33 protein-coding genes (2 of these 33 cut by a window edge) are annotated in these 115,343 nt (G+C 69.0%); 22 read left to right on the forward strand and 11 right to left on the reverse strand.

Annotation, left to right across the window (positions count from 1 at the left end; translation table 11 throughout):
- Positions 1 to 1,026: the 5' portion of a thiamine pyrophosphate-requiring protein gene (locus tag FL344_RS01465; protein WP_141617217.1), read on the reverse strand. The gene continues 759 nt to the left of window position 1, outside the view; only the first 1,026 of its 1,785 coding nucleotides appear in the window; it begins with the start codon at positions 1,024 to 1,026; its stop codon lies beyond the left edge, outside the window.
- A gap of 231 nt (positions 1,027 to 1,257) precedes the next feature.
- On the opposite strand from FL344_RS01465, the gene FL344_RS01470 reads away from it, so the two are divergent.
- On the forward strand, positions 1,258 to 4,461 hold the full coding sequence (locus FL344_RS01470) for an FAD-binding and (Fe-S)-binding domain-containing protein (RefSeq protein WP_141617218.1): 3,204 nt from the start codon (positions 1,258 to 1,260) through the stop codon (positions 4,459 to 4,461).
- Between the two features lie 34 nt (positions 4,462 to 4,495).
- Here FL344_RS01470 and FL344_RS01475 read toward each other — a convergent pair whose 3' ends face one another.
- Positions 4,496 to 5,614, reverse strand: coding sequence for an enolase C-terminal domain-like protein (locus FL344_RS01475; RefSeq protein WP_141617219.1), 1,119 nt, complete (start codon positions 5,612 to 5,614; stop codon positions 4,496 to 4,498).
- A gap of 134 nt (positions 5,615 to 5,748) precedes the next feature.
- On the opposite strand from FL344_RS01475, the gene FL344_RS38900 reads away from it, so the two are divergent.
- Both FL344_RS38900 and FL344_RS01490 read left to right on the forward strand, forming a co-directional pair.
- Positions 5,749 to 6,258, forward strand: coding sequence for a DUF421 domain-containing protein (locus FL344_RS38900; protein ID WP_228557980.1), 510 nt, complete (start codon positions 5,749 to 5,751; stop codon positions 6,256 to 6,258).
- A gap of 75 nt (positions 6,259 to 6,333) precedes the next feature.
- Complete coding sequence (locus FL344_RS01490) at positions 6,334 to 8,814, forward strand: ABC transporter permease (RefSeq protein ID WP_141617220.1); 2,481 nt, start codon at positions 6,334 to 6,336, stop codon at positions 8,812 to 8,814.
- Positions 8,815 to 8,835: 21 nt separating this feature from the next.
- Here FL344_RS01490 and FL344_RS01495 read toward each other — a convergent pair whose 3' ends face one another.
- On the reverse strand, positions 8,836 to 9,417 hold the full coding sequence (locus FL344_RS01495) for a hypothetical protein (protein ID WP_141590413.1): 582 nt from the start codon (positions 9,415 to 9,417) through the stop codon (positions 8,836 to 8,838).
- Positions 9,418 to 9,504: 87 nt separating this feature from the next.
- Complete coding sequence (locus tag FL344_RS01500; protein ID WP_228564679.1) at positions 9,505 to 11,892, reverse strand: ABC transporter permease; 2,388 nt, start codon at positions 11,890 to 11,892, stop codon at positions 9,505 to 9,507.
- A 363-nt stretch (positions 11,893 to 12,255) separates the two neighbouring features.
- Here FL344_RS01500 and FL344_RS01505 point away from each other — a divergent pair, with 363 nt between their 5' ends.
- The 8 genes from FL344_RS01505 (at position 12,256) to mxcL (ending at position 25,247) form a co-directional block, all read left to right on the forward strand.
- Positions 12,256 to 13,029, forward strand: coding sequence for a 2,3-dihydro-2,3-dihydroxybenzoate dehydrogenase (locus FL344_RS01505; protein ID WP_141617221.1), 774 nt, complete (start codon positions 12,256 to 12,258; stop codon positions 13,027 to 13,029).
- 112 nt (positions 13,030 to 13,141) lie between these two features.
- Entirely contained in the window at positions 13,142 to 14,386 is a 1,245-nt protein-coding gene (dhbC, locus tag FL344_RS01510) for an isochorismate synthase DhbC (protein WP_141617222.1), read from the forward strand.
- Entirely contained in the window at positions 14,383 to 16,029 is a 1,647-nt protein-coding gene (locus FL344_RS01515; RefSeq protein ID WP_141617223.1) for a (2,3-dihydroxybenzoyl)adenylate synthase, read from the forward strand. The genes dhbC and FL344_RS01515 overlap by 4 nt, the downstream gene beginning before the upstream one ends.
- Positions 16,030 to 16,041: 12 nt before the next feature.
- A complete protein-coding gene (locus FL344_RS01520; RefSeq protein ID WP_141617224.1) occupies positions 16,042 to 16,941 on the forward strand; it encodes an isochorismatase family protein in 900 nt (299 codons plus the stop codon).
- Between the two features lie 60 nt (positions 16,942 to 17,001).
- Entirely contained in the window at positions 17,002 to 21,342 is a 4,341-nt protein-coding gene (mxcG, locus tag FL344_RS01525; protein WP_141617225.1) for a myxochelin non-ribosomal peptide synthetase MxcG, read from the forward strand.
- Positions 21,339 to 22,691, forward strand: coding sequence for a class II 3-deoxy-7-phosphoheptulonate synthase (locus FL344_RS01530; RefSeq protein WP_141590408.1), 1,353 nt, complete (start codon positions 21,339 to 21,341; stop codon positions 22,689 to 22,691). The genes mxcG and FL344_RS01530 overlap by 4 nt, the downstream gene beginning before the upstream one ends.
- A gap of 16 nt (positions 22,692 to 22,707) precedes the next feature.
- Complete coding sequence (gene mxcK, locus FL344_RS01535; protein ID WP_194862944.1) at positions 22,708 to 23,934, forward strand: myxochelin export MFS transporter MxcK; 1,227 nt, start codon at positions 22,708 to 22,710, stop codon at positions 23,932 to 23,934.
- Positions 23,935 to 23,972: 38 nt separating this feature from the next.
- Complete coding sequence (gene mxcL, locus FL344_RS01540; protein ID WP_141617227.1) at positions 23,973 to 25,247, forward strand: myxochelin B biosynthesis transaminase MxcL; 1,275 nt, start codon at positions 23,973 to 23,975, stop codon at positions 25,245 to 25,247.
- On the opposite strand, the gene FL344_RS01545 is transcribed toward mxcL, so the two are convergent.
- Positions 25,244 to 26,059 carry a siderophore-interacting protein gene (locus tag FL344_RS01545; protein ID WP_141590405.1) on the reverse strand — a complete coding sequence of 272 codons (816 nt, stop codon included), beginning with the start codon at positions 26,057 to 26,059 and terminating at the stop codon, positions 25,244 to 25,246. The genes mxcL and FL344_RS01545 overlap by 4 nt on opposite strands.
- 165 nt (positions 26,060 to 26,224) lie before the next feature.
- Entirely contained in the window at positions 26,225 to 28,147 is a 1,923-nt protein-coding gene (locus FL344_RS01550; protein WP_141617228.1) for a membrane dipeptidase, read from the reverse strand.
- Positions 28,148 to 28,340: 193 nt separating this feature from the next.
- On the opposite strand from FL344_RS01550, the gene FL344_RS01555 reads away from it, so the two are divergent.
- Positions 28,341 to 29,822, forward strand: a complete 1,482-nt coding sequence (locus FL344_RS01555; protein ID WP_228564680.1) for an ELWxxDGT repeat protein — start codon at positions 28,341 to 28,343, stop codon at positions 29,820 to 29,822.
- A 184-nt stretch (positions 29,823 to 30,006) separates the two neighbouring features.
- Here FL344_RS01555 and FL344_RS01565 read toward each other — a convergent pair whose 3' ends face one another.
- The 3 genes from FL344_RS01565 to FL344_RS01575 are packed head-to-tail and all read right to left on the reverse strand — an operon-like array spanning position 30,007 to position 96,130.
- Positions 30,007 to 65,835: a non-ribosomal peptide synthase/polyketide synthase gene (locus tag FL344_RS01565; RefSeq protein ID WP_141617229.1), complete on the reverse strand. Its 35,829-nt coding sequence runs from the start codon at positions 65,833 to 65,835 to the stop codon at positions 30,007 to 30,009.
- Between the two features lie 3 nt (positions 65,836 to 65,838).
- Positions 65,839 to 78,984, reverse strand: a complete 13,146-nt coding sequence (locus FL344_RS01570; RefSeq protein ID WP_141617230.1) for a non-ribosomal peptide synthetase/type I polyketide synthase — start codon at positions 78,982 to 78,984, stop codon at positions 65,839 to 65,841.
- On the reverse strand, positions 78,977 to 96,130 hold the full coding sequence (locus FL344_RS01575) for a non-ribosomal peptide synthase/polyketide synthase (protein WP_228564681.1): 17,154 nt from the start codon (positions 96,128 to 96,130) through the stop codon (positions 78,977 to 78,979). Before FL344_RS01575 ends, FL344_RS01570 begins: the two co-directional genes overlap by 8 nt.
- Positions 96,131 to 96,431: 301 nt before the next feature.
- Here FL344_RS01575 and FL344_RS01580 point away from each other — a divergent pair, with 301 nt between their 5' ends.
- From FL344_RS01580 to FL344_RS01615, 8 genes are all read left to right on the forward strand, one after another.
- Entirely contained in the window at positions 96,432 to 97,880 is a 1,449-nt protein-coding gene (locus FL344_RS01580; protein WP_141617232.1) for a hypothetical protein, read from the forward strand.
- Between the two features lie 229 nt (positions 97,881 to 98,109).
- The gene (locus FL344_RS01585; RefSeq protein WP_141588878.1) at positions 98,110 to 99,141 is read left to right on the forward strand and encodes an LLM class flavin-dependent oxidoreductase; all 1,032 of its coding nucleotides are present in this window, start codon (positions 98,110 to 98,112) and stop codon (positions 99,139 to 99,141) included.
- A 146-nt stretch (positions 99,142 to 99,287) separates the two neighbouring features.
- Positions 99,288 to 103,892 (forward strand): type I polyketide synthase, encoded by a 4,605-nt coding sequence (locus tag FL344_RS01590; protein ID WP_141617233.1) that lies wholly within the window; start codon positions 99,288 to 99,290, stop codon positions 103,890 to 103,892.
- An 18-nt stretch (positions 103,893 to 103,910) separates the two neighbouring features.
- Positions 103,911 to 106,991: a type I polyketide synthase gene (locus FL344_RS01595; RefSeq protein ID WP_228564682.1), complete on the forward strand. Its 3,081-nt coding sequence runs from the start codon at positions 103,911 to 103,913 to the stop codon at positions 106,989 to 106,991.
- A 34-nt stretch (positions 106,992 to 107,025) separates the two neighbouring features.
- A complete protein-coding gene (locus FL344_RS01600; RefSeq protein ID WP_141617234.1) occupies positions 107,026 to 108,303 on the forward strand; it encodes a glycosyltransferase family 4 protein in 1,278 nt (425 codons plus the stop codon).
- Positions 108,300 to 109,052 (forward strand): thioesterase II family protein, encoded by a 753-nt coding sequence (locus FL344_RS01605; protein ID WP_141617235.1) that lies wholly within the window; start codon positions 108,300 to 108,302, stop codon positions 109,050 to 109,052. The genes FL344_RS01600 and FL344_RS01605 overlap by 4 nt, the downstream gene beginning before the upstream one ends.
- A gap of 25 nt (positions 109,053 to 109,077) precedes the next feature.
- Entirely contained in the window at positions 109,078 to 109,401 is a 324-nt protein-coding gene (locus FL344_RS01610) for a hypothetical protein (protein WP_011553645.1), read from the forward strand.
- Positions 109,402 to 109,423: 22 nt separating this feature from the next.
- Positions 109,424 to 110,290, forward strand: coding sequence for a cupin-like domain-containing protein (locus tag FL344_RS01615; RefSeq protein WP_141588874.1), 867 nt, complete (start codon positions 109,424 to 109,426; stop codon positions 110,288 to 110,290).
- A 15-nt stretch (positions 110,291 to 110,305) separates the two neighbouring features.
- Here the strand turns inward: FL344_RS01615 and FL344_RS01620 are convergent, their stop codons facing one another.
- Together FL344_RS01620 and FL344_RS01625 are read right to left on the reverse strand one after the other, a co-directional pair.
- Complete coding sequence (locus tag FL344_RS01620; protein ID WP_141617236.1) at positions 110,306 to 111,745, reverse strand: circularly permuted type 2 ATP-grasp protein; 1,440 nt, start codon at positions 111,743 to 111,745, stop codon at positions 110,306 to 110,308.
- 55 nt (positions 111,746 to 111,800) lie between these two features.
- Positions 111,801 to 114,065, reverse strand: coding sequence for a lantibiotic dehydratase (locus tag FL344_RS01625; protein WP_141617237.1), 2,265 nt, complete (start codon positions 114,063 to 114,065; stop codon positions 111,801 to 111,803).
- 143 nt (positions 114,066 to 114,208) lie between these two features.
- On the opposite strand from FL344_RS01625, the gene FL344_RS01630 reads away from it, so the two are divergent.
- Entirely contained in the window at positions 114,209 to 114,895 is a 687-nt protein-coding gene (locus FL344_RS01630) for a glutathione S-transferase (RefSeq protein ID WP_141588871.1), read from the forward strand.
- Positions 114,896 to 114,926: 31 nt separating this feature from the next.
- A protein-coding gene (locus tag FL344_RS01635) for a GNAT family N-acetyltransferase (RefSeq protein WP_141617238.1) crosses the window boundary here: on the forward strand, positions 114,927 to 115,343 show its beginning. It continues 822 nt past the right edge of the window; the window shows 417 of its 1,239 coding nt (coding positions 1-417); its start codon is at positions 114,927 to 114,929; the stop codon falls past the right edge of the window.

The following is a 115,343-nucleotide window of genomic DNA, read 5'->3' on the forward strand; positions in this document are numbered from 1 at the left end:
CTGCTCGCGCCAGCTCCGGTCCTGCTTGCGCTGAAGCATGGGAATCAGCGCGCGCAGCGTCTCCTTGCTGTCCCCCGCGAGCGCCACCTCCATGGGGTAGCGGATGGCGAGCATGCGACCGTCGATGTCGATCTGCACGCCGCGCGCCTGGCCCTCTGGAGGGAGGAACTCCGAGTACGGGAAGCTCGTGCCCACCATCAGCAGCGTGTCGCAGTCCATCATCATGTCCCACGAGGGCTTCGTCCCCAGCAGGCCGATGGCGCCCGTCACGAACGGCAGCGCGTCCGGCAGCACCGCCTTGCCCAGGAGCGCCTTGGCCACCCCAGCGCCCAGCAGGTCGGCCACCTCCACCACCTCGTTGGCGGCGTTCATCGCACCCGCGCCGATGAGGATGGACACCTTCTTGCCGGCGTTGAGCACGGCGGCGGCGCGGCGCAGGTCCTTCTCCTGGGGAATGACGTACGGCGGGCTGAAGTCCACGCTGGAGTGGACGGTGCCGTGTTTCCGCGGAGGCTTCTGGTACTCCAGCTCCTGCAAGTCGTTCGGGATGATGACGCACGTCACAGAGCGTTGGTTCAGCGCAATTCGCACTGCCCGGTCGATGGCGTGGCGGACGGCGGAGGTCTTCGTCACCATGGTGACGTACTCGCTGGCCACGTCCTTGAAGAGCGTGGTGAGGTCCACCTCCTGCTGGTAATGGCCACCCAGGGCCGAGCGTGCCTGCTGGCCCACAATGGCTACCACGGGCTGGTGGTCCAGCTTGGCGTCGTAGAGCCCATTGAGCAGGTGGATGGCACCCGGGCCGGAGGTGGCCAGGCAGACGCCCACCTCCCCCGTGAACTTCGCGTGCGCGCACGCCATGAAGGCAGCCATCTCCTCGTGGCGCGCCTGGATGAAGCGGAGCTCGGTGGTACGCCCCAGCGCGCCGATGATGCCGTTGATGCCATCGCCCGGATAGCCATAGAGCCGGCGGACGCCCCACTGGGTCAGGCGGTAGAGCAGATAATCGGCGACGGTGGCGCTCATTGAAACTCCTAGGGCAGGGAGCGAAGGGGTGCCTCCCGAAGCTGGGCATCCCCTGGAGATGCGGGGAACCAGCACCCGGCAGTCCTGCCCGGGGGCCCTCGCCCCAGCCGTACCAGACGAGGCGGGAGGACGTGCGCCGCGCCGCCACGGCATGTCCGTGCCGCGCGCGCGGTGCGCAGGTTCTCTGCGTGCCCCCGCCTCGGGCACGCCCTGAACGGGAGAGGAACCACCATGCGCTCGACGGACGCCATCCAACGCACCCTCTCGCGGCTCTCGCGCAAGCGGCCCGCCGCCCATCCGCTCCCAGGTCCCCAGGGTGGTGACGTCGCCGTGGACGTCCAAGGGCTGGAGGCAGCGCTGCGCCGCTCCGTGGAGGGCGAGGTCCGCTTCGACAATGGGAGCCGTGCGCTCTACGCTACGGACGCCTCCAACTACCGGCAGGTCCCCCTAGGGGTCGTCATCCCTCGCAGCCTCGACGACGTCCTCGCCACCGTGCGTGCCTGCCGCGAATACGACGCCCCCTTGCTGTCGCGCGGCGGAGGCACGAGCCTCGCCGGCCAGTGCTGCAACGTGGCCGTCGTCATCGACTGGACGAAGTACCTGGGCCGGGTGCTGGAGGTGGATCCCGGCACGAAGACGGCCCGCGTTCAGCCCGGCACCATCCTGGACCACCTGCGCGACACGGCCGAGCAGTACCACCTCACCTTCGGCCCGGATCCCGCCACGCACAACCACTGCCCCCTCGGCGGCATGCTGGGCAACAACTCGTGTGGCTCTCATGCCCAGATGGCCGGCCCCGTCTCGCACAACGTGCGGGCGCTGGACGTGCTCACCTATGACGGCCTGCGCCTGAAGGTGGGTCCCACCAGCGACGCGGAGCTGGAAGCCCTCATCCGGGCCGGCGGCCGGCGCGGAGACATCTATCGCAAGCTGCGCGATTTGAGAGACAGGTACGCGGAGGAGATTCGCCGCCGCTACCCGCCGATTCCGAGGCGCATCTCCGGCTACAACCTCGACGCGCTGCTGCCCGAGCACGGCTTCGACGTGGCGCGCGCCCTGGTGGGCACCGAGGGCACGTGCGTCACCATCCTGGAGGCGACGCTGAAGCTCGTGCCCAGCCCGCCGCACCGGGTGGTGGTGATGCTCGGCTATCCGGACATCTACATCGCCGGAGACCACGCCCATGAGCTCGCCGAGCGCTTCCACCCGCTCGCGCTGGAGGGGCTGGATGACGAACTCATCCACAACGTCGTCCTGAAGGGCCGCACCAGCCAGATGGAGTCCCTCCATCCCATGAGCTCGCACGCCGAGTTCCTCGACATCCTCCCACAGGGCCAGGGCTACCTCATGCTCGAGCTCGGCGGCGACACGCGGGAGGAGGCACTCGAGCGGGCGCGCGAGATGATGGATGCGCTGCGCAAGGGCCGCGGCGCTCCCGTGGACATGCGGCTGTATTCGGACAGGGAACACATGGAGCACGCGTGGAAGGTTCGCGAGGCGGGCCTGGGCGCCACCGCGCGTGTGCCCGGCCAGCCAGACACCTGTCCCGGATGGGAGGACTCGGCGGTGCCTCCAGCGAAGCTGGGGGCCTACCTGCGCGCCCTGCGCAAGCTGTACGACAAGTACGGGTATGACGCTTCGCTCTATGGCCACTTCGGCCAGGCGTGTGTCCATACGCGCATCGACTTCGACCTCACCTCAGCCAGAGGCATCCAGCAGTACCGCGCCTTCATCGAGGAAGCGGTGGACCTCTGCGTGTCCATGGGGGGCTCGATGTCCGGCGAGCACGGCGATGGCCAGTCACGCGCCGAGTTCCTCCCGCGCATGTTTGGCCCGGAGCTGGTGCAGGCCTTCCGCGAGTTCAAGAGCATCTGGGATCCGCAGGGGAAGATGAACCCGGGCAAGGTGGTGGACCCGAACCCCATCGACCAGGAGTTGCGCCTGGGCCGGGACTTCCGGGCGCGCACCTGGAAGCCGCGGACGCACTTCAAGTACCCGGACGACGACGGCCTGCTGTACCGGGCCACCGAGCGCTGCGTGGGCGTGGGCAAGTGCCGGCGGGACGACGGCGGCACGATGTGCCCCAGCTACATGGTGACGAAGGAGGAGAAGCACACCACGCGCGGCCGCGCTCACCTGCTCTTCGAGATGCTCCAGGGCGAGGTCATCAAGAACGGCTGGCGCGACGACAAGGTAAAGGAATCACTGGATCTGTGCCTGGCGTGCAAGGGCTGCAAGGGCGACTGCCCGGTGCAGGTGGACCTGGCGACGTACAAGGCGGAGTTCCTGTCGCACTACTACCAGGGGCACCTGCGCCCGCGACCCGCCTACGCCATGGGCCTCATCATGGTCTGGGCCCGCGCAGCCATGCGGGCCCCTCGACTGGTGAATGTCCTCACCGGTTTCCCACCGACCCGCATGCTGCTCCAGAGGCTGGCCGGCATGTCGACGCAGCGGAAGATGCCACGCTTCGCGCCCGAGTCCTTCCAACGATGGGTGGCGCGCCGGCCGGTGTCGGCCCCGAAGGGCCACCAGCGGGTGATGCTGTGGCCGGACACCTTCAACAACCACTTCTTTCCGGAGACGGCGGCAGCGGCGCTGGACGTGCTGGAGGACGCGGGCTTCGAGGTGGTGGTTCCCCAGGGGTTCCTGTGCTGCGGCCGGCCGCTCTACGACTTCGGCATGCTGACGACGGCGAAGTGGATGCTGCGGCACACGCTGGAGAGCCTCCGCCGGGAGATTGAAGCGGGCGTGCCGCTGGTGGGCCTGGAGCCGAGCTGCGTGTCCGTCTTTCGAGATGAGCTGCGCAACCTCTTCCCGGACTGGGAGCTCGCCACACAGCTCCGTCGTCAGACGTTCCTCTTCAGCGAGTTCCTGACCCGGTACGCGAAGGAAGTGCCCCTGCCCCACATGGCAAAGAAGGCGGTGGTACACGGCCACTGCCATCACAAGTCACTCTTCCAGATGACGGACGAGAAGGCCGTGCTCGACAAGCTGGGGCTGGAATACGAAGTCCCGGAGACGGGCTGCTGCGGCATGGCGGGCTCGTTCGGCTTTGAGGCCGGAGAGAAGGTCACGGTCTCCCAGCAGGTGGGCGAGCGCGTGCTGCTGCCCAAGGTGCGCGCCACGCCCCGGGACGCGCTCGTCATCGCCGACGGCTTCAGTTGCCGGGAGCAGATTGCGCAGAACACGAACCGCCGGGCGCTGCACATCGCGCAGGTGGTGCAGATGGCCAAGGCCTACGGGAACACGGGCCCCTCGGGCGATTTCCCCGAGCGCGGCTGGGTGACGAAGGGGCTGGGGCGGCCGCCGCTTCAGCGCCCGCGCACCGCGGCGGTGCTGGGGGGCCTGCTGCTCCTGGGCCTGCGGCGGCTGCGTACCTCGCGCGCCCGTCCGGCACCACGGCGTCGTCTGAGCCGTGTCTACAGCGGGTAGAGGGCGTCGAACAGCACGCCCAGGATGCCGTGCCTCAGGACGGGGCGCCCACCTCGTAGCGGGCCGCATCCGCCCGCTTCAACTCCAGCCCCAGTCCCGGACGCGACAGGTCCGGCGCGAGCGTCCCATGCCTGACCGACGCCACGCCGTCGAAGAGCATCCGCTCCAAACGTGCGTGGTCGTGAAAGTACTCGATGTGCACCAGCCGCCGAGCCGCGCACGCCACATGGGCATGGAGCGCGGGGGCGCAGTGGGCAGAGAGAGGCACGCCGAACGCGTCGCACAGCGCGTCTGCCTGAAGGAACCCGCTGATACCCAGGCAGCGCGTGGCGTCCGCCTGGAGGACATCCACCGCGCCCGCCTCCAGCATGCGCCGGAAGTAGAGGCCGCTGTCCCCATACTCGCCCGCCGCCACGGCCATGCCGGCGGGGACGCGAGCACGCAGGCGGTGGAGCCCCTCCAGGTCATCACTGGAGACGGGCTCTTCAAACCAGGAGACGCCGTGCGCCGCGAAGCGCTCCGCGAGCGAGAGGGCCTGCGGCACCGTGTATGCACCGTTCCCATCCACGAAGAGCTCCGCGCGTGGCCCGATGGCGCGCCGCGCGGCCTCCACCCGAGCTGGGTCCTCCTCGGGGTGGCTGCCCACCTTCATCTTCACCCGTGGAATCCCCTGCTCCACCCAGCCGGCGAGCTGCGTCTGGAGCCGGTCGATGGAGTACGAGGTAAAGCCCCCGCTGCCGTAGACAGGTGCCGCATCCCTTGAGGCGCCCAGCAACCGCACCAGCGGCAGGTCCAGCAAGCGCGCCTTCGTGTCCCACAACGCCACGTCCACCGCGGAGAGCGCCATGGCCACCAGCCCCGGCCTCCCCTTGTTGCGGACCTGCCTCAGCAATGAGCGCATCCGCGCCGGCACGTCCATCACGTCGTGCCCCTCGAGCGCCCGGGCGAGCGAGCGGCGGATGAGGCTCGCCGCCGACGCGTCCGCGTACGTGTAGCCGAGCCCGCGCGTGCCTCCCGCCGTCAGCTCCACCACCACGAGCGTCGTGCTGTCCCACTCGATGGTGCCGTCCGCCTCCTGCGCGTCCGTTGGGACCTCGTAAGCAAGAACCTCGCAGCGCTCGATGGGCACCGCCTCGCTGAGCCTCTGGACCATGGCATCTCCCCGTGCATCAGCCCCCCGCCCCCATCATCCTTGAGAGAGTCCTTGCCCGCTCCGGCTGCCCTGGGAATGGCTGGGTGAGAGCTCCCACGCCAACCGGAGGGGGCGCGCGTGGGCAGCTTTCCAACATGAAGCCTATTGACTGGCATGGCCTCTGGGTGCCGGACCTGCATCCCTTTGAGGTCATCATCCGCGTCTCGCTGGTGTTCCTCTTCGTGCAGTTCGTCCTGCGGTTGGTTGGACGCAAGGAGCTGAGCCGCTACGCAAGCTTCGACCTGGCCCTGCTCTTCCTCCTCTCGGTCTGCATGCGGATGACCATCGTGGCCAACGATGACAGCCTCACCACGGGCTTTATCGCCCTGGCCACGATGGGGGCATGGGACCGGCTCTTCTCCTGGCTGGCTTTCCGCAACCGCCATGCGGCACGGGTGCTGGAAGGTCGTCCGCTGGAGCTGATTCGAGAAGGCAGCCTGGTGCACGGCAACCTGCGCAAGACGCGCATCTCCCACAAGGAGCTTCTCAGCCACCTGCGCGCGCATGGCCGTGGCGACCTGAGTGCCGTACACGCGGCATTTCTCGAACCGAATGGCAAGGTGACCTTCCTCTTCCGCAAGGAGGGAAGCGCCACACTCAGGTAAGTTGCTGGTCCAGCAGCCAGTGCAATGACCGTCATCGTGCGCCGTAGGGCGAACACACGCCCCCGAGGTCCCCCCGTGTCCGCCCTTATCGAGGATGTCCGCTTCTCTCTCCGGCTCTTGCTGAAGAATCGTGGGTTCACGCTGGTCTGTCTCCTGACGCTGGCCCTGGCCATCGGGGCGAACACGGCCATCTTCAGCGTGGTGAACGGGGTGCTGCTGCGACCGCTGCCGTACCCGGAGCCAGACCGGCTGATGCAGGTGGTGCGAGTCACCAAGGACCACGGACGGTCGGCGTCGCAGTCCATCGCTGGATACGCGTGGATGTCCGCGGAGGGGTCGCCCTTCTCGCGCGTCACGGCCTACGAGGTGCTGCCTTCGGGCTTCAGCGCCGTGGGCGACGGCATGCCGGAGCGATTGCCGGGCATGCGCGTGACGGCGGACTTCTTCGAGACCTTCGGCGTAAGGCCGAGTTTGGGACGCGGCTTCCTGCCGGAGGAGGATGTGGTGGGCGGGCCTCGCGTGGTCGTCCTCAGCGAGAGCCTGTGGCGGCGGCGCTTCGGCGGCGCGCCGGACGTGGTGGGCCGCTCCGTCGTCCTCAACGACGAGCCCTATACGGTGGTGGGCGTGGCGCCCGCGTCGTTCGCGTACCCCACGGGCGTGCACCTGTGGACGCCGCTCCAGCTCGACCTCACGGACCGGACCAACTCCCACTTCCTCTTCGTCACCGGCAGGCTGCGCCCGGGCGTCTCGACCGACGGCGCGGCGGCGGCGCTGGAGACATTGGGGGGACGCGTGCGCGCGGAGAACCCCGTCCTGCTCGATGAGGGCCAGGAGTTTGCCCCGGTGGACCTGCGGGCGTTCCTCGCGGGCGACACGCGGTTGGCGCTCTGGGTGCTGATGGGCGCGGTGAGCCTGGTGTTGCTCATCGCCTGTGTCAACCTGGCAAACCTCCAGCTCGCGCGGGCGGCGGCGCGCAACCGCGAACTGGTGGTGCGGGCGGCGTTGGGCGCGGCGCCGGGGCGGCTCGCGCGGCAGATGCTCACGGAGAGCCTCTTGCTCTCCGTGGCCGGCGGAGGGCTCGGGGTGCTGTTGGCGATGGCGGTGTTGCCCGGGTTGTTGTCGCTGGCGCCGGCCACCTCGGGTCTGCTGCCCGGGGACGGAGGGCTCGCGGGCGCGCAGGTGGGCATCGATGGCACGGTGTTGGGCTTCACGCTGGCCGCGTCGCTCCTCACAGGCCTGTTGTTCGGGCTGTTGCCCGCGTGGCAAGCGTCGCGCACGGACCTCCAGATGGCGCTCCGCGAGGGCGGCCAGCGTGCGACCCTGGGCCCGGGGGGTGGGCGCACGCGCGCGTTCCTGGTGGTGGGTCAGGTGGCGTTGGCGGTGATGTTGCTCGTGGGCGCGGCGCTGCTCATCCGCGGGTTCTCCGCGCTCCAGCGCGTGCAGCCGGGCTTCGACCCGCACGGCGTCCACGTGCTGCGGCTGTCACTCCCGGAGGGACGCTACGGCACGTTGCAGGCACTGGAGCGCTTCGAGACACAGGTGGAGGAGCGCGTGCGGTCGTTGCCGGGCGTGGAGGCGGTCGCGTTCGCCACGTCGCTGCCCATGGACAGGGGCCCCAGCATGTCGTTCTCCATCGAGGGCAAGTACACGGGGGATGACAACGGCCCCGGCGCGGGCTGGGGGCAGTACCGCCCGGTGACGCCGGACTACTTCGGTGTGATGCGCATCGGCCTCGTCCGCGGGCGGCTGCTGGCGGAGAACGACGTGGCGGGCTCGGAGCCGGTGGTGGTCATCAACGAGACGGCGGCGCGCAGGTTCTGGCCGGGCGAGGACCCCCTCGGCCAGCGCATCCGGGTGGCGCATTCCGTGCCGTCCCTCCGGGACGTGGTGCCCCGCGTCGTGGTGGGCGTGGTGCGGGACGTGCGCGAGGACGGCCTGAATGACGAGGCTCCGCCGGTGCTGTACCTGCCGCCGGGACAGATGTCGCAGGGCGTCGCGTCGATGGTCGTGCGGATGATTCCGCGGAACCTGCTGGTGCGCGCCAGGGGCGGCCACGCGGACATCGTAACGGCCGCCCAGCGCGAGGTGTGGGCGGTGGACGCGCAGCAACCGGTGATGGAGACGCTGAAGCTGGAGGACCACGTCGCGCGCTCGCTCGGCTCCGAGCGCTTCAACATGATGTTGCTGGGGATGATGGCGGCGCTGGCGCTCGCGCTGGCCGCAGTGGGCATCTACGGCGTGTTGTCCTATCTGGTGAGCCAGCGGACGCGGGAGATGGGCGTGCGACTGGCGCTCGGCGCTACGCGGGGCGATGTGGTGAGGCTGGTGCTCCGACAGGGCCTGGGCTCGGTGGCGGGCGGGGTGGTGCTGGGGTGCGCGGGTGCGCTGGCGCTGACGCGGGTGGTGTCCGGCTTCGTCCACGGCGTCAGCGCCCTGGACCCGCTGTCCTTTGTCGCAGCGCCGGTGGTGCTGCTGGGCGTGGGACTGGTGGCCACCTGGGTGCCCGCGCTGCGTGCCTCGCGCGTGGACCCCATCATCGCGCTCAAGTACGACTGAGGAAGGCGGGCCCGTGGGCTGCTAGAACCAGGGATAGGTCCGGTTGGAGGGGAGCAGGAATCCCCAGCCCGCATCGATGACCACCGGCCCTTCGCCGGGCCTTCCATAGACATCCACCGGCACCTTGGAGACCCCTTCGTCGTAGGGATACGCCAGGCAATTGTTCCCATGCCGCAGGCGCACGTCCCTCAACACCAGCTGATGGGCGCTCAGGCTGTACAGCGTGGCCACGAAGTGGACGATTTCGTCGCTTCCACTCCCGAATACCTTGCGCTCCACCGACATCAGCATCGGGGTCCGCTCGTCCGATTCCACGCTTCGCACGAGCCTGCGCGTTTTGCGGGGCGCGAGCCACCAGCACAGCAGCCCACCCATGATGGCGGGCACCCCCAAGAAGACGAGCAACACGCGATACGCCAACTCACGACGCCCGGCGTCAATCAGTTGCTCCATGGACGTCCAGCCAGCCACGACGGCCACCAGCCCGAGGACACCGAAGACGGTCCCCATCCGGAGGGTGCCCGACAAGTCCCGCTGCAAGACTGCCACCAGGGCACCACGGTTTCCCGGCACGGGCTTTCCGGTGGGACTCACCTTCCTCATCGCGCGGCACCTCCAGCCAGGTTGTCCCCAGTCCTAAGCCAGCTCGCGAATCGCCGATAGCGTGCATCGAACGTCCCGGAGACTTCCTCAGTCGTCCGAGCGCAGCGCCTCGTGCAGCGGCACGCGGGTGACGCGGCGCGCGGGCAGCCAACTGGCCAGCAACGCCACAGCGGCGAGCAGCGCGGGCACGGCCGCGAAGGTGACGACGTCGAACGCGCTCACGCCATACAGGACACTGGACAGGCTGCGCGCGAACACGGCGGCGCCGACAAGCCCCAGGAGGACGCCGGCCACGGCCATCCGAAGCCCCTGCCCCACCACGCGCCACACCAGATATTGCCCGGTCGCGCCCAATGCCATGCGGATGCCCAGCTCGCGCGTCCGCTGACTGACCGAATAGGACAACACGCCGTAGAGCCCCACGCCCGCGAGCACCAGCCCCAGCACCGCCAGGGCCACCAGCAGCGAACCCAGCACCTTCGTGTGACCCAGGCTGGCGTCCACGACCGATTCCAGGGAGCGCACGGGGACTCTCGGGAGCTCGGGGGCCACGGCGCGAAGCTGCTCGCGCAGCACCGGGGCCAGCGCGACAGCGTCCTGCGAGGCACGCACGGTGAGCAGCATGTGCAGTCCCCAGAGCTGCCCCATGGGGACGAAGGCCTCGCTGACCGGGGGCGCATCCAGACTGTTGTGCTGGACATCCCCCACCACGCCCACGATTTCGCGGAAGGCCTCACCGTCGAGCACCAGTTGCACGCGCTGTCCCACCGCGCTCCGCCCGGGGAAGTAGCGCCGGGCGAACGTCTCGTTCACCACGACCACCGGCGCGGTGCCCGGCCCATCCCAGGCTTCGATGGTGCGCCCTTCCTTCAGCGGGATGCCCAGGGTGTTGAAGTAACCGTCGCTGGTGGTGCGGAAGTGGACCAACTCCCGGGAGTCCGCCTGTGATGCCGGCTCGCCCGGCAGCAGCACCGGCGCCAGGCCACTGCGTCCCCACAGGGGCACCGTGCTGGACATGCCCGCGGACGTCACGCCTGGAAGCGCGCGCACCCGCTCCAACACGCTGGAGAAGAGGGCCCGTTGGACGGCCTCGTCCCGGTACTTCGCCGACGGCAGGGAGAGGTCCACCACGGTGACTCCCTGGGGATTGAAGCCCAGCGGCACCACGCTCAAGGCATGGACGGTGCGAAGCATCAGGCCCGCGCCCACCAGCGGAATCAGTGCCAGGGCCACCTGCGCGACCACCAGCACCACGCGCCCGCCTTCGCCCCGCGTGGCCCCTGCGCCGCCTCGCAGCCCGCCCAGCGCGCCCCGCGCATCCGCGCGCGACACCCGCAGCGCGGGGACCAGGCCAAAGAGGAGGCTGGTCACCACCGAGAGAACCAGCGCGATGCCCAAGACATGTGGCTGCAGGCGGAGAGCCTCGGCATCCACGAACTGAGGCGGCATGAGCGCGCGCAGCAGATCCAGGCCCCACATCGCCAGGACCAGTCCGGCCGCGCCGCCCACGAGCGCCAACATCCCGCTCTCCACCAGGAACTGCCGCACCAGCCGCGCTCGGCCCGCGCCCAGGGCGGCGCGCACTGACACCTCGCGCTCCCGCGCGGAAGCCCGCGCCAGCAACAGGTTGGCCACGTTGGCGCAGGCCACCAGCAGCACCAGCGCCACCACGCCGGTCAGGAGCCACAGCCGCTCCCGGGAGCCCTCCACCACCTGCGTGTGCAAGGGCACCAGCCGCACCCCGGCGGGCTCCTCCGTGAAGCCCGGCTCGCGCACCAGCGCGGCGCCCAGGGCCGTCATCTCCGTGCGTGCCTGCTCCGCGGACACGCCTTCGCGCAGGCGTCCCACCACCCGCAGCCACACCCCTCCGGCCGGCTCATCCGCGGCCAGGACCAACGGCTTCCACGCCTCCACGTCCGGTGCGAAGCGGAAACCCGCGGGCAACACCCCCACCACCGTGTGGAGCTGGTCATCCACCATCAACGTCTGTCCCACCACGTCCGGGCGGCCACCGAAGCGCCGCTGCCACAGCGCATGCGACAGGAGCAGACCATGGGCGTCCCTGTCCGCGCGGAAGTCCTGTCCGAGCAAGGGCCGCACGCCCAGGAGCGAGAACAAGCCCGCTGTTGCCCGCCCCGCGCGCACCCGCTCCAGTTCGCCGTCACCCGCCAAGGTGATGTCGCGGATCGACAGCCCCTCCAGTCCCTGGAACGCAAACGCCCGCTCGCGCCAGGCCTGGAGTGACTGCAACGACACGCCCAGCCGCTCGCGTTGAGGCGTTGACTGGTACAGCGTCACCAACTGTTCCGGTGCCTGGTACGGCAACGGCCGCAGCAGCACCTGGAACACCGCGCTGAAGGCGGCGGTGGTGGCGCCAATGGCCAGCGCAAGCGTGGTGATGATAACCAGCGTGAATGCGGCCTCGCGCCGCATGCGACGCAGGGCCAATCGAACGTCCTGAAGAAGCTGGGACATGAAGGCCAGACTCCAGTGCAACTCCAACGCCACTCAACGTCGCGCCTGACAGGGCCCTTCGCACACCCGGCCGGGACGTGATTCGCGTTCGCCTGTGGCACGCGAAATCCCATCATCGGACAAGAGCCCGTTCCGCTTCCAACGCGGCCAGGAGAAGCGTGGCGCCAGGGTGGAACCCGATGCGTGACAGCCCGACCGCGCGGCCATTGCAATATGCGTTACCCGCAATCCCCTACTTCCCTTCTTGACACCCCTGACGCTGCGTGGCACATATCTGCGCCGCTTCGATAATGAAAATCATTCTCATTATCTACATGCCCACCCAACAAGCGGGCGCAGGCATCCAGAAGGAGGAGCAGGGACATGGGAACGCCCACCCGGGTGGCACTCGTCACAGGTGCCGCACAAGGTATTGGCGCGGCAGTGGCACGTGCCCTGGCGGGCGAAGCCCTCATCGCCGCGGTCGACACCAACGCGGACGGCCTGAGCGCCCTCGTGGCCGAGCTCCGGCAGAAGCATCAACACGCAGTGGCCTACCCCGCCAGCGTAAGTGAGGTCACCGCGGTCGACGCCGTGGTGGAGCGCATCGAGCGGGAGCTGGGCCCCATCGAGGTGCTGGCCAACGTGGCGGGCGTCCTGCGCACGGGCCCCATCCTGTCCTACAGCGACGAGGACTGGGCGTTCACCTTCTCCGTCAACACGCTGGGCGTGTTCCAGGTGTCCCGCGCCGTGGCCCGGCGCATGGTGCCCCGCCGAAGCGGTGTCATCGTCACCGTGGGCTCCAACGCCGCCGCCGTGCCCCGCACGCAGATGGCCGCGTACGCCGCCTCCAAGGCCGCCTCCAGCATGTTCACCAAGTGCCTGGGCCTGGAGCTGGCCCCACACGGCATCCGCTGCAACGTCGTGTCCCCCGGCTCCACGGACACCGCCATGCAGCGCGCGCTCTGGGCGGATGAGTCCGGCGCGCAGGCGGTGATTGCCGGCTCGCCCGAGGCCTATCGCCTGGGCATCCCCCTGCAACGCATCGCCACCCCCGAGGACATCGCCAACGCGGTGCGGTTCCTCGTCTCGGACGCGGCACGCCACATCACCCTGCACGACCTCCGCGTCGACGGGGGCGCGACACTCGACGCCTGACCCCGCCCTCGCGCGGCACCGCTCAGGCCCTCGCCCGCCATAGAGTTGAGAATGATTACTAGGATCCAATTCACCACTTACCACCGAGGCGCCGCCATGTGGCGCCCTGTGCATGACGCCCGCTGAGCCGAAGGAACAGGAACACCCCATGGGACCGCAGACACTCGCCGCGCAGTTGCTCGAGAGCTACGAGGCTGGCTCTTCGTTCTTCTTCGCCACGCCGCGCCGCACGCTGCTGGCGCGCGGCACCTTCGCCACCGTGCCGCACCAGGGCGGCGCGGATGCCCTGGCGCGGCTCCCCGAGCGCGTGACGGCGGTGCTGAATGACGCGCGTCAGGCCGACCACGACATCCCCGTGGCGGTGGGCGCGGTGCCCTTCGACGGCTCGGTGCCCGCACAGCTCGTGGTGCCGCTGACGCTCCAGCGCGCCGGGCCGCTGGTGTTCGACAAGGACGTCCCGGTGCAGCGGCCGTTCAGCGCCAGCTACACCGTCCAGCCGGTGCCGGAGCCCGCCGCGTACCTGAACGGCGTCGCGCAGGCGCTGAAGCTGATGCAGAGCGGGCCGCTCCAGAAGGTGGTGCTGTCACGTTCGCTGCACCTCAACGCCGCCGCCCCCATCGACCTGCGGCAGCTGCTGCGCAACCTCGCGCTGCGCAACCCTTCGGGCTACACCTTCGCCGCCGACCTCCCCCAGCAGGATGGGACCCGCGGCGCGGAACTGCGCACGCTCATTGGCGCTAGCCCCGAGCTGCTCGTGTCCCGCTCCGGGTTCCAGGTGGTCGCCAATCCCCTGGCCGGCTCCGCGGCCCGCAGCGCGGATCCGCTGGAGGACCAGGAGCGCGCCGCCGCGCTGCTGAAATCGCCCAAGGACCTGCACGAGCACGCGGTGGTCATCGACGCCGTCGCGGAGGCGCTGCGGCCGTACTGCAAGACGCTGAACGTGCCCGCCGGTCCGTCGCTCGTGAACACCGCCACCATGTGGCACCTGTCCAGCCGCATCACCGGTGAGCTGGCCGACCCCTCCATCTCCTCGCTGACGCTGGCGGCGGCCATGCACCCGACGCCCGCGGTGTGCGGCTACCCCACGCGGCTGGCGCACGAGGCGATTGGCTCCATCGAGCCCTTCGAGCGCGGCTACTACACCGGCACGGTGGGCTGGTGCGACGCCACGGGTGACGGGCAGTGGGCGGTGACCATCCGCTGCGCGGAGGCCAGTGAGCGCACCCTGCGCATCTTCGCGGGCGCGGGCATCGTGGTGGGCTCCACGCCCGAGTCCGAGCTGGCGGAGACCGAGGCCAAGTTCCGCACCATGCTCCACGCCATGGGCCTGGGCCACGGTGCCGGGGTGCCGTCATGACGTCCCCCGTCCTCCCTGGCTGCCCCACCTGGCCGGAGACCGACGCCGCCCGCTACCGCGAGGCTGGCTACTGGCGCGGCGAGACGTTCGGCCAGCTCCTCCATGAGCGCGCCCAGCGTCACGGCGAGCGGACCGCGCTGGTGGCCGGAGAGCGCCGCCTCACCTACGCCGACCTGGACGCCCGCGTCAGCCAGCTTGCCGCCGGCTTCCATGCCCTGGGCATCCAGGCTCGGGACCGGGTGGTGGTGCAGCTGCCCAACGTGGCCGAGTTCTTCGAGGTCATCTTCGCCCTCTTCCGCCTGGGCGCGCTGCCGGTGTTCGCGCTGCCCGCGCACCGCGCGTCGGAGATTGGCTACTTCTGCGCCTTCACGGAGGCGGTGGCCTACGTCATCGCGGACAAGCAGGCCGGCTTCGACTACCGCACCCTGGCCGAGCAGGTGCGCGGCACCTGCCCGACGCTGAAGCACGTCATCGTCGCCGGTGACGCGGGCCCCTTCACGGCGCTGAGCAGCCTGTACGCCGCGCCCACGGCGCTGCCGCCAGGGCCCGCGCCCAGCGACGTGGCCTTCTTCCAGCTCTCCGGCGGAAGCACGGGCGTGCCCAAGCTCATCCCGCGCACGCACGACGACTACATCTACAGCCTGCGCGGCAGCGTGGACATCTGCCAGCTCGACGAGACGAGCGTGTACCTGTGCGCGCTGCCCGCGGCGCACAACTTTCCGCTCAGCTCGCCGGGCGTGCTGGGCACCTTCTACGCGGGTGGCACGGCGGTGCTGGCGCCCAATCCCAGCCCGGACACGGTGTTCCCGCTCATCGAGCGCGAGCGCGTCACCATCACCGCGGTGGTGCCACCGCTGGCCATGGTCTGGATGGACGCGGCCAAGACGCGCCGGCATCAGCTCGCCAGCCTGCGGGTGCTCCAGGTCGGTGGCGCGCGCCTCAGCACCGAGGCGGCCATGCGGGTGAACCCCACGCTGGGCTGCACGCTCCAGCAGGTGTTCGGCATGGCCGAGGGCCTGGTCAACTACACGCGCCTGGATGACCCCGAGGACGTCGTCGTCAGCACCCAGGGCCGGCCCATCTCCCCGGACGACGAGCTCCGGGTAGTGGACGAGGACGGCGAAGACGTGGCGCCGGGCGAGACGGGCCAGTTGTTGACGCGCGGGCCGTACACCATCCGCGGCTACTACAAGGCGGAGGCCCACAACGCGAAGGCCTTCACGGACGACGGCTTCTACCACACCGGTGACGTGGTCCGCGTGACGCCCCAGGGCTACCTGGTGGTGGAGGGCCGCGCCAAGGATCAGATCAACCGGGGCGGCGACAAGGTCGCGGCCGAGGAGGTGGAGAACCACCTGCTGGCCCACCCCGACGTGCACGACGCCGCGGTGGTCGCCGTTCCAGACGCGTTCCTCGGCGAGCGCACCTGCGCCTTCGTCATCGCGCGCGGCACGCCGCCGGCGCCCCATGTCCTCACGGCCTTCCTGCGCCAGCGCGGTCTGGCCGCCTTCAAGATTCCCGACCGGGTCGAGTTCGTCGAGGCGTTCCCCAAGACGGGCGTCGGCAAGGTCAGCAAGAAGGCGCTGCGCGACGTGCTCGCTGGCGCTCCCTCCCCCACCCCGGTTTCGCGCGCGACGCGCTGAAAGGAACTCCCCATGGCGCTCCCCGCCATCGCTCCCTATCCCATGCCCGGCGCCACCGACCTGCCGAAGAACAAGGTCTCCTGGACGCCGGACCCGAGCCGCGCCGTGCTGCTCATCCACGACATGCAGCGCTACTTCGTGGAGGCCTTCACGCAGGGCCAGTCGCCCGTGACGGAGCTGGTCGCCAACATCCAGCGGCTGCGTCAGCACTGCACGGCGCTGGGCATCCCCGTCGTGTACTCGGCCCAACCAGGTGGCCAGACGCCCGAGCAGCGCGGCCTGCTGCTGGACTTCTGGGGCGGCGGCATCAACGGCGGACCGGACCAGAAGCGCATCATCGACGCGCTGACGCCCGCCGAAAGCGACATCCAGCTCACCAAGTGGCGCTACAGCGCATTCCGCAAGACGGACCTGATGGACCAGATGAAGAAGCTGGGCCGCGATCAAATCCTCATCTCCGGTATCTACGCGCACATCGGCTGCCTGCAGACGGCCAGCGACGCCTTCATGAGCGACGTGCGGCCCTTCCTCATCGCCGACGCGCTGGGTGACTTCTCCCTGGCGCACCACCAGCTCGCGTTGAGCTACGCGGCCCAACTGTGCGCCGTCACCACCACCACGCAGCAGGTGCTCGACGCGCTGGGCCCCGTCTCCACGTCCAGCACACTCACCCGCGAGCAGGTGCGCGCGGAAGTGGCGGAGTTGCTCCAGGAGTCGCCGGAGACGCTGGGGGACGACGACAACCTGCTCGAGCGCGGAATGGACTCCATCCGGCTGATGACGCTGGTGGAGAAGTGGCGAGCCGCTGGCGCGGAGACCACCTTCGTGGAGCTGGCCGAACGGCCGACGCTCGCCGACTGGTTCACGCTGCTTTCCCTGGGCAACACGCCCGCTTCCCGGAACGCCGCGTAGCTCCGCAGTGCGCGAGTCACCTCGCGCCCCTGACGCATGAATACACGGGAGTCCCTGGCGATGGGCGAAACACACGAAGCAGGTTGGCCGCTGTCCGCGGCCCAGCATGGAATCTGGGTCGGCCAGCAGTTCGACCTCACGAGCGCCGTCTACAACGCGGGTGAGTACATCGAGATCCGCGGGCCGCTCGTCGTGGAGCACTTCGAGTCCGCCTTGCGTCAGGCCATCGACGAGGCGGAGGCGCTCCACGCGCGCTTCGTCCCCGGTGCCTCCGGCCCCGTGCAGTTCGTGCAGCCCCGCGCGTCGTGGCAACCGCACGTCGCCGACGTCAGCCACACACCCGACCCCTGGGCCGAGGCCCAGTCCTGGATGCACGAGGACCTGACGCGCACGGTGGACCTGGGCCAGGGCCCGCTGTTCGCGGAGGCGTTGTTCAAGGCGGCGCCGGACCGTTACTTCTGGTTCCAGCGGGCCCACCACATCGCCCTGGACGGCTTCGGCTTCTCGCTGGTGGCTCGCCGCGTGGCGGACCTCTACACGGCCCGGGTGACGGGCAAGCCCGCCACGAATGGGTTCGGCTCCCTCCGCGCCGTCATCGATGAGGACGCCGCCTACCAGGGGAGCACGCAGCACACCGCGGACCGCGCCTTCTGGGTGGAGCGCTTCACCCATGGCCCTACGCCAGTGACGCTCGCGGAACCCGCGCCCATGACGCCGCGATTCGTGCGCCAGACGCGGCATCTGTCGCCCGCGGACCTGGAGCGGCTGCAGGCCGCCGCGAAGCAGGCCGGGCTCACGTGGCCGGACCTGGTGCTCGCGGCGACGGCGGCCTGGCTGCACCAGCACACTGGTGCGCCCGAAGTCGTGCTGGGTCTGCCGGTGATGACCCGCCTGGGCTCGGCCGCAATCCGCGTGCCGTGCATGGCCATGAACATCGTGCCGCTGCGCGTCCCGGTGCGTCCGGACGCCGGCTTGTTCGCCATGGCCCGTGACGTGGCGGCGGAGCTGCGCGCCATGAGGCCGCACCTGCGCTACCGCTACGAGCAGCTTCGCCGCGACTTGAAGCGCGTGGGCGGCCAGCGGCGGCTGTTCGGCCCCGTGGTCAACATCATGCCGTTCGACTACGCCCTGCGCTTCGCAGGGATGCCGGCCTTCGCCCACAACCTCTCCGCGGGCCCCGTCGAGGACCTGTCCATCGGCATGTACGCACGCTCCGATGGCAGCGGCCTGCGCGTGGACTTCGACGCGAATCCCGCCTGCTACAGCCCCAACGTCCTGGACGCCCACCAGCGCGGCTTCCTCCAGTTGTTGGAGTCACTGGTGGCCTCGCCCGAGCAGCCCGTGCGCGCGGCGCCTGCCCCCGCGCGGCCCTCCGTCGTGGATGGCGGACCCCTGCCGATTCCGCAACGGCCCGTGCTGGAGCTCTTCAAGGAGCAGGCCCGTGCGCGTCCGGATGCCATCGCCGTGGAGCATGGCGAGCACCGCCTCACCTACGCGGCGCTGCTCCAGTCCGCCCAGGCGCTCGCGGAGCGGCTGCGGGCCGACGGCGCGCGGCCGGACACGCTGGTGGCCGTCTCCCTGCCCCGGAGCATCGACGCCATCGTGGCCACGCTGGGTGTCCTCTTCTCCGGCGCGGGATACCTCCCCGTGGACCCCTTCGGTCCCGAATCCCGGACGAAGGCCATCCTGGATGACGCCGCGCCACGACTGACGGTGGGTAGCGCCGTGAAGGACCTCACGGCCGGCATGCCTCCGCAGGCACCCGGGCAGCTCGCGGTGCACCGGCGCGCCGGCCCGGAGCTGCCGGCCACGGCGCCCCAGCCGGAAGCGCCGCTGGCGTACGTCATCTACACCTCCGGCTCCACCGGCCAGCCCAACGGCGTGCAGATTGACCACGACGCCCTGGCCCACTTCGTGGCGGGCGCGACGTTCCGCTACGAGGTGACGTCCGACGACCGGGTGCTGCAATTCGCACCGCTGCACTTCGATGCCAGCGTGGAGGAGATCTTCGTCTCACTGTGCGCCGGCGCCACGCTGGTGCTGCGCACGGACGAGATGCTCCAGTCGGTGCCCCGGCTGCTCGAAGCCTGCGCCACCCATGGCATCACCCTGCTGGACCTGCCCACGGCGTTCTGGCACGAGCTGGCCTACAGCGTGTCCACGGGCGCGGCCCGGCTTCCGCCCTCGCTGCGCACCGTCATCATCGGCGGTGAGGCCGCCTTGCCCGAGCGCGTCGCCCGATGGCGGGCCTCCGCCGGTCCCCAGGTCCGGCTGCTCAACACCTACGGCCCCACCGAGGCCACCGTGGTGGCCACCGTCGCCACGCTCAGCGGCGGTCCCGACGTGACGCCCGCCGGGGAAGACGTGCCCATCGGACGCCCCCTGCCCGGCGTGCGCGCGGTGATTGCCGATGCACAGGGCCGCATCGTCCCCACGGGTGAGGAAGGCGAGCTCCACCTGCTGGGCGGCGCGCTCGCCCGGGGCTACCTGGGCCGCGAGGCGCTGACGGCAACGCGCTTCATCACGCTCGACGCCCTGCCGGGAAGCCCCCGCGCCTACCGCACGGGTGACAAGGCCCGGCTGCGCGAGGACGGCCAGATTGTCTTCGTGGGCCGCGTCGATGACGAGTTCAAGATCAGCGGCCACCGCATCGACCCGTCCGAGGTCGAAACGGCGCTGCTCGGCCACCCGGGCGTGCGCGACGCGGCCGTCGTAGGACAGGTGCTCCCCAGCGGCTCGCGCCGGCTTTGCGCGCACGTCGTTACGACGCAGCCCGCGCCCACCGTGGCGGAGCTACGGCAGCACCTGCTGGACGGCCTGCCTGCCCCCATGGTGCCCGGGACGTTCGTGTTCACGGAGCGGCTGCCACGCACCAGCACCGGCAAGCTGGACCGCGCCGAGCTGCGCCGCCTGCTGCCCACCGAAGAGGCCGCGACCACGACAGCGGGAACCACGGCCCTGGAGCGCGTGGTGCTGAAGGTCTGGGAAGAGGTGCTGGGCGTGACGACGACGTCCGCGCAGGATGACTTCTTCGACCTGGGCGGCCAGTCGCTCCAGAGCATCCAGGTCGCCAACCGGCTCGGCATCGAGCTGGGCCGCGAGATTCCCGTCGCCACCGTCTTCCGCTATCCGACGGCGGCCGGACTGGCCCAGGCGCTGGAGCAAGGCACCGACGGCGCCTCCGACGCCGGGGGCCTCACCGAGAGCATGCTCGCCGATGCTGTGCTGTCCGAGGACGTCGTCCCCAAGCTCACGGTGGAGTCCGCCGAATCCCCGCGGCTGCGTCAGGTCGTCCTCACCGGAGCCACCGGCTTCGTCGGGGCGCACCTGCTCCACCAGCTCCTGCGCCAGACGGACGCGCGCGTGGTGTGCCTGGTCCGCGCTCGCGACGAGGCGCACGCCCTGGAGCGCATCCAGGCCGCGCTGGCGTCCCAGCAGCTCTCCCCCGAACACCTGACGGAGCGCGTGGTGGCGCTGCCCTCGGACCTCACCCAGCCCTGGCTGGGCCTGAGCCAGGCGCGCTTCCACGGGCTGGCCTCGGAGTGTGACACCGTCATCCACAACGCCGCCGTGGTCAGCGTGGTGCGCGAATACGGCAGCCTCCAGGCCGTGAATGTGCGCGGCACCCGCGAGCTGCTGCGCCTGGCCGCCGCGGTCCGCGCCAAGCCCTTCCACTACGTCTCCACCCTGGCCGTGGCGCCGCAGACGGACCTCAGCCCCGATGTGCCGGAGACCTTCGTGCCCGCGCACCCGGGACTGCGCGACGGCTACCAGCAGAGCAAGTGGATCGCCGAGCGGCTCGTCGAACAGGCCGGAGCGCGCGGCCTCCCCGTGGCCGTGTACCGACTGGGCCGCGTGGTGGGTGCGCCCGACAGCGCCATCGTCAACCCCCAGGACCTGGTGTGGCGCATCCTGCTGGCGGGAATCCCAGTGGGCGCGCTGCCCCAGCTCGACGTCGCCGAGGTGTGGACGCCCGTGGACTACGTGGCGGGAGCCATCGTCCGCATGGCGCGCGACACCCGCCCGCCCACGGTGTTCAACCTGTGTCCCACGCCCGAGGTGAAGCTCCGTGAGCTGTTCGCCTGGGTCCGTGACTACGGCTACCCCGTGGAGCACTGCTCCGTGGGCGAGTGGCGCAACCGCGTGGCGGAGCGCGCCGGCACCGGAGAGAACCAATCCACGCTCGCCTTTTTCGACCTGCGCTCGGGCACGGACGTGCCCGCGTTTGGCCTGGGCCCCATCCGCTGTGAGCGGGTCCATCAAGCGCTCGAGGGAACGGGCATCACCTGCCCGCCCACGGACCGTGCGCTGCTGTACCGATACCTCGACTACTGCATTGCGCGGGGCCTGCTGCCGCCCGTGCCCGCAACCCGCCTTCCAACCGAAACGGCACTCCCGTGACGAACCCCACCTGGACGCCAGATTCCTGGCGGCACAAGCCCGTCAAGTACATGCCGGAGGACTATCCCGACGCGCAGGCCCTGGCCCAGACCGAGGCCGAGCTGTCCCGCCTGCCTCCGCTCGTCTTCGCGGACGAGACGCGCCAGCTCACCGCCCGGCTCGCCAGGGTCGCCGAAGGCAAGGCCATCCTGCTGCAAGGGGGCGACTGCGCGGAGAGCTTCAAGGAGTTCACCACCGACAACATCCGGGACACCTACCGGCTGCTGTTGCAGATGGCCATGGTGCTGACCTTCGCCGGCAACCGGCCGGTGGTGAAGGTGGGCCGCATCGCCGGGCAGTTCGCCAAGCCGCGCTCCAGTCCCATGGAGACGCTGGGCGGCGTCACCCTGCCCAGCTACCGCGGAGACATCATCAACGGCATGGAGTTCGACGCCCAGGCGCGAACGCCAGACCCGCGCCGGCTGCTCAAGGCCTATCACCAGTCCTCCGCCACGCTGAACCTGCTGCGAGCCTTCGCCCAGCGCGGCTACGAGGAGCTCGCCGAGCCCCAGCGCTGGCCCCAGGGCGGCATCAACCGCTTGCTGGCGGACCGCATCCTCGAATCCCTGTCGTTCATGCGGGCGCTGGGCGTCAGCCCGGAGCCTCGCAGCGGCTCCAACGCCATCGACTTCTTCACCAGCCACGAAGCCCTGCTCCTCAACGTGGAGGAGGCCATGACGCGCGCCGAGCCCGACGGCAGCGGCTGGTACGACGCGTCCGCGCACATGCTGTGGATTGGCGAGCGCACCCGCCAGCTCGACGGCGGCCATGTGGAGTTCATGCGCGGCATCCAGAACCCCATTGGCATCAAGTGTGGCCCCACCATGGAGCCCGATGAAGTGCTCCGGCTGATGGACCTCCTCAATCCCCAGGGCATCCCGGGCCGCATCACCCTCATCGGGCGGTTTGGCGCGGACCTGGTCGCGGAACGGCTGCCTCGGCTCATGGCCGCCACCCGCCGGGACGGGCGCCCGGTCATCTGGTCCATCGACCCGATGCACGGCAACACCCACAAGGCCGGCAATGGCTACAAGACGCGCTCCTTCGACCGCATCCTCACGGAGGTGTGTGGCTTCATGGACGCCGCCGCCGCGGAAGGCGTCCACCCCGGGGGCCTGCACCTGGAGATGACCGGGCAGAACGTCACCGAGTGCCTAGGCGGTCCCCAGCCCGTGACGGAAGACGACCTCTCCAGCCGCTACCACACCCACTGCGATCCGCGCCTCAACGCGGACCAGGCCCTTCAGTTGGCCTTCCTCGTCGCCGAATCCATGCCGTCCCTTCGCACGCACGAAGCCCGTGCGGCCTGAATCGCTGGAGCCTTTCGTGACCGCCTCGTTCTCACCGCGACAGGAGCGTCTGCTCATCCTGCTGCTGGCGGGCGTGCAGTTCACCCACTTGCTGGACTTCATGATCGTCCTGCCGCTGGGGCCGGAGTTCATGCGGCTGTTCAATCTGTCAGCCGCGCAGTTCGGAACGTTGGTGTCCTCCTACACGTTGGCCTCTGCCGCCATGGGCGTGCTGGGGCTCGCGTGGGTCGACAGGTTTGGCCGCAGAAGCACGTTGCTGGTCACCCTGGGAGGGTTCATCACAGCCACGCTGGCCTGCGGCGCGGCGCAGAGCCACGCGTGGCTGCTGGTGGCCCGGAGCCTCGCGGGAGGATGCGCGGGACTCATGGGCGCGGTCATCATGTCCATCATCGCGGACACCATCCCCGGTGAGCGCCGGGGCCAGGCCATCGGCACGGTGATGTCCTCGCTCGGCTTGTCCGCGGTGGCGGGTGTTCCCTTGAGCCTGGGCATGGCCAACATGCTCGGCTGGCGCGCACCCTTCTGGGCCATTGGCATCCTGGGGGCGCTCCTGTGGCTCGGGCTGCTCGCCGTGCTTCCGCGGCTGGATGCGCATGTCACCACGGACTCGGCACGTCAGGCGCCTTCCGTCACGGCGGTCTTCACCCCGGGCTTCGCGCTGGGCTGGCTGCTGACGTTCAGCATCGCCTTCTCCAGCTTCTTGCTGATTCCGTACCTGAGCGCGTTCATGGTCGGGAACCTCGGGTTGAAGCAGACCGACCTGCCCTGGGTGTACCTGGCTGGCGGCGCCGCCACGCTGCTCGCGGCGCGTCAGGTGGGCCGCTGGGTGGACCGGTTTGGCCCCGCCCGGGTGCTCGGGCTGTTGCTGGTGGGCACCATGGTGCCGCACCTGGGCTTCACGCACCTTCCCGCCGCTCCGCTGCCGGTGGTGATGGTCGCCTTCGTCCTCTTCATGTCCCTGACGTCCACGCGGCCCATCCCCACCATCGCGTTGATCTCCGCGAAGGTGCCGCCGCCGCTGCGTGGGCGGTACATGGCCATGAACATGGCCGCCAGTGACGGTGCCTCCGGGCTCGCGGCGTGGGCCAGCGGCCTGATGCTGGCCACCACGCCTGGCGGTGAGCTGGTGGGCTTCGGGCTGGCCGGATGGCTCGCCGTGGGCGTCACCACCGTCTCGCTCTTCATCCTCTGGACCTTTGGCCGTAGCGCCGTCCCGCTCAACGCGGCGCCCACGCCTCGGTGAATCGCAGTCTCCGTCTCGACCCACAGAAGGAAACGTTCATGGACACTCCCGTCAAGAAGCACCCTTCCCTGCCTCGTCCCATCCAGGGCGAGCTGAAGCTCGACCGCTCCAACCAGCTCCTCGCCGAGGCGCGGCGGCTGGTCCCCGGCGTCACGCAGTCCATGATGAAGCGCCCGGAGATGTTCGCGCTCGGCGCCTTCCCCGTGTTCCTGGCCAAGGGCAAGGGCGCGCTGGTGGAGGACGTGGACGGCCAGGAGTACATCGACTTCATCGGCGGCCTGGGCGCCAACATGCTGGGCCACAATGACCCGGCCGTGGTGAACGCCATCCGGGAGCACCTGGAGGAAGGTGTCCTCCACTCGCTGCCCACGCCGGTGGAGGTCTCCGCCGCCCAGACGCTGGTGGACCTCATCCCCGGCGCGGAGATGACTCGCTTCTTCAAGACGGGCGCGGATGCCACGTCCGCCGCGGTGCGCCTGGCGCGCCACATCACCGGCAAGCAGAAGATCATCACCGTCGGCTACAACGGCTGGCACGACCACTTCATGTTCGACACGCCGGGCGTCCCGGCCGCGCTGGCGGCGCTGACCCTCCGGATGCCGCTCTTCACGCCCCCGGACGAGCCGGCCCTGCTGGCCAGCATCGAGAAGAACGCCAGCGAGCTCGCCCTGGTGCTGCTGTCGGTGCCCTACAACCGGCCCCTCACCCCGGCCTTCCTGCAACAGGTGCGCGCCACGTGCAGCGCGAACAACGTCCTGTTCGCCCTGGACGAGGTCGTCACCGGCTTCCGGCTCGCCGTGGGCGGCGCCCAGGAGTTCTTCGACGTCCGCGCGGACTTCGTCACGCTGTCCAAGAGCATCGCTGGCGGCATGCCGCTGTCGGCCATCGCCGGTCCGGCGAAGCACCTGAGCCGCCTGAGCGAGCTCCAGGTGTCCACCACCTTCGGCGGTGAGCTGCTGTCGCTGTACGTGTGCGAGGCGGTGCTGAAGGGCTACCGGGATGGCGCCTACATCCAGCACCTGGCCTGCCTGGGCCGCAAGCTGCGCGAGGGCGTCAACGCCCAGGCGGAGGCCGCGGGCTCGTCGTTGCGCGTGATTGGCTACGACGCGATTCCCTTCTTCCTGTTCGCCAAGGACCCGGCGGAGCACGCGAAGCAGATGCAGCCCTTCCAGGCGGGCATGGCCCGCCGGGGCATCCTGCTGCGCCGCGACGTCACCTTCCTCAGCACGGCGCACACGGAGGAGCAGATTGACTACGCCATCGAGATGACGGGCGCAGTCCTCCGCTCCCTCGCGCAGCCGGCGGCGGCCTAGCCCTTCGCGTCGTGGTGGTCCGAGGTGCCGCGCTTCCAATAGCCCGTCACCCGGACCCAGCTCTTGTTGGCGCCACGCTCGTTGATGAGGTGGTCCTTGATGGGGCGCACGGTGTGCGCCTCACCCGCCACCCAGGCGAAGTAGTCCCCCTCGGGGAACTCCAGCCCACGGATGGCCTGCTGCAGCACGTCCGAGTGCCCCGCCTCCACGCCGTTGCGGTGCAGCCACGTCACCGTCGCGTTGGCGCGGGTGGTGAACTGCTGCTCCTCGGACGCGTCCGGGACTTCGCAGAACACGATGGCGCGCGTCCCCTCCGGCAGCTCCTCCAGGATGCGGCCAATGGCCGGCAGCGCTGACTGATCGCCCGCGAGCAGGTACCAACTGAAGTCCTGCGCCACGAACGTGGAGCCGCGCGGCCCACCCACGGCCAGCAGGTCACCCACCTGTGCCTTGCTCGCCCACGTCGTCGCGGGCCCCGTGCCGTGCACCACGAAGTCGATGTCCAGCTCGCCTGCCGCGGCGTCATAGCGGCGCGGCGTGTAGTCACGCGCGTCCGGCTTGCGCTCGCCTTCCTTCAGCACCAACCCCGTGGGCGTCACCGTGGGGATGACAGGCATGCGCTTGCCCTCCTCCGGGAACAGCAGCTTCACGTGGTCGTCCGCGCCGGGGCTGTAGAAGCCCTCCAGGTCCTCGCCCGCAAGGGTGATGCGGACCATCTGCGGCGTCACCCGCGTCACCCGCTTCACCTCCAAGAGACGGAACTTCACGGGGAACGGTCCCCGCCGATAGACACGCTCAGTCGTCGTCGTCACGAAAGCTCCAGTTATCGATATTGACTATCATTTTCGATACCATGAAGCCCCCAGACGGGCAACGAATGAAGGAGCCCCGCGGTGGCCGCCGCTCAGCGAACGGCCAGCCGCGGGGACGTCTGGCATGTGGGTTGACACGGCTTGCTCACATGCCAGCAAGCGACCTCAGCCGCAGGTCAGGGTCCACCGGCAGTTGTTGGACAGGCACTCCCGGGCGCTGCCGCAGATGGCGCCCTTGGGCTTCTTGTTCTGGCACTTGCCGGCGTTGAGCCCCCAGCCGCAGTACTGGGTGCTGGCGCAGTCGCTGTCGTTGGTGCAGGTGGAGCTGGTCGGATACTGGGCCGCGCGGGTCTCCTTCGGCACGTAGGCCGCCACACCGCTGGTGTCGATGTTCGTCGCGCTGTCCGCCATGCCGGCGCGCGTGCCGGTGGCCCGCTCCCACATCCGGATGAACGTCTCGGACGAGCCCTCCAGGCCCGTGGTGTTGACGCCGAGCTGCTTCAGGTCACGCACCACGTCCGGCAGCAGGCCCACGTGGGCCAGGCCGTAGTTGTCGAAGTCCGTGCCCAGCGGCGGCGGGCCAGCGGTGAGCTGCTGCTGGGCCTGGAACGCCGCCTCCGCGGCGAAGCCGGCCGAGCAGGCGCCGTGGGGGCCGAACCGCGGGCGGGTCTGCTGGATGAAGCCGTTGAGGTCCGCGCCGAAGCCCATGTTCACCTTGAGACCCAGGCGGCCGAACTCGTAGGCCTGCGCCAGCGAGCGCGTGGAGCCCTGGCAGTTGTTGGCGACCGGCGTGCGGGTGTAGTCGCGCGTCTCGTCGTGCGCGGTGCGCAGGCCGAACATGCCGCCCGTCTGGCGCAGGTAGCGGATGACGGACGCGGGCGTCGTCTTCTCGTTGGCGGCGAGCCCCGGGTGCATCACCTCACGGAAATGACCGTGGGAGATGTACATGGGGTAGTAGTTGCGGCTCTGGGCGATGGCGAACGTGTCGTCCACGGAGCGCTCGGACATGTGCGCCACGTCGACGAGCATGCCCTTGTTCATCATCTCGGCGACCAGCGCCCGGCCCTCGGACGTCAGGCCCTTGGTGTTCTTGCAGTTGGCGTCCACGTCGAAGCCCAGCGTGAAGCCGTTGCCCGTGAGGCCGCAGTCGGTGTCCACGTGGCAGTTCTCCAGGAACTGCGAGACCTGGAAGATGGCGTTGTGGGGCGCCGCGCCGCCGAAGCGGTTGTCCAGCTGGTGCACCGGCTGGATGGAGCGCACGCCCAGCGAGTAGACGCGGTTGAGCTCGGACTGCCAGTTCTTGGTGCCGAACAGCTTGCTCGACTCGATCGAGAGCACCATGGCCAGCTTGCCGGAGGCGATGATCTGCCGCGCGTGCGCCGGCGATAGCGCGATCTCCGCCCACGGCGTGCGAGCGTCGAAGTCACGCGCCATCTGCAGCTGCACGTCCACGTCCACCATCTCGTCACATGGACGCTTGATGTTCTGGTACGGCAGCGCCCTGCAGAGGAACTCGTTGCTCACCAGGGAGATGGTGACCAGGGACATGCCTCCCTGATGCGCCTGCTGCAGCCAGCCCTCCCAGGCCTGCTGATGCGCGATGGTGTCCCAGCGCGGCCACTGCGTGGGCACGCTCATCCGGCCCAGGTGGAGACCGGTGTCGCCCTCCGTCCCTTCGACCTCGCCGATGATTTCCGACGCCACCGCGCCGCCCACCCCGAACATCTGCGACAGCACCGGCACGCCGCTCAGGTTGATTCCGCCCGCGTTGGGGCACACGTTGAGCATGGAGCCCAGGTCCATGCGAACACGCGCGTGGTCGCTCTCCGGAAAGCCGCCGTCACAGCTCACCAGGGAGCCGTTGTGCTTGCCGTGGAACCAACCACCGCCGAACGCCTCCTCGGCGAACATGTGGTGGTGCATCTCCGCGAAGCCAGGAACCGAGACGGGTTGTGCGACTTCGCCCATCGCGGACTCCTCGACAGGCAACTCTTCATCCGTAGGTTGGCACCCCTGGCTCAGCGCCATGACGGACATGAGGGAGAGGGACAGGAAACGCCGTGGGGCTGCTCCGATACATCGCTGCATGCAGTGCACCTTTCCGGTACCGCGGGGAGGTGCACTCGAAGTACCAGGAGCGTGTCCTGTTTTTCAATTGTTTCAACTTTTTCTTGGAAAGTAAAACAGACAGGCGTCACACGGTGAGTCGGTGTGAAGCGTCACGTTACAAACGGCGTTCAGGACCCATGGGCAGGTGGGGCAAGCCCCCACCATCCACAGATTGACGCTCCAAGATGGTCTCGACCTCACGGAGCTGCTGATGACGATGTCCTGGCGTGCGACCCCGGTGCTGCTGACCTTTCTGGCCGCCTGTGAGCCGCCACCGGTGGACGACGCGCTCCTGTCATCCGCTGAAGCGCCCGCGCGGCGGCCCGCGGACCACCGAATGTGGGAGCCCTGCGGGACCAGCGTGCGCAGGCTCGCGGACATTCGCCTCGGCCCCCAGGAGGCAGCCATCCAGGAACGCCTCCACGGTGATGGCTTGCTCTTCTTCACCGCGGATGACGGTCAACACGGCGCCGAGCTGTGGACGAGCAGCGGCACACAGGGCGAAGGAACCCGGCTGCTCCGGGACATCGCGCCGGGACCGGAGGGCTCCAACCCTACCGGCCTCACACGCGTGGGAGACCGGCTCTTCTTCATCGCGGACGATGGGGTGAATGGCCGCGCCCTGTGGACCAGCGACGGCACGTCCGAAGGTACGTCTTTGGTGAAGCGCGTGCTTCCCATGGGCGCCGGACAGGGAGAGGGGCAGACGCTGGTCGCGTACCGGGGCCGGCTCTACTTCTCCGCCGCCGCGCCGGGTGGCGCGCACGGCAACGAGCTGTGGAGCAGCGATGGCACGGACGCGGGCACCCATGAGGTCGCGGACCTCGTCCCAGGCGAGGACAGTGCCTTCCCTCGCCGCTTCGCCGTTCACGACGGCTCGCTCTACTTCGTCATCAGCGTGGGCGAAGAGAACTGGCTCGTGCGAAGCGAAGGCGGCGCGGCCTTCACGCCCCTCCTCAAGGTCTTCGAGGACACGGTCATCTTCCGCATGAAGTCCGCGGGTGGAAGGCTCTTCTTCCTGGTGGACCCCGACAAAGGCGAGGCCACGCTCTACGTCACAGACGGCACGGCGGAGGGCACACGCCGCCTGCGCTTCTTTCCGGGCCGGTACCCACACGACCTGGTCGCGTTCCAGGGCCGGCTCTATTTCAGCGCGGGCTCGGACGCCCCGGAGGGCGAGGAACTGTGGGTCAGCGACGGCACGGTGTCCGGCACGCGGCGGGTGAAGGACATCCGGCTCGGAGCGGAGGGCTCGGCGCCGGCGTTCCTGGCCGTGCTTGGAGAGCACCTCTACTTCGCGGCGGATGACGGCCGACACGGCCGCGAGCTGTGGGTGAGCGATGGCACGTCGAGAGGAACGAAGCTCTTCGCGGACCTGGTGCCCGGGACGGAGGGCGCATCTCCGACCGAGGTGACTGCCTTCCAGGGCTGGCTCTTCTTCGGCGCGACGACGGGGCATGGATCGGAGCCCTGGGTGAGCAACGGCACTGTGTCCGGTACCCGGAAGCTCGACGCAGGGACAGCGCGAGCCCCACGCGCGTTCATCCGCTCCGGCTGGGACGTGTTCTTCACCGCCGAGGACGAAGCCAGCGGGCGCGAGCTCTACGCCCTGCCCTTCCGCCCCGCCAGCGAGTGCAATCAGGCGAACCCCTGAGCCCTCACGGAGATGGCGTTCGCCCCCGTCTGGCTTTGGTGAACAGGTCACGGAGCTGTGGGTCAGCGACGGCACCTCCGCGGGAACCCGCCTGGTGAAGGGCATCCCCCGGGCACGGGAGCGGTGTTGCCGCGGCATCTGACTGCCGCGGCGGGCATCCTCATCAGCTGCGGCAGGTTGACGTCTATGAGGACGACTTCAGCGCCATCGTCTCCGCGATCACGTCAACCGCTGGCGCCCTGAGGATGGAGTGGTGGTCACCGGAGAGTTCGTGCACCTCCACCCCTCCTGCCGCCAGCGATCCCCAGCCGCCATCCGTGCCCGTGGGTACGTGCGTCTCGCTCGCGCGCAGCAGCGTGACGCGGCCACCGTAGCGTCCTGGTTGATAATCCCAGAGGGCGCGGAGGTTGCTCTCGTAGACACGGTACAGCGCGTGGAGTTGTTCGGCTCCAACGCCCTGAGCCAGAACGCCGGTGCGCCGCCCCAGTTCCAACAGGCGGCCCAGCAGCGAAGCCTCGTCCGCGGAATGCGCATCCGCCATCAACTCCGCGACGGGCAGGCCCAGGAGCTGGCCCGTGAACTCCACGAACCGAGCGGCAATCCACTCCGCGCCCACGGGTTCCTCTGTCCGCTGATCGAAGGCGTAGGCGTCGATGAGCGTCAGCTGCTCCACCTGCTCCCCCTGCTGCTCCAACTGCCGCGCCATTTCGAACGCCACGACACCTCCCAAGGACCACCCCGCCAGCCGGTATGGCCCGCTGGCCTGGACGCCGCGCATGGCCTCCACATAGGTGGAGGCCATCGCCTCCACGGTCCCCAGCGGTGCCCGCTCGCCTTCGAGGCCCGGGGCCTGGAACGCGTAGAACGGCTGGTCCGGCCCCAGGCGCCGCGACAGTTCCAGGTACGGCAGGACGTTTCCGCTGACTGGGTGGACGCAGAAGACGGGCCGCTGCGAACCGCCGTTCTGAATCGGCACCAGCGGGGACACGTGCCCGGGTGTCTGCCGGAGCCGAGAAGCCAGCTCCGCCAGCGTCCCCGCCTGGAACAGTGAAACCACGGGCAGGCTGCGTCCCAGGCGCTCGCGGATGAGCGACACCATCCGCATGGCCAGGAGCGAGTGCCCTCCCAGTTCGAAGAAGTCGGAGTGGATGCCAATGGGGCCGGTGCCCAGCAACTCCTCCCAGATGCGCGTGAGCAGGAGCTCCAGTGCATCCCGAGGCGCCACATAGGCCCGCGTCGACTCCGGACGGAGTGCGTCCGGCGCCGGGAGCGCCTTGCGGTCCACCTTGCCATTGGGCGTCAGCGGCAGCGAGGCCAGCACCATCACCACCGAGGGCGCCATGAAGTCCGGCAGCCCTTCTTTCACGTAGCGCCGGAGCGCCGTGGCGTCGGGCACCCTGCCCGGATGGGGCACGATGTACGCCACCAGGCGCCGTCCTTCGCTCCCGTCGTCGCGCACGAGCACCACGGCCTCGCGCACGTCCAGATGCCTGCGCAACACGGCCTCGATTTCGCCCAGCTCGATTCGGAAGCCACGCACCTTCACCTGCTGGTCGATTCGGCCCAGGTACTGCAGCACGCCATCCGGCAACCACCGCACGCGATCTCCGGTGCGGTACAGCCGCGCTCCGGGCCGCGGACTGAACGCGTCGGGAACGAAGCGCTCTGCGGTCAACTCGGGCCGGTCGACATACCCTCGGGCAAGCCCATCCCCGCCCAGGTACAGCTCGCCCGCCACGCCCTGAGGCACGGGTTGACCGAGCGCATCCAGCACGTACGCGCGAGTCCCCTCAATCGGCCGCCCCACGGTGGGCTCCCGCGTGGCGCCGCGAGGGGCCACGGTCCAGGTCGAGTACGTCGTGTCCTCGGTGGGGCCGTAGAGGTTGAGCACGCGCTGCACACCGGGCGCGGACTGGTGGATGGCTTCCACCAGGGATTGGGCCAGCGGTTCTCCCGCCAGGTTCACCGTGCGCACCGAGTCCGGCACGGCATGGGCACGCACCAACTCCGCCATCGCGGAGGGCACCGTGTTGACGAGCGTCACCCGCCGGGCCCCCGGGAGCGACGGCAACTCCAAGGCATTGCGAGCGATGACCACAGACCCGCCACGGATGAGCGGCGCGAACATCTCGAACACGGACAGGTCGAAGTTGAGCGACGTGGAGGCGAGGACCCCTGCCAGCTCGTCCGACGAGAACGCCTGCGTCGTCCAGCGCAGGAAGGCCACGGCGCTGCGATGCGCCAGGGCCACGCCCTTCGGCCGGCCCGTGCTGCCCGACGTGAACAGCACGTAGGCGAGATGGTCCGGAGCGGACCTGGGCACCGGCGCCGCCTCGGCTTCCGCCACGAGCCCATCCGCATCGTCGAGCGCCAACCGGGCCACGTCCCCGTGAGGCAGCGCGTCGAGCAGCGCGCGCTGGCCCACCAGGACGCGAGGCTGGGAGTCCTCGATGATGAAGGCCAGCCGCTGGCTCGGGTATGCCGGGTCCAACGGGACGTACGCGCCACCCGCCTTGAGGATGCCGAGCACCGCGATCAGCAGGTCCGCATTGCGCTCTGCACAGAGGCCCACGCGGACCTCCGGCCCGACGCCCAGCGTGCGGAGCTTCCGCGCCAGCCGGTCCGACCGCTGCATGAGCTCGCGGTACGTGAGCACTTCGTCACCAGCCACCACCGCCACGGCGTCGGGAGTGGCCGCCGCCTGCCGTTCGACCAGGGCGTGGATGCTCGTCTCCGAGATGTCGCCGGAGCCGGTCTCATTCCACTCCACCAGCAACCGCCGCTGTTCATCCGCGTCCAGCAAGGGCAGCGCGTACACGGACCGATCCGGCTCCGCCACGGCACCTTCAAGCAGCGTCTTCAGGTGGGCCAGAAGTCGCGCCGCAGTCTCGGGCTCGAAGAGGACGGTGCTGTACTCCAGTCCACCGGAGAAGCCGTCCTTGCCTTCCACGAAGCCGAGCGAGAGGTCGAACCGCGACACCCGGTGCTCCACGGCGACGTGCTTCATCCCCATGCCGGCCTGCGCGTCTCCTCCAGCATCTGGCGTGCTGTCGAAGGTGAGCATGACCTGGAACAGCGGCGAATGACTGAGGCTGCGCTCCGGACGCAGCGCCTCGACGAGCTTTTCGAAAGGCACGTCCTGGTGCGCGTAGGCGCCAAGCGTGACCTCCCGGACCCGAGCCAGCAGCTCACGGAAGGACGGGCTCCCCTCCAGCCGGGTTCTGAGCACCAGCGTGTTCACGAAAAAGCCAATGAGCCCCTCCGTCTCCGCGCGAGTGCGTCCGGCGATGGGCGAACCGACGCTCACGTCGTCCTGCCCTGAGTAACGCGCCAGCACGGCCTGGAACGCCGCCAGCAGCACCATGAACGGCGTGACGCCTTCACGGCGGGCGAGTGCATGCACCGCCTCCGACAGCTCACGGCCCAACGAGAAGGGCACGTACGCCCCTTCCAGGGACTGGACTGCCGGACGCGGCCTGTCCGTGGGCAGCTCCAGCAACCGGGGCGCGCCGTCCAGGCGTTGCTTCCAGTAGCCGAGCTGCGCATCCAGGACGTCCCCCTGGAGCCACTCGCGCTGCCAGACCGCGTAGTCCGCGTACTGAAGCGGTAGCTCCGGCAGGTGCGACGGCTGCCCCTGGGAGAAGGACGCATAGAGCTCGGTCAGCTCGCGAACCAGGAGCCCCATGGACCAACCGTCCGAGACGATGTGGTGCATCACCAGCACCAACACATGGTCCTGCTCCGACATCGCGAGCAAGGCGATCCGCAGCAGCGGGCCGCTTTCCAGGTCGAACGGGCGCTGCGACGCCTCTTGCGCGATCCGCTGCGCCTCCTCTTCCCTCCGCGCCGCTGGCAGCGAGCGCAGGTCCACGATGTCGAGCCGCGCGCCACCCCGTGGGTCGATGACCTGTACCGGCGAACCGCCCTCAGTCCGGAACGTGGTGCGCAGCGCCTCGTGACGCTGGACCAGCGCGTCGAAGCTCTGCGTCAGCGCGGGAACGTTCAAGGCGCCCGTCAACCGCACCGACGCCGGGACGTTGTAGACGGTGCTGTCAGGCTCCAACTGCGCGAGGAACCACAAGCGCTGCTGGGCGAATGACAGGGGAAGCGCCCTGTCGCGAGGAACCCGTACCAACTGTGGTGGCTGCGCGCCGCCATCCGTTTTCGAAGTGTGGTCCAGCCGATGGGCGAGCTTCTCCACCGTTGGACACTCGAAGATGTCTCGAAGGGGGAGCTCTACTTGGAGTTCCTCCCGCACGCGCGACACCAACTGCGTTGCCAGCAAAGAGTGTCCGCCCAGTTCGAAGAAGTCTCCGTCGAGCCCGACCCGCTCGACCTTTAGGACGTCGACGAAGATTGCGGCCAACGCCTTTTCGGTCGCTGTTCGAGGCGCCACATATTTCTCGCTCGCCGTGCCCTCTGTGTCCGGCGCGGGAAGCGCCTTGCGGTCCACCTTGCCGTTCGGTGTCAGCGGCAGCGACTCCAGAACCACATACGCCGACGGCACCATGTACTCCGGTAGCCGCTGCTTCACGTAGCTTCGCAGTGCACCCGCATCCAGTGCGGCCCCTCCCTGCGCCGTCACGTAGGCCACCAACCGCTTGCCTTCGCCTCCATCCTCCCGCGCCACCACCACTACTTCGTTGACGCCACTGTGCTGGGCCAGCGCCGCTTCCACTTCTCCCAACTCGATGCGGTAGCCCCTTACCTTCACCTGCGTGTCCGCTCGGCCCAGGAACTCCAACGTCCCGTTCCCCAGCCACCGCACCACGTCCCCCGTGCGGTACAGCCGCGCTCCTTCGCCGTACGGATTCGGCACGAAGCGCTCCGCCGTCAGCTCCGGGCGTCCCACGTACCCCACTGCCAGGCCGTCTCCGCCCACGAACAGCTCACCCGGAACGCCTACCGGCACCGGGCGCATCCCCACGTCCAGCACATAGGCCACCGTGTTCTTCACCGGCCGGCCGATGGACACCGACACCCCGACTTCCTCCGGCCTCTCCATCCGGTACGTGCTGGAGAACGTCGTGTTCTCCGTCGGGCCATACCCGTTGATGAGCACACCACCCGCTGCCAGCCGCTCCTTCACACGGGACACTGGCAGCGCGTCACCACCCGCCAGCAACTGGCGGACACTGGCCAGGGCCTTCGGCTGCCGCGCCTGCATCTGCTCGAAGAGCGCAGCCGTCAGCCACAGCGACGTCACGCCTGACGACTCCAGCTTCCGGCCCAACTCCTCCAACGTCGGGGTCCCTGCCGGGTACACCACCAACCGCGAGCCGTGCAGCAACGCGCCCCACACTTCAAGCGTCGATGCGTCGAAGGAGATGGGCGCCAGTTGCAGCCACACCTCTTCGGGCCCGAAGTGCGCGAAGTCCGTCCCCAGCACCAAGCGAGACACTGCGCGGTGAGGCACGCCTACGCCCTTCGGCTTCCCCGTGCTTCCTGACGTGAACATCACGTACGCCAGGTTGCCTCCACCCACATGGGCGCTCAGCGTGCTCTCCGGTTGATGTGCAATCTGCGTGTCCCACTCCGTGTCCACGCACACCACCAGCTCGCCGCCCGTGGCCACCTCGTCCGCCAGCTTCTCCTGCGCCACCAGCAATGCGACGCCGGCCTCTGCCTTCATCCACGCCAGGCGCTCCAGCGGATAGCTGGCATCCAGCGGCACGTACACGCCTCCCGCCTTCAGGATGCCCAGCACGCTCACCACCAGCTCCAGCGAGCGCTCCACGCACAAGCCCACCCGGACTTCCGGCCCTACACCCATGGACCTCAGGTGGTGCGCCAACTGGTTCGCACGTCGGTTCAATTCCGCGTACGTCAGTCGCTGGCCCTCGTACTCCACCGCCACCGCGTCCGGCGTCCGCTGTGCCTGCTGCTCGAAGAGAGCACTCAGGCTCGCATCGCGTGGGTACGTCGACGCCGTCCCGCTCCATTCCTTCACCAGTCGCTGCTGCTCCTCACTGCCCATCAACGGCAGCTCGGCCAGCCGCGTCTCCGGCTCAGCGACGGCGGCCTCCAACAGCACCCTCAGTTGCCCTAGCAGCCGCTCCATCGTCTCGGCTTCGAACAGGTCGCTGTTGAACTCCAACGCGCCCGTCAGTCCGCCTGCGCTCGACGCTCCCAAGCCAAGCGTCAAGTCGAACTTCGACGTCTTCCCAGTCGACTCCGCTGCCTCCAACGTCAGTCCGGGCAGGCTTACCGCGCCTCCCGGAGTGTTCTGCAGCACCAACATCACCTGGAACAGCGGGCTGCGGCTCAGGTCCCGCTCCGGCTGCAGCTCCTCCACCAGCCTCTCGAAAGGCACTTCCTGGTGCGCGTACGCCCCCAGCGTCACTTCGCGCACCTGCGCCAGCAACTCACGGAAGCTGGGATTGCCATCCAGTCGTGTCCGCAGCACGAGCGTGTTCACGAAGAAGCCAATCAACTCCTCCGTCTCGGCTCGCGTGCGATTGGCGATGGGGGAGCCTACAGAGACGTCGTCCTGGCGCGCATAGCGCGACAGCACCACCTGGAAGGCCGCCAGCAGCACCATGAAGGGCGTCGCGTTCTCCCGCTGCGCCAGCCCCTTCACGCCCTCCCACAACTCCTTCGGCCACTCCAGCCCTCTCGTGTCCCCTCGGTACGTCTGGACCGCCGGCCTCACCTTGTCCGTCGGCAACTCCAACGCCGCTGGCGCACAAGCTAGCTGCTTCCGCCAGTACCCGAGCTGCTCCTCCAGCACCTCACCCTTCAGCCACCCTCGCTGCCATACCGCGTAGTCCGCGTACTGCACCGCCAGCTCCGCCAGCGGTGACTCGCGCCCCTGCGAGTACGCCTCGTACAGGGCCACTAATTCCCTCACCAGCACGCCCATCGACCAGCCGTCCGACACGATGTGGTGCATCACCAGCACCAACACGTGCGCTTCTTCCCCCTCCTTCAGCAGCGTCGCCCTCAGCAGCGGGCCCGTCTCCAGGTTGAACGGACGAAGTGCTTGAAGTTCCGTTCGACGCTGGACCTCCAAGGGCTTCTCCGTACCCTGGAGCGCACTCAGGTCCACGAACTCCAACGCGCCCCGTCCTGAGGGAGAGATGACCTGGGTGGGAACGCCTGCCTCGGAACGGAAGGTCGTGCGCAGCGCCTCATGACGGAGAACGAGTGAATGGAAGCTCCGTTCCAGCGCCGCAACATCAAGGACCCCCGAAAGCTTCACTGCCACGGGCACGTTGTAGAAGGCACTGTCGGGGTCAAGCTGGTGGAGGAACCACAGCCGTTGCTGCGCGAACGACAGAGGAAGCGCGCCGTCGCGTGAAGCGCGAACCAGCGGAGGGCCTCTCAGCCCAGCAGCGACTCCCGAGGCACCGCCCAGCCACCTCGCCAGCGTCTCAACAGACCGGGACTCGAAAACGGTCCTGAGTGGCAGTTCAACCTGGAAGGACTCGCGGACGCGTGACACCAACTGCGTGGCCAGCAGCGAGTGGCCACCCAGCTCGAAGAAGTCTTCATCGACGCTGACGCGCTCGACGTTCAGCACCTCGGAGAAGATGGACGCTAGTTTCTCCTCAGTCGCCGTGCGGGGTGCTTCAAAGTGCGCCGTCTTCGGACCCTGGGCGTCCGGCGCGGGCAGCGCCTTGCGGTCCACCTTGCCGTTCGGCGTCAGCGGCAGCGACACCAGCACCACGTACACCGACGGCACCATGTACTCCGGTAGCCGCTGCTTCACGTGGCTTCGCAGTGCACCCGTGTCCAGCGAGGCCCCTTCCTGCGTCGTCACGTAGGCCACCAACCGCTTGCCTTCGCCTCCATTCTCCCGCGCCACCACCACGGCTTCGTTGACGCCACTGTGCTGGGCCAGCACCGCTTCCACTTCGCCCAGCTCAATCCGGTAGCCCCGCACCTTCACCTGCGTGTCCGCTCGGCCCAGGAACTCAAGCGTCCCGTTCCCCAGCCACCGCACCACGTCCCCCGTGCGGTACAGCCGCTCTCCCTCACCGAATGGGCTTGGTACGAAGCGCTCCGCCGTCAGCTCCGGGCGGCCCACGTACCCCACTGCCAGGCCGTCTCCGCCCACGTACAGCTCACCCGGAACGCCCACAGGCACTGGGCGCATTGCCCCGTCCAGCACGTAGGCCACGGTGTTCTTCACCGGCCGGCCGATGGACACCGAGGCGCCTACTTCTTCCGGCTTCTCCATCCGGTACGTGCTGGAGAACGTCGTGTTCTCCGTCGGGCCATACCCATTGATGAGCACACCGCCCGCTGCCAGCCGCTCCTTCACGCGGGACACCGGCAGAATGTCTCCTCCAGCGAGCACCTGTTTCACGTTGGCCAAGGCCTGCGGCTGCCGCGCCTGCATTTGCTCGAAGAGCGCCGCTGTCAGCCACAGTGACGTCACGCCTGAAGACTCCAGCTTCCGGCCCAACTCCTCCAGCGACGGTGTCCCAGCCGGGTACACCACCAACTTCGCGCCGTGCAGCAGTGCCCCCCACAGCTCCAGCGTCGATGCGTCGAAGGAAATCGGTGCCAGTTGCAGCCACACTTCCTCGGGCCCGAAGTGCGCGAAGTCCGTTCCCAGCACCAATCGAGACACCGCGCGGTGCGGCACGCCCACACCCTTCGGATTACCGGTACTTCCCGACGTGAACATCACGTACGCCAGGTTTCCACCGCCCACGTTGGCGCTCGAAATGCTCACGGGATGGTGGGCAATCTGCGTGTCCCACTCCGTGTCCACGCACACCCTGGACTCGGTGTCACCGAGCCTCATGGACTCGAGCAGCTTCTGCTGCCCCACCAGCAGCGTGACGCCTGCTTCCTGCTTCATCCATGCCAGGCGCTCCAGCGGATAGCTGGCATCCAACGGCACGTAAACGCCTCCCGCCTTCAAGATGCCCAGCACGCTCACCACCAGCTCCAGCGAGCGCTCCACGCACAACCCCACCCGCACCTCGGGCCCCACCCCCATGCTTCTCAGGTGGTGTGCCAGCTGGTTGGCGCGTCGGTTCAGCTCCGCGTACGTCAGCCGCCGGTCCTCATACTCGACCGCCACCGCGTCCGGCGTCCGCTGAGCCTGTGCGTCGAACAACTGCGCCAACGACGCTTCTCGTGGGTAATGCGCAGTCGCCCCGCTCCACGCCTTCACCAAACGCCGCTGCTCTTCACTGCCCATCAGCGGCAGTTCGGCCAGCCGCGTCTCAGGCCGAGCGACGGCCGCATCCAACAACACCCGCAGATGTTCCAGAAGCCGCTCCATCGTCTCGGCTTCAAACAGGTCGCTGTTGAACTCGAGGCCTCCAGAAAGGCCCTCATCCGTCTCACTCAACCCGAGCGTCAAATCGAACTTCGATGTCTTCGCTGACGACTCGGCTGCCTCCAGCTTCAGCCCCGGCAGGCTCACCGCCCCTCCCGGCGCGTTCTGCAGCACCAACATCACCTGGAACAGCGGGCTGCGGCTCAAGTCCCGCTCCGGCTGCAGCTCCTCCACCAACCGCTCGAAGGGCACTTCCTGGTGCGCGTACGCACCCAACGTCACTTCACGCACCTGCGCCAGCAACTCACGGAAACTTGATGCCGCAGACACCTTCGTCCGCAGCACCAGCGTGTTCACGAAGAAGCCAATCAGCCCCTCCGTCTCAGCCCTCGTCCGGTTCGCTATCGCCGTCCCGACGCACACGTCTTCCTGCCTCGCGTACCTCGACAGCACCACCTGGAAGGCCGCCAGCAGCACCATGAAGGGTGTCGCGTTCTCCCGCTGCGCCAGCCCCTTCACGCCCTCCCACAGCTCCTTCGGCCACTCCAGCCCTCTCGTGTCTCCTCGGTACGTCTGGACCGCCGGCCTCACCTTGTCCGTCGGCAACTCCAACGCCGCTGGCGCACCCGCTAGCTGCTTCCTCCAGTACCCGAGCTGCTCTTCCAGCACTTCCCCCTTCAGCCACTCTCGCTGCCACACCGCGTAGTCCGCGTACTGCACTTCCAGCTCCGCCAGCGGTGACTCGCGCCCCTGCGAGTACGCCTCGTACAGGGCCACCAACTCCCTCACCAGCACGCCCATCGACCAGCCGTCCGACACGATGTGGTGCATCACCAGCACCAACACGTGCGCTTCTTCCCCCTCCTTCACCAGCGTCGCCCTCAACAGCGGCCCTGTCTCCAGGTTGAACGGGCGAAGCGCCTCTTGCTCCGCGAGGCGTTTTGTCTCCAGCCCTCCTTCACCGTCGTTTGGAGTTCCGCATGCCAAGACTTCCAACCGGGTCGATGCAGTGTCGGAGACGATCTGGACGGGCATCCCGTCCTGATCACGGAAGGTGGTTCGCAACGATTCGTGTCGGCGTACCAACTCATCGAAGCTACGGCGCAACGCTGCAACGTCGAGGACGCCTGTGAGCCTCACTGCGACCGGCACGTTGTAGAAGGCGCTGCCAGGCTCCAGTTGGTCAAGGAACCACAGTCGCTGCTGAGCGAACGACAACGGCAATGTCCCCTGGCGCAGTGCCCGCTTCAGTGGTGGCGCCTGGGGCATCAAGCCCCCCACCTGTGCGTAGCCCAGCCGGAGGGCCAGCTTCTCCACCGTCGGAGATTCGAAGACGTCCCTCAGGGGGAGTTCCACCTGGAAGGACTCGCGGACGCGTGACACCAACTGGGTGGCCAGCAGCGAGTGGCCCCCCAGTTCGAAGAAGTCTTCATCGACGCTGACGCGCTCGACGTTCAGCACCTCGGTGAAGATGGACGCCAGCTTCTCCTCAGTCGCCGTGCGGGGCGCCTCGAAGTGCGTCGTCTTCGGCCCCTGGGCGTCCGGTGCGGGCAGCGCCTTACGGTCCACCTTGCCGTTCGGCGTCAGCGGCAGCGACTCCAGCACCACGTACGCTGACGGCACCATGTACTCCGGTAGCCGCTGCTTCACATGGCTTCTCAGCGCGCTGGACTCCAGACTCGTGCCCGTGCGCGCTGTCACATACGCCACCAGTCGCTTGCCTTCGTTCCCGTCCTCCTGCGCCACCACCACGGCTTCGTTGACGCCACTGTGCTGGGCCAGCACCGCTTCCACTTCACCCAGCTCAATCCGGTAACCGCGCACCTTCACCTGCGTGTCCGCTCGGCCCAGGAACTCCAACGTCCCGTTCCCCAGCCACCGCACCACGTCCCCCGTGCGGTACAGCCGCTCTCCCTCACCGAATGGGCTTGGTACGAAGCGCTCCGCCGTCAGCTCCGGACGCCCCGCGTACCCCACTGCCAGCCCGTCTCCGCCCACGTACAGCTCACCCGGAACGCCCACAGGCACTGGACGCATTGCCCAGTCCAGCACGTAGGCCACCGTGTTCCTCACTGGCCGGCCAATGGACACCGAGGCACCTACGTCCTCCGGCCTCTCCATCCGGTACGTGCTGGAGAACGTCGTATTCTCCGTCGGGCCATACCCGTTGATGAGCACACCACCCGCTGCCAGCCGCTCCTTCACACGGGACACCGGGAGCGCGTCGCCCCCTGCAAGCAGCTGACGAACGCTGGCCAGGGCCTTCGGCTGCCGTGCCTGCATCTGCTCAAAGAGCGCAGCCGTCAGCCACAGCGACGTCACGCCTGACGACTCCAGCTTCCGGCCCAACTCCTCCAACGTCGGAGCCACTGCCGGGTACACCACCAACCGAGAGCCGTGCAGCAGTGCGCCCCACACTTCCAGCGTTGATGCGTCGAAGGAGATGGGTGCCAGTTGCAGCCAGACTTCCTCAGGCCCGAAGTGCGCAAAGTCCGTCCCCAGCACCAGGCGAGACACTGCTCGGTGAGGCACGCCTACGCCCTTCGGCTTCCCTGTGCTTCCCGACGTGAACATCACATACGCCAGGTTGCCTCCCCCCACACGCGTGCTCGGTGCGACCTCCGGTTGCAGGGCAATCTGCGTGTCCCACTCCGTGTCCACGCACACCACCAGCTCGCCACCCGTAGCCACTTCGTCCGCCAGCTTCTCCTGCGCCACCAACACGGCGACGCCGGCCTCCGCCTTCATCCACGCCAGGCGCTCCAGCGGATAGCTGGCATCCAGCGGCACATACACGCCCCCTGCCTTCAGGATGCCCAGCACGCTCACCACCAGCTCCAGTGAGCGCTCCACGCACAAGCCCACTCGCACCTCGGGCCCAACGCCCATGCCCTTCAGGTAGTGCGCCAGCTGGTTGGCACGGCGATTCAACTCCGCGTACGTCAACCGCCGGTCCTCGTACTCCACCGCCACCGCGTCCGGCGTCCGCTGAACCTGCGCCTCGAAGAGGGAACTCAGGCTGGCATCGCGTGGGTACTCCGACGCCGTCCCGCTCCATTCCTTCACCAGCCGCTGCCGCGCCTCACTGCCCATCAGCGGCAGCTCGGCCAGTCGCGTATCCGGTTCGGCGACGCCGGCGTCCAACAGCACCCTCAAGTGTCCAAGCATCCGGTCCATCGTCCCGGCCTCGAACAAGTCGCTGTTGTAGTTGACCATCGCCCTGACGCCGTCCGGCACCTCCTCCATCACCAGAGACAGGTCGAACTTCGACGTCCGCCCCTCCGACTCCACGCCAGACAGCGTGAGGCCGTCCCCGAGCTTCACCTCCGTCACGGGCGTGTTCTGCAGCGTCAGCGTCACCTGGAACAGCGGACTGCGGCTCAGGTCACGCTCGGGCTGAAGCTCCTCCACCAGCTTCTCGAACGGCACGTCCTGGTGCGCATACGCGCCGAGCGTCACCTCTCGCACCTGAGCGAGCAGCTCACGGAAGGTTGATGCCGGGACCACCTTCGTCCGCAGCACCAGCATGTTCGTGAAGAAGCCGATCAGCCCCTCCGTCTCGCCTTGCGTGCGCCCTGCGATAGGCGACCCCACGCACACGTCGTCCTGTCTCGCGTAGCGGGCCAGCACCACCTGGAAGGCCGCCAGCAGCACCATGAACGGCGTTGCTCCTTCACGCTGTGCCAGGGCCTTCACCCGCTCCCACAAGGCCAGGGGCCAGGACTGGTCGAGATGTCCTCCTCGGAAGCTCTGCGCCGCGGGCCGCGGTTTATCTGTCGGCAGCTCCAGCGATTGGGGTGCCCCCTTCAGCTGCCGCTTCCAGTATGCGAGTTGCGACTCCAGCACCTCGCCCTTCAGCCACTCCCGCTGCCACAGCGCGTAGTCCGGGTACTGCACTGGCAGTTCCGGTAGCAGTGAGGGACGCCCATGCAAGAACGCCTCGTAGAGTGCGGTTACATCCCGCACGAGGACGCCCATGGACCACCCATCAGACACGATGTGGTGTGTCACCAGGATCAGCACGTGATCTTGATCGGACAGCTTCAGGAGCGTCACGCGCAGCAAAGGGCCACGTTCGAGATCAAACCGCTGGTGTACCTCCTGTTCGACCAGACGAGTGACTTCCGCCGTGCGCGCGGCCTCCGCCGATGACTCCAGCCCCACGCTTCGGAAGGCCAGCACCGGCTCGGCTGCGATGATTTGAACGGGTTTTCCATCCCGAGTGCTGAACGTCGTCCGCAGCGACTCGTGGCGCCGCACGAGCTCCACGAAGCTCCGCTCAAGCACCTCGGCCTGGAGCGGCCCCTCTACCCGAAGGACGGCCGGCACATTGTAGGAGGCGCTCCCTCGCTCCATCTGGTCCAGGAGCCATAGCCGCTGCTGCGCGAACGACGGAGGCAACACCCAGCTCCCATCCGCTCGTGGCTTCAGGGGCGGAGCGGTGATCGACGCTCCCGTGCGAATGGCTTGGTCTACCCGCTCGGCCAGGAGCGACAGCGTGGGAGCCTCGAACAATTCACGGAGCGGGAGCTCGATTCGGAAGGTGCTCCGAATCCGCGACACCATCTGTGTTGCCAACAGTGAGTGGCCCCCCAGTTCGAAGAAATTGTCCTTCGAACCCACCCGCTCCACGCCCAGCACCTGCGAGAAAATCCCAGCGAGCAGTTCCTCTGTGGGAGTGCGCGGCGCCACATAATCGGAACCTGGCGTGCCCAGCATCGTCACCGGAGCAGGCAGAGCCTTGCGGTCCACTTTTCCGTTCGGCGTCAGCGGCAGCGACTCCAGCACCACGTACACCGACGGCACCATGTACTCCGGTAGCCGCTGCTTCACGTGGTTTCTCAGTACACCCGTGTCCAGCGAGGCACCTTCCTGCGCCGTCACGTAGGCCACCAACCGCTTGCCTTCGCCTCCATCCTCCCGCGCCACCACCACGGCTTCGTTGACGCCACTGTGCTGGGCCAGCGCCGCTTCCACTTCGCCCAGCTCAATCCGGTAGCCCCGCACCTTCACCTGCGTGTCCGCTCGGCCCAGGAACTCCAACGTCCCGTTCCCCAGCCACCGCACCACGTCCCCCGTGCGGTACAGCCGCTCTCCTTCGCCGTACGGATTCGGTACGAAGCGCTCCGCCGTCAGCTCCGGGCGGCCCACGTACCCCATAGCAAGGCCATCTCCGCCCACGTACAGCTCACCCGGCACCCCCACCGGCACTGGACGCATTGCCCCGTCCAGCACGTAGGCCACCGTGTTCTTCACCGGCCGGCCGATGGACACCGACACCCCGACTTCCTCGGGCTTTTCCATCCGGTACGTGCTGGAGAACGTCGTGTTCTCCGTCGGGCCGTACCCGTTGATGAGCAGGCCACCTGCCGCCAGACGCTCCTTCACTCGGGACACCGGGAGCGCGTCACCACCCGCCAGCAACTGGCGGACACTGGCCAGGGCCTTCGGCTGCCGCGCCTGCATCTGCTCGAAGAGCGCCGCCGTCAGCCACAGCGACGTCACGCCGGACGACTCCAGCTTCCGGCTCAACTCCTCCAGCGACGGCGTCTCCGCCGGGTACACCACCAACCGCGAGCCGTGCAGCAACGCGCCCCATACCTCCAGCGTCGATGCATCGAAGGAAATCGGTGCCAGTTGCAGCCACACTTCCTCAGGCCCGAAGTGCGCGAAGTCCGTCCCCAGCACCAATCGAGAAACTGCTCGGTGCGGCACGCCTACGCCCTTCGGCTTCCCCGTGCTTCCTGACGTGAACATCACGTACGCCAGATGCCCACCGGCCACACTGGAACGCAGGTTGCTTTCTGGCTGATGCGCAATCTGAGCGTCCCACTCCGTGTCCACGCACACCCTGGACTCGGTGCCGGAGAGCATCATGGACTCGAGCAGCTTCTGCTGCCCCAGCAGCAGCGTGACGCTCGCCTCCTGCTTCATCCACGCCAGGCGCTCCAGCGGGTAGCTGGACTCCAGCGGGACGTACACGCCTCCCGCTTTCAAGATGCCCAGCACGCTCACCACCAGCTCCAGCGAGCGCTCCACGCACAACCCCACCCGCACCTCAGGCCCCACACCCATGCTCCTCAGGTGGTGTGCCAACTGGTTCGAGCGCCGGTGCAGCTCCGCGTATGTCAACCGATGGTTCTCATACTCCACCGCCACCGCGTCCGGTGTCCGCTGTGCTTGCTCCTCGAAGAGGACACTCAGGCTGGCATCGCGTGGGTACGTGGAAGCCGTCCCGCTCCACTCCTTCACCAGTCGCTGCTGCTCTTCACTGCCCATCAGTGGCAGCTCAGCAAGCGGCAGCGCCGGGGCGCTCACAGCAGTCTCCAGGAGCACCCGCAAGTGCCCCAAAAGCCGCTCCATCGTCTCGGCTTCAAACAGGTCGCTGTTGAACTCGATCGCGCCCGACAGCCCTCCCGCGCTCGACTCTCCCAAGCCCAGCGTCACGTCGAACTTCGACGTCTTCGCAGACGACTCCGCCGCCTCCAGCTTCAGCCCCGGCAGGCTCACCGCCCCTCCCGGCGCGTTCTGCAGCACCAACATCACCTGGAATAGCGGGCTGCGGCTCAAGTCCCGCTCCGGCTGCAGCTCCTCCACCAACCGCTCGAAGGGCACTTCCTGGTGCGCGTACGCACCCAGCGTCACTTCACGCACCTGCGCCAGCAACTCACGGAAACTTGATGCCGCAGACACCTTCGTCCGCAGCACCAGCGTGTTCACGAAGAAGCCAATCAGCCCCTCCGTCTCAGCCCTCGTCCGGTTCGCTATTGCCGTCCCGACGCACACGTCTTCCTGTCTCGCGTACCTCGACAGCACCACCTGGAAGGCCGCCAGCAGCACCATGAAGGGCGTCGCGTTCTCCCGCTGCGCCAGTCCCTTCACCCCCTCCCACAGCCCCTTCGGCCACTCCAGTCCTCTCGTGTCCCCTCGGTACGTCTGAACCGCCGGCCTCACCTTGTCCGTCGGCAACTCCAACGCCGCCGGCGCACCCGCTAGCTGCTTCCTCCAGTACCCGAGCTGCTCCTCCAGCACCTCACCCTTCAGCCACTCTCGCTGCCACACCGCGTAGTCCGCGTACTGCACCGCCAGCTCCGCCAGCGGTGACTCGCGCCCCTGCGAGTACGCCTCGTACAGGGCCACCAACTCCCTCACCAGCACGCCCATCGACCAGCCGTCCGACACGATGTGGTGCATCACCAGCACCAACACGTGCGCTTCTTCCCCCTCCTTCACCAGCGTCGCCCTCAGCAGCGGGCCCGTCTCCAGGTTGAACGGGCGCTGAATCTCCTCTTCGATCCAGTGTCGCACCTTGGATTCGCGCTCCGTTTCCAGCTCGCTGAAGTCGAGCTGCTGGAAAGGCTGAAGCGGATCCGTTGCAATGACCTGCACGGGTTCACCACCACTGACGCGGAACGTCGTGCGCAATGACTCGTGCCGCCGCACGAGTTCACTGAAGCTGGCCTCCAACGCGGTCGTTTGCAGACGCCCACTCAACTTCACCACTGAGGGGACGTTGTAGAACGGACTGCCTGGCTCCAACTGGTCGAGGAACCACAGCCGCTGCTGAGCGAATGACAGCGGTAGCGCATCGCTCCGAGAAGCGCATGTCAGGGGTGGTGCTCGAACCTCGGCCGCTGCCGTCCCGCGAGATGCTTCAATTCGTTCGGCCAGCTTCCCCACTGTGGAGGATTCGAAGATGTCTCGCAGCGGGAGCTCTACCTGGAGTTCTTCCCTCACTCGCGACACCAACTGCGTTGCCAGCAGCGAGTGTCCGCCCAACTCGAAGAAGTCCCCCTCCAGTCCGACGCGCTCGACGTTCAGCACCTCAGCGAAGATGGACGCCAGCTTCTCCTCAGTCGCCGTGCGAGGCGCCTCGAAGTGCGCTGCCTTCGGGCCTTGTGCATCTGGTGCGGGCAGCGCCTTGCGGTCCACCTTGCCGTTTGGCGTCAGCGGCAACGACTCCAGCACCACGTACGCCGACGGCACCATGTACTCCGGCAGCCGCTGCTTCACGTGGCTCCGCAGTGCACCCGAGTCCAGCGAGGCACCTTCCTGCGCTGTCACGTAGGCCACCAACCGCTTGCCTTCGCCTCCATCCTCCCGTGCCACCACCACGACTTCGTTGACACCACCGTACTGGGCCAGCGCCGCTTCCACCTCGCCCAGCTCAATCCGGTAACCGCGCACCTTCACCTGCGTGTCCGCTCGGCCCAGAAACTCCAACGTCCCGTTCCCCAGCCACCGCACCACGTCCCCCGTGCGGTACAGCCGCTCTCCTTCGCCGTACGGATTCGGCACGAAGCGTTCCGCCGTCAGCTCCGGGCGTCCCACATACCCCACTGCCAACCCGTCTCCGCCCACGTACAGCTCACCCGGAACGCCTACCGGCACCGGACGCATCCCCATGTCCAGCACGTAGGCCACCGTGTTCTTCACCGGCCGGCCGATGGACACCGAGACACCTACTTCCTCTGGCCTCTCCATCCGGTACGTGCTGGAGAATGTCGTATTTTCAGTCGGGCCATACCCGTTGATGAGCAGGCCACCTGCCGCCAATCGTTCCTTCACACGGGACACCGGGAGCGCGTCGCCCCCTGCAAGCAGCTGACGAACGCTGGCCAGGGCCTTCGGCTGCCGTGCCTGCATCTGCTCGAAGAGCGCAGCCGTCAGCCACAGCGACGTTACGCCCGAAGCCTCCAGCTTCCGGCCCAACTCATCCAACGTCGGAGTCACTGCCGGGTACACCACCAACCGCGAGCCGTGCAGGAGCGCGCCCCATACCTCCAGCGTCGATGCATCGAAGGAAATCGGTGCCAGTTGCAGCCACACTTCCTCCGGCCCGAAGTGCGCGAAGTCCGTCCCCAGCACCAGGCGTGACACCGCTCGGTGCGGTACGCCTACGCCCTTCGGCTTCCCCGTGCTTCCTGACGTGAACATCACGTACGCCAGGTTGCATCCACCCACATGCGTGCTCGGTACGACCTCCGGTTGCAGGGCAATCTGCGTGTCCCACTCCGTGTCCACGCACACCACCAGCTCGCCGCCCGTGGCCACCTCGTCCGCCAGCTTCTCCTGCGCCACCAGCACCGCGACGCCGGCCTCTGCCTTCATCCACGCCAGTCGCTCCAGCGGATAGCTGGCATCCAGCGGCACGTACACGCCTCCCGCCTTCAGGATGGCCAGCACGCTCACCACCAGCTCCAGTGAGCGCTCCACGCACAAGCCCACTCGCACCTCGGGCCCAACGCCCATGCCCTTCAGGTAGTGCGCCAGCTGGTTCGCACGGCGATTCAACTCCGCGTACGTCAACCGCCGGTCCTCGTACTCCACCGCCACCGCGTCCGGCGTCCGCTGAACCTGCGCCTCGAAGAGGGCACTCAGGCTGGCTTCGCGCGGGTACTCCGACGCCGTCCCGCTCCACTCCTTCACCAGTCGATGCAGCTCCTCACCGTCCATCAGTGGCAGCTCGGCCAGTCGCTTCGCCGGCCCGGCGATGGCCGCCTCCAGCAGGGTCCGCAGGTGGTGGAGCAGCCGGCGCACCGTCTCTGCTTCGAACAGCTCGGTGTTGTAGTTCGCCGCCACCACCACGCCGCCCTGCACTTCCTCCACCACCAGAGACAGGTCGAACTTCGACGTCCGCCCCTCCGACTCCACGCCAGACAGCGTGAGGCCGTCCCCGAGCTTCACCTCCGTCACGGGCGTGTTCTGCAGCGTCAGCGTCACCTGGAACAGCGGACTGCGGCTCAGGTCACGCTCGGGCTGAAGCTCCTCCACCAGCTTCTCGAACGGTACGTCCTGGTGCGCATACGCACCCAGCGTCACCTCCCGCACCTGACGGAGCAGCTCACGGAAGGTTGATGCCGGGGACACCTTCGTCCGCAGCACCAGCATGTTCGCAAAGAAGCCGATCAGCCCCTCCGTCTCGCCTTGCGTGCGCCCCGCGATGGGCGCCCCCACGCACACGTCCTCCTGCCCCGCGTACTTGGACAGCACCCATTGGTACGCAGCGAGCAACACCATGAACGGCGTCGCACCTTCACGACGGCCGAGCGCCTCCATGTCGCGCCAGAGCGCCTTCGGCAACACCTCGTGCAGCAAGGCGCCGCCATACGTCTGAACGGCGGGCCTCGCCTTGTCGGTCGGCAGCTCCAGTGCCGCGGGCGCCCCTTCCAGACGTTGCTTCCAGTACCCGAGCTGCGCCTCCAGTACATCGCCCTTCAGCCACTCTCGCTGCCACACCGCGTAGTCCGGGTACTGCACCGCCAGTTCCGGCAAGGGTGATGGACGGCCCTGGGAGAACGCCTCGTACAGCGTCGCGACCTCTCGCACGAGGACACCCATGGACCAGCCGTCGGACACGATGTGGTGCATCAGCAGCACCAACACGTGCTCCCGCGCTCCGAGCCGAAGCAGCATGGTCCGCAGCAAGGGTCCCTTGGCCAGATCGAACGGCCGAAGCGCCTCCACGTCCGCTCGGCGCTGTGCCTCCTGCTCCGCATCAGGGAGCCCGCTCAGGTCCTCGACCGTGAACACCACCTGTCCCACAGGCGCGATGACCTGCACGGGTGTCCCACCGTCGGCGCGGAAAGTCGTCCGCAAGGACTCATGGCGACGAACCAGCGCGTCGAAGCTGCGTTCCAGTGCGGCCACGTCGAGCGGCCCCGACACCTTCACCACCGCCGGCACGTTGTAGAAGACACTGCCCGGCGCGAGCTGCTCCAGGAACCACAAGCGCTGCTGCGCGAACGACAGCGGCAGGACGCTCGTCAGTCCCACCCGAGGCTTCAACGGAGGCGCAGCGAAGCCCGCTCCGGCGCGCACCCAACGGTCCACCCGCTCGGCGAGCGCGGCCACCGTGGGTGCCTCGAAGAGGTCTCTCAGGGGCAGCTCGACACCGAAGGCGCCACGGATGCGGGAGATGGCCTGCATCGCCAGCAACGAGTGCCCTCCCAGCTCAAAGAAGCCACTGTGGATCCCCACACGGTCGAGCCCCAGCACCTCGGAGAACAGCCCCGCCACCAGTTCTTCCGTGGCCGTGCGTGGCGCGACAAAAGCCTCGGCATCCACGGACTGGAAGTCCGGCGTCGGCAGCGCCTTGCGGTCCACCTTGCCGTTGGGCGTCAGGGGCAGCGCCTCCAGCACCACCAGGGCCTGCGGAACCATGTAGTCCGGCAGCGTCTGGCCCAGGAAGTCACGAAGCGCGTCGACCTCCAGTGTGAGGCCAGCCTTCGGCACGGCGTAGCCCACCAGGCGCTTGCCATCTGTCCCGCTCTCGTGGGCCACCACGACCGACTCACGCACCGAGGGGTTCCGCTCCAGCGCCGCTTCCACCTCGCCCAGCTCCACGCGGTAGCCGCGAACCTTGAGCTGGTCATCCGTGCGGCCCAGGAACTCCACCCGGCCATCCTCGAGCAGCCGTGCCCGGTCTCCCGTCCGGTACATCCGCGCACCTGGCTCGTCCGCGTACGCGTCCGGAACGAAGCGCTCGGCCGTCAGGTCCACCCGGCCCAGGTAGCCGCGGCCCACGGTCCTTCCACCAATGCACAGCTCTCCCGGAATGCCCACGGGCACTGGGCGCAGGTACGCATCCAGCACGTAGACGCGCGCGTTGGGAATGGGCCGCCCCAGCGGAACCGACGCCGACACACGCCCCTGAGGCCCACGCTCCACCTGGAGCGTGAGCACACCCACGGTCGTCTCGGAGGGTCCGTAGTGGTTGAACACCACCAGGTCCGGCGACAGTTCATGCACCCGATCCATCAGCGCCCAATCCGAGACATCACCGCCCAGCACCAGACGCTGACGCGGCAACACCCGCTCGGGCTTCCCTGAGGCCAGGAGCGCCTGCAAGTGAGCGGGGACGACCTTCAGGCAGTCCACGGCCTCGCGCTCGAAGAGCGCGGCCAGGGCGGACGGGTCCGACGCGCATTCACGAGACACGAGATGCAGCGCGCCGCCTTGGCAGAGCGTGGGGAAGACAGCGGTGTGGCCCAGGTCCGCCGCCAGCGTGGACACGGAAGCAAACGAAGCGCCTTCCGGCAGGTCCAGCCGGCGCGAGATGCCTTCTACGTAATGAACCAGCTGCCGGTGCTCGATGGCCACGCCCTTCGGCCGCCCTGTGGAGCCAGAAGTGAAGATGACGTAGGAAAGGTTCTCCGGCGCCGCCGAGGGCTCCGGGTTGCGCTCGCTCCGTTCCAATAGAGAAGACGCGTCCGCATCCAGACGGACCACCTCTCCCGCGTCCCAGTGCAGGACCTCCGCCAGGGCCGCCTGCGTGATCAGCACCTGGGCACCCGCGTCCGCGAGCACACTTCGGATGCGCTCGACGGGGAACATGACGTCCAGCGGCACATAGGCACCACCCGCCTTGAGAATGCCCCACAGGCCCACCGCCGCACTCGCGGAGCGGTCCAGGTACAAGCCCACCGAAACATCCGGACCGACGCCCAGCGAACGCAGGTGGTGCGCCAGTTGATTGGCCCGCCGGTTCAGCGCCTCGTAGGTCAGCCGCGAGTCTTCGGCGACGACCGCGAGCGCTTCAGGCGTCTTCGCGGCCTGAGCCTCGAAGAGGGCCTGGATGGTATTGGGAACGAAGTCGCTGCGGGTGTCGTTCCACTCCACGAGCAACCGCCGCTGCTCCACTGCGCTCAGCAACGGCAGCTCGCCCAACCGAGCATCCGGCGTCTGGACTGCGGCCTCCAGCAACACGCGCAGGTGGCCCGTCAGCCGGTCCATCGTCACGGGCTCGAAGAGGTCGCTGTTGTATACGGCGCTGACCGACAACCCCTGCGGCGTCTCGGTCAGTTCCAGGGTGAGGTCGAACTTTGACGTGCGCGAGTCACCGTCCATTCCCGCCAGCGTCAGGCCCGGCAGGTGCAGCTCCACGGTGGGCGTGTTCTGCAGGATGAACATCACCTGGAAGAGCGGGCTGCGGCTCAAGTCGCGGTCCGGCTTGAGTTCCTCCACCAGTCGCTCGAAGGGGATGTCCTGATGCGCATACGCGCCGAGCGTCCGTTCGCGAACCTGAGCCAACAGCTCCCGGAACGTGGGGTTCCCATCGAGCCGAGCACGAAGAACAAGCGTGTTGACGAAGAAGCCAATCAGCCCCTCCGTCTCGGCCCGGGTGCGGTTGGCGATGGGCGAGCCCACGCAGAGGTCATCCTGCCCTGAGTAGCGCGACAGCACCGTCTGGAACGCCGCGAGCAGCACCATGAACGGCGTGGCGCCTTCACGATACGCGAGCACCTTGACCGACTCCCACAGCTCACGCGGCCACTGAACATCCCGGCTGGCGCCACGGAAGGTCTGCACCGCGGGACGCGGCTTGTCCGTGGGCAGTTCCAATGCCTGCGAGGCCCCCTGAAGCTGCTCCTTCCACCAGGCGATCTGTGACTCCAGGACCTCTCCCTGAAGCCACTCGCGCTGCCACACCGCGTAGTCCGCGTACTGGAGCGGAAGCTCCGGCAACGGTGACGGCAGGCCCTGCGAGCACGCCTCATACAACGCGGCAACCTCGCGGACGAGCACGCCCATGGACCAGCCGTCCGACACGATGTGGTGCATCACCAGCACCAGCACGTGCTCCTGCTCGGACAGCTTCAGCAATACCGTTCTCAGCAGCGGGCCGCGCGCCAGGTTGAACGGATGCGCTGCCTCTTGGGCGATCAGGCGTTGGACTTCCGGGGCCCGTTCAGCCTCGGACAGGTCGAGCAGGTCTACCACTCGCAGCTGAACCTCTGACTTCTCGGCGATGACCTGGGCCGGCTCACCACCGCTGCTCTGGAAGGTCGTGCGCAGCGACTCATGCCGAAGCACCAGCGCCTTGAAGGCTTGCTCCAGCGCGTCCACCTGCACCGTCCCCGTCAGCTTCACTGCGATAGGGATGTTGTAGGACGAACTACCCGGCTCCAGTTGGTCGAGGAACCACAGCCGCTGTTGCGCGAACGACAGGGGCAGCGACCCGGTTCGTTCAACTCGCGTCGGCGGCGGCACTTGAAGCACCTGCGTGCCGTTCGGTTCCGTCTCGAGCCGCTGGGCGAGCTTCTCTACCGTGGGCGCCTCAAAGACGTCCCGTAGAGGCAACTCGACGTGGAAGGCTTCGCGAACGCGCGAGACCAACTGCGTGGCCAGCAACGAGTGGCCACCCAGCTCGAAGAAGTCTTCGTCAACGCTGACGCGCTCGACGTTCAGTACCTCGGCGAAGATGGACGCCAGCTTCTCCTCAGTCGCCCTGCGAGGCGCCTCAAAGTGCGCTGCCTTCGGGCCTTGTGCCTCTGGAGCGGGTAGCGCCTTGCGGTCCACCTTGCCGTTCGGCGTCAGCGGCAACGACTCCAGCACCACGTACACCGACGGCACCATGTACTCCGGTAGCCGCTGCTTCACGTGGCTTCGCAGTGCCCCCGTGTCCAGCGAGGCCCCTTCCCGCCCCGTCACGTAGGCCACCAACCGCTTACCTTCGTTCCCGTCTTCCCGCGCCACCACCACCGCTTCGCTGACGCCACTGTGCTGGGCCAGCACCGCTTCCACTTCACCCAACTCGATGCGGTAACCGCGCACCTTCACCTGCGTGTCCGCGCGGCCCAGGAACTCCAGCGTCCCGTTCCCCAGCCACCGCACCACATCCCCCGTGCGGTACAGCCGCTCTCCCTCACCGAATGGGCTTGGTACGAAACGCTCCGCCGTCAGCTCCGGGCGCCCCACGTACCCCGCTGCCAGGCCGTCTCCGCCCACGTACAGCTCACCCGGCACCCCCACTGGCACTGGACGCATCCCCACGTCCAGCACGTAGGCCACCGTGTTCTTCACCGGCCGGCCGATGGACACCGACACCCCGACTTCCTCCGGCCTCTCCATCCGGTACGTGCTGGAGAATGTCGTGTTCTCCGTCGGGCCATACCCGTTGATGAGTACACCGCCCGCTGCCAGCCGCTCCTTCACACGGGACACCGGGAGCGCGTCGCCACCCGCCAGCAGCTGACGAACGCTGGCCAGGGCCTTCGGCTGCCGTGCCTGCATCTGCTCGAAGAGCGCCGCTGTCAGCCACAGCGACGTCACGCCTGACGACTCCAGCTTCCGGCCCAACTCCTCCAACGTCGGAGTCCCTGCCGGGTACACCACCAACCGCGAGCCGTGCAGGAGCGCGCCCCATACCTCCAGCGTCGATGCATCGAAGGAGATGGGCGCCAGTTGCAGCCACACCTCTTCGGGCCCGAAGTGCGCGAAGTCCGTTCCCAGCACCAGGCGTGACACCGCTCGGTGCGGCACGCCCACGCCCTTCGGCTGCCCCGTGCTCCCTGACGTGAACATCACGTACGCCAGGTTGCCTCCACCCACATGCGTGCTCGGTACGACCTCCGGTTGCAGGGCAATCTGCGTGTCCCACTCCGTGTCCACGCACACCACCAACTCGCCACCCGCGGCCACCTCGTCCGCCAGCTTCTCCTGCGCCACCAGCACCGCGATGCCGGCCTCTGCCTTCATCCACGCCAGTCGCTCTAGCGGATAGCTGGCATCCAGCGGCACGTACACGCCTCCCGCCTTCAGGATGCCCAGCACGCTCACCACCAGCTCCAGTGAGCGCTCCACGCACAGCCCCACTCGCACCTCGGGCCCCACACCCATGCCCTTCAGGTGGTGCGCCAGCTGGTTGGCACGGCGATTCAACTCCGCGTACGTCAGCCGCTGGCCTTCGTACTCCACCGCCACCGCGTCCGGCGTCCGCTGAACTTGCGCCTCGAAGAGGGAACTCAGGCTGGCTTCGCGCGGGTACTCCGACGCCGTCCCGCTCCACTCCTTCACCAGCTGCTGCTGCTCCTCATTGCCCATCAACGGCAGCTCGGCCAGCCGCGTCTCTGGAGCACTCACAGCGGCTTCCAGGAACACCCGCAGGTGCCCCAGCAGCCGTTCCATCGTCGCAGCTTCGAACAGGTCGCTGTTGTAGTTCACCGCCACGGAAAACCCGTGCGGCACCTCTTCCGCGAGCAGCGACAAATCGAACTTCGAGGTCTTCTCCTCGGCGTCGACGCCCTTCAGCGTCAGCTCCCGCAGTTGGACCTCGGAAAAAGGCGTGTTCTGCAGCGTCAGCGTCACCTGGAACAACGGGCTCCGGCTCAGGTCACGCTCGGGCTGAAGCTCCTCGACCAACTTCTCGAACGGCACGTCCTGGTGCGCATACGCACCCAGCGTCACCTCCCGCACCTGAGCGATCAGCTCGCGGAAGATCGACACAGGGGAGACCTTCGTCCGCAGCACCAACGTGTTGACGAAGAAGCCAATCAGCCCCTCCGTCTCTTCACGCGTGCGGCCCGCGATGGGCGAGCCCACGCTCACGTCGTCCTGGCCCGAGTAGCGCGACAGCACCGTCTGGAAGGCCGCGAGCAGCACCATGAACGGTGTCGCGCCCTCTCTCTGCCCGAGCGCCTTCACCGCGGCCCAGAGCTCGGAGGGCCAGAGCGCCTCCTGCATGCTCCCGCGGAACGTCTGCATCACCGGGCGAGGCTTGTCCGTGGGCAACGCCAACGCACTCGGCGCCCCAGCGAGCTGCTGTCGCCAGTATCCGAGCTGCGTCTCCAACACGTCGTCTGCCAGCCATTCGTGCTGCCAGACAGCGTAATCGCCGTACTGAAGCGGAAGGTCAGGCAACGAGGAGCGCTGTCCCTGGGACAGCGGCTCGTAGAGGGCGGCCACCTCGCGCACGAGGATGCCCATGGACCATTCGTCCGACACGATGTGGTGCATCATCAGCACCAGCACGTGCTCCCGCTCCCGCAGCTGTAGCAACGTGGCTCGCAGCAACGGCCCCTTCTTCAGGTCGAAGGGCCGCTGGGCCTCCTCTTCAGCCCAGCGCTTCGCAGCGGCATCGCGCTCGGTGTCATCCAGCGCTTCCAGGGACACCACAGCGAAGGCGAGCGTCGGCTCGGCCGAGATGACCTGCACCGGGGTCCCACCCTTGGCCCGGAAGGTTGTCCGCAGGGCCTCATGGCGACGCACCAGCTCCTCAAAGCTCCACTCCAGCGCGCTCGGGTCCAGCGGTCCGGTCAACTTCACCACCGCAGACACGTTGTAGAACGCACTTCCTGGCTGGAGTTGATCCAGGAACCAAAGCCGCTGCTGCGCGAACGACAAGGGCAGCTCACGTGCGCGAGGCTCCGCCGGGCTCCGAAGCATCGGCATCTCGGCCCCAGATCGCTTCGCCTGTTCGATGCGACGCGCCAGTTCCGCTACGGTGGGCGCCTCGAACAACTCCCGCAGCGCGAGTTCCACCCGGAAGGCCGAACGCACCCGCGAGACGAGCTGTGTCGCAAGGAGCGAGTGGCCCCCCAGCTCGAAGAATCCGTCGTGGATGCCCACCCGCTCCACGCCCAGCACCCTGCTGAAGAAGCCGCACAGCAGCTCTTCCGTCGGGGTGCGGGGTGCGACGTACTGTCGCTCGCTGACGTCCACGTCAGGGGCGGGCAGCGCCTTGCGGTCCACCTTCCCGCTGGGGAGCAGCGGCAGCGACTCCAGGACCACGAACCACGAGGGCACCATGGCCGAAGGCAGGCGCTCCGCCAGGAAGGCCCGCAGCGCCGTGGCATCCACCGCGCCTGACGCATCGACTGGCACCACGTAGGCCACGAGCCGCGTCTCATTCGAAACGTCCGTGCGCGACACCACCACGGCGACGTGGACGGCCGGGTGCTCCGCAAGCACCGCCTCCACCTCGCCGGGTTCGACGCGGTGCCCCCGCACCTTCACCTGCGTGTCCACCCGGCCCAGGAACTCCAGCGAGCCCCCCGAGCGCCACCGCACCTGGTCACCCGTGCGATAGAGCCGGGCACCCGGTGTACCTCCCATGGCGTCCGGCACGAAACGCTCCGCCGTCAGGTCTGGCCGGCCCACGTACCCGCGAGCCAGACCATCTCCGCCGACGAAGAGCTCACCCTGGACGCCCACGGGGACCGGCTGGCCCTGTGCATCCAAGACGTAGACCTGGGTGTTCGCGATGGGTCGGCCAATGGGCGCGAAGGGGCCATCGCCCAGGTCGCCTCCCAGCCAGGCCGTGGCATCGACCGTGGTCTCGGTCGGTCCGTACGCATTGATGATGAGCGTGGACGGCAGCCGCTCCCGAGCCTGATGAACGAGCTCCACCGGCAGCGCCTCGCCCCCGGATACCAGAACCCTCAGGCCCGCGGCTCGCGCCACACCTTCGTGCGCCAACAGGACGCGGAGCTGCGACGGAACCAACTGGAGCACCGTGACCTGCTGGCGTTCCAACGCGGCCAACAGCACCTCGGTGTCGCTCTCGGCAGCAGGCGGTGCGATGACCAGCCGAGCACCAGAGACCAGCGTGGCCAGCAGCTCGGGCACCGCGGCGTCGAAGCCAGCAGAGGCCTTCTGCAACACCCGGTCGCCCGTGCCCAGCTTCAACGCGGCGATGAACCACGCCGTGTGTCGCGCCAATGCGCGGTGGGAAACGAGCACGCCCTTCGGACGTCCCGTGGACCCCGAGGTGAAGAGGACGTAGGCGGCGTTGTCCGCCACCGCGCTCGCCTCCCAAGTCCCAGCAGCGACTGACCCAAGGTCATCCTCGAGCAACACCACGGGCATCGAGGTCGCGGGCACCAGGTCTCGCAACGCCCGCTGGGTGAGGAGTACCGCGGGCACCGCGTCTTCCAGGATGCGCGCCAGCCGCTCACGGGGAGCGTCCGGCTCCAGCGGCACCCAGGCACCACCGGCATCCAGGATGGCGAGCAGTCCCGCCACCAACTCCGGCGATCGGCGCGCCAAGAGGCCCACCCGGACCTCGGGGCCCACTCCCAAGCGCCGCAAATGCGCCGCCAGCAAGCGGCTCCGCGCCATCAGCTCCGCGAAAGTGAGCTGCCCCCCCTCCCAAGCGAGCGCCACCGTTTCCGGAGTGCGCGTCGCCAGGTCCGCCAACTGCACGTGCACGGGCGTATCGCGTGGATACTCCGTTGTGGTGTCGTTCCACTCCACCAGGAGCTGGTGCCGCTCTCGAGGAGAGAGCAGCGGCAGCTCGGACAATCGGCGGTCCGGGGAGGCCACGGCAGCCTCCAACAGCGTGAGCCAGTGCGCGGCCATGCGCTGGACGGTGGACGGCTCGAAGAGGTCCGCGTTGTACTCGAAGACGCCGGAGTAGCCGTCCGGCAGGTCCTCCAACGCCAGCGTCAGGAAGAACTTCGCAGCGCCGATCTCCGTGCCCATCGCGCTCATCGAGAGCCCGGGCACGAGCGCCTCCGGCACCGGCGTGTTCTGCAGGGAGAGCATCACCTGGAACAGCGGCGAGTGGCTGAGCGTGCGTTCCGGCTGAAGCTCTTCCACGAGCTGCTCGAATGGAACGTCCTGATGCGCGTAGGCACCCAGCGCCGCATCCTTCACCTCGTGAAGCAGCGTGAGGAATGGCTTCTCAGCGGACGCGCGTGCCCGCAGCGCCAGGGTGTTGACGAAAAAGCCGATGAGCCCTTCTGTCTCCGCGCGGTTACGTCCGGCGACCGGCGTTCCCACCACCAGGTCGCTCTGCCCCGAGTACCGGGCCAGCAACACCTGGAAGCCCGCCAGCAGCACCATGAACGGCGTTGCACCATGCCGCTGCGCCAGTGCCTTCACGCCTGAGGACAACGCCGGTGGGATGATCACCGGGAGATTCGCGCCTCGGAAGGTCTGAACCGCGGGCAGCGGCCTGTCCGTGGGAATCGAGAGGACCTGAGGGGCTCCTTCGAGCTGCTGGCGCCACCAATCCAGTTGCCGCTGAAGCGCGCCACTCTCCAGCCAGGCGCGCTGCCACGCGGAGAAGTCACCGTATTGCACGTCCAGTTCAGGCAGCGGCGACGGCTGTCCTTCGCGAAAGGCCCCGTAGAGCGCCGCGAGTTCCCGGACGATGACGCCCATGGACCACCCGTCCGAGACGATGTGGTGCATGTTCGCCAGGAGCACATGCTCCGCCTCGGAGCGCTTCAGCAATCGCGTGCGCAGCAGCGGTCCGCTGGCGAGGTCGAATCCGCGGAGGGACTCCTCACGCAGCAGTCGATCGACCTCCGCTTCGGCCGCCTCGGACGAGAGCGACGACAGGTCCACCACCGGCAGTGCATTCTCCGCCTGGTGGGAGACGATCTGTACGGGCGTCCCGCCCTCGGAGCGGAACGTCGTTCGCAGGACTTCGTGGCGCCGCACCAACTCACGAAGCGCGCGCTCCAGAGCATCGACTCGCAGAGCGCCCGAAAGCCGGATGGCCAAGGGGATGTTGTAGACGGGGCTCCCTGGCTCCAGCTGTTCGAGGAACCACAGCCGCTGCTGAGCGAACGATAGCGGCAGTGCCCCCAACCGAGGGCCTCGCTTCAGGGGCGGTGCATGAAGGGATGAAGCCCCCGCGTGCATTTCCTCCAGCCGGAGAGCGAGCTTCTCCACCGTCGGAGATTCGAAGACGTCCCTCAGGGGGAGTTCCACCTGGAAGGACTCGCGGACGCGTGACACCAACTGCGTGGCCAGCAGCGAGTGTCCGCCCAACTCGAAGAAATCTCCGTCGAGCCCGACGCGCTCGACGTTCAGCACCTCGGTGAAGATGGACGCCAGCTTCTGCTCAGTCGCCGTGCGAGGCGCCTCGAAGTGCGCCGTCTTCGGCCCCTGGGCGTCCGGTGCGGGCAGCGCCTTGCGGTCCACCTTGCCATTGGGCGTAAGCGGCAGCGACTCCAGCACCACGTACGCTGACGGCACCATGTACTCTGGCAGCCGCTGCTTCACGTGGCTCCGCAGTGCACCCGCGTCCAGCGAGCCACCTTCCTGCGCCGTCACGTAGGCCACCAACCGCTTGCCTTCGCTTCCATCCTCCCGCGCCACCACCACGGCTTCGTTGACGCCACTGTGCTGGGCCAGCACCGCTTCCACTTCGCCCAGCTCAATCCGGTAGCCCCGCACCTTCACCTGCGTGTCCGCTCGGCCCAGGAACTCCAACGTCCCGTTCCCCAGCCACCGCACCATGTCCCCCGTGCGGTACAGCCGCGCTCCTTCGTCGTACGGATTCGGCACGAAGCGTTCGGCCGTTAGGTCCGGGCGTCCCACGTACCCCACTGCCAGGCCGTCTCCGCCCACGTACAGCTCACCCGGAACGCCCACAGGCACTGGACGCATTGCCCCGTCCAACACGTAGGCCACGGTGTTCTTCACCGGCCGGCCAATGGACACCGAGGCACCTACTTCCTCGGGCCTCTCCATCCGGTACGTGCTGGAGAACGTCGTATTCTCCGTCGGGCCATACCCGTTGATGAGCACACCACCCGCTGCCAGCCGCTCCTTCACACGGGACACCGGGAGCGCGTCGCCCCCTGCAAGCAGCTGACGAACGCTGGCCAGGGCCTTCGGCTGCCGTGCCTGCATCTGCTCAAAGAGCGCAGCCGTCAGCCACAGCGACGTCACGCCTGACGACTCCAGCTTCCGGCCCAACTCCTCCAACGTCGGAGCCACTGCCGGGTACACCACCAACCGAGAGCCGTGCAGCAGTGCGCCCCACACTTCCAGCGTTGATGCGTCGAAGGAGATGGGTGCCAGTTGCAGCCAGACTTCCTCAGGCCCGAAGTGCGCAAAGTCCGTCCCCAGCACCAGGCGAGACACTGCTCGGTGAGGCACGCCTACGCCCTTCGGCTTCCCTGTGCTTCCCGACGTGAACATCACATACGCCAGGTTGCCTCCCCCCACACGCGTGCTCGGTGCGACCTCCGGTTGCAGGGCAATCTGCGTGTCCCACTCCGTGTCCACGCACACCACCAGCTCGCCGCCCGCGGCCACCTCGTCCGCCAGCTTCTCCTGCGCCACCAGCAATGCGACGCCGGCTTCCGCCTTCATCCACGCCAGTCGCTCCAGCGGGTAGCTGGCATCCAGCGGCACGTACACGCCCCCTGCCTTCAGGATGCCCAGCACGCTCACCACCAGCTCCAGCGAGCGCTCCACGCACAACCCCACCCGCACCTCGGGCCCAACGCCCATCCCCCTCAGGTGGTGCGCCAACTGGTTCGCACGCCGGTTCAACTCCGCGTACGTCAGCCGCTGGCCTTCGTACTCCACCGCCACCGCGTCCGGTGTCCGCTGTGCTTGCGCCTCGAAGAGAGCACTCAGGCTGGCATCGCGTGGATACGTCGAAGCCGTCCCGCTCCACTCCCTCACCAGCCTCTGCCGCTCCTCACTCCCCATCAGCGGCAGCTCGGCCAGCCGCGTCTCCGGCTCAGCGACGGCGGCCTCCAACAGCACCTTGAGATGTCCGAGCATCCGGTCCATCGTCCCGGCCTCGAACAGGTCGCTGTTGTAGTTGACCATCGCCACGACGCCGTCCGGCACCTCCTCCACAACCAGTGACAGGTCGAACTTCGACGTCTTCTCCTCCGCCGCCAGTCCCTTGAGGGTGATGCCCCTCAACTGGACTTCGGCAGCAGGGGTGTTCTGAAGTGTCAGCGTCACCTGGAACAACGGGCTGCGGCTCAGGTCACGCTCGGGCTGGAGTTCCTCCACCAGCTTCTCGAATGACACGTCCTGGTGCGCGTAGGCGCCCAGGGTCACCTCACGGACCTGCCTCAGCAGTGCGCGGAAGCTCAGCGCGGGCGACAGCTTCGACCGCAGGACCAGCGTGTTGACGAAGAACCCAATGAGTCCCTCCGTCTCCGAGTGCGAACGCCCTGCGATGGGAGCCCCCACGCTCACGTCATCCTGGCCCGAGTAGCGCGACAGCACCGTCTGGAACGCGGCCAGCAACACCATGAAGGGCGTCGCGCATTCGCGTCGGCCGAGCGACTCCACCTCACGCCACAGCGCCTTCGGCCACAGGACATGAAGGTTCGCGCCCCGGAACGTCTGCGTCACAGGTCGCGGTTTGTCCGTGGGAAGCGCCAACGCACTCGGCGCCCCAGCAAGCTGCGTCCGCCAGTACGCGAGCTGCGACTCCAGCACCTGCCCCTTGAGCCAATCGCGCTGCCACATCGCGAAGTCCGCGTACTGCACGGACAGCTCGGGCAGCTGTGCCGGCCGCCCCTGGGACAATGCCTCGTAGAGCGCGGCCACCTCCCGCACGAGAATGCCCATGGACCAGTAGTCCGACACGATGTGGTGCATCACCAGCACCAACACGTGCTCCTGCTCGGACAATTTGAGCAGCACCGTACGTAGCAAGGGCCCCTGCTCCAGCTGGAACGGCCGGCCCACTTCCGCTTCGGTCCGTGCCTTCGCCGAGCCCTCGCGTTCGCCCTCTGGCAACACGGACAGGTCCACCACTTCCAGCGGCACCTGCGTCTCCGCGGAGATGACCTGCACCGGTGAGCCACCTTCGGCGCGGAACGTGGTGCGCAGCGCCTCATGCCGGCGAACCAACGCCTCGAAGCTCCGTGCCAGCGCATCGACGTCCAGCGCCCCCGTTACACGCACGGGTGCCCAGAGGTTGTAGGACGTATTCGCCGGATCGAGCTGCGCCAGGAACCACAGGCGCTGTTGCGCGAATGACAACGGAGCCGTGCCGCCGCGCTCCATCCGCTTCAGTGGAGGCGCCGGAATGCCCGCGGTTGCCACCGCCCTTGAAATCCGTTCCGCGAGCGCCGCCACCGTGGCCGACTCGAAGACGTCGCGCAGCGGCAGATCAACTCGGAAGGCTTCACGGACCCGCCCGACCAGTTGCATTGCCAGTAGCGAGTGTCCGCCCACCTCGAAGAAGTTGTCGTGCAGCCCCACCGTCTCCAGGCGCAGCACCTCCGCCCAGAAGCCCGCGAGCATCTGCTCCACGGGCGTGCGAGGCGCGACGTGCGCCTCCTTTCGAGACTCCCGTACCGCCTCCGGCGCGGGCAGCGCCTTGCGGTCCACCTTCCCGTTTGGAAGCAGCGGAAGCCGCTCCAGCACCACCACCGCCTGCGGCACCATGAATCGCGGCAGGCGCGACTCCAGGCCCGCACGCACCTCGCCGCTCTCCAGCAGGCGTCCATCGCGCGGCACCACGTAGCCCACGAGTCGCTTGTCGCCCGGTGCGTCCTCGCGCACCACAACCAGCGCCTCGCGCACGCCCGGTTGCCCGAGCAGCGCCGACTCCACCTCACCGGGCTCGATGCGATGACCGCGCACCTTCACCTGCGAGTCACCCCGGCCCAGGTACTCCAGTACGCCGTCCCGCCGCCATCGCGCCTTGTCGCCGGTGCGGTACAGCCGTGCCCCGTCCCCCTGCGGCGCGGGGACGAACCGCTCCGCGGTCAGCTCCGGCCGGCCGAGATACCCGCGCGCCACACCTTCACCACCGACGTACAGCTCGCCCACCACACCCGCGGGCACTGGCTCCAACTCCCCGTCGAGGACGTAGATGCGGACATTCGCCAGCGGCCGGCCAATGGCCACCTCGCGCCCGGAGTCCTCGGTGTCAGTGGTCAGGTCCACGGCCGTGGCCACCGCTGTCACTTCGGTGAGGCCGTACGTGTTCAGCAGTGGCACCGCGCGGCCCACGCGTTGCCGCCACTGCGACACCCGCGCGGGGACGGCGCGCTCACCACCGATAACCACCCACTTCAAACCCGAGGGCAGGCGCGCCTTGCCTTCATCCAGGCTCGCCGTCACTTCATGCCAGAAGGCCGTGGGCAGGTTGAGCTGGGTGATTCCGGCCGCTTCACACCGGGCCAGGAAGACCTCCGGGACGTCCAGCATCTCGGGCGTGCGCAGCACCAGCGTGCCGCCGCGAGTGAGGCACGGATAGATCTCCTCCGCGCTGGTATCCCAGCTGATGGACGCGAACTGGAGCACCCGGTCGCCCGGCTCCACCGGGCAAACCTGCCACTCCGCGCGAATGAAGCTCACCAGTGAGCGGTGCTGCACCACCACGCCCTTCGGCCGCCCCGTGGAGCCTGACGTGTAGAGCACGTACGCCGCGGCTTCCGGTGGAACGACGGCGGTCGGCCCGTACGTCATCTCCTCTGCGTCCGGCGTGAGCGACGCCACGTCCAACCAGACCCGCCCTGGTGCCCCGCCCAGCTTCTCGCGGTACTGCCGCCGTGCCACGACCACGCGAGCACCGCTGTCCTCCAGCATGTAGCCCAGCCGCTCCGCTGGGTACTCCGGGTCCAGCGGCACGTAGGCGCCACCCGCCTTGAGCACACCTAGCAACGCCGCCAGCAACTCGACCGAGCGCTCCACGCACACTGCCACCCGGGACTCCAGGCCCACGCCGAGCGCTCGCAGGCGTGCCGCCACGTGGTTCGCCCGCGCGTTCAGCTCGCGATACGTCACGGACTCGCCGCCGGACACCACGGCAGTGGTATCCGGTGTCCGCGCGACCTGCGCTTCGAACAATGCATGGGCGCAGGCGTCCGGAGGCAGGGGCTCCTTCGCGCCGTTCCACGTCTCCAGCAAGCGGTGCCGCTCCTCGACCGGGAGCATCACCAGCGTCTCCACGGGCCAGTCGGGTGACGTCACCGCCGCGTCGAGCAGCGTCTCCAGATGGCCCAGCAGTCCCTCGATGGTGGCCGCGTCGTACAACTCCGCGTTGTACATGGCCGTCAGCGCAAGGCCCTCAGGGCCTCGGGACATCATCAGGGTCAGGTCCACGTCGGTGCTCGACACATCCGCGTCGAGCACGCGCACGCCGAGCCCTTGCACCTCGCGAAGCGGTGGCGGCGCATCGATTTCGCCCAAGAGCACCTGGAACATCGGTGCGCGCGTCGGGTCCTGCTCCACGCCCAATGCACTCAGCAGCGGTTCGAAAGGAACATGCGCGTTCGCGAAGGCATCCTCCGTGTCCGCCTTCGCCCGGCGCAGCAGCTCACGGTAGCCCGGCCGGCCAGAGAGGTCCGCTCGCAGGACCAGCGGCTCGGCGAAGAGGCCCACCAGCCCCTTCGTCTCCTGCCTGCCCCGGTTCGTGTGCGAGGCGCCAATGAGCAGGTCCTTCTGCCCGGTGTAACGAGAAAGCAGGACCTGGAGCCCCGTCAGCACGGCCATGAACAACGTGGCGCCTTCTGCCTGCGCCAGCGACTCGAGGCGTTCCACCCAAGACACAGGCAACAAGGCCCTGCGCTGAGCAGCCCGTCCGGTCGCGGAGCGCCGCGGGCGATCCGTGGGCAGCTCTAGCTCATGCGGCGCGCCCTCCAGCCGCTTGCGCCAGAACTCCAGGTGCGCGTCGAGCGCGTCACCGCGAAGCTTGCCCCGCTGCCACGCCGCGTAGTCCCCATATTGGAGCGGCAACACAGGCAGCGGCGACGGCAGGCCCTGGGCGAAGGCGTCATAGAGCGCCACCATCTCGTGGGTGAGCACGCCCATGGACACATGGTCGGCGATGAGGTGGTGCACCACCACCAGGAGCACATGGCGCTCCGGAGCCACGCGCAGCAACACGCCGCGAGCCAGTGGGCCGCGGGACAGGTCGAACGGTGTTTCCAGCTCGAGCTGGATGCGCTGCCGCACGGCGACTTCGCGCGCCGCCTCGGGGACGTCCTCCAGTCCCTCCACCGTGAACGGCAGGCGTGCTTGGGGATCGACGAACTGCACCGGTGTGCCGGAGACCTCGCCGAAGTGCGTGCGCAGCGACTCGTGGCGCCGAGCCACTTCCTGGAAGCTCCGCTCCAGCACGGCCTCATCCAGGCGGCCGGACAGCTCCAAGACCAACGGCAGGTGATAGGCAGGCAGCCCGGGTGCGCGCTGCACCAGGAACCACACCCGCTGCTGGGAGAACGTCAGCGGCAACGCGGGCCGGGGCTTCTTCTCCAACCGCTTCGCGAGCAGCGCGAGCTTCTCCTCGCGCGTGAGCGTGGGCTTCTTGTCCGTCTCGTTCCCCATGGCTCAGCTCTCCACCTCGGTCGCGTCCAGCAGCGCGTCCAGTTCCTCGTCCGACAGTTGGTCCAACGCGGCCGGGTCCAGCGACCTCGACGCCGGTGCAATGGCGTCATCCGCGAGCTGCTTCATCGAGCCCGCCATCCGGGACACCACTTCCGCCATGCCAGCAAGCGTGGGCGACTCGAACACCGCCGGCAGCGGCAGCTCCACGCCCAACGCTTCACGCACGCGCGCCACAATCCGCGCGGCCATCCCGACGTGTCCGCCCAAGGCGAAGAAGTCGTCCCGAGCGCCAACGCGCGGCCGGCCGAGCAGCTCCGTCCAGATCCCCGCTAGCGCCAGCTCCTCTGGCGTCGAGGGGGCGACGTACTCCGCGGCGTGCCCCATGGAGCCCACCTGCGCCTTGGCCATGGCATGAAGCCGCTCGGCGTCTCCCGGCAACGTCACGTCGGCGAGCCGCTCCACGCCAGAGGCCAGTGCCTCCAGCAGGATGCGCCAGTGCTCCAGCAACTCGGCCACCACGTCCGAGCCATGCAGCTCGGGAGCGTAGGCCAGGCTCAAGCGCAGCCTGTCACCGGGAACCACATAGGCAATGAGCGGGTGGTTGCCCTGCTCACGGCTCTCCACATCCACCACCTCCAGCCCCGGCACGCCCTGTCCCAGCGAGGTGTCGAGCGGATAGTTCTCGAAGATGAGCAGGCTCTCGAAAAGCGGCAGACCCCGAGGCATGTCGCTCCAGCCCTTCACCTGGACCAGCGGACTGTGCTCGTACTTCCGCATCTCCAGCTGCCGTGCCTGGATCTTTTGCAGCCAGGGCACCACCACCGCGTTGGAAGACAGCCCCACACGGATGGGCAGCGAGTTGATGAACAGGCCCACCATGGACTCGGCGTCCGGCAGGTCCACGGGACGCCCGGAGACAGTGGCTCCGAAGACGACGTCCTCCTGGCCCGCATGGCGCCCGAGGAGCAGCGCCCACGCGCCCTGTGTCAGCGTGTTGAGCGTCACCGCGTTGCGCCGTGCGAAGGTCTGAAGCGCGGTCGTGGCTTCTTGCGACAGCCACAGAATCTCCTCACCCGTGACGGCGGCCTCCATCCCGGGCGCGGCGGTCCGGGCGCCGGGGAGCGGCGTGGGTGTGGTGAAGCCCGCGAGTTCCTCACGCCAGAACGCCTCGGCACGAGACAAGTCCTGCCGCTGCAACCAGGCCATGTAGTCGCGCCAGGACGCGGGGCGAGGCAACGCAGCGTCGCGCCCCTGCGTCAGCGCCGCGTAGCAGGCGAAGACCTCCTGCAACATCACGCCCACGCCCCACCCGTCCATCACCAGATGGTGGTGGCTCCAGAGGAAGCGGTACTCCTGCTCGGCCAGGCGAACCACCTCCATCCGGGCCAGAGGCGCGGGCGCCAGATTGAAGCCACGGGCACGGTCCTCACGGACCAGCGCCTCCAACCGGGCGCGCTGCTCCTCGGCGGGAACACCGCGCAGGTCGTGCTCCGTCCAGGGCAGGTCCGCCTTGGCATGGACCACCTGGAGCGGCTCCGGCAGTCCCTCGTGGATGAAGGACGTTCGCAGGACGGCGTTGCGAGCGATGACCACCGCCCACGCCCGTCGCAGCGCGGCGACATCCACGTTCCCACGTGACGTCCACGCCAGTTGCTCATGGAAGACACCCGAGCCTTGGGGCGCAAGCGCGACATGGAACAGCATGCCCTGCTGAAGCGACGTGAGCGGGTACAGGTCCTCCACGGCCGGGAACTGCCGTAGCAAGCGGTCCAGGGAGAAGGCCGAGAGGCGCGCGAGCGGGAAGTCCCCAGGCGAACGGCGCGCCGCGTCCGGCGTATTCCGGCCCTCCATCAACTCACGCAGCGATGACAGGAAGTCGTCAGCCACGGCTTCGATGGTCGCCCGCTCGTGGACGCGCGTGCTGTAGGCCCAGGCCACCTTCAGCCGGCCTTCGGACACCACGGCATTCACCTCGAGACGGTGCGGCCGGCGGCCTCCCGCGCCATGCCACGCGCCGCTCAGCTCCTCCGTGAGGGCGAAGCGCTCCGCCCCCCGAGTCGCCGCGTCGAGCTGCCCCAGGTAGTTGAACCCCACCTCCGCGCGCGGCGCGGCGCGCAACGCCTGGGCCGTGTCTTCGCGCAGGTAGCGCAGCAAGCCGTAGCCCATGCCATTCACCGGCAACCGCCGCCGCGCATCCCGCAGCGTCCGGAGCGCGTCTCCTGGACTGCCCGCCTCCGGCAACTCCACCTCCAACGGGAAGGTGCTGGTGAACCAGCCCACGGTGCGAGACAGGTCCACGTCACCGAAGAGGGCCTCGCGCCCGTGTCCCTCCAGCTCCAGCCGCACGTTGCGGCTTCCCGTCCAGCGGGACACCGCGCGTGCCACCGCCGTGAGCAGCACCTCATCCACGCGCGCCCGGTACGCCAGGGGCACTTCGCCCACCAGCGACTTCGTTTCGTCCACGCCCAGCGTCACCGTCACCAGCGCTTCCGAGCCAGCGGTGTCATCGCCGCCTGGCAGGTCCACAGGGAGCGAGGGGACGTCACGCGAGGCCTTCCAGAGCGGCAGCTCTCGCGCCACCTCGTCCGTCCGAGCATGCGACAACAGCCGCTCCGCCCACGCCTTGAAGGACGTCGTCTTCGGCGGCAGCGACACCGAAGCGCCTCGCTCCAACTGCGAGTACGCAGTCTCCAGGTCCTCCAGCAACGGACGGAGCGATACACCATCCACCGCCAGGTGGTGCACCACCAGCAGCAGCCGGGACGTCCGCCCCGCGCCCCGCTCGAACAAGGCCGCGCGCAGCAGCAGTCCCTCGTCCAGGTCCAGGCTCTGATGGACCTCCGCGCCCACGGACTCCAATGCGGCGCCCTGCTCCGCCTCCAGCACGGAAGACAGGTCCACGCGCCTCACGGGCACTCGCTCGGGCACTCCCGCGATGGACTGACGCCAGCCTTCCGGCGCCCGCGTGAAGCGCAGTCGGAGCGCATCATGGTGCGACACCAGCGCCCGCAACGCCTCCTCCAACAGCGCGGCATCCACCGGGCGGCGCACCTCCAGCACCGCGGCCAGGTTGTAGTGGTGCGGCTGAGGCAACGCCCACTCGTCGAAGAAGATGCGCTGCATCGGCGTCAGCGGCACGGGCCCCTCCACCAGCCCCTGCTCCGCCGAGCCTGCCTTCGCCGTCCCTGCGGCGGCAGCCAGCTCCACGAGCGTCTGCCGCTCGAAGAGCATGGCCGGCTCCAGCTCCAGCCCCAGAGCCTTGGCCCGGGAGACAATCTGGATGCCCAGGATGGAGTCGCCGCCCAGCTCGAAGAAGTTGTCGTGCAGGCCCACGCGCTCCACGCCCAGGACCTGCGCCCAGAGCGCAGCCAACGCCTTCTCCGCTTCCGTGCGCGGCTCGGTGAACACCTTCGCGTTGCCTCCGCGCGCGGCGTCCGGAGCCGGCAGCGCCGCCCGGTCCACCTTCCCGCTGGGTGACAGCGGAAGCACGTCCAGCGCGACGAAGGCAGCGGGCACCAGATGGTCGGGCAACCGTTCCTTCATGAACGAGCGCAGCGCCGATGCGTCCAGCTCCGCGGCTTGCACGACGTACCCCACCAGCCTCCGCGCTCCCGGCGTGTCCTCGCGCACGAGGGCCACCGCGTCACGCACGTCGGGGTACTTGCGCAGCACCGCCTCCACTTCCCCCAGTTCGATGCGGAAGCCGCGCAGCTTCACCTGGAAGTCGGTGCGGCCCAGGTACTCCAGGCGCCCGTCCGCGAGGAAGCGGACCCGGTCGCCCGTGCAGTACAGCCGCGCCCCCGCCTCTCCCGAGAATGCATCCGGGACGAAGCGCTCCGCCGTCAGCTCCGGCCGTCCCAGGTAGCCACGCGCCACGCCCGGTCCGCCCAGGTACAGCTCGCCCGGCACGCCCGGAGGCACGGGCTGCCCCCGCCCGTCCAGCACGTACGCGCGCATGTTCGCGACGGGACGGCCGATGTCCGGGCGCTCCATGTCCAGCTCGGTGGAGAGCGTCGCGCAGACGGACGCCTCGGTGGGTCCGTAGCCGTTGAGCAGTCGCCTCCCCGGCTTCCATCGCCGCGCCAGCTCCGGCGAGCAGGCTTCTCCCGCGGAGATGACCGTCTCCAGCAAGGGAAGGCCCTCCGGCTCCAACTGCGACAGGGACGAAGGCGTGAGCGTCACCGTGGTGATGCCCCGTGACTCCAACAGCTCGCGCAGGGGCTCTCCCGGTAGCAGCGACTCGCGCGGCGCCAGATGCAGCTCCGCTCCGGCCACCAGCGTGGACAGCACCTCCAGGACGGACGCGTCGAACCCGAGCGCTGCCGCCTGGAGCACACGCCGCCCTGGCCGCACGTCATGCGCCCGGATGATGGTGCCCAGGGTGTTGCAGAGGCCCTGATGCGGCACCAGCACGCCCTTCGGAGTGCCCGTGGAGCCGGACGTGTAGATGACGTATGCCAGATGCTCCGGCAACGAACCCACGCGAGGTGGCTCCGACGGGTTGCGCGCGAGCTGGCGTCCGTCTCCGTCCAGCGTGACGAGCAGCTCGCCACCCGCGGGGAGCACGTCCGCGATGTCATCCATCGTCACCACGACGGACAGACCGGCGTCCCGCATCATGTGCGTCAACCGAGCCGTGGGGTACGCGGGGTCCAAGGGGACGAACGCGCCGCCGGCCTTCAGCACGCCCAGGAGTCCCACCACCAGCTCCACGGAGCGCTCCACGCACAGCCCCACGCGGACCTCGGGACCCACGCCCAGCGTGCGAAGGTGGTGCGCGAGCTGGTTGGCTTGTTCCTCCAGCTCCGCGTACGTGAGTTGCTGGCCCTCGGCCACCACCGCCACCGCGTCCGGCGTCCGGGCGGCCTGGGCCTCGAACAAGCCATGCAGCGTCGCGTCCGCCGCGAAGGGCTCTCGGGTGTCGTTCCACTCCACCAGCATCCGCTGGCGCTCCGCGTCGGACAGCAGCGGCAACTCCGACACGCGCTGCGACGGATTCGCGGCGATGCCGTGGAGCAGCCGGACGAAGCGCTCCCACATCAACTCCACCGTGGACAGGTCGAACAGATCCGCCGGGTACTCCAAGGCACCCGTGAGGCCCTCCGGCGTCTCACGCAACTCCAGTGACAGGTCCACCTTGGTGGCACCGATGTCCAGCTCCACCATCTTCACGCCCAGCCCTGGCGTTCGGACCTCGACGGGCGGCGTGTTGTGGAACGTGAGCATCGCCTGGACCAGCGGCATGCGGCTCGGATCTCTCGGTACGCGCAGCTCGTCCACCAGCCGCTCGAACGGAATCTCCTGGTGGGCATACGCGCCAATCGACGCCACCTTCACCCGGCGCAGCAGCTCCACGAAGGTGGGGGCTCCCGACAGGTCGCCTCGGATGGCGAGCGTGTTCAGGAAGCAGCCGATGAGCCCTTCCAGCTCCGGACGATTGCGGCCCGCAGCGGACGTGCCGACGATGATGTCGTCCTGCCCGGAGTACCGGTGCAGCAGTGTCTGGAACGCCGCCGTCAGCACCATGAAGGGCGTGGCTCCCTCGCGACGGCCCACGGCCCACACCGCGTCCATCACGGGCTTGTCAACGGAGACCTGGAGACGGCCACCCCGGCCCGTCCAGCGCGCGGGACGCGGACGGTCCGTTGGCAGCTCCAACACCTGCGCGCCCGCGAGCTGCTTCTTCCAGTACGCGAGCTGGGCCTCCATGCCCGGCCCCTCCAGCCAGCCGCGCTGCCACACAGCGTAGTCCGCGTACTGAATCGGGAGTTCCGGCAGCGGAGACGGCCGGCCCGCCGCGAGCGCTTCGTAGCCCGCCACCAGCTCGCGGAAGAGCACGCCCCCAGACCATCCGTCCGAGGCGATGTGGTGCAGCGTGAGGTGCAGCACGGACACGGCCTCGCTGATGCGAATCAGCACGGCTCGCATCACCGGCCCATGCATCAAGTCAAAGGGCTTGCGCGCCTCGGCCAGGGCCTGCTTCAGCGCGTCCGCCTCCCGCGCCTCCAACGTGCCGCCTCGAGCCTCCAGCCGCTCCAGCACCAGGGGCATGGCGTCGGCAATCACCTGGTACGCACCGCCGTCTTCGAGCGCGAAGGTGGTGCGCAGGACTTCATGCCGGCGGACCAGCGCGTTCAGCGCGGCCTCCAAGAGGTCTTCGTCCACCGCGCCATCGAGACGCAAGGTGACGGTGTTGTTGTATGCGATGCCCGCCGGGTCCAACTGGTGGAGGTACCAGATGCGCTGCTGCGGGAAGGACAGCGGCAGCGGCTTGTCCCGTCCCACGCGCACCACAGGCGTGGCAGTCGCCGAGGAAACCTCCGCGCGCACCGTCTGCAGCGTGGAGGGCTTGGAGCCCACGGCGCCACGGGCCGGCTGCGAGGTAGGACGCCGCGCCTTCGTCGCACGCGCGGGGGCCACGCACTCCACTTCGCCAGCATCACGGAAACGGGCACGCTGGCCCGTCACAAAGAAGCGCTCATCCGAACCGGGAACGGAGATGAAGCGCGCCCGCGTGGCCTCCGCGTCATTCCAGAAGCCCAGCGGAACCGCTGCGCCGCCCAGGGCCAGCTCTCCCACCACGCCAACCGGAACCGGCTCGCCAGACGCATCCCGCACGTACACGGGCGCCGAAGCGGGAGACGGCCACGCCGCGGCCACCAAGGAGGATGCCACCGCCACGTGCCGCGCCGAGCTGATGAGGTCCTCCGGCTCGCCCCCGAGCACCCAGAGACGAACACTCCCCAGCGCCGCCTCGGCGCCAGGAAGCTCCGCCAGGGCACGCGCCTGCGACGGCGCGCAGCGCAGCGTGGTGACGCCCTCGTCTTGCACCAGCGACAGAAGTGCGCCGAATCCAGCATCGCCTTCGGCCAGCACCGCATCCGCGGGCAGGGCCTGCACCTGGCTGCGCTGCCGCACCACGTCCAGCAGGCGGAGGCTGGACATCATCGGCTCCAGCGCAACGCCGAAGTCGACGAGGCAGGCAATCTCGTCCACGTCGAGGGAGCGCACGCGCTCCACCACGCGCACGCAGTCCTCCACCGAGCCGAAGAGGCCACCTTCCTTGATGTAGTGCTCCACCCCCTGGGCGAGCATCACCTCCACGTCCTCTGGCGTGAGGCCATGCACGTCCACCTGAAGGCCTTGGCTGGCCACCAGGTTGGCGAACACGTCCACCGAGCTGCGGAAGTACCGCAGCAGCGGCTCGCGCACGGCCTCGCGCACCTCGTCCAGGTCCTGGCCGAGGAAGGTGTGGAGCATCAACGTGACGTGCCCCTGGCCTGAGCCGTGTCCCGCCTTGCGGTACGTCTCGCGGTACAGCGCCACCTTCGTCGCCAGCTCGTCCAGGTTGGAGCCCAGGCCGAGCACGTTGGTGAGGATGCCCGCCCCCACCTCACCGGCCTTCCGGAACGTCTCCGGGTTGCCCGTGGACGTCAGCCAAACCGGCAGCTCCGCCTGCTTCGGCTTGGGGCGCAGCGCCAGCTCCACTTCATTGCCCGCGCCGTTGCGCCGCAGCACCGTTCCGCCGCGCCACAGCCGCCGCACTTCCTCCAGGCGCTCGATGAGCACCTCGCGCCGCCGGTCGAAGGTCCCCGGTGAGAGCGAGAAGTCGTTCGCGTGCCACCCCGTGGCGAATGAAAGCCCCACGCGCCCACGGGACAGGTTGTCCACCACGGACCACTGCTCGGCGACTTCGATGGGGTCATGGAGCGGCAACACCACGCTGCCCGCACGAATCTGAACGTGCCGCGTGAGCATCGCCAGCGCGCCGCCGACCACCGAAGGCTGAGGATACAAACCGCCGAAGGAGTGGAAGCGCCGCTCCGGCGTCCAGACCGCGGAGAAACCGTGTGCGTCCGCGAACTTCGCGCCTTCGAGGAGCAGCTCGTATTTCTCCTCGCCCAGCGAGTCCTCATCGTTGGCGAAGTACGAAAGACTGAAGTCGAGAGGCCGCCGGGTGTCCGGATTGCGGCCCAGGACAGCGAAGCGCGCGGCGAGCTGCTCGAGCGGAAGGACGACGCGCATCCCACGCGCCAGTGCCCACAGCAGGTCCAGTCCCGACGGGTCAGCCGAAGGACCACCCACCGCCAACCACACGTCCCCCCCGCCCGCGCCCGTCCGGGCATCCAGGGAGGCCAACACGTGCGCCACGTTGCGGTGGCTCAGCATGACCCGGCCGTGGCCTCCCAGCGCTTCAGGCGCTGGAACGATGAAGGCAAGCCGCTCCCCGGGCACGGGCTCCATCGCATCCGCGCTCGAATCGACGGAGTCCACCGCGACGGCGCGGATTCCCTTCGGCAACGCCGGCACGTCCTCAGTGCGAGGCACCAGCAACAACCGTGGTCCATGCGCAGAAAGCAGGGACGCCAGCTCCGCGACCTCACCGGCCGACACGGGGAGGCACGCGCCTCCCGCATCCAGCACGCCCCAAAGCGCGATGACCGACTCCACGGATGGCGTGATGCGCACCGCCACCGGCACATCCTTGCCCACGCCCTCCTGCTTCAACCGGGCCGCGAGACCTCGGGCCCTTTCCGACAACTCCCGCCATGACAGGCGGCGCTCACCCATGCTGATGGCCACCGCGTCCGGTGTCCGCTTCACCCACGACGCGAATCGAGCCAACACAGCCGCATCCGCGAGGTCCCGATGCCCGATGCTCGACGACCTACCGGCGGGCGGCATGCTGGAAACCGCGGGGCCCTCGACCTGGAGGCCCTGCACCGAGGACGCAGGCCCCCGCGCGACAGCGCTCCGTTCCTCCGGTGCCGCCAGCGGCATCCGCGACACGCGAAGGTCGGGGTTCGCGAGGGCCGCCCCCAGCAATGTCTGGAGGTGGGCCGACAGGCGCGCGATGCGCGGCTCGTCGTAGAGGTCGGTGGCGTACTCGATGAAACCATGGAAGCCGCCGCTCTCGCTCTCGTTCAGCAGCAGCGTCAGCTCACCGAGCGTGGCACCGAACTGCGCGGGCGTTCCCGGCACCTCCACCAACTGCATGTCCAGGCCCGCCACGGAGGGCGGCGCTGTGGTGACGTGCGAGTGCAGCACCAGCGCCGCGTCACACAGCCGCGAGTGTGCCGGGTCCCTGCCGGAGGCCACCAACGGCAGCAGGTGCTCGAAGGGGACGTCCTGGTGACTGGACGCGCCAACCGTTGTCTCACGAGCACGCGCCACCAGCTCTCGGAACGACGGGTCACCCGACAGGTCGGTGCGCAGCGCCATCGCATGGGCCACGAAGCCGATGAGGGGCTCCAGCTCGCCACGAGCACGGTTGCCCACCGGCGTCCCCACCACGATGTCCTCGCGCCCCGAGTACCGAGCGAGCACCGACGCCAGGGCCGCCAGCAGCGTCATGAAGGGCGTCACCCCCTCGCGCTGGCTGAAGCCCATCAACGCCGCGCTGAGCTCACGCGAGAAGGCCACCGGGAAGCGGGCGCCGCGCAGCCGCAGGTCGGCCCCTCGCGGCCGATCCGCCGCCAGTTCCAACGACGGAGGCAGGTCCGCCAGCACCTCGCGCCAGTACGCCTCCTGGGCCGCCAGTGTTCCACCCGCGAGCGAGCGGCGCTCCCAGGCCGCCGCGTCCACGTACTGCACCGCCAGCTCCGGCAACGAAGCGGGCTGCCCCGCGAGGAACGCCTGATAGTTCGCCGCGGCCTCACGAAAGAAAGCCACCATGGACAGCGTGTCCGAGGCGATGTGATGCACCGTGAGCAGCATCAGGTGCTCGGTTTCGGCCAGGCGCAGCAGACTGGCGCGGACGATGGGCCCGTACTCCAGGGAGAACGGCCGCACCGCCTCGTCCAATGCCAGCCGCAGCGCCTCCGCCTCCCGGTCGTCCCCATGGGAACGCAGGTCCACCACGGGCACCTGGATGCGGACCTCGGCGGAGAACCGCTGGCGCACGCGCCCGTCCTCCACGCGGTACGTCGCGCGGAGCATCTCATGCCGGCGGATGACTTCGTTGACGCTCCGCTCCAGGACCGGGACATCCAGCGCGCCTGAGATGCGCACCGCCAGGGGCATGTTGAGGGACGGGTTCCCCGGGTCGAGCTGCTCCATCCGCCAGACGCGTTCCTGCACCACGGACAGCGGCAGCTCACCCGCGCGGTCGATGCGGAACATCACCTCGGATGCCGCCCTGCCCTCCAGGGGACCCGCCGCCTGGAGCATCGCCTCGATGCGCGCGGAGATGCCCGCCACGGTGGGGGCCTCGAACAGCGCGCTCAGCGGGAGCTGTACGGAGAACGTCTCACGCAGACGGGTCAGCATCTGCGCCGCCATCAGTGAGTTGCCACCCAGCTCCAGGAAGTCGTCATCCGGGCCGACCTCCACTGCGCCCAGACGCTCGCGCCAGATATCCATGACGCGCTGCTGGATCTCCCCCACGGTGACGGGAGCCGATGCGCCAGGGGTAGCGAGGGGAAGCACGGAGCTGTTGCCGGCCAGCGCGGCCCCTGCCACCGGCCCGGAGGCCGTGGGCAACACGAGCGGCGCGCCTGACGACTCCAGACGGCAGGACTTCTCCTCGAACGGATACGTGGGCAACGACACGCGGCGGCGAGGCTCCGCGCCATGAAACTTCTCCCAGGCGACGTCCACCCCGGCCGCCCAGAGGTCTCCCAGGGATTGCAACAGCCCACGGGCATCGCTCTCCGTGGGACGGCGGCGCAGCGAAGGCACCACGACGAGCTGCCGCTCCTTGCGCGCCCGTCCCCGCGCCAGCGACGTCAGGTCCGTCCCTGGTCCCACCTCCAGCAGGACACTGCACCCATCCGCGAAAAGCGTCTCCAGGCCCGCGGCGAAGCGCACCGGCTGCCGCATCTGTCGAGCCCAGTACGTAGGATCAGTGGCTTCTTCCGGGCGAATCCACGTGCCCGTGAGGCTGGACACATACGGTAGCGCCGGCGCCTGGAGGCGCAGCGAGGACACCGCCCGCGCCAGGTCCACCATCAGCGACTCCACGGCGCTGGAGTGGAAGGCATGGGCCGACGGCAACCGCACCATGCCCACGCCGCGGCTCGACAGCGTGGCCTGCAACGCTTCAATGGCTTGCACCGGGCCCGAGACGACACATCGGCCCTCGCCGTTGACGGCAGCCAGCGAGAGTCCCTCGTCGAGCAACGGAAGGACCTCCGCCTCCTCCAACCCCACCGCGAGCATCGCGCCAGCGGGCATCCGCGCCATGAGCGCGCCACGCACCACCGCGAGCCGCAGGCCGTCCTCCGGAGACAACACACCCGCCACGCAGGCCGCGGCGTACTCACCAAAGCTGTGGCCCAGCACCGCATGCGGCCGGACGCCCCAGGACATCCAGAGTCGGGCCAGTGCGTGCTCGACGATGAAGAGCGCGGGCAGCGCGACGCGAGGGTCCGCCAGCTTCTGGGCCGCGACGGCCTCCTGTCCCTGCGCGGGCAACAGGAGCGCGCGCACCTCGGCGGCAAGCGATGGCTCCAGCCGTGCCAGCGCCGCGTCCACGTCCTTCCGGAAGCCCGGCTCCACCGCGTACAGCTCGCGGCCCATGCCCACCGCCTGCGCCCCCTGCCCCGGGAACAGGAAGGCCACGCGGCGATTCCGCCCCGCCTCCACCGCCGCGGGCTTGCGCAACCGCTCCGCCAGTTCAGCCCCATCCGCCGCCACCACCGCGCGGCGATGCTCGAAGGAACGACGGCCCACGTTCCGGGTAAAGGCCACGTCTTCCAGCGCCAGTCCCGGCGCGGACTCCACGTGCGTCGCCAGCTCGCGCGCCATCACCTCCAGGGCGGAAGGCGTCCGAGCGGACAACGTCACCACGTGCAATGGACGGTGACCGCGCGCCTTCTCCGCCTCTGGGGGCGCCTCTTCCAGCACGACGTGGGCGTTGGTCCCACCAATGCCGAAGGAGCTCACACCCGCACGGCGCGGCCCATTCTCCCGCGGCCACGACTTGAGCGCGGTGTTGACGAAGAACGGGCTGCGCTCGAAGTCAATCTCCGGGTTGGCGCGCTCGAAGTGGAGGCTCGGCGGCAGCTCGCCGTGCTGAAGCGACAACACCACCTTGATGAACCCCGCCACGCCAGCCGCTGCGTCCAGGTGCCCCAGGTTCGTCTTGAGCGATCCGATGGCGCAGAAGCCCGAGCGCTCCGTCGTCTTCCGGAACGCCCGCGTCAGCGCGGCGATTTCGATGGGGTCACCCAGCGACGTGCCCGTGCCGTGGGCCTCCACGTAGCTGATGTCGTCACCACCCAGGCCCGCATAAGCCAGCGCGTCCGCGACGACCTCCGTCTGGCCCTCGATGCTCGGCGCCGTGTAGCCAACCTTCTGTTGACCGTCGTTGTTGACGGCCGAGCCCTTGATGACCGCGTGGACGTGGTCACCGTCCCGCAGCGCGTCCGACAGCAGCTTGAGCACCACCACGCCCGCGCCGTTGCCCGCCACGGTGCCACCCGCGCGGTGGTCGAAGGCGCGGCAGTGGCCGTCCGGCGAGAAGATGAGCCCATCCTGGTGCAGGTAGCCCGTGCGCTGCGGACTGGCGATGCGCACCGCGCCCGCGAGCGCGATGTCCGACTGCCGCGTCAGCAGGCTCTGGCAGGCCATGTGAATGGCGACCAGGCCAGTGGAGCACGCGGTGTAGACGGCGACGCTCTCGCCCCGGAGCTGGAGCTTGAAGGACGCCTTCATCGCCAGGCTCTCCGGGCCCGCGGTGGCCAACTCCAGGCCCGCGCCCGCGTCCTTCCGCGCTTCGCTCAGCAGGTTCAGCAGGTGGCCGGACGAACCGGCGCCCGCGTAGAGCGAGATGCGACCCTTGTAACGAGAGGGGTCATACGCCGCGTCCTCGATCGCCGCCCAGGCGCACTGGAGGAACACGCGCTGCTGCGGGTCCATCCACTGCGCCTCGCGCAGCGGGATGTCGAAGAAGCCGTGGTCGAAGCCGTCCGCGCCTTCGAGGAAGCCCCCCGCGCGGATGAAGCGCGGGTGCCGCCAAAGGTCCTCGGGGATGAGCGGCGAGCGCTCCAGCTCGTCCTCGGAGAAGAACGAGATGGACTCCACGCCGCCTCGGACGTTGTTCCAGAAGTCACCCAGGTTGCGAGCGCCCGGGAAGCGCCCCGCCATGCCGATGACCGCGATGTCGCTGCTGGAGTCCTCACCCTGCATGTCATCAAGCTCAGCCATTGCCGTGATTCCCTCGCCGACCCTGCCGGCGGATCGCCCGACGCCGCTGCTGGGCGCGATCCACGTGGGCCTCATTGTCCTGGGTGTCTGCCGCCGTCTCGCCGTCCCGCTCCAGGGACATGACGAACGCGCGGACCGTGGGATGTTCAAAGAAGCGCGTCGCCGGAACGTCGCGCTTCAGCTCGTCGCGCAGCAATGCGCACGCCTTGACCACCGACATGGAGCTGCCGCCCAGGTCCGCGAAGAAGTGGTCCTCCACACCGACCCGCTCCACGCCGAGCACCTTCGCCCAGAGCGCCGCCACCTGACGCTCCAACGCGGTGGTGGGCTCCACGAAGGCACTCCCTGCTGGGCGTGAGACCTCCGGCTCCGGCAGCGCGCGCCGGTCCAGCTTGCCCACCGGCGTGAGCGGCAGCGCCGTCAACGGGACCAGCGCGGAAGGCACCATGAACTCGGGCAGCGACTCCGCCAGGAAGCCACGAAGGCCGCGAGGGTCCAACGTCTCCCCTGCCCGAGGCACCGCGTAGGCCACCAGCCGTTTGCCTCCCGCGGGGTCGGGCCGCGCCACCACCACCGCCTCGGCCACCGACGGGTGCAGGCGCAACGCCTCCTCCACCTCGCCTGGCTCCACCCGGTAGCCACGCACCTTCACCTGACCGTCCAACCGCTCGAGGAACTCCAGCGTGCCGTCCTCGCGGTAGCGCACGCTGTCGCCCGTCCGGTACAGCCGTCCGCCCGCCTCCGAGCCGAAGGGGTCCGGAACGAAGCGCTCCGCCGTCAGCTCCGGCCGTCCCTGATAACCCCAGGCCAGGCCGTCTCCACCGATGAGCAGCTCACCCGGTACGCCCACCGGCACGGGGCGCAACGCCGCGTCCACCACGTACACCCGCGTGTTGGCGATGGGCCGGCCAATGGGAATGGCCCCCGGCGCGACGGCGCATTCCATCACATGGCAGCAGGTGAAGGTGGTGCCCTCGGTGGGCCCATACCCGTTGACCAGGATGCCGCCGCGTCCAAGCCGCTCCCGCACCGCTGCCGCTGGGAGCACGTCGCCGCCCGCCAGGAGCTGCCGCACGCCATCCAGGGCGTCCGGCCTCGCGGCGGAGAGCGCCTCGAAGAGCGCGGCCGTGAGCCACAACGTGGTGACACCGTGACGTGCCAGCACGTCCTTGAGTGTGTCCACCGTGGGAGGCTGCGCTGGGAAGAGGACCAGCTTCGCGCCGTGCAGCAGCGCGCCCCACACCTCGAAGGTGGCGGCGTCGAAGCAGATGGGCGCCAACTGGAGGAAGACCTCGTCCGCGCCCCAACGCGCGAATCGGGAGCCCAGCACCAGCCGAGCCACCGCGCGCTGCGGCACGCAGACGCCCTTGGGCCGCCCCGTGGAGCCCGACGTGTACATGACATACGCCAGCGACTCCGCCGGCACCGTCACGCGAGGAGAAACCGTGGGCTCACGCGCGATTTCATCCCAGGCCGAATCCAGGAGCACCACGTCCGCACTGCCCGAAGGCAGCAAGGCCACCACCGCTTGCTGCGCCAGCACCACGGGCAGGCGCGTGTCCTCCACCATGAAGGCCAGGCGCTCACGGGGGTACGTGGGGTCCAACGGCACGTAGGCGCCACCGGCCTTGAGGATGCCGAGCATCCCCACCACCAGGTCGAGCGAACGTTGCACGCACAGCCCCACCGGTGTCCCCGGTCCCACGCCACGCTTGCGCAGGTACCACGCAAGCTGGTTCGCCCGCCGGTCCAGCTCCGCGTAGGTGAGCCGAGCCTCCTCGCACACCACTGCGACTGCCTCCGGCGAGCGAGCCGCCTGCGCCTCCAAGAGCTCCGCGAGGCACGCCTCTCGGGGGTACTCCACCGCGGTGTCGTTCCACGCCACGAGCAGGCGCTGACGATCCGCCGTGTCCATCATCGGCAGCTCGCCCAGGTGTTGGCCCGCATCCGCCACCGCGCTCTCCAGCAACACCCGGAGCCCCTTCATCAGTCGCGCGGCCGTCTCCCGCGTGAAGAGGTCCGCGTCGAACTCCAAGGTTCCGGTGAACCCTTCTGCCGCGTCCGTCAGGGACAACGTGAGGTCGAACTTTGCTGTCCCCGAGGCCAGCTCCACTGGGCGCAGAGCCAGCCCTTCCGGCGCGACGTCCTGGTGCGAGGCTTCGTGGAGCGCGAGCACCACCTGCACCAGGGGCGCGTGGCTCAAGCTCCGAGGTGGTTGCAGCGCCTCCACCAGCTTCTCGAACGGAACGTCCTGGTGGGCGTACGCGTCCAACGTCGTCTCCCGCACCTGCCGCAGGAGCTCACGGAAGGAGCTCGAGCGCGGCAGACGCGCGCGGAGCACCAGCGTGTTGACGAAGAAGCCAATCAGGTTCTCCAGCCCAGGCTGCTGCCGGCCCGCGATGGGCGTTCCCACACACACGTCCTCCTGGCCCGACACCCGCGACAGCAGGAGCTGGAAGGCCGCCAGCAGGCCCATGAAGGGCGTGACGCCTTCGCGAATGCAGAGCGCACGGAACGCCTCCGACAGCTCGGCGGGGAAACGCACCGCCAGCGTGTCACCCCGGAAGCGCTGCAAGCTCGGCCGGGGGAAGTCCTTGGGGAGCTCCAGGACGGGCGGCGCTCCGGCGAGCTGCTTTCTCCAGTATCCGACCTGCGCCGCGAGTGCCTCTCCCTGCAACCACTGGCGCTGCCACACCGCATGGTCCGCTGGCTGGATGGTGGGCACTGGAAGCGAGGAAGGCCGGCCCTGCAGCTCCTCGGCGTAGAGCGCCGACAGCTCCCGCACGGCGACGCCCAGTGACCACCCATCCGAGACAATGTGGTGCAGCGTGAGGACCATGAGGTGCGAATCATCAGCCGTGCGAATCAGCAATGCCCGGCACAGCGGTCCATTCACCAGGTCGAACGGGCGGCGAGCCTCCTCCGACGCGGCGAGCACGGCCTGTGCTTCACGCGCCTCCTCTGGAAGCCCCCCAAGGTCGACCACGGGAAGCGCCACGTTGGCGCTCGGATGGATGACTTGGACAGGCTCTCCCGCGTTGCTGGAGAAGGTGGTCCTCAGGGCTTCGTGACGGAGGAACAGCCCCGCCAGTGCCCGCTCCAAGGCGGGCACATCCAGCGGCCCGGAGAGCCATGCGGCCCAGGGGACGTTGTAGAGGGCCGTGCCCGGCTGGAGCTGCTCCAGTAACCACAAGCGCTCCTGCATCGCGGACAGTGGCAAGGGGTTGTCCCTGGACACGGGGACGATGGGCGGCGGGCGCGCCGTGCCAGATGACTGCCGGGCCTCGCGGATGCGCCCGGCCAGCCTCGCCACGGTCGGGTTGTCGAAGAGTTCCCGCAGCGACAAGGCGACGCCAAAGGTGGCGTGAATCCGCGTGACGACCCGAGTGGCCAGCAGGGAGTGACCACCCAAGTCAAAGAAGCTGTCGGACGCTCCAACCCGGGAGACGCCGAGCAGTTCGCCAAAGAGTCGCGCGAGCAATTCCTCCTCGGGGCCTCTCGGTGCGATGACCTCCGATTCGACGGTGGGCGCGGGCAGCGCGCGCCGGTCCACCTTGCCGTTGGGCGTCAGGGGCAGGCGCCCCAGCACCATGAAGGCGGATGGCACCATGTACGCCGGCAAGTGCGCGGCGAGGAAGGTCCGCAGGAGCGAAGGCTCGGGAGTCGCGGCGGCCTCCGCGGCCGGTACGACGTAGGCCACCAGGCGCCGCGAGCCCCCTGCTTCATCCTCTCGCGCCAACACCACGGCTTGCCGGACGTCCGGGTGACGCAGCAGCGCGGCCTCGACCTCGCCCGGCTCCACGCGGAAGCCTCGCACCTTCACCTGCGCGTCCACGCGGCCCTCGAAGGTCACCGCCCCATCCGCCAACAGACGGACCCGGTCACCTGTCCGGTAGAGCCGCGTCCCGGGGCGCTCGCTGAACGGGTTCGGAACGAAGCGCTCCGCCGTCAGCGCGGGTTGTCCCAGATAGCCCCAGGCGAGTCCGTCGCCACCAAGCCACAGCTCCCCCACGCCTCCTGGCGGCACCGGCGCCATGTCCTCGTCGAGCACGTACTGAACCGTGTTCGCCAGCGGCTTCCCGATGGGAATCGATACGGCGCCCTCGGGCACATCCGTGACGAGGTGCCACGTGGAGAAGGTGGTGTTCTCCGTGGGGCCATAGACGTGCAGCAGCCGCTCGGGAGCACCTTCACGAAGGACCCGGCGGACCGGCCTCGGGTCCACGGCCTCTCCTCCGAAGTGAAGCTGTCTCAACCCGCTGAAGGCGTGTGGCACTTCCGCGGCCACCTGGTTGAACCAGGCCGTCGTGAGGAAGAGGACGCGAATGCTCTCCTCCCGGAGCCAGGACGCGAAGGCACTCGGGGAGAGCGCTGTCTCCCGCTCCACGCCAACCACTCGGGCACCGTTGAGGAGCGCACCCCAGATTTCGAACGTGGCCGCGTCGAACGAAGCATTGGATGCCTGCGCCACGCGATCCTCGGGCACCACGCGGATGAAGTCCGTCTCCACCACCAGCCGGACCACGGCCTGATGGGAAACGCAGACGCCCTTGGGAGTCCCCGTGGAGCCGGAGGTGTAGATGACGTAGGCGGCATCCGCTGCGCCGACTCCGGCTCCAAGCGCCGCCGTTTCAGCGACGTCCCCTTGCGCCGAGACCTCTTCCATCGTGAGAACACTCACGCCCTCCGAAGGCACCGCCCCCCGCAGCCGCTCCTGCGTCAGCAGTACGGGTGCCCCCGCATCCGCGATCATCCATGCGAGCCGCTCGCGCGGGTACGCCGGATCCAGGGGCACGTAGGCCGCCCCCGCCTTGAGGATGCCCAGCATCCCAACGACCAGTTCGGCGGAGCGCTCCACGCAGAGGCCCACGTGAGTCCCACGTCGGACTCCCAAGGCCCCCAGTCGGCGCGCCACCTGGTTCGCCCGCGCGTTCAGCTCGGCGTACGTCAGCGACGTGCCGCCATACCGCACCGCCACGGTCTCTGGCGCCCGCGCGGCCTGGGACTCGAACAGCGAATGCACCGTGGCTTCGCGGGGATACGGAGTCGAAGTGGCGTTCCATTCCACCAGCACGCGGCGCCGCTCGGCCTCCGACAGCAGGGACACGTCGCCCAGTCGCTGCTCAGGACGGCTCCACATCGCCTGAAGCAGCCCACGCCAGTGCATCAGCAACCGCTCAGCGGCGACCTTTGAGATTCGCTCCTGCCGGTACAGCAGCTTCAGCCGTATGGAGCGGCCCGGAACCACCACGGCGGTCAGCGGATAGTGCGTGCGCTCGAAGGCCGCGAAGTCCCGCAGCTCCAACCCGGCCGCACCGCGCGCGAGCGCCGCATCCACCGGGTAGTTCTCGAACACAAGGAGACTCTCGAAGAGCGGCGTGCCTCGGGGAATGTCGCTCCACCCCTGAAGCCGGGTGAGCGGGACGTGCTCCCGTTGTCCCAGCTCCACCAGCAGGGACTGAAGCTCGCTCAGCCAGGGCAGCAACCCGGCGCCATGCTGGATACGGGCGCGAACCGGGAGCGAGTGGATGAACAACCCGACGGCTTCCTCGATGCCCGATAGCTCCGGCGGACGGCCCGCGAGCGTCGTCCCGAACATGACGTCCTGCCCGCTCCCATAGCGAGACAACAGCAACGCCCACGCACCGTGGACCAGGGTGCTCAGCGTGAGCCCATGGCTACGTGCGAACTCCTGGAGCGCAGCGGTATCAGCCTCGCCCAAATCCAGCGCGTGCTCACCCGTGTCATGAGCAGCGGCGGAGCCTCCTTCCGCAGGCAATGGCGTCGGCGCTTCGATGCTCTCGAGTTGCTCCCGCCAGAAGGCTTCGTCCTGCTCAGGTCGGCGGCGCCCCAGCCATTCGACATAGGCGCGGAAATCCATTGCGGCGGGCGGGCGCCAATCTGTCCCCGCGGCAATCGCCGCGTAAGCATCGAGCACCTCGCCAAGGACGCGCACCAGACTCCACCCATCCAGCAGCAGGTGATGGAAGCTCCAGACGAACCGCCAGGCATGGTCCTCCAGTCGAATCAGCGCCAGCCGCATCAGCGGCGCCTGCGACAGGACAAAGCCCTGCGCCCGGTCCTCACGCAGGAACGCGGCCAGTGACTGGGTTTGTTCCTCCGAGGAACGCCCGCGCCAGTCGAGCTCAGTCCACACGGGGGTCGCGCGTGCATGGACCACCTGGACAGGGGCCTCCAACCCCTCCCAGAGGAACGAGGTGCGCAGTGAGGAATGCCGTTCGGACACCGCCTCCCATGCCCGCCGGAGTGCTCCGGCGTTCAGCGGACCGGCGAGCGTCCAGCTTCGCTGCTCGAAGTACGCGCTGGTGCCGGGCTCCAGCAGCACCTGGAACAACAACCCATGTTGGAGGGGTGAGAGCGCGTGACGCTCCTCCGTCGCGCCCGCGAGTTCCACCAACGTTTCGACACAGTGACGCGCCAGGGCTTCGATGCGCGCGCGCGAATGCAGCGCCTCGCTGTAATGCCAAGCCAACTCCAGGCGTCCGCCCACAACGCGAGCCACCACCTCCAACACATGGCTCCGGAGCCCACGCGTCCCCTGCGAGGCCCCCGTGGATTCGGGCGCCAACGTGAACAGCGCCGAGTTCCGAGCACCCGAGTCGAGCTGCCCCAGGTAGTTGAAGAGGACCTCAGACGAAGCGCCGGCCTCATGACGGAGGTAGCGCAGCAGGCCATATCCAACGCCTCTGCCCTTCCGGTGCTCGCGTGCCGCGCGAACCGACGCGAGCACGGAAGCGGACGCCAACCCCTCCGGCAACTCCAACCGCACGGGGAACAACGCGGTGAACCACCCTACCGTGCGTGAGAGGTCCACGTCGTCGAACAGCTCGTCGCGCCCATGGCCCTCCAGGTCGATGAGCAGTCGGCGCTCGCCACTCCATCGGGCCAGCGCGCTCGCAACACCCGTGAGGAGCACGTCCTCAAGGCCCGGCTGTGACATCGCCGCCGATGCACGATGCAGCGAGTGCGTCACGTCGGCATCCAGCGCCACCGTGACGACGCGCTCCGAGCCCTGCGAGTTCACCCCACCCGGCACATCCCGAGGAAGCGCGGCCACATCCGCGCTCAGCACGTCCCGCCAGTAGGCCCCCTCCTCCGCGAGCACTCCCGAGGCGGCATGCGCCTCCAGCCGTCGTGCCCAGGCCTGGAACGACGTCGTCTTCGCGGGAAGCGCCACGAGCTCGCCACGGGCAAGCTGCCCAAGCGCCGTCTCCAGGTCCTCCAACAACACGCGCCAGGAGACACCGTCCGCCGCGAGGTGGTGGATGACCAGCAGCAACCGCCCTGTCCGATTTAGCCCCGGGTCGAACAACACCGCGCGCAGGAGGCACCCCGCGTTCAGGTCCAAACCCGCCTGCTCCTCCGTGGCGGTGCGCTCCATCGCCACGGCCCGCGCGGTTGCATCCAACCCGGACAGGTCCACGAGACGCAGTCGCACGTCGCCCCCTGGCTCCGCGCACGACTGCGCCCACCCCGTCTCACTCCGCGACAGCCGCAGCCGCAGCGCATCGTGATGGTCCACGAGCGCCCGCAATGCACGAGCCAGCACGTCCGACTCCAGGCGCTCACGGGGCTCCAGCATCAACGCCTGGTTGAAGTGATGCGCATCGGGAAGCTCGCGCTCGACGAACCACCGCTGGATGGGCGTCAGCGGCACGGGCCCTACAACCGGGCCCTGGTCTCCCACGCGACGACGGCTCGTCGCCACCTGGGCCAGCCCCGCCACCGTCGGATGCTGGAAGAGCTGGCGCGCCGTGAGGTGGATGCCCACCTGCCGCGCCCGCGCAATCACCTGAAGCGCGAGGATGGAGTCACCGCCCAGCTCGAAGAAGCGGTCCTCGGCGCCTACCCGCTCGACGCCCAGAACGCCCGCCCAGATTTGCGCGAGCTCGAGTTCCAGCGCGTTACGCGGCTCGACGTGGGCCGCACCACGCCCCTGCACTGCCCGCACCGGTGCGGGGAGGCCACGACGGTCGAGCTTCCCACTGGGCGACAGCGGGAGCGCGTCCAGCGTGACGAAGGCCGACGGCACCATGTGCTCGGGCAGTCGCTCACCGAGGAAGGCCCGAAGCTCCGATGTCACGTCCCCCGGTGACGCGACCACGTACGCCACGAGGCGCCGGTCTCCCGGGACGTCCTCTCGAATCGCCACCGCCGCCGCACGCACGCCGGGGTGCTGGGACAGCACGGCTTCAATCTCTCCCAGCTCAATGCGGAAGCCCCGCACCTTCACCTGGTCATCCAGGCGGCCCAGGTACTCGATGGCGCCATTCGCCAGGAAGCGGGCCTGATCGCCCGTCCGGTACATCCGCGCCCCCGGCTGCGCCGCGAAGGCGTCTGGGAGGAATCGCTCAGCGGTCAGGTCCGGCCGTTGCCAGTAGCCACGCGCCAGCGGTGCACCCCCGATGTACAGCTCACCCGGCACACCCACCGGCACGGGACGCAGCCGCGCATCCAGCACGTACATCCGCGCGTTGGCGATGGGACGCCCGATGGGCACGACATGCCCACGGTCCTCACGTGAGCAGGCCCACGCCGTCACGTCCACCGCGGCCTCCGTCGGGCCGTAGAGGTTGTGAAGCTCGGCGAGCAGGCATGAGAAGTAGCGGTCCCTCAGCTCGGGAGGCAGCGCCTCGCCACTGCAGAACACCCTTCTCAGGCTGGCGCAGGACACCGCCAGCTCCGTCTCCTCCAGGAAGGGCCGGAGCATGGACGGCACGAAGTGCAACGTGGTGATGCGCTCGCGAGCGATGGTGTCCGTCAGGTACGCGGGCTCCCGGTGCCCGCCAGGCCGCGCCATCACCAACCGCGCGCCCGCCAGCAGCGGCCAGAAGAACTCCCACACGGAGACGTCGAAGCTGAACGGCGTCTTCTGGAGGACGCGGTCGCTCGCATCAAGCCCGTAGGTCTCCTGCATCCACAGGAGCCGGTTGCAGATGGCGGCATGCGTGTTCATCGCCCCCTTGGGCCGGCCCGTGGAGCCCGAGGTGTAGAGGACGTACGCCAGCCCGCTCCCTTCCACGGTCACGTCGAGACGCTCCTCGCGCTCGCGCGCCACCGCGTCCCACTCCGAGTCCAGACACACCACGGTGGCGTCGCCCCGAGGCAGGCGTTCCGACAACCGAGCCTGCGTCAGCAGCACCGGCGCCGCGGCATCCGCGAGCATGTACTCCAGTCGCTCGCGGGGATACTCCGGGTCGAGCGGCACGTAGGCGCCCCCCGCCTTGAGCACGCCGAGGAGCCCCACCACCATCTCTAGCGAACGCTCCACGCACAGGGCAACCCGCGTGTCCGGCCCCACGCCTCGGGCCCGCAGGTAGCGCGCGAGCTGATTCGCGCGCCGGTCCAGCTCCCGATACGTGAGGGTGTCGCTCTCGAAGCTCAGCGCCACGACATCCGGTGTGCGGTCCACCTGCGCTTCGATGAGCCGATGCAGGACGCTCACTCCCGGCCGAGGGCGGTCCGTGTCATTCCACGCCACCAGGACCCGGTGCCGCTCCGCCGAGGTCATCAGGGGAAGCGCGTGCACCTGCTGTTCCGGCTCACGGACGCCTGCCTCCAACAGGACGCGCAGGTGCTCCAGCAGGCGCGTTGCGGTCTCCGGCTCGAACAGGTCGCTGCTCAGTTCCAGGTTCGCGGAGAAGCCGTCCGCCGTGTCCGTGATGATGAGTCGCAGGTCGAACTTCGCCGTGAGACTCGGCTGCGGCTGGGCGTTCAGCCGCAGCCCCGGAATCACCAACTCCGGCAGCGGGTCCTCCTGCATCACGAGCATGGCCTGGAACAGAGGGCTGCGGCCCAGGTCGCGCTCGGGCTGGAGCGCCTTCACCAGTTCCTCGAAGGGTGCGTCCTGGTGCGCGAAGGCCCCCAGCACGGTCTCCCGCGCGCGGCCAATCAACTCCCGGAAGGACGGCGCGCCCGCCAGCGACATGCGCAGGACCAGCGTGTTGACGAAGCAGCCGATGAGCCCTTCCAGCTCGGTCCGGTCACGGCCCTCCACCGGCGTTCCCACGCACAGGTCATCCTGCCCGCCATGACGGGACAGCAGCGCGGAGAAGCCCGCCAGCAGCACCATGAAGGGCGTGGCGCCCTCGCGCTGGGCCAACGTTTTCAGTGCACGCGACAACTCCGAGCCCAGGAGCACGCTTCGGCTCACGCCACGACTGCTGCGCACGGCCGGTCGAGGCCGGTCCGTGGGCAGGTCCAGCACCCGAGGTGCCCCTCCCAACCGGGTCCGCCAGTACGCGAGTTGCGCCTCCAACGCCTCGCCGCGAAGCCAGTCGCGTTGCCACGCCGCGTAGTCCACATACTGGATCGGCAGCGGCAACAACGGCGAAACCTTCCCCTGGGAGAAGGCCCGATAAAGCGCCGCCACCTCGAGCACTAGCACGCCCATGGACGCGCCATCCGTCACCAGGTGGTGCAGCACCAACAAGAGCACGTGCTCACGCGCGCTCACCTGGAGCAGCGTTGCTCGAAGCGGCGGTCCCGCGCCGAGGTCGAACGCCCGCAGCGACGCCTCCGCCAATCGCAACGATAGGGCCTCCGCCTGAGCAGCCCCCGACAGCGAGGTCAGGTCCACCCGGTCCAGCGCAATCCGGGCCTCGGGATGGATGCGCCAGGAAGGCGTGCCGTCTTCGTCGTGGAAGGTGGCGCGGAGGACTTCGTGCCGCCGGACCACCTCTCTCAGAGAGCGCTCCAGCAACGCCACATCGAGCGCCCCCTCCACACGGACAGCCACCGCATCGTTGTACGCGGCGCCGCCGGGCTCGAGCTGCTCCAGGAACCAGAGCCGTTGCTGCGCGAAGGACAGCGGCAGCGCTCCTTCGTGAGACCGGGCCACCAACGGAGGCACCCCGGACGCCCCCAGGAGGCGAGCATCGATGCGCGCCCCCAAGGCCGCGGGCGAGGACGACTCGAACAGCTCACGCAGGGGCAGGTCCACCCCGAACGCCTCACGAATCCGGGAGGCGGCGCGAGCGGCCAGCAACGAGTGCCCGCCCAGCGCGAAGAAGTCGTCCTCCGCGCCTACCCGCTCCACGCCCAGCAACGAGGCCCACAGCTCGGCCAAACGGCGTTCAGTGTCCGTCCGAGGCGCCACGTACTCCCGAGCGACGTCACGGACGCCCTCCGGCGCGGGCAACGCCTTCCGGTCCACCTTCCCGTTGGGCGTCAGCGGGAGCGCATCGAGTGGCACGAACGCCGAAGGCACCATGTGCTCCGGCAGGGAGCGCCGGGAGAAGGCCAGCAGCGCCTCCACCGAAAGCGCCATACCTGGCCGAGCGACGACGTACGCGACCAGGCGCGCGCCTCCAGCAGACTCCTCCCGCGCCACAACCACGGCCTGCTCCACGTCGGCGTGCCGCGCCAGCACGGACTCGATTTCGCCAGGCTCCACCCGGAAGCCACGGACCTTCAGCTGGTGGTCCACCCGGCCCAGGAACTCCACCGTCCCATCCGCGCGCCACCGAGCCCGGTCGCCCGTTCGATACATCCGGGCACCAGCGTTGGAGGACGCCGGGTCCGGGAGGAATCGCTCGGCGGTCAGCTCCGGCCGCGCGTGATAACCCCGAGCGACACCCATCCCACCGATGTAGAGCTCACCGGGCACACCCACGGGCAAGGGCCGCAGCTCCGCATCCAGCACGTATAGCGACGTGTTGGCGATGGGCGTGCCAATGGGCACCGGCCCCGGCGAACCATCCACTGCGTGCGACGAGGACCAGATGGTGGTCTCCGTGGGGCCGTACATGTTGAGCAGCGCTCCGCCCACGGTGTCCCGCAACCGTGCCGCCAACTCCGCGGACAGCGCCTCACCGCCGACGAGCAGGTGCTCCAGCCCCGCGAGCGCCCCGGCCGCACCGGGCTCCAAGAGCAGCGCCTGGGCCAGGGAGGGCGTGCATTGCAGATGCGTGACTCCGTGCCGGCGAAGCTGCGCGGGCACGGTGATTTCCTCCTGCGACTGAAGCCGGAAGTCCCGCTCGCAGCGCTGCCGCACGGCATCCAGCGCCGGAAGGCTGGCGAGCACGGCATCCGTGTCCACGCCGAAGTCGATGAGGCACGCGACCTCATCCACGCCCAGCGCCTCGATGCGCGCCACCTGCTCCCGGCAGGTGCGCGGCGTCCCGAAGAGCCCCGCCCCTTCGAAGAAGCGCCCGAAGGCCCGTCCCACGAGCGCGTCCAGGTCCTCTGGACGAACCGATGCGGGATCCAGGTCCACGCCCAGCGTCCGGCCCAACCCGCGCATCAGGTCCGCGGAGTTGCTCAGGTAGCGCCGCAGCGGCGCTTCGACCGTCTCTCGCACACGATCCACGTCGTGCCCCACGAACGTGTGGAGCATCAGCGTCACATGGCCCTCGCCCTCGTGGCCCGCCTCGCGCCAGGCCTCGCGGTAGAGCGCGATGCGTGACTCCAGCTCCTCCCACCGCTGTCCCAAGAGGTGCGTCAGGACGCCCGCGCCCAGCCGGCCCGCTTCGCGGAAGGTGTCCGGATTGCCAGCGGCGGTCAGCCACACAGGGAGCTCGCGCTGCACGGGGCTCGGACGGATGCGGACATCGATGGGCGTCCCCGCACCATTGGGGAACGACAGCGACTCACCGCGCCAGAGCCGCCGCAACGTGTCCAGGTCTCGCCGTGCCAGCTCCCGGCGCTCCGCATACCGCTCTGGCGCGAGGACGAAGTCATCCGCGTGCCAGCCCGGCGCCACGGAGATGCCGACGCGGCCCTTCGACAGGTTATCGACGAGCGACCACTCCTCGGCCACGCGCACGGGGTGGTGCAAAGGCAGCACGACGCTGCCGGCGCGGATGGCCACGCGCTCGGTGATGGCGGCGATGGCCGCGCTCGTCACGGACGGATTGGGATAGAGCCCACCAAACGCATGGAGGTGGCGCTCCGGCGTCCACACCGCCTGGAAGCCATGACGGTCCGCGAACCGCGCGCCCTCGAGCAACAGCCGGTAACGCTCCGCGCCTGGAGCCCCCTCGTCCGCCGCGAAGTAGAAGAGGCTGAAGCCCAGAGGCTTCTGGCGCGTTCGCGTCACCCGGCGCGGCGCGGCCCCCAAGGCCCCCTGCTCGCCCTGCACGGCGACTTTGAAGCCGCGCGCCAGCGTCCAGAGCAACTCCAACACGGAGATGTCGAAGGAGACGCTCGTCACCGCGAGCCACGTCCCCGGTTCGGTCCCCACGCGCGCGTCCATGCCCGTGAAGAAGCTGACGACGTTGCGGTGTGGAATCAGCACGCCCTTGGGCTTGCCGGTGGAGCCCGAGGTGTAGAGGACATAGGCCAGGTTGTCGGGCCCCACGGCTCCCGGTGGCGCGGCGTCCGCCTCGCCAGCCACATCCAGCGGAACCACGGTCCTATCGCCGACCGGAAGCGCGCCCGCCAGATGCCGGTGGGCGAGCACCACCGAGGCGCCAGAGTCCTCCAGCATCAGCGCGAGCCGAGCCTCGGGGTACGACGGATCCAGCGGCAGGTACGCACCGCCCGCCTTGAAGATGCCCAGCAGGCCCACGACCAGGTCCACGGAGCGGTCGGCGAAGAGGCCCACGATGCGTTCAGGGCCAACGCCCTGCTCGCGCAGCCGCCATGCCACGGCGTTGGCTCGTTGGTTCAGCTCACGGTACGTGAGGAGCCCGTCGCCACACACCACGGCAACGGCGTCCGGCATGCGCAGTGCCTGCGACTCCACGAGCGCATGGATGCACGTCTCCGGGAACTCCGCCCGCGTGTCATTCCAGTCGACCAGCACCTGCCGCTGCTCTGCCTCAGGCAACAGCGGGAGCATGGCGATGCGCTGGTCAGGGTCCGCGACAATGGATTCCAGAAGCACGCCCAGCCGCGCCACCAGTCGCGCGGCGGTGCCCGCATCAAACAGGTCCGTGGCGTACTCGAGCCACCCTCCCAGTCCCTCCGGCCCTCGGGCCAGCGACAGCGTCAAATCGTAGGGCGTGGCCCCCGGGTCCACCTCCACGCGGCGAGACTCCAGGCCGGGCAGCGCCAGTCCCGCGCCGGGCTCCGGCTGGAGCACGAACAGCACCTGGAACAAGGGTGCGCGCGAGGGGTCCCTCGTGGGTTGGACGGCGTCGACCAGCCGCTCGAAAGGAACGCCCCGGTGAGCAAAGGCCGCCAGCACGCCTTCCCGCGTCTGTCCCAAGAGTTCGCGGAAACGTGATGAGCCAGACACGGACGCGCGCAGGACGACCAGGTCGAGGAAGCATCCCATCAACCCTTCGAGTCCCGCCCGCTCACGCCCATTGACGGCCGTTCCGACGCAGAAGTCCGCCTGTCCCGAATGACGTGCGAGCAGCACCTCGAAAGCCGCCAGCAACGTCATGAACAACGTGGAGCCTTCGCTCCGGCCCAACGCCTCCAGCCGATCCGTCAGCGCCTCCGGTAACCGTACTGACACGCGGCCACCGCGATAGGACGGCATGGGCGGTCGAGACCGATCCGCGGGCAGCTCCAGCGCAGCGGGCACACCCGCCAGCCGCGCCTTCCACCAGTCGAGCGACGTGGCCAGGGCGCCGTCCGCCTCGACCTCGCGGCGCCAGCGCGCGAAGTCGGGGTACTGGAAGGCCAACGGCGGCAGCGAAGCATCACCCGCGTACAGCGCACTCAGCTCACGGGCCAGGATGGCGAACGAGGCACCATCCGAGGCGATGTGGTGCATCACCACGACCAGCAGGTGCTCGTGCGCGTCCAATTGAAACAGCGTGGCCCGGAGCAGCGGACCGCGCTCGAGGTCAAACGGCGCCCGCGCTTCCTCGTGGGCCAGACGAAGCGCGGCCTCCTCGCGGGCATCCACCGGGACGTCGCGGAGGTCCACCCGGCGAAGTGATGACACCGGCACCGACGAGGTCACCTGCGACGGCGTGCCATCTTCGTCGCGGAACGTCGCCCGGAGCGCCGCGTGGCGCTGAACGATTGCAGCGAAGGCATGCTCCAGCGCCACCTCATCCAGTGCACCGGTGAGCCGTACCGCCGCCGGCAGGTGATACGCGGCGCGTCCCTGCGCCAACTGCTCGAACAGCCACAGTCGCTGCTGCGCGGAGGAGAGCGGCGCGGGCGTCTTCTCCTCGCCCCGCGTCAGCTCCGCGCCAGCGGACTTCCCACGCGCCGCGAAGAGGGTCCGCGCGAGTTCCCCCACCGTCGGCCCTTGAAGCAGGACCTCCATGCGAAGGACCACGCCCAGGGCCACGACGTCGTTCGCCAGCTCCACGGCGCCCAGTGAGTCCAGACCGAAGGACGTGATGGGCGCATCCGTCGCCAACTCCTCCGGACGGACGCGAAGCCGCGCGGCGATCCGCGCCAGCAACCACGCCTCCAGTGCCTCCACGGTGAGCGGCTCGGCCGCGGTGATGTCAGGCGCGGGAGCCTCGGCCTGGGGCGCGTCTGCGCCCGACTCGCTCCAGGTCAGCAGTGCCCGAGCCGTCCCCGCGAGCCATTCGGCCCGGCAAGCACGCCGCTGAATCTTCCCGCTGGACGTCTTCGGCAGCGTGCCCGGCTCGATGAGGACGAGCGTGTGGAGCTGGACCTCGTGCGTCTCCGCCAGCCCCCGGCGGACGGCGCCCACCACGTCCTCGGCGGTCCACGGCTTGCGCGAGTCCACCTCGTACATCACCGCGAGCCGCTCCTCGCCGCCCACGTCGATGGAGAACGCCGCGCCACAACCGGGCCGCAGCGCCGAATGGCTGCGCTCCAGCGTCAGCTCCAGGTCCTGCGGATGCAGGTTGCGCCCGCGGAGGATGATGAGGTCCTTGCGCCGGCCCACGACGAACAGCTCGCCGTCCTTCAGCAGGCCCAGGTCTCCCGTCCGCAGGAACCGGGGGCCGCTGTCCGAATCCGCCAATCGTGCCCCGAACGCCGCTTCGCTCTCATCGGGCCGCTCCCAGTAGCCGTGGGCCACGCTGGGACCAGAGACCCAGATCTCCCCCACCCGCTCGGGCGGGCAAGCCAGACGCGTCTCCGGGTCCACGACGAGCAACGTCTGCTCAGGCAGCGTCTGGCCGCACCCCACCAGCGGGCGCGCCCCGGGGCCGTCCTCGGCCGCCAGCGCCTCGTTCCGCTCCAACGCCTGGGCGTCCCACGTCCGCGTGAGGACACCTTCGCCCTTGCGCCCACCCGAGGCGATCAGCGTGCCTTCCGCGAGCCCATAACAGGGATAGAGCGCCTCGCGCTGGAAGCCCACGGGCGCGAAGGCTTCCGAGAAGCGGGTCATGACTTCCGGACGGATGGGCTCGGCCCCACAGAAGGCCAGCTCCCAGCGACGCAGGTCCAACCCCTCACGCTCCGCGGGAGGCACCTTCCTCACGCACAAGTCGAAGGCGAAGCACGGGCCACCGCTGATGGTGCCACCGAAGCGAGACAGTGACTCCAACCAGAACCGTGGGCGGCGAAGGAACGCGAGCGGCGACATCAGCGCCACCGGGAAGCCCGCGTAGAGCGGCTGGAGGATGCCGCCGATCAGGCCCATGTCGTGGTACGGCGGCAGCCAGATCACGCCCACGCTGTCCGAGCGGACCTGGAACGCGTGGGAGATCAGCCCCAGGTTGTGCAGCAGATTCCCATGGCTGAGTTGCACGCCCTTCGGCTCGCCCGTGGAGCCGGACGTGTATTGAAGGAAGGCCAACGTGTCCCACGAAGGCTCCGGACGGCGCCACCCCGCCTCGGTCCCCTCGGGCAACGCGTCGGTGGCCACCCAGCGGAGCGCGGCAAGTTCGGGGGCGCCTTCGAAGAGCCCCTCCCCCATCTCTTGGATGAAGGAGGTGGTGAGCACGACGCTCGCGCGCGCATCCCGGATGATGGCGCGCAGCCGAGGCAACGTCCTCTCCAGCCGCATCGGGTCCGGCGGATAGGCTGGGACGGCGACCAACCCGGCATACAAGCAGCCGAAGAAACCCGCGACGTACTCCAGGCCCGGTGGATAGAGGAGCACCGCCCGCTCGCCCGCTCGCGCCAGGGCCTGGAGTGCCGCGCCAATGCGCCGGGCTCGCAAATCCAACCCGGCGTAGCTCAGGACCGCGTCATCCCCGCCATCCTCCAGGAAGGTGTACAGCGGCCGTTCACCCAGGGACTGGGTCTGCGCTTCGAGGAGCTCCAGCAGTGTCGCGGCCGAGTGGGAGCGCATGGTGAGAGGTTCCAAGGGGTGGAGCTGTGGAAAAGCCGGAGACCTTCGCTGGGGGGGAACGCGCAGCATAAGCTATGAGCACCCACATTCCGGTTTTCGTCCGGAGTCCTGGTGCTGGGCTCGCGCGCATCGGAGCGCAGCGGCTGCTGACGCGGCTCCAGACCAACACCCCGCTCGCGCTGCGGGATCAGCTCAGCCGACGCCCCGGAAGGTTGAAGCCTCCGCGTGAGCCGCCGTCGCTTCGAGCACGTAAAACAGCCGCTTTATACGCACTCTGAGTCAAAGTGCTATTACCCGGAAAATGCCACACGTCAACGAATCCCCAGGCGAGCTGATGTTCTCCGATGAAATCCAGGCGCTGCACGGTGAGCTGTCCGCGGCGGCGGTGGCCTTCCTGAAGTTCGCGGAGCGGACGCCCGAGGTGTTCGCGCGGCACCGCTTCCACAAGTTCGAAGCGTCACCGCTGATGTATTACGAGCTGCACCGGTGGCCACTCCTCATCGACTCGCGCCGCGACCGTGAACTGGAGGAGGTCGCGGTCAAGCTCTGCCGGCTCGTCAAGCGCGGGCCTCGGCTGTTGCTGGGCGGCGACCCTCGGCGCATCGCCGACTACTACGGTGTCTCGCTGGAACGAGCGCGCGTGGCAGCGGAGGTCCTGGCCAACACGGAGGACGCGCGCGGCGCGCTCAGCCGCGGGGACTTCATCGACTCGGCCGGCGGCCTCAAGTGCCTTGAGATCAACATGATGGCGGGCCTGGGCGGATGGGAAACGGGGCTCAAGGCCCAGGTGGTGATGGACCAGCCCGTGCTCCAGCGCTTCACCGAGGAGCAGGGCCTGCGCATCCAACTGCAGGACACGCTGCGCGCCTTCCTGAGTCATGTCGTCGAAGACGTGCGACGGACCGTTGCGTGGGAAGGCGAATGCAATCTGGCCGTGCTCTTCCCCGACAACGAGCTGCCCGAAGCCGCGGGCAGGGAGATGGCGACGCTGCTGCTCAACAGCACGCTGAGCGAACTGCTCGATGCTGAAGGCGCGAAGGGCGAGGTGCTCATCGGCACCTACAGCGAGGTGAAGGACGCGGAGGGCCACTGCTTCACGATGCGCGGCCGGCGGCTGCATGCCGTGCAGGAACATGACGCGAGAGATCGGCTCGAAGTGGTGGGCCCGGACTTCGACGCCCGCGTCCGCGCCGCGCTCGCCGCGCGCACCTTGTGTCTCTACAACGGTCCAGCGCAGGAGCTGCTCGACGACAAGCTCAACATCGCGCTGCTATCGGAGAACGAGGCGTCACCCGCGCTCACTCCCGAGGAGCGGGAGCTCATCCGCCGGCACATTCCCTGGACGCGCCGCGTGCGCGCCACGCAGACGACGCGCGACGGCGCCTCCGTGTGGCTGCCCGACGAGCTCGCCGCCTCGAAGCGCGAAGGCCTGGTGCTCAAGGCGGGCCGCGCCTATGGCGGCAAGTCGGTGCTGATTGGCCGCGCGATGACCGCCGAGGACTGGGACGCCGCCATCCAGGAAGCCCTGGAGCACGGCGGCTGGATTGTCCAGGAGCGCGTCGAGCCCCGCCCCTACCACTTCCTGCGGGACGACGGCGCCGTGGGCCCCCACATCCTCATCTGGGGCGCCTTTGTCTTCGGTGAGCGCTACGGCGGAACCATGGTGCGACTGAACCCCACCGGTCAGGGCAAGGACGTGGTCAACGCGACCCAAGGCGCGTTGATGTGCGCGCTCGTCGTCGTCGAGTAACAGCCTGTGTCACACCGAGCCTCAGGGAATGAAAGAGCCCCTGGCATTCAGGCGCACTCCGGGCTGCCGCTCATTCTCAATTTTCAAGCATAATCAACCAAATCCCATTTGTCGCAGATAACCGCGTTAATATAGGCTTTGTCACCATCATGAAACGCGGACACGCGACGACTCGGCCCGTCTCGAAGCGGCCCCGAGGGCGCCGTCTGCCCGGGAAGGAACGCTCGCCGTGAAGCTCAGTGTTCTCGATCACTCCATCGTCGCCAGCGGCTCCCAGACACGTGCGGCCTTCCAAAACACGGTGGAGCTGGCTCGAGCCGCCGAGCAGCTCGGTTATCACCGCTTCTGGCTCGCGGAGCATCACGGCTCAGGACACTTCGCGGGCGTGGCGCCGGAAATCCTCGTCGCGCATGTCGCGGCGGCGACGTCTCGCATCCGGGTGGGAACGGGCGGCGTCCTGCTGTCGAACTACAGCCCCTTCAAGGTCGCCGAGGTCTTCCGGCTGCTGGAGACGCTCCACCCCAACCGCATCGACCTGGGCATCGGACGGACATCAGGCAGCACGGACCTGGTGGCCCGCGCACTGGCCTACGGGCCGCCGATGAACAACGAGAACTTCCCCACGAAGCTGGAGGACCTCGTCGCCTTCCTGTCGGGCACCACGCCCGCGACGCCGGAGTTCGAAAAGCTGAGCCTGAAGACCATGGCGCCGGGCATGCCGCAGGTCTGGGCCCTGGGCTCGGGCGAGCAGAGCGCCGCGCTCGCGGCCCGGCTGGGTCTGTCCTTCTGCTTCGCGCACTTCTTCAACCCCATCCACGGTGGCCCCGTGACGCGGGGGTATCGCGAGCGCTTCCAGCCTTCGCACGTACAGGCGGCGCCCAACTCCGCCGTCAGCGTCTACGTCATCTGTGCCCCGACCGAGCAGGAGGCCCGGCGAATAGCCCGGAGCAGCGACCTGCTGACCATCAACACGCGCAGGGGCCGGCCCGAAGCGCCCATTCCATCCATCGAGGAGGCGGAGGCCTACGCCTACACGCCCGAGGACCTGGCCACGCTCGAGTTCGACCGCAAACGCGTCGTGTGTGGTTCACCGGACCAGGTGAAGGAACAGCTGTTGCGCATGGCCGCTGAATTCCAGGCGGACGAGCTGCTCGTCACCACCATTGTCCACGACCATCGCGCCCGGATGCGCTCCTACGAGCTGCTCGCTGACGCGTTCTCTCTCTCGAGCACGCCGCCCGCCGCCCAGGCAGCCAGCTGAGCCTCGCCTCCGCGCAACGCGGAGCCCTGCACCGCGTCACGGTCACCGCCCTGAGCCCCGCGGCATGAGGGCTCCGTGGGGAGTGTGCGTGGTGCCACCGGACCGCTACCCCACCTCGCTTCCTGAACGTGAGTTCGTCGACAGCCATGAGCGAAGACAACCTGAGTGAAGGCGACGATCTGGCCATTGCCATCGTCGGAATGGCGGGCCGCTTCCCGGGCTCCCCCGACGTGGAGACCTTCTGGCGGAACCTCTGCGAGGGGGTGGAAGGCATCCGCTTCTTCACGGACGACGAACTGAAGGCACGCGGCGTTCCCGAGGAGCGCCTGCGACAGCCGGGCTTCGTGCGCGCCGGGGCCGTGCTGGACCAGGTGGACGCGTTCGACGCGAGCTTCTTCGGCTATTCGCCGCGCGAGGCGGCGCTGATGGATCCGCAGCACCGCATCTTCCTGGAGTGCGCGTGGGAGGCCATCGAGCGCGCGGGCCACGGACTGGATACGGAGTCGCGCTCGGTGGGCGTCTTCGCGGGCACGAGCCTGAGCACGTACCTGCTCTTCAACCTGCGCACGCACCCGGAGCTGCTCGAGTCGAGCGACAGCTTCCAGGTGATGATTGGCAACGACAAGGACTTCCTCGCCACGCGGCTGGCGTACCACTTGGACCTCAAGGGCCCCAGCCTGGACGTCCAGACGGGTTGCTCCACGTCGCTGGTCGCCACCCACCTGGCCTGCCAGTCATTGATGGGCTTCCAGTGTGACGTGGCCATCGCGGGCGGCGTGTCCGTGGACGTGCCCCAGCGCACGGGCTACGTGCACCAGCCCGGCGGCATCGCGTCGCCGGATGGCCACTGCCGTCCCTTCGACGCACAGGCCCAGGGAACGCTCTTCGGCAGCGGCGCGGGCGTGGTCGTGCTCAAGCGGCTGGATGACGCGCTCGCGGACGGCAGCCACATCCACGCCGTCATCCGGGCCTCCGCCATCAACAACGACGGTGCCTCGAAGCTCGGCTACACCGCGCCCAGCGCCGAAGGACAGGCGGAGGTCATCGCCCGCACCCACGCCCTGGCGGGCGTGACGCCGGACACCGTGGGTTACGTGGAGACGCACGGCACCGGCACCCTGCTGGGAGATCCGGTCGAGGTCTCCGCGCTGACGAGCGCCTTCCGCGCCGGCACGGAGGCCACCAGCTTCTGCGCGCTCGGCTCGGTCAAGTCGAACATCGGCCACCTGGACGCGGCGGCCGGCGTGGCGGGGCTCATCAAGACGGCCCTGGCGGTGGAGCACGGACGCATTCCCCCCACCCTCCACTGCCGCACGCCCAACCCGAACATCGACTGGGCGCGCAGCCCCTTCTTCGTGAACGCCGCGTTGAGGGACTGGCAGCCGCATGCCCACCGGCGCCGCGCGGGCGTGAGCTCCTTCGGCATTGGTGGCACCAACGCCCACGCACTGCTGGAAGCGCCGCCGCCCCCTGCGCCCTCCGGTCCGTCGCGGCCCTGGCAGCTGCTGGTGCTCTCCGCGAAGAAGCCGGCCGCGCTAGACGCGCTCACCCAGAACCTGGGCACGCACCTGGAGGCGCACCCCGAGCAGTCCCTGGCGGACGTGGCCTACACCCTCCAGATGGGCCGCAAGGCCTTCCCGCACCGGCGCGTCGTGGTCTGCGAGAGTGGCGAGGACGCGGCCACGGTGCTGTCCGAGGTGAACCCCGAGCGCGTGTTCACGGACGTGGCCAAGGACGGTGGCCGCTCCGTCGTGTTCCTCTTCCCCGGCGGTGGCGCGCAGCACCTGCGCATGGGGCAGGAGCTGTACGAGAAGGAGCCCGCCTTCCGCGAAGCCTTCGACGCGTGCGCCGCCATCTTCCAGCGCCGCGGCGGACCGTCGCTTCGCACGGTGCTGTACCCGGCGGGTGACGCGGACGCGGGCGCGCCCCTTCCTCGTCCCTCCGTGGGCCTGCCCGCGCTCTTCACGGTGGAGTACGCCCTGGCGAAGCTGTGGGAGTCCTGGGGCATCCGGCCCGAGGCGATGATTGGCCACAGCATGGGCGAGTACGTGGCCGCCTGCCTCGCGGGGGTCTTCTCGCTGGAGGACGCGCTGGCGTTGGTGGCCGAGCGTGGCCGCCTCTTCGAGCAGCTTCCCTCCGGCGCGATGGTAAGCGTGGCCATGTCCGAACAGGAGCTGCTGCCGATGCTGGGCGAGCACCTGTCCCTGGCCGCCGTCAACGGACCGTCGCAATGCGTGGTGGCCGGCGACACCGCCTCGGTGGATGCGCTCTCCGCCGACCTGGCGGCGCGAGGCATCGAGCACCGCCGCGTCCACATCGACGTGGCCGCGCACTCCCACCTCATCGACTCCATCCTGCCGGCGTTCGCGGCCTTCGTCGGGCGGCTGAAGCTCCAGACGCCGACGCAGCCCTTCGTCTCTGGCGTCACGGGGACATGGGTGACCGAGGAGGAGGCCACCGACCCGAGGTACTGGGTGCGCCACCTGCGGCAGACGGTGCGCTTCGGTCCGGGCGTACGTTGCCTGCTGGAGAACCCGTCGCGCGTGCTGCTGGAGGTCGGTCCCGGGCGGACACTGGGTTCGCTCGCGCGCCTGCAGGTGGAGCGCGGCCAGCCCACCGTGGTGCTCACGTCGATGCGGGCGCCTCGCGAGCCCGGCTCCGACATGCGCTTCGTCCTCACCACGCTGGGCCGGCTCTGGGCGGCGGGCGTTCCCATGGACTGGCGGCGTCTCCAGGCCGGAGAGCAGCGCCGGCGCGTGGTGCTGCCCACCTACCCCTTCGAACGCAAGCGGCACTGGCTGGAGCCGAATGCAGCCGGCATTGCGGTCGCCAGCGACGTCTCGCTCGCCCGGCGCAAGGACGCGGCGGACTGGTTCTATCTGCCCTCCTGGAAGCGCACGCTCGTACCGCGCGCAACCACCGTCGCACCCCAGAACTGGCTCGTCTTCACCGACACCAGCGGGCTGGGAGACGCCTTGGCGACACGGCTGGCGGAGAGCGGCGGCCGGGTCACCCGGGTGTCGCAGGGCTCCGACTTCCGCCGAGTGGATGACGGCGCCTTCGAAGTAGACCCAACCCGCCCGGAGACCTACGCGGCGCTGCTGAACGCGCTCTCCGAGGACTCCTGCCGTCCCGAGCGCATCGTCCACCTGTGGAGCGTTGACTCCGCGGGAGAAGGACTGGCGGGCCTGGAGCACGCCCAGCGCACCGGCTTCTTCAGCCTGCTCTTCCTCGCACAGGCCCTGGCTGGCCATGGCGCATCCGGGCCCGTGCAAATGACGGTGGTCTCCAGCGGCGTTCAGGCCGTCACCGGACATGAGGTGCTGGCCCCGGAGAAGGCCACGCTCCTGGGCGCCTGCCGCGTGCTGCCGCACGAGGTGCCGGGCCTGTCATGTCGGTCGATCGACGTGGAGGCCCCGCGCTGTAGCAAGACGCTCCAGGCCCTGGTGGCGCGGCTGGTGGGTGAGCTGGCCACGGGTTCTTCCAACGGCGCCGTGGCGCTCCGAGGCCCGAGCCGCTGGGAACAGTCGTTCGAGCAGGTGCGCATCTCCGCGCCCGCCGAGGATGCGCCGTCGCGCCTGCGTCCGCGAGGCACGTACCTCATCACCGGCGGCCTGGGTGGCATCGGTCTGGTGCTGGCAGAGTCGCTCGCGCGGCAGGTCCAGGCACGGTTGGTGCTGGTGGGCCGCAATCCCCTTCCGGAACGTGACACCTGGGACACGTGGCTCACCGAGCACGGTGAGCAGGACCGGGTGAGTCAGCGGATTCGCCAGGTGCTGGCGCTGGAGGCCCTGGGCTCCGAGGTCCTGGTCCTCCCGGCAGACGTGGGCGACGCCGAGCAGATGGCCGAGGTGCTGCGCCGGGCGCGACAGGCCTTTGGCGAACTCCACGGCGTCATCCACGCTGCGGGCGTACCCGCGGGCGGACTGGCCCAGCTCCGCACCCAGAAGGCCGTGGAGGACGTCCTGCGCCCCAAGGTGTCGGGCACGTGGCTCTTGCACGCGCTGCTGCGCGACACGCCCCTGGACTTCTTCGTGCTCTGCTCGTCTCGCACCGCCTACACGGCGGAGCCAGGGCAGATTGACCACTGCGCCGCGTGCGCCTTCCAGGATGCCTTTGCTCACCAGGCCGCGGCGACGGGGAACCTGCCGATCATCTCCCTGGGCTGGGACACCTGGCGCGAAGTGGGCCAGGCCGTAACGACGCAGATGCCGGACGGCGCCAACCCGATGCGGGAGGCGATGCTGGCCCATGCCCTGACACCGGCCGAGGGCGTGGACGTCTTCGAGCGCGTGTTGGCGCAGGCCCCCACCCACGTCGTGGTGTCCACCGAGGACCTGCGAGCGGCAATGGCGCGCAGCGCTTCGCTGCTCCAGGACTTGATGGGCCCCATGGAGACGGACGCCGCGCCGGCGACCGAGCGCGCGGCGCCCGCCAGCATGGATGAGGCGGAGCGCGAGCTGGCGGACATCTGGCAGCGCTTCCTGGGCGTGGAGAGCGTGGCGCTGCATGAGAACTTCTTCGAGCTCGGTGGGAACTCGCTGATTGGCCTGAAGGTCATCAACGAGGTGAAGCGCCGCTTCGGCAAGGACCTGCCGGTGGTGTCGCTCTTCGAGAACCCCACGCTCAGCGCCATGGCCCGGCTTCTGACCCGAGGGCAGGAACAGGCCTCGGCCACCACCAGTGACCGGCGAAGCCGCGGAGCCAGGCGTCGGGAGCTCATCCAGCAGCGGCGCCAGTCGGGGAACTGAGCGCAAGAGGGGGACAGCGTGTCAGACAACAACACGGGGATGGAGATCGCAATCACCGGCATGGCCGGGCGCTTCCCGGGCGCGCGCAGCCTGGAGGAGCTGTGGCGCAACCTCTGCGACGGCGTGGAGTCCATTGAGCCGCTTTCGGACGAGGCAGTCCTCAAGGCGGGCTTGCCCCCCGAGGTGCTGAAGGATCCGCACTTCGTGAAGGTGGCCTCACGGCTGGACGACGTGGCGGGCTTCGACGCGGCCTTCTTCGGCTACACACCGCGCGAGGCGGAGGTCATGGACCCGCAGCAGCGCCTCTTCCTGGAGTGCGCGCTGGAGGCGTTGGAGGACGCGGGCCATGGCGCGCCGCCTCCCGAGCTGTTGGTGGGTGTCTTCGGCGGACAGGCCCTGAGCACCTACCTGCTGCTCAACCTGCTGGGGAACGCGGAGCTGATGCGCACGGCGGACCCGCTCCAGCTCAACCTGGGCAACGCGGGCAGCTTCCTCACCACCCGGGCCGCCTACAAGCTGGACCTGCGCGGCCCCAGCTTCAACATCGAGAGCGCGTGCTCCACGTCGCTGGTCGCGGTCCACGTCGCCTGTCAGAGCCTGCTCAACCAGGAGTGTGACCTCGCGCTCGCGGGCGGCGTGTCCATCAACCTCCAGATTCAGGGCGGCTACCGCTACGTGGATGGCGGCATCCTGTCGCCCGACGGGCACTGCCGCCCGTTCGACGCGCAGGCCAAGGGCATCGTCTTCGGCAGCGGCGCGGGCGTGGTGGCGCTGCGCCGCCTGGAAGATGCGCTGGCGGATGGCAGCCCCATCTACGCAATCATCAAGGGCTCCGCGGTGAACAACGACGGCGCCGCGCGCGTGGGCTACACCGCGCCGGGCGTCGAGGGCCAGGCCGCCGTCATCTCCGAGGCCCTGGGCAGCGCGGGCGTATCGGCCGGGAGCATCGGTTACGTGGAGGCGCACGGCACCGGCACCGCGTTGGGAGACCCCATCGAAGTGCAGGCCCTCATCCGCGCCTTCGGAGACGAGGCGGCCGGACCGCGCACTTGCGCCCTGGGCTCCATCAAGCCCAACCTGGGCCACCTGGACGCGGCGGCGGGCGTGGCGGGCCTCATCAAGACGGCGCTGGCGCTGAAGCACCGCAAGCTGCCACCCAGCCTCCACTTCGAGACGCCGAACCCCAACATCCCCTGGGACGCGAGCCCCTTCTACGTCAACACGAAGCTGCGCGAGTGGAAGGCCCCCGCCCGCGAGCCTCGGCGCGCCGGCGTGAGCAGCTTCGGCATGGGCGGCACCAACGCCCATGTCATCCTGGAGGAGCCGCCCTCCCGCGCCCCAGTTCCGCCCACGCGCCCGCACCAACTCCTGGTCCTGTCGGCGCGCACACCCACGGCGCTCGCCGCGCAGGCCTCCCGGCTGGAGGAGCACCTCCGCGCGAACAAGGGCCTGGAGCCCGCGGACGTGGCGTACACGCTCCAGGTGGGCAGGCGGCGCCACCCGCACCGCCGCGCCATCGTTTGTCAGGGGCGTGAGGACGCGCTCACGGCGCTGGGCGACATCAGCCGGCAGCTCTCCGCCACCGAGGAGCGCACCCGCCGCCCCACCGTGTTCATGTTCCCTGGCCAGGGCGCGCAGTACGCGGGCATGGCGCAGGGCTTGTACGAGAACGAGCGTGGGTTCCGCGCGGACGTGGACGACTGCGCCACCCGGCTCATCCCGCACCTCAAGCTGGATCTGCACGAGGTCCTATTCCCCGCCGCGGACCGCGCCGAGGAAGCCCAGCGGCAGTTGCAGCAGACGCGGTTGGCCCAGCCGGCCCTCTTCATCATCGAGTACGCGCTCGCGCGGCTGTGGATGTCCTGGGGCGTGCGGCCCGAGGCCATGGTGGGCCACAGCATCGGTGAGTACGTGGCCGCGTGCCTCGGGGGCGTCTTCACCTTGCCGGACGCGCTAGCCCTGGTGGCCGCGCGGGGCCAACTGATGCAGGACCTGCCACCGGGCGCCATGCTCTCCGTCGCGCTGTCGGAAGCGGAGCTGGTGTCGTCGCTGGATGCGCGGCTGTCCGTGGCCGCGGTGAACGCGCCGTCGATGACGGTGGTCGCCGGCCCTGACGACGCCGTGGACGCGCTGAAGGCCCGGCTGGACGCACGTGGCGTCCAGTCGCGCCGCCTGCACACCTCGCACGCGTTCCACTCCGCGATGATGGACCCCATCGTCGCGCCCTTCACCGAGCGGCTGCGCCGGATGAAGCTGTCCGCGCCGCAGATTCCCTTCCTCTCCAACGTCACCGGCACGTGGGTGACGGCCGCCGAGGCGAAGGACCCGGCCTACTGGGCCCGCCACCTGCGTCAGCCTGTCCGCTTCGCCGCGGGGCTCGCGCAGCTGCAACCCGCGCAGGTGCTCCTGGAGGTCGGTCCCGGCCGCACGCTGACCACCTTCGCGTCCCAGCCTGGCGCGCTCCGGCAGGCGCCCACCACGGTGACATCGCTCCGTCATCCGGACACGCGGCAGGCGGATACGGCCGTGCTGCTCGGCGCGCTGGGACAGCTCTGGCTGTCCGGCGTGGATGTGGACTGGGAAGCCTTCAACGGCGAGGCACGGCGCCAACGCGTCGGGCTGCCCACCTACCCCTTCGAGCGCAAGCGCTACTGGGTCTCCCCCGACGGGCACCGCGCCCTGGCCGCCGCGCCGTCCGCGGAGCGCGCCCCCGAAACGGAGGAGCCCGACGAGGCTCCCGCCGCGGGCTACTCCCGCCCCGCATTGGCCGTGGCCTACGTGGCTCCCGACACCGAAGACCAGCAGGTGGTCGCGCGCATCTGGGAGGACGTGTTGGGCGTGCGCCCGGTGGGCGTCCACGACGACTTCTTCGCGCTCGGTGGACACTCGCTGCTGGCCACCACGGTGGTGGGACGGCTGCGGGACACCTTCGGCTTCACGGTGCCGTTGCAATCGCTGTTCGAGGCGCCGACGGTGGCTCGACTGGCGGCGCTGGTGGCCGAGCAGCGCAAGAGCCCCGGCCATGACGACCCGGAGGTGGAGGCCCTGCTGCGAATCCTGGCCGAGCTCACCGCCAAGGAGGGCGCGGCCAGCCGTTAGCCGCGCGCCCACACCCCTTTCGAGAGACAGCCCAATGGCACCTCCTATCTCCCCACCCCTGAAGGCGCTCCTCCTGGCCATGGAGTACACGCCGAACGTGGCCGGCGGTGTGGGCACCTATGTCTACGAGCTGGCCCGCGGGCTGGCTCGCGGCGGGTGCAAGGTCACCGTCCTGGCGTACACGCCCGGCGAGCCCGCCGTGCTCCGCGAGCCCAACCTCACCGTACACATGATGCCGCCCAGCCGCGGCAGCCTCTCCCAGGCGGGGAAGCTCTCCCTGGTGGGCGGCATCCGCGTCTTCAACGACGACCTGATTCACCGAGGCCGCGAGCTCATCCACGAGGAGAAGCCAGACCTCATCCACTTCCACCAGTGGCACACCCACCGCGCCGCGCGAGCGCTGGCCCACGAGGCCGGTGTGCCGGTGCTGGGGACCAGCCACTACATCTCCGAGCCCGCCGAGCGATGGTGGGGACAGACGCCCGACCCGGAGATTCTCGAGGAGGAGCGCAGCTTCTACGACGGGTCGACGAACGTCATCTCGGTGAGCGACTCCATGAGCGAGCTCATCCGGGAGACCTATGGGATGCCGGCGTCGCTGCTGCACACCATCCACTGCGGCATGGACGCGGGCCCCTTCCTCCAGCCCTCGCACACGCCGGAGGACTACGCCCGGCTGCGCGCCACGGTGGCCACGCCGGATGACCCGGTCGTCCTCTACACGGGCCGGCTCCATCCCATGAAGGGCATCAGCGCCATCTTCGCCGCCGCCGAGCGCGTGCTCGAAAGGCGCCCCAACGTGCGCTTCCTCCTGGCCGGTGGCACCGACTCGCGTGAGTCCACGCAGATGGTACAGACGCTGACCCAGCGCTACGCGCACCTGCGCCACCGCATCAAGCTGCTGGGCAAGCTGCCACGCCAGCAGCTGGGGCTGCTCCATCGAATCGCGGATCTGGCGCTGGTGCCTTCGCTCTACGAGCCCTTTGGCTACACGGCCATCGAGGCCATGGCCTCCGGTCTGCCGCTGGTGGCGACGCGCTCCGGAGGCCCGTCGGAAATCGTCGACCACGAGAAGACGGGCCTGCTGGTCCCCGTGCTCCCCGGCGCACCGGGAGGTCCGCGCGAAGTGGACGTCGAATCGCTCGCCGCCGCGCAGCTCAACCTGCTGGAAGACCGTGAGCGGGCGCGGCGCATGGGGCTCGCTGGCCAGCAACGCGTGGTGGAGCTGTTCAGCCTGCCGCGCATGGTGGCCGCCAACCTCGCCGTGTACCAGAAGCTCGTTGGCGGACAGGGACGCGAGGTGCGGTCATGACGGATTGGTTGGCCTTCCACGTCCCCGCACCGGCGTCCTGGGTGCGCCTGTTCTGCCTGCCTCACGCGGGTGGCAGCGCCTCCCTGTTCCGCACCTGGCAGGCGGAGCTGGGGCAAGACATCGAGGTGTGCCCGGTGCAGCTCCCCGGCCGGGAGAACCGCCTGCGCGAGCCGCCCCTGCGCGCGCTGCCGGACGTCATCGCGCCCCTGGTCGACGTGCTGGCGAAGCACACGGACAAGCCCTACGCCCTCTTTGGACACAGCATGGGCGCGCTGCTCGCATACGAGCTGACGCGGGCCCTGCGCGAGCGCGGGCTGCCGGCTCCCCTGCACCTCTTCGTCGCCAGCTACCGGGCGCCGCACACGCTCCAGGCCCACACCCCGGCCACGGCCACCCATGACATCGACGCGTCCGAGGCCCGGCGCCTGGGTGAGTCACGCGCCGTGTCGGGCGAGATGGCGGAAGAGCTGCTGACTTTGATGCGCGCCACCATGCTGGCGGACACCGCCGTGTGCGAGGGCTACGCGTGGAAGCCGGGCCCCGTCCTGGCGTGCCCGCTCTCCGCCTTCCGCGGCTTCGACGACTACGTGCCCGATGACGCGACGGAGACGTGGCGCCAGCTCACCTCCGGTCCGTTCGCCACCCAGACGTTCCTGGGGGACCACTTCTTCCTGCGACAGACGCCGCGCGGCCTGCTGCAGAACATCCGCCGGAGCCTCACCAGGCTGCGGCCCGCATCGACTCGCTGACCCTATTTTCAAAGGAGCCTTCCCGATGAAGTACCTCGTCTACGTCAAGGATCGCACCTCGGGCCCCCAGCCCCAGGACCCCATCGCCCTCAACCGCGCTGTCCGTGACTGGGTGGGCGCTCGCCTCCAGGACGGCACCTTCGACTGTGCCTACTACGTCCTCCCGAAGATGGGCCTCTGCATCCTCAACGCCGACTCGCATGAGTCGCTGCTGACGCTGCTCCGCGCCTGGCCGTCCTTCGCGTTCCAGGAGTTCGAAATCCACATGCTGGCGGACGTGCGCCACGGCATCGACAACAACTTCGAGCGCCTGCAGAAGGCTCAGGGCCAGAGCGAGAGCGCGGCCTGACGCACCACCCGGGAGAGCTGCCATGAGCACCGCCACCGCCCAGAAGGGCGCAGAACCCCTGGTTCCTGAGCGCATGCCGCTCGACAACCGCCGGGCCTTCTACGAGCGCATCGAAGCCAACAACAAACCCGTCATCCTCACCGACGCCATGAAAGGCTGGCCTGCGGCCGAGCGGTGGACCTTCGACTACTTCGCCACGAAGTACCGCGACGTGAGCGTCCCCGTGGAGTGGCTGCAATACAACGCCAAGGACACGGGCGGCGTGGAGCGCGTGGGCCGCGTGCGGAAGATGAGCATGCAGGAGTACGTCGACACGCTGAAGGCGAAGGGCGGCGAGACGCCGGGCTACCTCATCGGCAATGACCTGTTCCGCACCCTGCCGGAGCTGCACAAGGACGTCCGCTTCGACGATTACGCCGTCCAGCGCAAGCTCACCGAGCAGCTCTTCTTCATGGGCCCGCGCGGCACCTTCACCCAGCTCCACCTGGACCGCGCCCACAACCTGCACGCCGTCATGGTGGGCCGCAAGCAGTGGCAGTTGTATTCGCCCAAGCGGGACGCGGAGCTGAGCCCGGCGAAGCTCAGCCACCCGTGGTCCGTCGTGAGCGCCCACGACCTGACGCCCCACGGGGGCAAGGCGGACCAGCTCCCCGGCGGCCTCGTCCCGGATTACGACTTCGTCTTGGAGGCCGGGGAGATTCTCTACCTGCCCTACGGCTGGTGGCACCGCGTCTACACGGTGGAGGACGCCATCGCCACCAACTACTGGTGGTGGACCTGGTCGATGCTGGCCAGGCTGGGCCCGAAGCTCATCCCCTCCATCGCCCTGAGCGCGGTGGGCCGCATCCGCAAGCAGCAGAAGCTGGGCCGCGAGTACCGCGAGCAGTAAGGCGGCCCCGAGGCCTCACTCCAGTTCGATGAGGGCGCCCACGATGGCGCCCTGCGCGACGTTCACCACGCCGGTGCCCCGCCGCATGGGGCACATGCGGAGGAAGTGCCCGCCGTAGGTCTCTCCGAGCACGAAGAGCCCCCAGACGGCGATGTGGGGCACCACCGTGCCTTCCGGTCCCAGCGCGTGGAGGGGCATCGGGTGCACGCGCTCCTGCACCACCCAGCCGCCCACGTCGAGCGCCTTGCGCACGGCCGTGTCCCACTCAGCGGCGGAGGTCGTCCCACCCACCAGAACGGACTCGCCGCCGTAGTCCCGGCCCGGCTTGAGAACCAGGGACTCGCGTTGCGAGGCCAGCAGCTCCGGAACCAGGTACCGCGCCCCGTCCCGATCGACGTGCGTCCGTTCCACCCGGCATGACCAGGGCACGTTCCGGCGCACCAACTCCTGTTCCGCCTCGGACAGCGCGGGCGACGTAACGTGCTCCCAGAGCAGCGCGAGGTTGCGCTTGTCGTCGAGCACATCCTGCGCCGGGCCGTTGAGGAGGCTGACCGTCCGGGCATCGAACGCGGCCTGGGCCTGCGCGACGTAGGTCGCTCCCGCCATCGCCTGTCTGTCTCGCGCGTCGTACTCCACAACGGCGTGCAGCCGCTTGCCCCGGAGCGTGAGGTGGGCGCCGGCCTCTGACTCCACCGATCCATAGGCGGCCAGGAGAACCTCGCCGCGCGCGCCTTCAGGCTGGAGGATCTCCTGGAGCTGGGCGGTGAAGAACCGGCTCACCTGCTCCGCCGGGCCTGCTTCCGGCATGGTGCTCGGGGAGAAGAGGATGCCGATGTTGCACTCCCCTTCCCAGTCGAGGTCGCGCCGCACGGTCTCGACAACGTTGGAGAAGAAGTCGCGCAGCGTCCGCGGCTGACGGACGCGCAGCCGCTGCTCCATGGCGAAGCGCTGCATCGCGGGCTGCGCCAGCACCTGTTGGACGTGGATGGCCGTCTCCCAGCCCCCGACACCCGCGGTCAGGTTGAACTCCACGCACTTGAAGGCCGTGCCGTCATGGATGAAGTCACCACGGCCAATGGCTCCGCGGGCGTCATCCGTCCGCGCCAGGGCCTCGAGCGCCGCGTGCGCCCGCTCATGCGGCAGCCCGTAGAACGCCGCGGCGCGATCCGTGCCCCCCAGCAGGCGCCGGGGGGCCCGCTTGATGAGCCGGCAGAGCGCCGGGGCGACTTCCCGCATCTGTCGTGCGACCGGGCCCTCCACGAAGGTGGGCCACGCATGCAGCGCATAGGTGATGAACGGCGATGCCTCGTGCGGCTTGAAATTGTGGCGCGAAAGGGCCTCGGGGACGCGCTCTGTGAACTCCAGGAATGCAGCGGCGGCAGGGGAAAGCTGGCCGTGCAGCGCTTTGACTTCTGGAGGAAATTGTCCGCCGGGAATCGGCTCGGGCACGCTCATGGGCGTACGGCTCCTTCATGTACAGGGGTGAAACCGTTGAAAGGCCGCGGCCTCCTCAAGACATCTCGCAGACCAGCCGCAGCTCGCTCGTGTAGCGGCGCTGAGCCGCGTCGGTGAGCCAGAGGTGTTCGGGGTCCGGCAGCATCTCCGAGAACTGGACGCGTGAAGCCGGCGACTCCTCCGCCGTGCGCCGCACCAGCTTCGCCATCATCTCCACCAGCAAGGGGCTGTCGAAGTCCACGAAGCACGGCTTGCGCTCCGTCGCCACCTTGAAGAACGCGAAGCGCGGAATGCCCAGCCCCTGCTGCCAACGCCGGGCCCCCAGCCATTGCGCCATCGGGTCCGTGAGTCCGGCGAAGCCCAGCTCGGAAGCAGGCGCGCTCCAGCGCTCACGGGCGACGACCACGCCATCCACCGTCACCCGAGGCGAGTAGTCATCGGCCAGCGCCAGGTCGAAGATGCTGGCGCAGCGCTGTTCCAAGAACACGGCCATGAACTCCATCAGGCCGAAGCGGCGCCCGCTCACGCGGTCGAGGACCTCCAGCGTGCCGTCACGCCGCTCCACCACCATGTCCCCCACGCGGAGCGCGCGAGCGCCCGGCTGGGGCGGCGGCTCCTGCCCGGAGAGGTAGTAGAAGCTGTCTCGCGGGAAGAGGCACGGCAGCGTCCGCTGGCTCCACTCGGACTTCGGGAACACGGGCACCACGTCGGCCCCGGTGGCACACCGCTCTGCGAGCGCGAAGAGTTCCTCGGGCGCTGGGTGCTGTTCCACGAAGAGCGAGGAGATGCTGTTGCACAAATGCAGTTCGCCCAGCACCAACTGGTAGTCCCCGGCGCGAACGCCCTCCTCGCTGGCCGCGTCAATCATCACGTCCGGTGAGGCATGCCAGCGGCTTCGCCACGCCGGGCCCGGCTCGCCGAAGACCTCGAGCACGTGGGGCCGGAGCGAATCAACGGTGCGCGTCTGGCGTCGGACCTCCGGCTCCAGGGCAAAGAGCTCACGCCAGCGCCGGCGATGCTCGGCGACGGCCTTGGCCACGGGCATCAGCTCCGCTTCAGAGGCCGGGTCCTTGAGTCCCTGCACGAAGGCGAGCTGGAGCGCGGTGAGCGACACAGGTGCGCCGCCTTCGGACAACCGGTCGAAGAGCGCATCCAGGCCCGCGCGCGTCCCCCGTGTCACCTCCCCCACCAGCCACCGTGCTCCGGTCAGCACCAGCTCCAGCACGGCTCCGAGCCGGCCAATCACCGGAGCGCCCAGCGTCAACGCGCCGTCCCGCGCACAGTCCTCGTAGATGAGCGTCCGCGAGGCATACGTCTGGCCCGCCGCGCGCGTCGGCGGCGCCCCCGTCACCTCCTGAAACACCGCCTCCAGCTCCGCGACCGCAGCATCCAGGGCCGCGGGCGTCCCCGCCGCGGCTTCGACAGCGGCCCGCGCGCGCTCCAGACGCTCCAGCGGCGCCAGCGCACGGGCCCGCGCGTCTGCATCCTCGATGGCCATCAACGCACCGCGCAGCACCACCTCGGGCCGGATGACGAGCGGCACCTCCCAGCCCCAGACCAGGACACCGAAACCCACCGCCTGTTCGAGCGCCGTGAAGATTTCATCCTGCGAGGCGAAGGCAGGCGAATCACCGGCCGTGAGCTCCCGCGCGATGCTCACGGCGCTGGCCGAGCCATCACACCGAGACAACAGCAGCGCCTGCTCCGGGCTCAGCTCCACTGGCGTCGGCATGGGGCCGTGAAGCACATGCCCCTCCAGCCGGAAGTATGGCAACAGCCGAGGCGGGGCCCAGTGACGCAGGGACGCATCGCGCGCCAGGGCGGCGCTGAGCGCATCCAGGCACCATGTCTCGAAATAGACCGCGCGCCGGGAGACGAGCCGCTGACCGGGCGTCCAGCGCAGCCCTTCATTCGACGGCGTGAGCCGAGCCCAGCCCACGGGACCAAAGAAGCCGATGGTGTCGTTCTTGGTGCTGTAGCGCTGGACGTAGGAGGCCACCAGCCGCTCACGCTGCCGGGCCTTGCTGTTCCGAGCGGTGGCGGGAAGGGCCGCCAGCGGCTCCACGCCCGTCTTGTAGGCATGGCGGTTCTGCCACAGGAGGGCCTCGCTCAGGTGGGACTGCCCCGCCAGCGAGCGCAGCGCCGCGCTGATACTCAGCAGGTCCGAGTCAAACGCGGTGCGCAGTGCGTCACCGGGTGTCTCAACCCCTGACGCGAGCCATGTATCGGCGGCGGAGGCCGCTGTCGGAGCCGCGAGCCGGAGCGCATCCTGAGTGGGAAAGCCGGCGCCACGCAGCGCGGCCCACGGCCACAGGGCCATTCCTGGAGCAAGGGAGACAAGCGCGGGTGCGTCGGGCTTCGCTGAATCCAGAGGCTCGGATACACCAGTCAAGGAAGTCTGCCCCTTCCGAATAATACGTTTACTCTAATATAGAGCCTCTCCCTTCCAACCACGAACCCTGTATGAACGCTCAATCATCATTGCCGCGCCTGTCGTATTTCACGGGTCGAGGCGTCGCTGAGAAGATCCGCCTGCTGCTCGCCGAGTCCGGAACGGAGTACGAGGACATCGACCTGGGCACGTATGACGTGCAGGCCAAGGTGAAGACACCGGCCTTCGAGGCCATGAAGGCGGCTGGCATGCTGGCCTTCGACAAGGTGCCGCTGTGGGAGGAGCCCGACGGCTTCCGCGTGGTGCAGAGCCTGGCCATCTTGCGTCACGTCGCGCGCACCCGCGGCCTCTATGGGAAGGATGCGCGGGAGACCGCCGCCTGCGACATGATCATCGACGGCGTCGAGGAAGTGACGGCGCGCGCGCGCAGCCTGACCTCGCTCACCCCGGAACAGCTCTCCGAGCAGCTCCCCATCATCCTGGGCGAGGAACTGCCGCAGTGGCTCGGGCACTTCGAGCGGCTGCTGAAGAGCAACGGAAGTGGTGATGGCTTCTTCGTCGGTCCCTCCGTGACGGTGGCGGACACCAGCGTCTTCGGCTTCCTGGAGCTGCTCGTGGACAACGGCCTCCAGGATCTTCTGGAGAGCACCTACCCTGGGCTGTTCGGGTTCTTCGAGCGCATGAAGCAGCGCCCCAACCTCGCGCGGCACCTCGCCAGCCCCAAGCGGCACCCCGCCGTCCAGCTCCTCAACGGCTGAGCGGATCCGCGCCCGACGGAGCCCCCCGGCCATGACGCTTACCCTGAAATTCCACGACTCCGTCAGCCACCTGAGCGACGCGGAGCTGGATGCCCTCACCTCCGAGTCGAGCGTCTTCTTCGGCCGGCGCTGGTTCCGCATGCTGGACGCGGTCGACCTGTCCGCCATGGCCCGGGGGGAGCTGTCCCTGCGATATGCCATTGCGTATCAGCAGGGCACTCCCGTCGCGCTGTGCCCGTGTTTCATCACCCGCAGCAAGACCATCTACACGCCCTACTCGCTGGAGCATTTCCTCTTCACCAGTTGGAAGAAAGGCTTCGCCAACGGGCCGGCCTGGAGCCGGGCAGCCATCGCTGCGGCGGACCTCTACCGCAACGTGGCCTGGCGCACGGGAGCAGGCTTCGATGGCGGCGTCTTCGTCACCAGCCCGCTCAGCATGCGGAGCAGC

It is taken from the genome of Myxococcus sp. AB036A (genome assembly GCF_006547355.1).
GTDB classification, from domain to species: Bacteria; Myxococcota; Myxococcia; order Myxococcales; family Myxococcaceae; genus Myxococcus; species Myxococcus virescens.

Bases quoted from the DNA above. Each gene is read 5' to 3' on its own strand.
- FL344_RS38900 (WP_228557980.1), top strand. From the start codon at position 5,749: ATGAAGCCTATTGACTGGCATGGCCTCTGGGTGCCGGACCTGCATCCC.
- FL344_RS01620 (WP_141617236.1), bottom strand. From the start codon at position 111,745: ATGAGCGTGCCCGAGCCGATTCCCGGCGGACAATTTCCTCCAGAAGTC.
- FL344_RS01625 (WP_141617237.1), bottom strand. From the start codon at position 114,065: ATGGCCCTGTGGCCGTGGGCCGCGCTGCGTGGCGCCGGCTTTCCCACT.
- FL344_RS01470 (WP_141617218.1), top strand. From the start codon at position 1,258: ATGCGCTCGACGGACGCCATCCAACGCACCCTCTCGCGGCTCTCGCGC.
- FL344_RS01515 (WP_141617223.1), top strand. From the start codon at position 14,383: ATGACGTCCCCCGTCCTCCCTGGCTGCCCCACCTGGCCGGAGACCGAC.
- FL344_RS01600 (WP_141617234.1), top strand. From the start codon at position 107,026: ATGGCACCTCCTATCTCCCCACCCCTGAAGGCGCTCCTCCTGGCCATG.
- FL344_RS01615 (WP_141588874.1), top strand. From the start codon at position 109,424: ATGAGCACCGCCACCGCCCAGAAGGGCGCAGAACCCCTGGTTCCTGAG.
- FL344_RS01565 (WP_141617229.1), bottom strand. From the start codon at position 65,835: ATGGGGAACGAGACGGACAAGAAGCCCACGCTCACGCGCGAGGAGAAG.
- FL344_RS01520 (WP_141617224.1), top strand. From the start codon at position 16,042: ATGGCGCTCCCCGCCATCGCTCCCTATCCCATGCCCGGCGCCACCGAC.
- FL344_RS01610 (WP_011553645.1), top strand. From the start codon at position 109,078: ATGAAGTACCTCGTCTACGTCAAGGATCGCACCTCGGGCCCCCAGCCC.
- FL344_RS01500 (WP_228564679.1), bottom strand. From the start codon at position 11,892: ATGTCCCAGCTTCTTCAGGACGTTCGATTGGCCCTGCGTCGCATGCGG.
- FL344_RS01495 (WP_141590413.1), bottom strand. From the start codon at position 9,417: ATGAGGAAGGTGAGTCCCACCGGAAAGCCCGTGCCGGGAAACCGTGGT.
- FL344_RS01475 (WP_141617219.1), bottom strand. From the start codon at position 5,614: ATGGTCCAGAGGCTCAGCGAGGCGGTGCCCATCGAGCGCTGCGAGGTT.
- FL344_RS01590 (WP_141617233.1), top strand. From the start codon at position 99,288: ATGAGCGAAGACAACCTGAGTGAAGGCGACGATCTGGCCATTGCCATC.
- FL344_RS01550 (WP_141617228.1), bottom strand. From the start codon at position 28,147: ATGCAGCGATGTATCGGAGCAGCCCCACGGCGTTTCCTGTCCCTCTCC.
- FL344_RS01630 (WP_141588871.1), top strand. From the start codon at position 114,209: ATGAACGCTCAATCATCATTGCCGCGCCTGTCGTATTTCACGGGTCGA.
- mxcG (WP_141617225.1), top strand. From the start codon at position 17,002: ATGGGCGAAACACACGAAGCAGGTTGGCCGCTGTCCGCGGCCCAGCAT.
- FL344_RS01505 (WP_141617221.1), top strand. From the start codon at position 12,256: ATGGGAACGCCCACCCGGGTGGCACTCGTCACAGGTGCCGCACAAGGT.
- FL344_RS01570 (WP_141617230.1), bottom strand. From the start codon at position 78,984: ATGGCTGAGCTTGATGACATGCAGGGTGAGGACTCCAGCAGCGACATC.
- mxcL (WP_141617227.1), top strand. From the start codon at position 23,973: ATGGACACTCCCGTCAAGAAGCACCCTTCCCTGCCTCGTCCCATCCAG.
- FL344_RS01580 (WP_141617232.1), top strand. From the start codon at position 96,432: ATGCCACACGTCAACGAATCCCCAGGCGAGCTGATGTTCTCCGATGAA.
- FL344_RS01605 (WP_141617235.1), top strand. From the start codon at position 108,300: ATGACGGATTGGTTGGCCTTCCACGTCCCCGCACCGGCGTCCTGGGTG.
- dhbC (WP_141617222.1), top strand. From the start codon at position 13,142: ATGACGCCCGCTGAGCCGAAGGAACAGGAACACCCCATGGGACCGCAG.
- FL344_RS01575 (WP_228564681.1), bottom strand. From the start codon at position 96,130: ATGCGCTCCCACTCGGCCGCGACACTGCTGGAGCTCCTCGAAGCGCAG.